A 112,861-nucleotide genomic window follows, 5' to 3' on the forward strand; every position below is an offset into this window, starting at 1 on the left:
GCCACCGGAATCGCCAGCAGCACCGCGATCACCGCGCTGAACAGCGCCAGGCGCAGGGTCAGCAGCAACGACTTGAGGTAGTAGGGCTCAAGCAGTTGTGCATAGCTGGCAAGGCTGAAGCCGGTCCATTCGGCGCCCTTGGTACCGACGCTCATGCGCAGCACCAGCAGGCTGGCAAGAATCAGCACGGCGAGAAACAGCATCGACGGCGAGAGGAAGAGCCAGGCGCGGGCGGTGGGCGAAATACCCGCTGCGGGACGCGGCAAGGCCACGCCGACCGGTCGGGTCAGAGGTTGGTGTTCCATAGAAAAAGTCTCGACACAAAGAAATCATCAACAAGCCAGACGCTTGGCGGACAAGCCCGAGCGCCAGGATTGACAAGGTCCCTGCAAGAGTCAGCTTGCTGGCGATGGCGATCTGACAGTCAACATCCTTGTCGCCTGATAAACCGCTATCGCCAGCAAGCTGGCGCCTACAGGTTTCGCGACAGGTTCAAAAGCAGCACGAAAGGCCAAAGGGCCTTGCGCCGCAATCTCAGGACGAAAAGATTTCCGTATAGCGACGAATCCACTGGTCATGCACCGTCGCCAGGAAAGCGTTGTCGTGCATGATGGCTTTCTCGGAAATCTGTTCCGGCGTCAGGATGTACGGGCTCTTGCGCGCCTCGGCGGAGATGATCGCCTTGGCGTTGACCGGGCCGTTGAAGATGTCTTCGGCCATCTTGCCCTGCACCAGCGGATCGAGCGAATGGTCGATAAAGGCGTAGGCCAGGTCGGTATCGCCCGGGCGATTCTTCGGCATCACCGAGAGCATCAGGTCGGTGTAGAACCCTTCCTTCATACCGAACGTCGCACCCAGGCCGTAGGCCGGATCACGGATCTGTTTCGGAAAAAATGCCGGCGCATACAGGCCGCCCAGGTCCAGCGAGCCGGTGCGGAACAGTTCGGCGATCTGGTTGGGGTTTTCCCCGAGGGTAACCACGCGGTCCTTGAGCTCGGCGAGTTTCTTGAAGCCCGGCTCGACGTTGTGCTCGTCACCACCGGCCAGTTTGGCGGCAATGATGATCAGGTCCATGGCCTCGGTCCAGTTCGGCGGCGGCAGGAACAGGTTGCTGGCGAAATCCTTGTCCCACAGCGCCGCATAGCTGTCCGGCGCCTCTTTCACCGTGCGGGTGCTGTAGACCAGGCTGTTGCACCAGAGCAGGTAGCCGATGCCATGGCCATTGGCGCCGGTGCGGTATTTTTCCGGTACGTCGACCAGGTTGGGAATACGGTTCAGATCGGGTTTTTCCAGCAGCCCGGCGGCGGCCAGGCCTTCGGCGCCGACACCGGCCAGGGTGATGATGTCGTACTGCGGACGATCACCGCCGGCCTTGAGCTTGGCGACCATTTCCGAGGTACTGCCGGTGCGGTCGGCGATGACCTTGGCGCCGGTCTTGGCCTCGAAGGTCGCGGCGATATTGCGCAATGCGGCGAGGCCGGTGTCATCGGACCAGGTCAGCAGTTTCAGGGTCTTGCCCTGAAAGCGGGTGTCGCTGGCGTTGGCCCGGATAAACGGCATGCTCATGGCGGCCGCGGCCACCGAAGCCACGCCCACGGTCTTGATGAACTGCCTTCTGTTCAGGTCGTACTGGCCCATTTCGGACTCCCTTTTTTTTTAGGTATGAGGTCGGTCGCAACCTCTGCAACCGGTCTTCGATCTCGCTGGAGCCCCCGAGGACCGTGGGTCGTGGCTGAATCGGCAGGTTCATCCTGAGGTCGCCTGGAAGCGGCAACAATCGAAAGTTTGTCATCGAAGCCATGCGTCAGGCGCATGCCTCATTTCGAGGCATGCACTGCCCTGTCAGGGGCCGGGCCAGATCACAAAACAGACAGGCACCACAAACCCCCGTAGGAGCCAGCTTGCTGGCGATGGCGATTTCCAGGCGATGGCGATGTTGGCCATCGGATCGCATCGCCAGCAAGCTGGCGCCTACAGGGAGGTTGTGGTGTCGTTGAAATTCCGCCGTCGGAAAGGCTGTCTACAGGGCGCGAATCACGTGCTTGATCTCCTGGAACGCCTGCAAGCCCCAGGGCCCCAGCTCCCGGCCCAGGCTGCTCTGCTTGTAGCCGCCCCAGGCGGTTTGCGGGAAGATCACCTGCGGTGCATTGATCCACACCAGCCCGGCCTGCAAGGCATTGGCGATGCGCTGTGCCGTCTGCTCACTGCGGCTGACCACGCTGGCCACCAGGCCGAACTCGCTGTCGTTGGCCAACGCCAGCGCCTCGGCCTCGCTGGCAAAACCGCGCACACAAAGCACCGGACCGAAAATCTCTTCACGCCACAATGCACTGTCCAGGGGCACATCGGTGAAGATCGTCGGCCGCAAAAAATAGCCGCGCGGCAACTCCGGCGGACGCCCACCGCCACACACCAACCGGGCCCCAGCGCTGAGGCCACGATCAATATGAGCCAATACGCGCTGGTATTGCGTCTGGTTGACCAGCGCGCCCATTTCCACCTCGGGGTCGAACGGGTCCGCCACCCGAATGGCTTCGGCCCGGGCGCTGAGGCGCAGCAGAAACTCATCGGCGATCTCGTCCGCCACCAATACCCGACTGGTGGCCGAACACATCTGCCCGGCATTGAAGAAACCGCCGCCGCAGGCCAGTTCCACCGCAAGATCCAGGTCGGCATCGGCCATCACCAACAGCGCCGATTTGCCGCCCAGTTCCAGGCTCACGCCCTTCACGGTTTCCGCCGCCCGCTGCATGACCTGGACCCCCACCGCATTGCTGCCGGTGAAGGAGATTTTTGCCACCCGCGGATCGGCCGCCAGCGGTGCCCCGACCGCCAGGCCAGTACCGCAGACCAGGTTGAAGACCCCGGCCGGCAAGCCGCTGTCGGCGATGATCGTCGCCAGCTCCAACTCCGCCAGCGGCGTGACTTCCGACGGTTTGAGCACCACGCAGCAACCGGCGGCCAGGGCCGGGGCGAGCTTCCAGGCAGTGGTGACCATCGGGAAATTCCACGGCACGATCAGCCCCACCACCCCACATGGCTCTCGGCGCACACGGGCGGCGAAGGCGTCGCTGGGCAGCTCGACCGCTTTGTCCTGTTGCTCGTCGAGGGTCTCGGCCAGGCCCGCGTAATACTCGAAGGTGGCTATCACGTCATCGACATCGATACCTGCCTCGAACAGCGGCTTGCCGTTGTTGCTCGATTGCAGCTGGACCAAGGTTTCACGGCGCTCGCGCACGCCATCGGCAATCCTGCGCAACACGGCGCCACGCTGAGCCCCGGTCGTTGCCGACCAACCGGCGAACGCCCGGCTCGCCGCACTCACCGCCTGCTCAACCGCCTGCTCATCGCCCCCGGAAACGCTGCCGAGCAAAGCCTCGGTGGCGGGATTGATCACCCGTAGCTGTTCGCTGCCGGAACGCCATTGGCCCTCGATGTAGAGACCGTCCTGATTCATTTGCGCTTTCATCACCAAACCCTCCCTTCCATCCACAAACGCTGGTCGATTTCGATCAGGGTCGGCCCCTGACGATCCGCGGCGGCCACCAGGGCCTCACGCAAGGTGTCGACGCTGGCGACGGCCTCCGCCACGCAGCCCAGGGCCCGGGCCACGCCGATAAAGTCCGGTGTGTAGATGTCCACGCCGACCGGCGTGATAGCGCGATTGACCATGTATTTCTTGATCTCTTCGTAGCCCTGGTTATTCCACAGCAGCACGATGACCGGAATCCGCGCCTCCACCGCGCTGGCCAGTTCCGCCAGGGTGAACTGCAAGCCGCCGTCGCCGATCAGGCATACCACCGGCGGCCGTCGACCACGTTCGCTGGCGCCGCCCAGCCAGGCGCCAATGGCAGCCGGCAAGGCATAACCGAGGGTGCCGTAGCCGGTGGACGAGTTGAACCAGCGGCGGGGATGCTCCGGATTCAAGGTCAGGTTGCCGGTGTAGACCGGCTGGGTCGAGTCGCCCACCAGCACCGCCTCCGGCAGCACCTCGAGAACGGTGTTGAGGAATTGCGTCTGGGCGCGGGTCGGTGCATCCCACAGAGTGTCCAGCTCGGCGCGCAGGCCGGCGGCGCGTTGCGGCCCCCAATCGCCCTGACGCTCTGCCAGAGCCCGGCTATCCACCGCCGCGAGCAGTGCCTCGGCCGCCGTCCGCGAATCGGACACCAGCGCAACCTTGGGTGGATAGTTGCGCACGGTCTGGTCCGGGTCGATATCGACGCGCAACAAGGTGCCGGGAATCTCGAAGCCGCCAGCAAAGGTGATGTCGTAGTCGGTTTCCGCCAGCTCGGTGCCGATGGCCAGGACCACATCGGCATCCGCCACCAGGGCGCGCGTGGCGGGCATGGACTGGGTAGAACCGATCAGTAACGGATGGCGCGACGGCAACATGCCCTTGGCATTGATGGTCAGGGCCACCGGTGCCTCCAGCCGCTCCGCCAGCCGGGTCAACGCGGCGGCCGCATCGATGGCGCCGCCACCGGCGAGGATCAGCGGACGCCGGGCCCCGGCCAACCACCCGGCCATTTGCGCGACCGCCGCCGGGTCGGCGCCGGCCCGGCTGACCCGCACCGGCTGGCTATCGAGCAAGGCGTCGGCGTTTTCCACCAGCACATCGAGCGGAATCTCGATATGCACCGGGCGCGGACGCCCGGCCTGGAACAGGGCGAAGGCCCGGGCCAGCACCGCCGGCAGTTCGGCGGCCGACATCAGTGTGTGGGAGAACGCCGCGACGCCCGCCACCAGCGAACCCTGGTTCGGCAACTCATGCAGCTTGCCGCGCCCGCCGCCCAGTTGGCTGCGCGACTGGACGCTGGAGATCACCAGCATCGGGATCGAATCGGCATAGGCCTGGCCCATCGCCGTGATGATATTGGTCATGCCGGGGCCGGTGATGATCAAGCACACCCCGGGCTTGCCACTGGTCCGCGCGTAGCCATCGGCCATGAACCCGGCGCCCTGTTCGTGGCGCGGCGTGACATGCTCGATGCGCGACGACGCCAGCCCGCGATAGAGCTCCACGGTATGCACGCCGGGAATCCCGAACACCCGCTCGACCCCGTAGCCCTCCAGTAACCTGACCAGTACTTCGCCGCACGTCGCCATCTGTTCCGCCCTTCTTGTTCGTATAAGCCATGCCGCCGATGCGCACAGCGATCAAGGTTATTGGAGCGTTTGGCCGATGGCGGGCACAAGGCAAAAATAGTCATACTAGGCATGTCCTGTCGTCATGCCTGAGCTGCCCCCACCATGAAACGTCTTCCTCCGCTGCCCGCTCTGCATACCTTCCTGGTCACGGCACAGTGCTGCAACTTCACCCGTGCGGCCGAGTTGCTGCACATTACCCAGGGCGCGGTGAGCCGGCAGATCGCCGGGCTGGAGAGCCATCTGGGCTATGCCCTGTTCCAACGCCAGGCCCGCGGCCTGAGCCTGACCGCCCAGGGTCGCGAGCTGTTTCCACGGATCCAGCAGGTGTTCAACCTGATCGACGAGGCGGTGGATCAGGTCGGTGCCCGGCGCGAGGCTCTGCAACTCAAGGCCCCGACCTGCATGATGCGCTGGCTGCTGCCGCGTCTGTTGCAATGGCAGAAGGAGCGCCCGGACGTGCCGGTGGAACTGACCACCACGGTGCAGCACGCGGTGGACTTCCGCCGGGAAGAATTCGATGCCGCGGTGGTCTATGGCGCGGCGCCGGGGCCGGCGGTGGCGTCGCACCATCTGTTCGATGAACAGCTGACGCCAGTGTGTTCACCGCAACTGATGGCGGGCCCGGTAGCCTTGAACAGCTTCGCCGACCTGGAGCAGCACATGCTCCTGCACCCTACCCGCGACCAACGGGACTGGGAAGCCTGGTTGCAGGCGGCGGGCGCCCGGGTCAGCAATATCGGCAAGGGGCAGCATTTCGACACACTGGACCTGGCCATGACCGTGGCGTCCCAGGGCACCGGGGTGGCAATTGGCGATTGGGCGTTGATCGGCGAGGACCTGAGCGCCGGGCGGCTGGTCATGCCCTTCGATTTGCGGGTGCGCACCGGGCAGGCGTATTACCTGGTCTACCCGGAGCGGGCCGGGACGGCGCCAGAGTTGCGGGAACTGATGGAGTGGCTGGTGGCGCAGGCAGCGGCACGGGTTTAAGAGACCCTTGAGGCCACCAAAAGCTTCGCGGCGGTGCGACGATCCGACAAACGCCGCTCCCACAAGGTGTAGCCAACACACTCAGTAGCCGACGGCAAACCGCTGACGCGAATACGCGGGCTTCTCGACTTCATCCAACAGGGCGATGGCGTAGTCGGCGAATGTAATCCAGCTGCGACCTTCGGCACTCACCAGCAGGTCATCCTTGCCCAGGCGGAAGTGCCCGGTACGCTCGCCTTCGACAAACTCCGCCGAAGGCGAGAGGAAACTCCAGTCGAGATCCTTTTCCTGACGCAAGACCGCAAGGAACTCCGCACCGGCGCTCGCCTCGGCCTTGTACGCTTCAGGAAAGCCCGGGCTATCGATCACCCGGCTGCCATCGGGCAGCAACAGCGAGCCGGCACCGCCGACCACCAGCAGGCGTTTGACCCCGGCCTTCTTCACCGGCCCGATCACCGCCGCGGCCGGCAGGGTGGCGAAATGTGCGGCGCTGATCACCACATCGTGACCGGCCACCGCCGCTTCCAGCGCGGCCGCATCCAGGGCATCGAGCGCCTTGCTCGCGACGCCGACGCGCGCGCCGATCTTCGCCGGATTACGGGCAATGGCGGTCACGCTATGGCCGCGCCGCAGGGCTTCTTCCAGCAACTGGCTACCGGCACGGCCGGTGGCACCAATGATTGCAATCTTGCTCATGACACTCTCCAGTTCCAATCGAATGACGCCAGGCGTCGAGGCAGCCCTCCCGCTCGGGAAGCAGGAAGGCGGATCTGAAAACCCGCCCAAATCAGCGGCGGGTCGAACTCACCACTTCATCTCGCCCTTGGCGACCTTGGCGCTCAGCTCCAGGGAGGACGCTTCGCCGAGGTTCGGATAACGCAGGTTCATTGCCGCGATCAGCTCGGCGGAATCCTTGGCCTTGGCGGTCTCGGCGTCGAACGCCTTGATGTAACCAGCGGTAAATTGCACCGCCGTCAACGAACGCGAGCTATCACCAAGGAAGTGACCTGGCACCAGGGTCTCGGGTTTCAGCGCTTGAATGCGTTGCAGCGTTGCCAGCCAGGCTTGATGGGACCGCGCGGTCTGGGTATCGGCCATCCACACATGGATGTTTTCCGCCACCACTACGCCCCCCACCACCGCCTTGATCGACGGAATCCAGACAAAGGTGCGGTCCGGCTGCTCGCCGTTCAAACCGATAATCTTCAGCTCACGCCCTTCCAACATCAGGCGATCACCCTTGAGCACCTGCGGCACCACCGTGCGCGCCGGCACATCCGCGCCCATTTTCGGCCCCCAGAAAGCCAGTTTGCCGTCAACGCTGGCCTTGATATGCTCCACGGTCGGTGCCGACGCCAGCACCTTGGCCTTGGGGAATGCCTGGGTAATGGTGTCCAGGCCAAAGTAGTAGTCCGGGTCGCCATGGCTGATGTAGATGGTGGTCAGGCGTTTGCCGCTGGCACGGATTTTTTCCACCAGTTGTTCGGCCTGGGATTTGCCAAACTGGGCATCCACCAGGATCGCTTCCTTTTCACCGCTGACCAGCACCGAACTCACCGGAAAAATCGCCGCGCTGCCAGGATTGTAGACATCCAGGCTCAGAGCGGGCTGAGCCGCCGCCGCATGGGCGACAAAGCCCAGGGTCGCGGTGGCGAGCAAAAGGCGACGAAATAAGGAAAATCCGATCATGTGCAACTCCGAGATCTGTTGGCCGTGATGGCAATGAACAGAGCTTAGTTGCCCGATCCGATACAAAAAATGCGATGCTTTGACATAGTTTGTTTCTGAAAGTGGGCAAATTATGGATCGTCTTACGGCAATGCGGGTCTTCGTCACGGTGGTCGACCTGGGCAGCCAGTCGGCCGCGGCCGACCATCTGGACCTGTCGCGGCCGGTCGTATCGCGCTACCTCGCGGAACTCGAGGACTGGGTCGGCGCCCGGCTGATGCACCGCACCACCCGCAAGCTGAGCCTGACCGCCGCCGGCAACGAAACCCTGCCGCGCTGCCGACAGATGCTCGAATTGTCGGCGGACCTGCAGGCCGCCGTCAGCACACCAGACGAGGCACCGCGCGGGCTGCTGCGGATCAGCGTCAGTACGTCCTTCGGGCTGGCACAACTGGCCGATGCCATGACCGAGTACGTCAAGCGCCATCCAGGCGTCAGCGTCGACCTGCAGATGCTCGACCGCACGGTGAACCTGGTGGACGAGCGCATCGACCTGGCCATTCGCACCAGCAGCGAACTGGACCCGAACCTGATCGCCCGCCGGCTGACCGTCTGCCGCTCGGTGATCTGTGCCTCGCCGGCCTACCTGCGCGAGCAGCCGATGCCGCAACGGGTGGAAGACCTGAGCCGGCACAACTGCCTGACCCACTCCTACTTCGGCAAGAGCCTCTGGCATTTCGAGCAGGACGGCGAACCGGTTTCCGTGCCGGTGCAGGGCAATATCAGCGCCAACGAGGCCAGCACCCTGATGCAGGCGGTAATCGCCGGAGCCGGTATCTCGATGTTGCCCACCTACCAGGCCGGTGCCTATATCAAGCGCGGCGAACTGGTGCGGCTGCTCCCCCAGGCGGAACCGATACGGATGAACATCTATGCGGTGTACGCCTCACGCAAACACATGCCGAGCACTCTGCGCAGCATGCTGGATTTCCTGGTGGAGCGCTTTCCCGAAGTACCGCTATGGGATGAGGGGTTATGAACCCGACGAAGCCGGCGATTCGCAGCATTCTGATCGCCTTGATGCTGGCGATTTTCCTTGGGGCGCTGGACCAGACCATTGTCGCCGTCTCGATTCCCGCCATCTCCGCCCAGTTCAAGGACGTCGGCCTGCTGGCCTGGGTGATTTCCGGCTACATGGTGGCCATGACCGTGGCCGTGCCGATCTACGGCAAGCTTGGCGATCTCTACGGACGGCGCCGGCTGATGCTGTTCGGCATGGGGTTGTTCACCCTGGCCTCGGTGTTCTGCGGCATGGCCCAGAGCATGGAACAACTGGTGCTGGCGCGGATCATCCAGGGTATCGGCGCTGGCGGCATGATTTCAGTCAGCCAGGCGATCATCGGCGACATCATCCCACCCCGCGAGCGCGGTCGTTACCAGGGCTATTTCAGCAGCATGTACGCGGTGGCGAGCGTGGCCGGACCGGTCCTGGGCGGCTACATGACCGAGTACCTGTCCTGGCGCTGGGTCTTCCTGATCAACCTGCCACTGGGCCTCGGCGCCTGGTGGGTGGCCCAACGCACGCTGGTGGGCCTGCCGCTACCGCAGCGCAAGCCGATCATCGACTACCTCGGCAGCATGCTGATGATCATCGGCCTGAGCGCCCTGCTGCTGAGCATCAGCGAAATCGGCCAGGGCCTGCGCTGGGATGACAGCCGGGTGCTGGGCCTGTTGGTCACGGCAGTGATCGCCCTGCTGCTGTTTGTCCTGCATGAACGGCGCACGGTGGAGCCGTTGTTGCCGATGCACCTGTTCCTCAACCGCAACGCCCTGCTGTGCTGGTGCACGATATTTTTCACCAGCTTCCAGGCCATCTCCCTCACGGTGCTGATGCCCCTGCGCTTCCAGAGCGTGACCGGCGCCGGTGCCGACAGCGCGGCCCTGCACTTGCTGCCGCTGGCGATGGGACTGCCCATGGGCGCCTACTTCGCCGGGCGAAAGACCTCGGTGACCGGTTACTACAAGCCGATGATCCTGACCGGCGCGGTGCTGATGCCCTTGGCCATCCTCGGCCTGGCGTTCACCCCGCCCCAGGCGGTGCTGCTCAGCAGCCTGTTCATGCTGTTGAGCGGGATCGCCGGCGGCATGCAGTTCCCGACCTCGCTGGTGGGCACGCAGAACTCCGTGGCACAGAGCGATATCGGCGTTGCCACCAGCACCACCAACCTGTTCCGTTCCCTCGGCGGCGCAATGGGCGTGGCGCTGATGTCGGCGTTGCTGTTGGCGCTGCTGCAGGACTCCAGCCTGACGCACCTGGCCGGCGCGTCGATGGTTGCCGAAGGCACTTCGGGCAACGCCCTGCTCGAAGGCCTGAACAGCGCCGACGGTCCGACACGCGACGCCCTGCGTGAAGAACTGCTGCTGACCTTCCGGCATCTGCTGCTGATCAGCGCCGCCGTCGCCCTGCTGGGACTGGCGGCGGCGGTCGCGATGCCGAACAAGGTGCTTCGCGGGCGAGAAGACAATGCCCGCTGATCGAAATGCTCCCCTGTGACATCGTCAGGGGCTGTGATACCCGAGCACCACCTTTCGATAAGCCGGCGGTCGGCTATGACACCCGGGCAAAAATGTGCAAGCATTTCTTATCCGCATCACTAGAATGCATCCATCGGGAACCCGCCTACGGAATCGTCATGCCGCTTCGCTCAGTGCTCTACTCGCAACGCTCGCTGGTCCTGACGCTGATCGCCCTGCTGGGCTGCGGTTTCCTTGCTACCTCCCTGCTCAGCTACTACGCTTCGCGCGCCTCGATCCGCGACGGTATCGTCAATACCGAACTGCCGCTGACCTCCGACACGGTCTACTCGGAAATCCAGAAAGACCTGGTCCGACCGATCCTGATCTCCTCGATGATGGCCCGCGACACCTTCATGCGCGACTGGGTCGTGGCCGGTGAACGCGACCCGCAGCAGATGACCCGCTACCTCAACGAGGTCATGACCCACTACGGCGCCTACACCGCCTTCTTCGTCTCCAACAGCAACCTGACCTACTACCAGGCCAAGGGTGTGCTGAAGAAAGTCCGCATCGATGTCCCCAACGACCTCTGGTACTTCCGCGTGCGAGACATGCAGGCGCCCTATGAGATCAATGTCGACCCGGACACCGCCAACGATAACCGCCTGACGTTCTTCATCAATTACAAGGTCTTCGACTACGACGAGCACTTCATCGGCGCGGCCGGTGTCGGCCTGACCGTCGATGCGGTGGTCAAGCTGATGGACAAGTACCAGCAGCGCTACCAGCGCAGCGTGTACTTCGTCGACACCTTCGGCCGCCTGGTACTGACCGGTGCCGATGGCGGCCCCGAAGGCGCCCGGGCCGGGCAGTCGCTGAGCGAGCTGGCGAGCATGAAGAACCTGGTGGTCAAATTGCCCAAGCCCCACGATGGCAGCTACGAATACACCGAGCCGGACGGCAAGGGACACTTCCTCAACGTCCGCTTCATTCCGGAGCTGAACTGGTATCTGTTCGTCGACAAGCGTGAAGACGGCGCCTTCAGCGGGATTCGCCAGTCGCTGTACCTGAACCTGCTGATCTGCCTGGTGGTGACCCTGATCGTGCTGGCCCTGCTCAATCGGGTGATCCATCGCTACCAGCGCAGGATCCAGGCCCTGGCGACGCTCGACAGCCTCACCGGCCTGCCCAACCGCCGCGGCTTCGACCTGCTGGCGGCCCAGGCCCTGCACGAAGCCCAGCGCGAACCCAAGCCGCTGACCGCGCTACTGTTGGATCTGGATCACTTCAAGCAACTCAACGACAGCCACGGCCACCTTGCCGGCGATGCCGTGCTGAGCGGGTTTGCCCGGGACCTGGAAAGTTGCCTGCGCCAGTCGGAAATCATCTGCCGCTGGGGTGGCGAGGAGTTCATTGTGCTGCTCAAGGACACCGACGGCAGCAATGCCCTGCTGATCGCCGAGAAACTTCGCCGGCATATCGAGCAACAGCACTACAGCTACAACGACCAGAACCTGCAACTGACCGTCAGTATCGGCCTGACCTCGCTGCAACCCGACGATACCCTGCACAGCCTGCTGGCCCGGGCCGATCACGCGTTGTACCGGGCCAAACAGAGCGGACGCAACCGCGTCTGCAGCGACCTGCCGAAATCCGCCCATGAATGACTCCAGCCACTGCCCGGCCTGCGGTGCGCGCAACGACTGTGCCCTGGCCGACCCGCGTACCGCCGACCGGCCCTGCTGGTGCTACAGCGTCAGCATCGATCCGGCGCTACTCGAAGCCCTGCCCGCCGAACTGCGCAACAGCGCCTGCCTGTGTCCGCGTTGCGCGCATGTGGATGAGCAACTGAAGGCCACCCCACGAGCGGCGTCATGACCTGAAATGCCCGCCCACGCCGAAGTCCCCAGCCATGCGCCTTGACCGTTTCCTCAGCAACCTGCCCCGCTTCAACCGCCAGCAGGTGCGCCTGTTGCTGGTGCAAAAACGGATCAGGGTCGATGGCCTGACCGTCGCCGATCCGCATCACGAAGTCCGCGAGTTCAGCCAGGTCGAAGTCGACGGCCAAGTGCTGCAGGCAGGCTGCCCGCCGCGTTACTTCATGCTGCACAAACCCCAGGGTTGCGTCAGTGCCACCCGCGACCCGGAGCACCGCACCGTTCTCGATCTGATCGACCCACCCGACGCCCTCGGATTGCACATCGCCGGCCGCCTGGACTTCAACACCACCGGGCTGATGATCCTGACCAACGACGGCCAGTGGTCGCGCCGGCTGACCCAACCCCAGACCAAACTGCCCAAGGTCTACTACGTGGAGACCGAACAGGTGATCGGCGCCGAATACGCCGAAACCTTCGCTCGTGGCCTGTATTTTGCTTTCGAGGACCTTACCACCCAGCCCGCCACGCTGGAGTTGCTCGGTCCGCGCAGCGCCCGCTTGAGCATCGTCGAAGGCCGTTATCACCAGGTCAAGCGCATGTTCGGCCACTTCGACAACAAGGTCCTGCGCCTGCACCGCGAAGCCATGGGGCCGCTGCTGCTCGATGAGCAATTGGCCCCGGGGCAATACCGCCCGCTGCTGGCCGAGGAAATCCGGCGGATCTGAGCGCACGACGACGACCGCTGGGCAGAAGTCACCGATTTATGACAAATCGTTCCTTGCGCAATCGCCATGCGCCTGCTTGAATCAGACCGTCAGCCGAAATATGACTGACAAGTCACACTTTCAATCCAAGAAACACTTTGTCGACTGAGAGGCCCACCGGCTCTCGCTTTACGACAATCTGCCCGCCTATAACAACACCCGTCGGCCAGGCTTCAACGGACCGACATGGGCCTGCAACATTCCAGGCGAATGCCTACCTGTCATATAGATCGTGCACAGTTCGTTGCGCGCATACCCGCTTGCCAGGAGTCCTTTGACATGAGGCCAGAAATCGCTGTGTTGGATATACAGGGTCAGTATCGGGTTTACACGGAGTTCTATCGCGCAGATGCCGCGGAAAAGACCATCATCCTGGTCAACGGCTCGCTGGCCACCACCGCGTCGTTTGCACAGACAGTGAAGAATCTGCATCCGCAATACAATGTCGTGTGCTACGACCAGCCCTATGCGGGCAAGTCCAAGGCGCACAATCGTCACGAAAGCATGCTGACCAAGGAAGTCGAAGGGCAGATCCTCCTGGAGCTGATCGACCACTTCGCCGCCGAGCACGTGATGTCCTTTTCCTGGGGCAGCGCGGCGACCCTGGTTGCCCTGGCGCACCAGCCACGGCGGATCGAAAAGGCGGTGATCAGTTCCTTCTCGCCGGTCCTCAGTGAACCGATGCGCGAGTATCTGGAACAGGGTGTCGACTACCTGGGCGCCTATGACCGCGACCGTATGGGTCATCTGGTCAACAACACCATCGGCAAGCATTTGCCGTCGTTGTTCAAGCGTTACAACTACCGGCACGTCAGCAGCCTGGCCGAGCATGAATATGGGCAGATGCACTTCCATATCAGCCAGGTGCTCAACAGTGACCAGCTGTGCTACCTGGCGGCGGCGCAACGGATCGACGTACCGGTGCTGTTCATGAATGGCGAATGGGACGAATACACCTCGCCCCGGGATGCGCTGCAATTCGGCCAGCATGTGCGCCACAGCCAGTTCAGCACCATCCGCAGTACCGGGCACTTTCTCGACATGGAGCACAAGTCCGCCTGCCGGGACTGCCGTCATGCGCTGCTCGAGTTCCTCGAGCCGACGCACCAGGAAAGCCGATCGCGGTACTACCGACACGTCCAGGAGCATCATGCACAGGCCATGTGAACAAACCCTGTCACGGGTTTGCAGCGTTCTTGCGAACGAACGCAAATCCCTTGATGCCCCCACCACCCTTGGAGCCTGGCTTGTCGGGACGCCGCATCGCAGCGAAGAGGCCCGATAAGCCGACCACCACCTCGCTGACAAGCCCGGCTCCGAGCGGAAACACGCCCCATCTGGATAACGGGTATTGGCTTTACCTGCGCGAGCGCCTACCCGATGTCCCTGTTAAAACACAGATTTCCAAAGAAAAACTTCAAATCCCCGGCCACATCTGGTACAAAGTCAGCCGTCCGAGCGGGTGTCGTATAATGGCATTACTCCAGCTTCCCAAGCTGATAACGAGGGTTCGATTCCCTTCACCCGCTCCAATCGAATCCAGTCCGACGTTGCTGAACAAGGCGACGAGGACAAAAAAACCGGCTCTTGGTGGCCGGTTTTTTTATGGGCGGGATTGTGGTTGAGCGCCTGGCCTACGAAAACGCCGACAACCTCGCCGGCCCCCATCGCAGGTCCACGAAGCTATAGCTCTACTCGCAGAAAATAACCTCATAATTTAACTTCATGTACAAATCTAATCAGATCGGTGCGCTGGACGTCGTGGCCTTGCTACCTAGAAGGCATCATGCCCAGGCGAGAACACGTCGCAGATCGGTAAAACGTCCACCGGTCGCCTTTACAAGGCCCACCCCGCGTGGCTCCATGATGTATTTTCCGGCGCATAAGAATGGATATTGAACTGGCTAAAACCTTCCTGGAGATCGTCAGGTGCGGCAGCCTGATCGCCGCCGCCGAGCGTTTGCATGTCACCCAGACGGCAATCACCGCCCGCGTGCAAAAACTGGAAAGCAGCCTCAATAGCAAGTTATTCGTGCGTAACAAAGCGGGGGCCAAGCTGACAGCGGACGGGGAAGCCTTCGTGGTCTATGCCAATCAACTGGTGCAAACCTGGGAAGCCGCGGTCAGAGACTTACCCCTGCCCGAAGGTTTCCATAAAATATTGCATATTGGTGGCGAAGTCAGTTTATGTAATCCGCTCATACTGGACTGGGTTCGCGAGATCCAACAGTCGATACCGACACATGCCATCAAAACAGAGATCAGAGACGGCTCGACGCTATTGCGGCAATTGGAGCGGGGTCTGCTGGATGCGGCGTTGGTTTATCAACCGGCCTACTGGCCCGACTTGCAAGTCGAACAGATTCTCGAAGAAAAACTGATACTGGTCCGCCTGATCGCCAAACCCGAGCCCTATGTGTACATCGACTGGGGGGTTGGTTTCCGGCAATCCCATGATGCCGCCTTGCCGGAAAAGGCCAAGGCCGCGCTTTCCTTCAACCTGGGTCCCGTGGCCCTGCAATATATTCTCGACAATGGCGGATCCGGCTACTTCAGGACCCGCGTCGTGCAATCCTATATTGAAAGCGGCATTCTTGAACGCGTCAGCTCCGCCCCGGAGTTCAGCTACCCGACTTTTCTAGTCTACTCGCGCAGCAGCTCATCAGCGGAACTGCAGCTTGCCATAAAGCTATTGAAGGATAGTGTCACCCGGGATAGCGATTGGTCTCAACGCTGGGACCCGCTGATCTGATTAATGCAGGTGCACGATCAAATCGCGGTGCAAGGCCGCGATCAAGTCGGTTTGTGTGATCACCCCGACAAACACGTTATCGTCAAGCACGGGAATACAGTGCAGGCCCTGCCGCGACAATAACGGTATCAACTCGACAAGGTGAGCCGTCGTCGTCACGCAGGTCACTGGCACATGCATGATATCTTTCAACAAGGTTTTCTTCTTGAACCCGAATACCCCCGACAAACCAGCACCGCGAGTGGCCTCCGGGTGCTTGATAATGTCCGTAAGGCTGACAATCCCGACGATGTGTTTTTCTTCATTCAATATGGGCAAGGTCTTGATATGGTGGTGCATCAGGATCCGTATCGCCTCTTTGATGGTTGTTTCCGGCCTTCCTGACAGGACATCCCTTGACATGATGTGGGAGGCCTGGATATCGCCCATGCTCCGTCTCAAGGCATGCTTTTCGGTAGAGCGAATAATGCTTTCCAGATCTTCTCTCGTGACATCGACAAATTCGTCGATATCCGCCAGCGCGGCATCAAGGTCATCACTGTTGAAACCGACCCTCTCGAAAGGCGGAATGTCTTTCGTATGATGGATCTCCGCCGACGGATTTATATGGACTTTGGGATAACGCACGCCGGTCAGATTATTAAAAACCAGTGCACAGCCCAACAGGATCCAGGCATTGAGCATCACCGGATAAAAAACGGATAGCCCCAAGGGGGCAAAATCGGCTTGAGACAAGACAACGCAGAGTGCAACAGCCCCGCCGGGAGGGTGCAGACAGCGAAGCAGACACATCGCACCGATTGCCAATCCCACAGCGACGCTGGCACTTAGAAAAGAATGACCGAGTAACGACACCGCTATCAGTGCAGACAACGTGGCGACAAAATAACTGCCGACGATAGACCACGGTTGGGCCAGCGCCCCCGTCGAAACGGCGAACAGTAGAACAGATGACGCACCTAGCGGACCGATAAGATGCAGCGTCAGTTCCAACCCATAAAAGTATTGGCAGACCCAGGCAGTCATAAGAACCCCGGTACATGCCCCCACTGATGCGCGCAGCCACTCTCTAGGTTTTGTATTTAATGAGGCGGGGTAAAAGCTTGACAGTATTGACTTGATCATTTCACGCACTTAATAAAAAAGCCCATTAACATTTAATGGGCCGGTGTACCAGGAGAGGCACGAAAACGATATTTATTTTGACTGCATGAGAATCCGCTGACAAACTCAAAATATTGCTACTTGAATTCATTTTTTCTGATATCAAAATCTCCAATGATTTTTCAGAGCACAAACAGTACAGACCAAAAGATGATAAAAGTCGCCGGGGGACAGAGATGAGAAAGGGGAGCTGAGCTCCCCCTTTCTCATGCCACGGGCCTGACATTGGCCGCCATCGCGACAGCCAGAAAAGTGCCGGGGCACCAGTCTCTCGCCGGCCGCCTGGGTCAGCGTTTAGCAGGCTGACTCTGTTTCTTCAACGCCGCGATCAGCGCGCCATTCATAGTGGCCAACGAGCCGTTCAAAGTCGACAGCTCACCACTCAGGGCCGTGACCTGCTGTGCCTTCTGCTCCGGGCTCATGTTCTTGTTCGCCTGAAGCGCCTGCAACTCGGCCTGTTTCGCGGCGATCATCTTCTGCAACTGCTCGATCTGCTTGCGCAACTGCTTGATGTGGGCCGGCTCGGAACTGGCCGCCTGGGCCTGCTCGGCTTTGGACGCCTGGATTCCGGCACCGGACAGGTTGACCTTGACCCCTGTCGATTTTTCCCCCGTGGCCTTGCTGCCTTTACCCGTATCGGTCGCCGTCGCTGCATTGAGCGGGGCCGCCGCGGGAGCAACACTGGAAGAGTGGATGGTAACGCTGCTGATGGAAACCATGATCAAAGCCCGTTCAGGTTTAAGTGTCTTTGACATCGACCTGAAACCGCCAAACTTTAGCGATATTGTACAAACGCAGATACAAATCTCTACATTGTCTCCCCTTCAGTGAGTCACCACGCCCCGCTTGACCCCGTACATCGCCTCATCCGCATGCTTGAACAGTTGCTGCGCTTCTTCGCCATTGTCCGGATACAGGGCAATCCCGATACTCGGCACGATGCTCAGGTCGCAATCCCCCCATGGCACGGGCTCGCCAAGCAGGCTGCGGATCTTGTCGGCCACGCGGATCGCGTGCTCCGGTTGTTGCAAATGCTCCAGCAGGATGACGAATTCGTCACCGCCGATACGGGCCACGGTGTCGGTTTCCCGGACACATTGTTGCAGGCGCCGAGCCACTTCCTGCAGGAGCAGGTCGCCCACCGCATGCCCGAAGCTGTCGTTGACCTGCTTGAACTTGTCCAGATCGACATAGAGCAACGCCAATTGTCCGGCCTCGCGCCGGGCACGGAGCAATGCGGCCTTCAGACGTTCCTGCAGGAAGCCGCGATTAGGCAGGTGAGTCAGTTGGTCGTAGCGGGCCATGTACTCCAGACGCGCATGCAATTGCTTGCGTTCGATGGCGGCCGCCACTTGCACCGAGACGAATTGCAGAAATTCCTGATCGTATTCGGTATAGCGCTCGCCACCGCTACTTTTCACCAGCAGCGCACCAATAGTGCCGTTCTGTGAGTTCAGTGGTACGCCCAGGCAGGAGGGCGCCCCGTCAATGTTCAACAACAGCGGCTCGCCGCTGCGCACGACTTCGGCGCAACTACGGTCGACGCTGTGCGGCTGGCGCCGGTCGTCGATGTGGTAGGGGAAACTCAGTTGGTCGCGCTGCTCATCGTAAAGCGCCACGCAGAAGTTCTCCGCCGGCAGCCATTCGCCGATGATCCGGTGCACCCGCTGGAACAGCGCCAGCAGGTCCTCGGCGGCGTGGGCGGCTTCGGAAATCGCGTAGAGCGCCGCCTGCCGGGACTCCGCCAACTTGCGTTCGGTGATATCCCGGGCCACGGCGATACGCAACTGGTCGACCTCGGACCAGCGCGCCGACCACATGATGTGCACCACCTGGCCGTCCTTGCGCACGTAGCGGTTTTCAAAGTGTGGTTTGGGCTGACCGTCCATGATTTCGCGGGCGGCCTTGAGCGTGCGCTCCCGATCTGCCGGGAGCACCAGGTTGATCATCGGCATGCCGATCAATTCGTCCTGGGTGTAGCCGAAAATCCGCTCACAGGCGGCGCTGACAAAGACAAATCGCCCTTCGGCGTCCACCGCACATACGGCGTCCATCAGCAGGTCGATAAAACTGGCCAGCGGTGTGACAGTCTTGGTTTCCATCAGGAAGAGGTCGCCCCGGAAAAATAGCGTCAGCGTCTATCCATGGAAATACCGACCTTCTGCCCTCCCCTTGCGGCAGATTCAGGCCTTGTTCGGCTTCAACCCCGGCAAGGCACGGACCAGCGCGTTGATGACAAAGCCGATAAACATCATGCTACATAGCCGGATGATTATCGACTCGTGCCGCTGGTAAAACGCCCTGACCCACCGAGTACCGACAATACCGATGAGAATAGCGTATGCGGCGACCGCGCCAAGGCAACTGATAAAAATCAATCCCGCCGATCCAGCACATTGACCACCAGTCGGTCCACCCAGCCCCACAGCCGCTGCTTGACCCGCCGCCACAGCGGCCGGGCTTTCCAGTCCTGCAGGCTGACCGGCTGGCTGAGGGCGAAATCGCCGAGGAAACTGGCCTCCACCGCCCGGGTCAACGACGGATCGAGGGCCTCGAGATTGGCCTCCAGGTTGAAGCGCAGGTTCCAGTGATCGAAATTGCATGAGCCAATACTGACCCAGTCATCGATCAGCACCATTTTCAGATGCAGGAAGCACGGCTGGTATTCGAAAATCCGCACCCCGGCCCTGAGCAGACGCGGATAATAACGATGGCCGGCATAGCGCACCGACGGGTGGTCGGTACGCGGCCCGGTCAATAGCAGTCGCACATCAATGCCCCGGTTGGCGGCCCGACGCAGGGAACGGCGGACTTTCCAGGTCGGCAGGAAATACGGTGTCGCCAGCCAGATACGCTGCTGGCCGCTATTCAGCGCCCGAACCAGGGAACGAAGGATATCCCGATGCTGCCGGGCATCGGCGTAGGCGACCCGCCCCAGGCCCTGTCCAGCCGGCGGCACCCGTGGTAGACGTGGCAAGCCAAAGGGTACCTGGGGTTTCCAGGCGGCACGCTGCTCGTTGGCCAGCCACTGGCGGTCGAACAGCAGTTGCCAGTCGAGCACCAGCGGGCCGCTGATTTGCACCATGACTTCGTGCCATTCAAAGCGATCTTCACCCGGGGTCCAGAACTCATCGGTCACACCGGTACCACCGACCACGGCCACGGACTGATCCACCAGCAGCAGCTTGCGGTGATCGCGGTAGAAATTGCGCACCCAATGCTGCCAGCTCAGGCGATTGTAGAAGCGCAACTCGACCCCGGCCGCTCTCAAGCGTCGGCGCAGGCTCAGGGTAAACGCGAGGCTGCCGTAATCATCGAACAGGCAGCGTACCCGCACACCACGTTCGGCCGCCTGGGCCAGGGCCAGGACCATGGCCTCGGCACAGGCTCCGGCCTCCACCAGGTAAAGCTCCAGCTCCACCTGGGACTCAGCCCGGTCAATCGCCTCCAGCATCCGGGGGAAAAAGCTCGGGCCGTCGACCAACAGCTCGAAATTGTTGTCGGCCCGCCAGGAGAAGATCGCGCTGGCCATGTCAGCGCGTCGCGAAAATCAGCACCGCACCCACCGGTACCGACAAACTGATGGACGACAGACCCGCGGCCTCGCGCAATACCGACAGCCCCGGCACCAAGTCGAAGTCCCCGGCATGCAGCACCAGTGGCTCCAGGGTCACCACCTGAAACCGCCGGTCATCCAGGCGGGTCGCCAACAGTTCGGCGTTGTAGCTGTGCTCCTTGCCGCGCAGTTTCACCACCAACGGCAGGCGCAGCTCCAGTTGCGCGCCGGGCGCAAGGTCGTTGATGGGCTGAACATTGATCTGCGCGACGATCCGCGCCTCGGGCCAGGTCTTGATCTCGAACAGGTCGCGACGCAGGCGCTCATCGCGCCGGGGAATGCCGGTACTGAGCGACTCCAGCTCCACTTCCAGGGTCGCCAGGCCCTGGCGGTCGATCTTGCCGTGCAGGGTCAGGAAACGATGGACTTCGGAAACATCGGCGTTGTGAGTGGAGATGAACGACAGGCGCGACGACTCGTTGTCCAGGTACCAGTTGGCCTGGACCGGCAGGGCAAGCACCCCGAGCAGGGCCAGAAATAGGCGGGATCGGTGCATGCAAGCTCCTGATTGAACGTGGCTACCACCTTACCCGCCCGCGATAGAGGTGGCAAACCATGGCTCAGGGCTCCAGTCGGCAGCCCTCCCGTGGACCGATCCAGACAGCACTGCTGCTGCGCCCCAGCCCCCGGGCAGTGACCCGACGCTGCTGGGAGTCATCGTGAAAAGTGCTGATCGGCAGCGCCTGTTTGACGTATCCCAGGCAATAGTCCGCCGGGTTGTTCATCACATAACGGCAGGAACAGTATTCCTTGGCGGTATAAGCGCTGATGATTCCCGGAAACGCCTGCAAGGCCATCCGCTCATGCCAGGTCCAACCCCCCAGGGCCACCAGCAACACCAACAGCAGGCTGCTCAGCGGGCGCCGACGCACAAATCCCCGGACGCTCATGGCGCCACCGTCGGCGCGAAAGCCGCCAGCGCCCGCTTGAGCAGTTCGTTATGCCGATAGCTGCCGTCGCGATCGTCGCCATAACGCACAATGACCAGATCCGCGCTGGGGATCACATACAACACCTGGCCCCAATGCCCGAGGGCGGCAAAGGTATCCGCTGGCGCATCCGGCCAGGGCTTGGCGGCGCCCTTGATCGAGCGGTTGAGCCACCACTGGCCGCCGCCCACCGCTTCATCCTGCCCCGGCTTGTAACCGGCGAAAGGGCGCAAGTTGAAGTTGACCCAGGCCCTGGGCAGCAATTGTCGCTCTCCCCAACGCCCCTCCCGCTCCATCAGCAGGCCGATCCGCGCCAGATCCCGGGCCGTCATATAGACATAGGATGAGGCGACGAAGGTGCCGCTGGCGTCGCGTTCCCAAACCGCGCTGCGAATCCCCAGCGGGTCGAACAGGGCCGTCCAGGGATAGTCCGGATAGCGCTTCGCGCCGACAATCTTGCGCAAGGCGGCGGCCAGCACGTTGCTGTCACCGCTGGAGTAACGGAAGACCTGCCCTGGTCGGCGGTGCTGGCCATGGCTGGCGGTATAACCGGCCATATCGGCGCGCCCCAGGGTATAGAGCATCGCCACCACCGACGAATTCAGCGGCGCGTATTCGTAGTCCTCCTGCCAGTCGATCCCCGAGGACCAGTTCATCAGGTGTTCCAGGGTGACATTGGGATGCGCCCGCAACGGTCGGTAGAACCGCGCCGCCGAGTCATGCAACTGGAACAGGCCCTGGCCGTAGGCCACGCCGAGCACAGTAGCCATCACGCTTTTGCTGACCGACCAGGTGAGGTGCGCAGTAGTGACGGTGGTCGGGCCTGCGTAGCGTTCATAGACGATCTCGCCATGACGAATCACCAGCAGCGCATCGGTGCGGATGCCTTTTCGCGTGTCATCGTCACGGGCTGGGAATGCGTAGGACTCCAGGGCTGCAACCTCCGGCCCGGACACCTGTGGCCCCTGGGACCAATCTTCGCCCGGCCAGACCTCGGCACGCGCGGTGACGGTAAATGCCAACAGCAAGGCAGGGAGAAAGGTCGAAGCCATGGACATGGAGCCAGCTCGCAGAAATAGCCTCGCGCCAGCTTAAGCCCGTTTGATGACAATCCTGGTGCAGGGATTCCGGGGCTGAACACAGATCCTGTAGGAGCAGGGCTTGTCGGATCGCCGCAGCGCCGCGAAGGCGTCCTTAAGAACGCTGGAAGCTTCGCGGGCAATCGAGCGTCGAGCTGCCGCACCTACAGGTTTTTGGCGTATTCAAGATCTCGGCACCTCCAACAGCCGCTCCCGTGCCCCTGTCATACAAGCATCACCAAAGCTTCATGGCGATGACACCGGGGCTAAATAGCCTGACTTTGCACAACAAAGTCGACTGGCCGCACCCCTGGCCGGCAACCGGAGACTCGTATGACCCAGATCGCCCGCATCAGCGACACCGGCAGTGAACGCCGCCTGCAAGCCGAACGCCTGCTGGGCGCCACGGCCTTGCAAGAAGCCCAGGCCTTGCGCTTCAACGTCTTCAGCGGCGAATTCAATGCCAAGCTCAAAGGCGCTGAACTGGGCCTGGACATGGATGATTATGATGTGCACTGCGCCCATATCGGCGTGCGCGACCTGAACAGCGGTCGCCTGGTGGCCACCACCCGTCTGCTCGACCACAAGGCCGCCAACACCCTGGGCCGCTACTACAGCGAAGAAGAATTCAGCCTGCATGGCCTGGGCCATCTGCAGGGCCCCATCCTGGAAATCGGCCGCACCTGCGTCGACCCGGCCTACCGCAACGGCGGCACCATCGCCGTGCTCTGGGGCGAGCTTGCCGAAGTCCTCAACGAAGGTGGCTATAGCTACCTGATGGGCTGCGCGAGCATCTCGATGCAGGACGGCGGAATCCAGGCCCAGGCGATCATGCAACGCTTGCGTGATCGCTACCTGAGTACCGAACACCTGCGCGCCGAACCGAAGAAGCCGCTGCCGTCCCTGGACATTCCCGGTAACGTCATCGCCGAAATGCCCCCCTTGCTCAAGGCCTATATGCGCCTGGGGGCGAAGATCTGCGGCGAGCCGTGCTGGGATGAAGACTTCCAGGTGGCCGACGTGTTTATCCTGCTCAAGCGCGACGAGTTGTGCCCACGCTATGCGCGGCACTTCAAGGCGGCAGTCTGATGAGCCGCCTTCGTGTGTACGGCCGGATAGCCCGGGTGCTGCTGGTGGTGGCCCTCGGCCTGAGCATGGCCACTGTGTTCGGGGTTTTCGAACGCCTGGGGGTCGCCAACTCCATGGTCCGGCGGCAACGCTGGTCACGGTTTTTCATGGCACGCCTGAGCAACGCCCTGCCCTTTCGCGTGAGCGTGCGCGGTGAACTGCCCAGCCAGCCGATGCTATGGGTCAGCAATCATGTGTCCTGGACCGACATCGCCTTGTTGGGCGGCTTGACCCCGCTGTCGTTCCTGTCCAAAGCCGAAGTGCGGACCTGGCCGGTGGCTGGCTGGCTGGCCGCGAAAGCCGGCAGCCTGTTCATTCGCCGTGGCTCGGGTGACAGTCAACTGATCCGCAAGCAAATGAGCCGTCATCTGGAGCAACAACACCCGCTGCTGATGTTTCCGGAAGGCACCACCACCGATGGCCGTTCGTTGCGTACCTTCCACGGTCGCCTGCTGTCGGCGGCAATCGATGCCGATGTAGCGTTGCAACCGGTGGCCATTCGTTATCTGCGCGACGGCAAGCCCGACCTGCTGGCCCCGTTCATTGGCGACGACGATCTGCTGTCGCACTTGATGCGTCTGTTTTCCAACGACCAGGGCGATGTGGAAATCCAGATACTCGAACCGATCGCCTGCAACGGCCAGGAACGTGCGGCGCTGGCATTCCAGGCGCAGCAAGCGGTGCAACTGGCGCTGTTCGGCGAGGTGACGGAAGTGAAGCGTGCGCTGCCGAGTCAGGCCGAAGCCGAAACGGCTCGATCGGAAGCGGCGTAAATCTCGGCGGGGGAACCTGAGCAGAGCTTGCTCGCGAAGCCTTTAGCGATCTTGAGGGCCTATTCGCTGGCAAGCCAAGCGCCTACAAGGGATCGCGTGCACCCAGGATATGGGCGTGGGAAAACGCCTGCAGCTCGGGATAGAACAGCCGAAAGTCCTCGCTCAACGGCTCATACAACCCTTCCAGCTCGCGCATCGCGTGCACCAGTTCCTCCGGCCGCGACAAGCGCCGCGAAATCCCCCGCAACACCGGCCCCAGCACCTCGAAATCCCGGTAGGAACCCAGCCAGTCATCCGCCGCCATATAAGGCGCGATCTCGGCCAGACGCCCCGGCAGGTCGCGCTGGTTTTCCAGCACGCGATAAACCTGGGCGGTAAAGCTGGCAAGCGTGCCTTCGGCATAAAGCGTCCAATCCCGTGCCAGGCAGTGATCGAAGAACACATCCAGGACAATCCCGGCATACCGCCGCCGCGTCTGGGAAAAACGCGACAACGCCTGCCCCACCAGCGGATGCCGATCGGTAAAGACATCGATATGGCGATGCAGTTGAATTGCCGCTTCGATCGACGGAGTGAACTGCCCTTGCACGCGACCCTTGACGAAATCGCCATAGAGGCTGCCGAGCAGTTGTTCCGGGCGCTGGCCGCCCAGATGCAGGTGTGCGAGATAATTCATGAGCGACAGCTTAGCACCCCGCCGACCTATATCGTTATAACCCGATATAACGAAAAACCCCGAGATCAGATCAAAATCATATTGGTACATCGCGAAATACCGATATATATTTCGCTCCATCGCGATATAACGTTTTATCCACCTCGAGCAACGACCATGCCCCTTGACCTCGACGAAATAATAAAAGCGCTGGCACACCCAGTACGCCGAGACATTCTCAGCTGGCTGAAAGACCCCAAGACCCAGTTCCCCGAGCAGTACCACAACCACGAGTACGGTATCTGCGCCGGACAGATCGACCAGCGCTGCGGCCTGTCGCAGTCCACCGTGTCCGCACACCTGGCAACCCTGCAGCGCGCCGGACTGATTACCAGCCAGAAAGCCGGCCAATGGCACTTCTTCAAACGCAACGAGGAAACCATCCAGGAATTCCTCCGCATCATGAGCCAAGAGCTCTAAAAGGACGTACACGATGCCTCTCTCGCTACTCATCCTGGCCCTGAGCGCTTTCGCCATCGGCACTACCGAGTTCGTCATCATGGGCCTGTTGCCCGACGTGGCGGCGGACCTTGGCGTGTCGATTCCCGGGGCTGGCTGGCTAGTGACCGGCTATGCCCTGGGCGTGGCGATCGGTGCCCCCTTCATGGCCATGGCCACCTCGCGGCTACCACGCAAGACAGCCCTGGTCGCGCTGATGGGGATCTTTATTGTCGGCAACCTGCTATGCGCCATCGCCAGTGACTACAACGTGCTGATGTTCGCCCGGATCATCACCGCCCTGTGCCATGGCGCCTTCTTTGGCATCGGCTCGGTGGTGGCGGCCAACCTGGTGGCCCCGGATAAACGGGCTTCGGCGGTGGCCCTGATGTTCACCGGCCTGACCCTGGCCAACGTGCTCGGCGTGCCCCTGGGTACCGCGCTGGGCCAACAGGCCGGCTGGCGCTCGACCTTCTGGGCGGTGACCGTGATCGGCGTGATCGCGCTGATCGGCCTGATCCGCTTCCTGCCGGCCAAGCACGACGAGGAAAAACTCGATATGCGCGCCGAACTGGCGGCACTCAAGGGCGCCGGGCTCTGGCTGTCCCTGAGCATGACCGCGCTGTTCGCCGCCGCCGTATTCGCCCTGTTCACCTACATCGCGCCGTTGCTGGGCGAAGTGACCGGCGTCTCGCCACGGGGCGTGACCTGGACCCTGGTGCTGATGGGGTTGGGCCTGACCGTTGGCAACATCATCGGCGGCAAGCTGGCGGACAAGAACCTGGCCGCGACCCTGATCGGCGTGTTCATCACCATGGCCGTGCTGGCCACCGTGCTGACCTGGAGCAGCCTGGTGCTGATTCCCGCCGAGATCACCCTGTTCCTCTGGGCGACGGCCTGCTTCGCCGCCGTGCCGGCCCTGCAGATCAACGTGGTGACCTACGGCCAGGCCGCGCCCAACCTGGTCTCGACCCTGAACATCGGCGCCTTCAACGTCGGCAACGCCCTGGGCGCCTGGGTCGGCGGCAGCGTCATCGCCCACGGTTTCGGCCTCACCAGCGTGCCCCTGGCCGCCGCGGCACTGGCAGTGCTCGCGCTGCTGGTAACCCTGATCACCTTTCGCCAGAACGACAACGACGATCTGGCCCCGGCTATCAACTGACTCCACTGCTCATCAATACTCATGAGGGTTGTACACATGGCAACTATTTTCGATCCGATCAAACTGGGCGACCTGGAACTGCCCAACCGCATCATCATGGCCCCGCTGACCCGCTGCCGTGCCGATGAAGGTCGGGTACCCAACGCACTGATGGCCGAGTACTACGTACAGCGCGCCTCCGCCGGCCTGATCCTCAGCGAAGCCACCTCCGTGACGCCAATGGGGGTCGGCTACCCGGACACCCCGGGTATCTGGTCCAACGACCAGGTACGAGGCTGGTCCAACGTGACCAAGGCCATCCATGCCGCGGGCGGACGGATCTTCCTGCAACTGTGGCACGTGGGCCGTATCTCCCACCCCTCGTACCTGAACGGCGAACTGCCGGTCGCGCCGAGTGCCATCCAGCCCAAGGGCCATGTCAGCCTGGTGCGCCCACTGTCGGACTACCCGACCCCGCGCGCCCTGGAAACCGCTGAAATCGCCGATATCATCGATGCCTACCGCGTGGGTGCGGAAAACGCCAAGGCCGCCGGCTTCGACGGTGTGGAAATCCACGGTGCCAACGGCTACCTGCTCGACCAGTTCCTGCAAAGCAGCACCAACCAGCGCACCGACAACTACGGTGGCTCCCTGGAGAACCGTGCGCGCCTGCTGCTTGAAGTGACCGACGCGGTGATCGAAGTCTGGGGCGCCGGTCGTGTCGGCATGCACCTGGCGCCACGCGCCGACTCTCACGACATGGGTGATGCGAACCTCGCGGAAACCTTCACTTATGTCGCTCGCGAACTGGGCAAGCGCGGTATCGCGTTCATCTGCTCGCGTGAGAAAGAAGCCGACGACAGCCTCGGCCCACAGTTGAAGGCGGCGTTCGGCGGCCCCTACATTGCCAACGAACGCTTCACCAAGGACAGCGCCAATGCCTGGCTGGCCAGCGGCAAGGCCGATGCGGTGGCCTTTGGCGTACCCTTCATCGCCAACCCGGACCTGCCGGCCCGCCTGAAGGCCGATGCGCCCCTGAACCCGGCACACCCGGAAACCTTCTACGGCAAAGGCCCGGTCGGCTACATCGACTACCCGACGCTGTAAGCGCCTCCCGCAAGACCCGAAACGAGAAAGCCCCGGTTCGCAAGAGCCGGGGCTTTCTCGTTCCTGGGCAATACAAAAGCAAGCGCGTTCAACTCGCTCCCCCCATTCAACCCACTTCAATCAGGGAATAAGCCTACATAAGGCATTGCTCTTTACCTCGGGTATTTTCGCTGACAAACCCCATACTGAGCCAACGCCCGGTCGCCATCGGCCAAGCGCGCAACGTCATGGGATGGCGTTGCTTCAAAACCCTCATTAAAAGGAATTAAGATGACGCCCCTTCTGCAGTCCATCAGCCTCGCCCTGTTCTGTGCCGCGATCTCGGCTCTGATTTCGCTGGCCGCCTTCGCCTCTGGCGCCTCGGGCAGAGACACCGTCAGCCCCGGGGTTGCAGACCCCAGTCGTTCAAGTCCCGGGGTTGCCAAAAAAATAGTCACGTCCATCGAGATCAGCAACAACTCCCCCGAACCCCTCGAGCTCCTGGGGACCGGCCTCGACCTGGGCGGCGCGGCGCCGTCCAGTTTCAACATCGCCAGTGGCGAACGCCGTGAGCTGATACTCGACGGCCCCCGGGCCTGGTTCATCTATGGCGCCGGGCCGCGCAAGTGCCGATTCGTCGCCCAACATACGCTACAGGAACGCTTTGCCCACGCCCCCCGCCCCAATTACCTGCCCATCTGGATCAGGAAAGCCGAGTCCATCGGTGAACGCCATGCCTCCTGCAAGGCCCGCTTGAGCAAAACCCTCAAGGCGCCGCCCTACAGCTATAACGTCAAGTTCAGCATGAGCTGAGTGGCACTACTGTTCAGCGCGAGCGCTGGCCCCAGGCCACCGCCAGTCCGCTGAGACAGATCACCGCGATGCCCGCTACGCCGAATGCATCCGGCATATGATCGAAGATCAGATAACCGTACATCCCGGCGAAGAGAATCTGCCCGTAGCTGAACGGTGCCAACATCGCTGGCGCCGCGTGCCGGAACGCCTGGGTCAACAGCATGTGACCGAGCATGCCGCAGGTACCCAGGCCGAGCATGAACAGCCCATGTCCCCAGCTAGGGGTACTCCAGAAAAACGGCAGCAAAGCCGTCATGATCAGGCTGTTGAAAATACCCGTGAGAAAGTTGCTGGTCGTTGGGCTGTCGATGCCACTGAGCATCCGCGTCAGCAATTGATAGAAGCCAAAGCACAAGGCCGAACACAGTGGCAGGGCAATTGCCGGGGTGAACAAGGCGCCACCGGGGCGCACCACGATCAGCACGCCGACAAAACCGGCAATCACCGCCGCCCACTGGCCACGGCTGACCCGTTCCCCCAGCAGCGGCACGGACAAGGCCGTTACCAGCAAGGGCGCGAGAAAGTTGACCGAGGTGGCTTCGGCCAAGGGGATATAGCGCAGCCCAGTGGTAAAAAACAGGCTGGTACCGATCAGGCACAACGCCCGTAACAACTGCAGGCCTGGTCGCTTGGTGCGGACCACGGCGGAGAAACCGCTACGGGGCACAAAAATCACCAGCATCAGCAAGGTGTGCACCACGTAGCGGGCCCAGACCACCATGACGATGGGATAGAACCCCGACAGGTACTTGGACAAGGCATCGTGACTGGCGAACATCAGCACCGCCAAGCCGATCAGGGCAATGCCCTTGAGCGGTTGCTCGGATTTCTTGTGTAACAAATCAGGCACACTCATTCACAGACTCGCAACACATTCGTTACAAAATACGTAGCTTGCTAACTACCAAGATAGAACGGTCGGGTGGATAATGGCCCGCTACTGTTCGTCGATACGCCGCGTCAACTTTACTCGCGTTCGACTTTGATACAACTAGAATCAATTACGTATTTTGACTCAATTGCGCAGGCTTGGACTCAAGCGCAGCATGTCCAGCCCGGTATCGACCAGGCGTTCCGCTTCCGTCTGCAGTTCAAAGCTGTCGGAGACCAGCAGCCATTGAGCAATGATCCCATGGATATAAGCGTGTATGGCAATGGCGGCGCGGGCAGGGTCCAGATGCTCGGGCAATTGTCCACGGGCAATGGCATTGCGCAGGGTCAAGCCGATTTTCAGATTGCAGTCCACAATCGCGGCCTGGCGTTGACGTCGCAGGTCGCACATTTCATCGGTGAACTCGCACTTATGAAACAGAATCTCGTTGATGCGCCGAGTCTGGGGGTCCAGCGCAACCTGACGAAGCACATGAATCAACAACGCGCGCATGCAGCCCAGCGGATCGAGTTCGTCCTCGCTCTCGCTGGCCCGAGCCAACTCGTCGAGCGGTTCATGGAGGCTGTCGAGCATCGCTTGCACCAGCTCGGCCTTGTTGCTGAAATGCCAATAGATCGCGCCACGGGTCACCCCCGCCAGGGTCGCGATATCAGCCAGGGTCGTGCGCGCCACACCACGCTCATAAAAGGCTTTTTCGGCTGCTTCGAGTATCTGTCTCCGGGTCTCCCGAGCTTCCTCTTTGGTGCGACGAGCCATGGCAGTAAAACCTCAATCAGGGGGCCTCGAACTAACGCCGGGCTTAATCAGAACTTAATGACGGGAGGCGACTGTTGGGCCTTTTCCCGGGCGAGATCACATGCTTTGTAACTATTTTCACGTAAAGTGCAAGTGTTTACAAACAACCATGAATGTAAGTATATTCATTAGCAACCTATTTATCCACCCGGATCACCCTTCGTAACCTTCCACTTTTCTTGTGCGCATCGTGCGCGCCTGACCCGAGGATCTTCATGCAACTCAAGCCAGCTGTTACCGCTCTGGTCACCGCCGTCGCCCTGGCATCGCTGCTCAGCGGATGTAAAGAGGAAAAGGCGGCTCCGCCAGCCCCTCCCGCGCCTCAGGTCGGCGTCGTTACCCTGCAAACCCAGGCCTTTACCCTGACCTCCGACCTGCCCGGTCGAACCACGGCGTACCGCATCGCGGAGGTCCGTCCGCAGGTCAATGGCATCATTCTCAAGCGTCTGTTCAAGGAAGGCGGCGATGTCAAAGCCGGCCAGCAGCTGTATCAGATCGACCCGTCGGTCTATGAAGCGACCTTGAAAAGCGCCGAGGCGAACCTGCAATCGACCAAGTCGATTGCCGATCGCTATAAACAATTGGTGAGTGAGCAGGCGGTCAGCCGCCAGGATTACGACACCGCCGTGGCCAATCGCCTGCAATCGGAAGCGTCCTTGCAGAGCGCCCAGATCAACGTGCGCTACACCAAGGTGTACGCCCCGTTGTCCGGGCGCATCGGACGCTCTTCGGTGACCGAGGGCGCGCTGGTCAGCAGCGGCCAGACCACCGCCATGGCGACGATTTCGCAACTCGACCCGATTTATGTCGATGTGACGCAGTCCACCGCCGAGTTGCTGCAACTGCGCCATGAGCTGGAAAGCGGACGCTTGCAGAAAGCCGGCGACAATGCCGCGGCGGTCAAGCTGACCCTGGAAGACGGCAGCCAGTACAAACTGGACGGCAAGCTGGAGTTCTCCGAAGTCACCGTGGATGAAACCACCGGCTCCGTGACCCTGCGCGCGGTGTTCCCGAACCCGGATCACACCTTGCTGCCCGGCATGTTCGTGCATGCCCGGTTGCAGGCCGGGGTCAACAGCGCCGCGATTCTCGCCCCGCAACAAGGCGTGACCCGTGACCTGAAAGGCACCCCGACCGCACTGGTGGTCGGCCCGGATAACAAGGTCGAACTGCGTCAACTCAAGGCCAGCCGCACCGTCGGCAGCCAATGGTTGATCGAAGACGGCTTGAAAGCCGGCGATCGTGTCATCACCGAAGGTCTCCAGTTCGTTCGTCCTGGCGTTGAAGTCAAGGCCACCGAAGCCACCAATGTGAAGGCAGCCAACCCGGCCCCTGCCCCGGCAACCGATAAAGCCGCAGGCAGCAAAGGGGAGTAAACCATGTCGAAATTTTTTATCGACCGCCCAATCTTCGCCTGGGTGATCGCCCTGGTGATCATGTTGGTCGGGGCTCTATCGATCCTCAAGTTACCGATCAACCAGTACCCGGCCATTGCACCGCCGGCCATCGCGATTGCCGTGACCTACCCGGGCGCTTCGGCGCAGACCGTGCAGGACACCGTGGTCCAGGTGATCGAGCAGCAACTCAACGGTATCGATAACCTGCGTTATATCGAATCGTCGAGTAACTCCGACGGCAGCATGACCATCACCGCGACCTTCAATCAGGGCACCAGCCCCGATACCGCCCAGGTTCAGGTGCAGAACAAACTGAACCTGGCCACCCCGTTGCTGCCGCAAGAAGTGCAGCAACAGGGTATCCGCGTGACCAAGTCGGTGAAGAACTTCCTGATGGTGATTGGTGTTGTCTCGACAGACGGCAGCATGAACCGCGACGACCTGGCGAACTATATCGTTTCCAACATGCAGGACCCGATCTCGCGGACCGCTGGTGTCGGCGACTTCCAGGTGTTCGGTGCCCAGTACGCGATGCGGATCTGGCTCGACCCGGCCAAGCTGAACAACTTCAAGCTGACCCCGGTGGACGTGAAAACCGCCATCGCCGCGCAGAACGTCCAGGTCGCCTCCGGGCAACTGGGCGGGCTGCCGGCCATGCCCGGTCAACAGTTGAACGCCACCATCATCGGCAAGACCCGCCTGCAGACCGCCGAACAGTTCAAGGCGATCCTGCTCAAGGTCAACCAGGACGGCTCGCAAGTGCGTCTGGGTGATGTCGCCGATGTTGCCCTGGGCGGCGAAAACTACAGCGTCAACGCCCAGTACAACGGCAAGCCGGCGTCGGGCCTGGCGGTGAAACTCGCCGCCGGCGCCAACGCCCTGGACACCGCCAAGGCCTTGCGCCAGACCATCGCCACGCTGGAGCCATTCTTTCCACAAGGCATGCAAGTGGTTTACCCGTATGACACCACCCCGGTGGTGACCGAATCGATCAAGGGCGTGGTTGAAACCCTGGTCGAGGCGATCGTGCTGGTGTTCCTGGTGATGTTCCTGTTCCTGCAGAACTTCCGCGCCACCATCATTACCACCATGGCGGTACCGGTGGTATTGCTGGGGACTTTCGGGATCCTCGCGGCCGCCGGCTTCAGCATCAATACCCTGACCATGTTCGGCATGGTGCTCGCCATCGGCCTGTTGGTGGACGATGCCATCGTCGTGGTGGAGAACGTCGAACGGGTGATGAGCGAGGAAGGCCTGTCGCCCAAGGAAGCGACGAAGAAATCCATGGGGCAGATCCAGGGCGCACTGGTGGGTATCGCCCTCGTGCTCTCGGCGGTATTGCTGCCCATGGCGTTCTTTGCCGGCTCCACCGGGGTGATCTACAAACAGTTCTCGATCACCATCGTCTCGGCCATGGCCCTGTCGGTACTGGTCGCCCTGATCTTCACCCCGGCCCTGTGCGCGACCATGCTCAAGCCGATTGCCAAGGGCGACCACGGCACCGCGAAGCGTGGTTTCTTCGGCTGGTTCAACCGCAACTTCGACCGCAGCGTGCGCGGCTACGAACGTACCGTGGGCAGCATCCTGCGCCACAAGGCGCCGTACTTGCTGGTCTACGTGATCATCTTTGCCGGCATGATCTGGTTGTTCATGCGCATTCCGACCTCCTTCCTGCCGGAAGAAGACCAGGGTGTACTGTTCGCCCAGGTGCAAACCCCGGCCGGCTCCAGTGCCGAGCGGACCCAGGCGGTGCTCAACGAAATGCGTGAGTATCTGTTGACCAAGGAATCCGACACCGTGGCGTCGGTGTTCACCGTGAACGGCTTCAACTTCGCCGGTAATGGTCAGAGCTCGGGCCTGGGCTTCATCATGCTCAAGCCATGGCATGAGCGCAGCAGCCAGAACAGCGTGTTCGGCCTCGCCGCCCGTGCCCAGCAGCACTTCTTCTCCTTCCGCGATGCGATGGTGTTTGCCTTCGCCCCGCCGGCAGTGCTGGAGTTGGGTAACGCCATCGGTTTCGATGTCTATCTGCAGGACAAGGCCGGTATCGGTCACGACAGGCTGATGGCCGCGCGCAACCAGTTCCTCGGCATGGCCGCGCAGAGCAAGGTGCTCACCCAGGTTCGGCCTAACGGCCTGAACGACGAGCCGCAGTACCAACTGAGCATCGACGACGAGCGCGCCAGCGCCCTGGGCCTGTCCCTTTCGGATATCAACAACAGCTTGTCGATCGCCCTGGGCGCCAGCTATGTCAACGACTTCATCGACCGCGGTCGGGTGAAAAAAGTCTTCGTGCAGGGCAAGCCCAGTTCGCGGATGAGTCCGGAAGACCTGCAGAAATGGTACGTGCGCAACAGCTCAGGGGTCATGGTGCCGTTCTCCGCGTTCGCCAAGGGCGAGTGGGTCTTCGGTTCGCCGAAACTGTCGCGGTTCAACGGCGTCGCCGCCATGGAAATTCTCGGTGCGCCGGCCCCCGGCTACAGTACTGGCCAGGCCCTGGCGGAAGTCGAAGCCATCGCCGCGAAACTGCCGACCGGCGTCGGGATTTCCTGGACCGGCCTGTCCTACGAGGAGAAGCTGTCCGGCTCCCAGGCGCCGGCGTTGTTCGCCCTGTCGCTGCTGATGGTGTTCCTGTGCCTGGCGGCGCTGTACGAGAGCTGGTCGATTCCAATCGCCGTGGTTCTGGTGGTACCGCTGGGGATCATCGGGGCACTGTTGGCGACGACCTTCCGCGGGCTGTCCAACGACGTCTACTTCCAGGTGGGCCTGTTGACGACTATCGGTCTGGCGGCGAAAAACGCCATCCTGATCGTGGAGTTCGCCAAGGAACTGCATGAACAGGGACGTAGCCTGATCGACGCGGCGGTAGAGGCTTGCCGTATGCGTCTGCGTCCGATCATCATGACCTCCCTGGCGTTCATCCTCGGCGTGGTGCCGCTGGCGATCTCCACCGGTGCCGGTTCGGGCAGCCAGCACGCCATCGGTACCGGCGTGATTGGCGGTATGATCACCGCGACAATTCTGGCGATCTTCTGGGTTCCACTGTTCTTCGTCTCGGTGTCGTCCATCGGCGGCGAGAAAAAGCACAAGAAGTCAGACACTACTGAAACTCCAAGCAACGAGGCTGGCCAATGAGCAAGTCCCTTCTCAGTGTAGCGGTCGCGGCCTTCGTGCTCAGCGGTTGCTCGTTGATCCCCGACTACCAGCGTCCCGAAGCGCCGGTCGCGGCACAATACCCGCAAGGACCGGCCTACTCGCCGGCCCAGGCGGCGGACGTCGCGGCCGCCGAACAGGGCTGGCGACAGTTCTTCAACGATCCGGCGCTACGGCAACTGATCCAGGTGGCGCTTGAAAACAACCGCGACCTGCGTGTCGCGGCGCTGAATATCGATGCCTACCGTGCCCAGTACCAGATCCAGCGCGCCGACCTGTTCCCGGCGGTCAGCGCCACAGGCAGCGGTAGTCGTCAACGCGTGCCGGCCGCCGCCTCGAGTTCCGGCAAGGAAACGATCAACAGCCAGTACTCGGCAACCCTCGGGATCAGCTCCTATGAGCTGGACCTGTTCGGTCGCGTTCGTAGCCTGAGCGAGAAGGCGCTGCAGACCTACTTCGCCAGCGAAGAAGCCCGTCGCACCACCCAGATCAGCCTGGTGGCCAGCGTGGCCAACGCCTACCTGACCTGGCAGGCCGACAAGGAACTGCTCAAGCTGACCCAGGACACCCTGGCGACCTACGAGGAAAGCTACAAACTGACCTCGCGCAGCAACGAAGTCGGCGTGGCCTCCGCCCTGGACCTGAGCCAGTCGCGGACTTCGGTGGAAGGCGCGCGGGCCAAGCTGGCGCAATACACCCGCCAGGTCGCCCAGGACCAGAACAGTCTGACACTGCTGCTCGGCAGCGGTTTGCCGGCCAACCTGCCGGCGGCCCAACCACTGTCGGCCAAGCTGCTCAGCGAGATGCCGGCCGGCCTGCCGTCCGAACTGCTGCAACGGCGTCCGGATATTCTCAACGCCGAGCACCAGTTGCTGGCAGCCAACGCCAATATCGGGGCCGCCCGTGCGGCGTTCTTCCCGAGCATCACCCTGACCGCCAATGCCGGGACCTTGAGCCCGGACATGGGCGGTTTGTTCAAGGGCGGCTCGGGGACCTGGTCGTTCGCGCCCAGTATCAACATTCCGATCTTCAACGCCGGTAGCCTGAAAGCCAGCCTGGACTACTCGAAGATCCAGAAGGACATCAGCGTCGCCAACTACGAGAAAGCCATTCAGACCGGCTTCCAGGAAGTCTCCGACGGCCTCGCGGCACGCCAGACCTACAACCAGCAGTTGCAGGCCCAGCGTGACGTGGTCGCCGCCAACCAGGACTACTACCGCCTGGCCGAGCGTCGCTACCGCATTGGTGTCGACAGCAACCTGACCTTCCTCGATGCCCAGCGCTCGTTGTTCAGCGCCCAGCAATCGTTGATCAGTGATCGCCTGTCGCAACTCACCAGCGAGGTCAACCTGTACAAGGCCCTCGGCGGTGGCTGGTACGAGCAGACCGGTCAGGCACAGCCGATCGATGAAACACCACCGAAGGGCTGAGACCTTTCACGCACCACGGAAAACCCGCCACTGGCGGGTTTTTTTATGCCTGAGTTGTTCCGTTCGATAATCGCCCAAAACTACAAAACACCAATTGAACTAACTGGTTAATTCCCCGCACCATTCCCCGCACTGACCCATAGCCATAACAACAGGTTCATCCGCCATGCCTCGATATCCCGCGCTCACCGGTTGATCACAGCCACCCGTTCTCCGTTCGTCCCCTTGCCTGCAACCTCTGGTTGCGGTTGCGCCCTGCCTCATCCCTAACAATTAGAGAGACCGATCCATGAAGCGACTGAACACGAGCAACCTTTCCTCCCGCACCCTGCTGGCCATCACCATCGCCAGTGCGGCCTTGCCGGCAATGGCCGAGGAACACGGTTTTGTGGAGGATGCCCAGGCCAACCTGAACCTGCGCAACTTCTATATCAACCGCAACTTCACCAACCTGGCCTTCCCGCAGGGAAAGGCCGAGGAATGGACACAGAGCTTCATCCTCGATGCCAGATCCGGTTTTACCCAGGGCACCGTGGGATTCGGGGCCGACGTGCTCGGCACCTTCTCGCAGAAACTCGACGGCGGCAAAGGCACTGGCGGGACACAGTTGCTGCCGCTGGACGGCGACGGGCGCCCGGCCGACAACTTCGGGCGCCTGGGCGTGGCTCTCAAGGCGAGGATTTCCAAGACTGAACTGAAGGTCGGCGAATGGATGCCGGTGCTGCCGATCCTGCGTTCGGACGATGGTCGCTCGCTGCCGCAAACCTTTCGCGGCGGCCAGATCACCTCGAAGGAAATCGACGGCCTGACGCTTTACGGTGGCCAGTTCCAGAAGAACAGCCCGCGCAACGATTCGAGCATGACCGACATGTTCATGAACGGTAAGCCCGGCATCACCTCCGACCGCTTCAACTTCCAGGGCGGCGAATACACCTTCAACGACAAGCGCACCCTGATCGGCGTGTGGAATGCCCAGCTCAAGGACATCTACAGCCAGCAGTACGTCAACCTGGTGCACAGCCAACCGCTGGGTGACTGGACCCTGGGTGCCAACCTCGGCTTCTTCTACGGCAAGGACGACGGCAGCGCCAAGGCTGGCGAACTGGAGAACAAGACCTGGTCCGGGCTGTTCTCGGCCAAGTACGGCGGCAACACCTTCTATGTCGGCTTGCAGAAGCTCACCGGTAACAGCGCCTGGATGCGCGTCAACGGCACCAGCGGCGGCACCCTGGCCAACGACAGCTACAACAACAGCTACGACAACGCCCGCGAGAAGTCCTGGCAGCTACGCCACGACTACAACTTCGCCGCCCTCGGGGTACCGGGGCTGACGCTGATGAACCGCTACATCAGCGGCGACAATGTGCACACCGGAACCATCACCGACGGCAAGGAGTGGGGGCGTGAGTCCGAGTTGGCCTACACCATCCAGAGCGGCACCTTCCGTGATCTGAGTCTGCGCTGGCGCAACTCCAGCCTGCGCAAGAGTTTCAGCAGCAACGAGTTCGATGAGAATCGCCTGATCATCAGCTATCCGATCTCGTTGCTGTAGGCGTTCATCGGCCTAGTGTGAATTACCGCCCCACCACCAGTTCCAGAATCCGGGCAACTGCACGGGCACGGAACTGTCATGCACCGTGCGGGCCATCACGGCCCGCAACAGCGCTGGGCGATCGGTATAGAACGGTTGCCCGGCTGTCGACACGCCGGTGTCCCGCGCGCAGTCCATCAGGATCTGCAGATACTCCTGCATATGCCGGGCGGTATAGCGATTGAGATCGTGAAAGGTCACCACCACCGGAATCACACCATCGACCACCGGCATCTTCCCCTGCGCAATCTGCTCGCGGACTTCGGCCAGGTGCTTGAGCAGATTGGCCCGGCGCTGCGGGCTGGCGGTGATCCCCCAGACCTTGCCGTCATTGGCACTCAAGTCCGTCAGCAACACATGCAGGCCATGCCGCTGGTAGGCGGCGAAGGTGCGCTTGTCATAATTCCAGAACGGCGGGCGCAGGATCGTTGGCGGCGCGCCGGTGATCGCGGCGATATCCGCGCTACCGTCGCTGAGCGACTGTTCCAGCTCCTGCGGATTCAGTGAGCGATGATTGGTGTGCCAGGGTGTTGCAGTGTGAAAGCCGAGGATATGTCCCTCGCCATGCTCGCGCCGCATCAGCGCACGACCGATGTCACTGTTGCCGGCCCGGGGTGCACGGGTCTGGACGAAGAACACGGCCTTGATACCTGGCTGGATCGGATTATCAGCCAGGTCATCGAGCACCGACGCCGTCGGGTTCCAGAAGCTGGAAGCGCTGGGCCCGTCATCGAAAGTCAGCAGGAAACGGATCGGTGGTTGCGAATGCAGGGCTTGCTCGGTCTGTGCGGTCAAGGGCATCGGCGGACCGATGCAACCGGCAAGACTCACAGCGATCACAAGCCCTGATAACAGCGCGGCAAACGACTTCATGGGATTAGGTGGGTCCGAATCAAAGCAATGGCAGAAAGACCATCGTCGTCATCAGAGCACAGCACCTGGCCGGCGTTCAGCCGTATCGCGAAATTTTCCTACAAAAGAGAAAGATTTCATCCCGAACACCTCAACCCCTATCTGACAGAAAGTCCAGCACCCGCTGGCTGAACGCGGCGCCAGCCTGCACATTGGAAAGGTGCGCGGCATGGAACTCGGCGTATTCGGCGCCCTCGACGTGCTGCTGGATAAAGATCCCGCCCGCAGGCGGCGTTACCGCATCCTCGGTGCCGGAAATCACCAGCAGCGGCACTTGAATTCGCTCCAGTTGCTCGCGAAAATCCGCATCGCGCACCGCACAGCAGTTGGCGGCATAACCCTGGGGCGAGGTGGCGGCAAGCATATCGGTGATCGGTTTGACCCGATCCGGATGTGCCTCGACGAACTCCGGGGTGAACCAGCGTGACACCGCGCCATCGCGCAGGGCCAGCATCGCCGCCTGGCCCCCCGTCGACACCGCCTCGATCCGTGAATTCCAACCGGCGGCATCACCGATCTTCGCCGCCGTGTTGCAGACAATCAGCCGCTGCAGGCGATGGCCGGCGTTGATGCCCAGCCACTGGCCAATCAGGCCGCCCATGGACAGGCCGCAGAAATGCGCGCGCTCGATATGCAACGCGTCCAGCAACGCCACTACGTCACGCCCCAGTTGCTCGATGCTATAAGGCCCCGGTGTCACCAGCGAACGACCATGGCCGCGAGTGTCGTAGCGCAATACCCGCAAGTGCTCGGCAAACGCCGGTATCTGGGTGTCCCACATCCCCAGATCGGTCCCCAACGAGTTGGACAACACCAGCACTGGCGCGCCTGGCGGGCCGTCCAACTGGTAATGCAGTTCACCCTCGGCAAGTTGTACAAAAGCCACACTCATCTCCTTCAAGTAAAAATCGGGCAGGCGCGCCTGTAAAGGCGCGCGGCCCCATCAGTGATCGTGGTGCAGGTAGGCCGCTTCTTTCGGCAGGCGCAAGCTGAAGAGGAAGGCGACCGCCATCATCACCGTCACATACCAGTAGAAGGCGTTTTCCATACCCACCGACTTCAGGTTCAGGGCCACGTATTCCGCCGAACCGCCGAAGAGTGCATTCGCCACCGCGTAGGCCAGGCCGACACCCAGCGCCCGTACCTGGACCGGGAACATCTCGGCTTTGACCAGACCGCTGATGGAGGTATAGAAACTGACGATTGCCAGGGCCAGGGTAATCAGCACAAAGGCCAGGAACGGACTGGTCACGGTTTTCAGGGTCAGCAGGATTGGCACGGTGCACAAGGTTCCCAGGGCACCGAACCAGAGCATGCTGTTACGCCGGCCGATCCGGTCCGAGAGCAAGCCGAACAATGGCTGCATGCACATATAGAGAAACAGTACCCCGGTCATGATGAAACTGGCGGTCTTGGCCGTCATCCCGGCGGTGTTCACCAGGTACTTCTGCATGTACGTGGTAAAGGTGTAGAAAATCAGCGAGCCACCGGCGGTATAGCCGAGCACGGTGATAAAGGCCGCCTTGTGATCGCGGAACAACGCCCGCATGCTGCCGGCGTCCTTGTCCTGGCGGGTTTCCTTGCTGGTGGTTTCCTTCAGGGCGCGACGCAGAAACAGCGAGATCAGCGCCGCGATGGCGCCGACCACGAAGGGAATCCGCCAGCCCCAGGCCTTGAGCTCGGGTTCCGTGAGGAATTGCTGCAGAATCACCACCACCAGCACCGCCAGCAACTGGCCACCGATCAGGGTCACGTACTGGAACGAGGCGAAGAAACCGCGCTGGCCGCGCAGGGCCACCTCACTCATATAGGTCGCGGTGGTGCCGTACTCACCGCCCACCGACAGGCCCTGGAACAGCCGCGCCACCAGTAACAGCACCGGTGCCCAGACCCCGATGGTCGCGTAGCCGGGCAGGAAGGCGATGACCAGGGAGCCGGCGCACATCATCAGCACCGAGACCATCATGGAGCTCTTGCGCCCGTGCTTGTCGGCCATGCGCCCGAACAACCAGCCACCGATGGGCCGCATCAGGAAGCCGGCGGCGAACACCCCGGCCGTGTTGACCAACTGCACCGTGGGATTGTCGGAGGGAAAAAACGCCGGGGCGAAGTAGATCGCGCAGAAGGCATAGACGTAGAAATCGAACCACTCGACCAGGTTGCCGGAAGACGCGCCGACAATGGCAAAGATCCTCTTGTTACGTTCTTCGGAGGTGTACGGCATCGTTGTTGTTGTCATGTTTCATCACTCGAAGGAGGTAAGTTGCAGTCTAGACATACTTCGCAACAGACCTGTTCCGCAAGAACAATCGCCCGAATGACCGTGCGTGGCAGTCATCCGGGCGTCTGTTTGTTGCCCTTGGATCTCAGACCCGCTCAATCGCCAGCGCCAGCCCCTGCCCGACACCGACACACATGGTCGCCAGACCTTTGCGGCCGCCGCTTTTCTCCAACTGATGGAGCGCCGTCAGCACCAGCCGGGCGCCACTCATGCCCAACGGGTGACCGAGGGCGATGGCGCCACCGTTCGGATTGACCTGCGGCGCATCGTCGGCAATACCCAGCTCACGCAGCACCGCCAGGCCCTGGCTGGCGAAGGCTTCGTTCAACTCGATAACGTCGAAGTCGCCGACGGCCAGGCCCAGGCGCTCGATCAACTTGCGCACCGCCGGTACCGGGCCGATCCCCATGACCCGCGGCTCGACCCCCGCGCTGGCCATGCCGAGCACCCGGGCACGGGCCTTCAAACCGTGCTTCTTCACCGCCTCGGCAGACGCCAGGATCAGCGCCGCCGCGCCATCGTTGACACCGGACGCATTGCCGGCGGTCACGGTCTTGTCCGGGCCGTTGACTGGTTTGAGTCGGGCCAGAGTCTCCAGCGTTGTGTCCGCCCGTGGATGTTCATCGTGCTCGACCACGGTTTCGCCTTTCTTGTGGGCGATACGCACCGGCACGATTTCCTCATTGAAGAAGCCAGCGGCCTGGGCGGCGGCCGTACGTTGCTGGCTACGCAAGGCAAACGCGTCCTGGTCGGCGCGGGACACCTGATAATCGTCCGCCACGTTATCGGCGGTCTGCGGCATCGCATCGACACCGTATTGGGCCTTCATCAGCGGATTGATAAAGCGCCAGCCGATGGTGGTGTCTTCCAGCTTCATGTTGCGGGAAAACGCCGCGTCAGCCTTGCCCATCACGAAGGGCGCGCGGGACATGGACTCCACCCCTCCGGCAATCGCCAATTCCATCTCGCCGCTGGCGATGGCCCGGAACGCAGTACCGATCGCATCCATGCCCGAGGCGCAAAGACGGTTGAGGGTCACGCCCGCAATGCTCGAAGGCAATCCCGCCAGCAACAGCGCCATGCGGGCGACGTTGCGGTTGTCTTCGCCGGCCTGGTTGGCGCAGCCGAAAAACACTTCATCGACCTCGCTCCAATTCACCGACGGATTACGCTCCATCAGCGCCTTGATCGGCACGGCCGCCAAGTCATCGGCGCGCACCGAGGCCAGGCCACCACCGAAACGACCGATGGGGGTACGAATGGCGTCACAGATAAAGACTTCACGCATCAGGCTTCTCCAGGGGCTTGGCCATGGGCGGCGGCGGTGCGAGCTTCAAGATCGCGCAGGGCGGTCAGCTCGACTTCGGTTGGCGCGGCGGTACTGTCGACCTGTTCGGCGAACCGCACCGCCCAGCCGGTGGCGGCGATCACTTGCTCGCGGGTCACCCCCGGATGCAGTGCGGTAACGATGAATTCGTGGGTTTGCGCTTCCGGCTCCATGATGCACAGGTCGGTGATGATCCCCACCGGACCTGCACCCGGCAGGCCCAGACGCTTGCGCGAATCACCGCCTTCGCCGTGACCGACGGAAGTGATGAAGTCCAGCTTGTCGACGAAGGAGCGGGCCGACTGCTTGAGGATGATCAGCACGCTTTTCGCGGAACCGGCGATTTCCGGGGCGCCACCGGCACCGGGCAGGCGGACCTTGGGCGCGAAATAGTCACCGACCACGGTGGTGTTGATATTGCCGAAACGGTCGACTTGCGCCGCACCGAGAAAGCCGACATCAATACGCCCGCCTTGCAGCCAATAACGGAAGATCTCGCCGGTAGGCACCACGGTGTCGGCGGTTTCCGCCAGCTCGCCATCACCGATGGACAGCGGCAGCACACTGGGCTTGGCGCCAATCGGACCCGATTCGTAGATCAGCACCACATCCGGCGAAGAGGTCAGCCGCGCCAGGTTGGCGGCCTTGGACGGCAGGCCGATACCGACAAAGCAGACCGAACCGTTCTTCAGCCGACGCGCAGCGGCCACCGTCATCATTTCATTGGTGGTGTAGGTCATTACTTAGCCTCCGAAGCGTGGGCCAGTTTGCGTTGGAACTCGGCAAAGTTCGCGGTGCCATGGATGTACTCGGCGATCCAGGCGGTAAAGGTGGCGCGATCGCGGGCAATCGGGTCCCAGGCCTGGTAGAAACGGTTGTCGCGCTCGGTATAGCCATGGGCGTAGGACGGGTGGGCGCCGCCAGGGACATGACACACGGCGCTCAGGGCCCAGGTCGGCAGGACACAGGCGTTCATCGGTGCCTGCAGGTCATCAACAATTTCCTCGACGGTGACGATGCAGCGCTTGGCCGCCAGGGCCGCTTCCTTCTGCACACCGAGAATGCCCCAGAGCAGCACATTGCCCTTGCGGTCGGCTTTCTGGGCATGGATCACGGTGATATCCGGGCGTACCGAGGGCACGGCGGCCAGCACTTCACCCGTGAATGGGCAGGTGACGGTCTTGATCAGCGGATTGACCTTCGGCAGGTCGGAGCCGGCGTAGGCCCGCAGGACCGCGAACGGCAAGCCGGAGGCTCCAGCCACATAGGCATTGGCCAGGTCGGCATGGCTGTGTTCTTCGATTTCCAGCGGGTGCGGCCAGTGCTTCTCGACAGCATCGCGCAGGCGGTGCAACGAGCCCACGCCCGGATTGCCGCCCCAGGAGAAAATCAGCTTGCGGGCGCAACCGGCGCCGATGAGCTGGTCATAGATCAGATCGGGCGTCATGCGGACCAGCGTCAGGTCTTTCTTGCCCTGACGAATGATTTCATGACCCGCCGCAGTCGGAATCAAATGGGTGAAGCCTTCGAGCGCGACGGTATCGCCGTCGTTGACGAACTGCTTCACCGCTTCATGCAGCGAAAGGATTTCAGCCATGGGTGCAGACTCCCGGTTTCAACAAGCCTGAGGGGTGGCGCCAGGTTCAGCGCCGCGATGAGCTCAGAGTAAGCCGGGGGTCGGCGGCCAAACAATCCGATAATCGATTAACCGTTCGGTAATCGAACGAATTGTTTGCAAGCTACCGTTCTATCCTTCGAGGAATTCGTCGTCAGGGAAACCGCAGTTCAGGAAAACAACTGCGTACTCAGCTCGCGACTGGCCTGCAGCATGCTCGGCAGGACTCGCTGCTCCAGTTCCGCGCAGCTGACACGCCCGGCATGGGTACTGACGTTCAGTGCCGCCAACACCTGCCCGGAGGCGTCGTAGACCGGCACGGCAATCGAACGCAAACCTTGCTCCAGTTCCTGGTCGACAATGCACCAGCCCTGTCGGCGAACCTGTTGCAGGCATTCGAGCAAGGCTTCAGGGGTGTGCAGGGTGCGACTGGTCTTGGCGTGCAGGTCGGCATGCTCGAGGTATTCGCGCAAGGAGGCATCGTCCAGCGCCGCCAGGAGGATTCGCCCCATGGATGTGCAATAAGCCGGCAACCGGCCACCCACCGAAAGATCAACCGAGATCAGCCGTTGAGTGGTGGCGGAACGGGCGATGTACAGAATGTCGTCGCCTTCCAGGGTCGCCATGTTGCAGGCTTCGTGCAGTTGCTCGCTCATGCGGTCGAGATAAGGTTGGGCCGACACGGCCAGGGGCGTGGACGACAGGTACGCGTGGCCCAGGGTCAACACCTTGGGTAACAGCGAATAGGTACGACCGTCGGTGGTGGCGTAGCCGAGCTTGATCAAGGTATGCAGGCAACGTCGCACCGCCGCACGGGGAATTTCCGTGCGGTGGCTGATCTGCGCAATGGTCAGGTGCCGTTTGCGCTCCTGGAACGCCTGCACCACCGCCAGGCCACGTGCCAGCGAGGTCATGAAATCAGGGTCGCCGGTCAGCGCCTGGATGCGCTTGGCCGGCGAGGCAACGATGGGTGGCGCCGCGGAAACGAAGGCATCACGCAGTTGATCGTTCATGGCAGGTACCTTATCCGCAGTGGAGACCCATTACAGGCCGGGCCCGGGCCAATAGACAAGTCAGGGTAGCTCAGTTTGGTGCGATTATCGAACCAGTGGCCGATAATCGCAATTGACCCTGAGCGCCGCGGCTTATACCGTGGGCACGCCGTTGTGGATTTCCCGGGATACTGGTCAGGTACCCACCGGGAAGTCCGGCGGTCCGGCCTCACCCACGAAGTGAGGCCGTTTTTTTCCTGACCGATCATGAGCAAAGGACCGAGCAAAAAGTTGAAGCGTTGTTCTTCAACAGAAACGGGACTCTATTTCCAAGTATCGGGCTTATTGCAATGCAACTTGAATTGATAACTGTCGTCAAAAAACAGGCAGCGGTTAGCCGCCCCTCAAGTTACAGTTCAAAACTCCTACACCACAAAACTCACCAACAAAGTTGACGAATTCCCTTATCTTCGCGATAGTATCGTCAAACCAACCGCTATAATACCCTGTACGACCTCAAGGCCATCTGGCCCGATGGGAATTCCGACTGTCAGCGCTCAAGCCCAAGATTGAACGTTTCGCCAGGGCGGTTGTGTTTAATGGAACACAATCACTCAACTCAAATTAGGTAGTACTGTGACGAAAGACGAACTGCGCGCGGAACTTGAGCGCCAGGAACAACGTTACAAGGATGTTTACGGCGGGGCAGTCACCACCTACGCCGCACAACCCGATCCAGAACGCAAACCCTGGCGCAAACGAGCCAGTCTTCTGGACCAGGCGTTTACCCAGGAACTGCAAAAGATGGAAAAGGAACTCAAGGCCGAAGAGCCTTAGGCCTGTCGCCATTGAACCTTGCCGGTGCCCCACCCTTCGCTGCCTGGCCTTTCCTGCCCGGACAACACCAGGCTCGCCGGACGCCAAGAGGGGTGCCATCCGCGCATCAACCATCGACCTGACCACCTGCTCAGGTCAAATGGCGTCAGGCAGGCCCTTAGCCGAAAGTTTTCTGGCATAATCGCGCCCCCTTATGACCGGGTCAGAAAACCTTCATGATCGATTTATTCAGCGGACTGGATACCTGGGTGCTTGTGAGCCTGGTGCTCGCCCTGGCCTTTGTCCTCAGCTTCGAGTTCATCAACGGCTTTCATGACACCGCTAACGCGGTGGCCACTGTTATCTACACCAAAGCCATGTCGCCGCACCTGGCGGTGTTCTTTTCCGGTGCGTTCAACTTCCTCGGCGTGCTGCTGGGCGGCGTTGGCGTCGCCTACGCAATCGTCCACCTGTTGCCGGTCGAGCTGCTGATCAACGTCAACACCGGCCATGGCCTGGCCATGGTGTTTTCCCTGCTCGCATCGGCCATCGCCTGGAACCTCGGCACCTGGTACTTCGGTATCCCGGCGTCCAGCTCCCACACCCTGATCGGCTCGATCCTCGGTGTCGGCCTGGCCAATGCCCTGCTCAACGGCATTCCCGTGAGCGAGGGGGTCAACTGGCAGAAAGCGATCGATATCGGCGCCTCGCTGATCTTCTCGCCGATTGCCGGCCTGGTGGTGGCGGGCTTGATACTGGTCGCCCTGAAACGGTGGCGACCGCTGTCCAAGATGCACAAGACCCCGGAGCAACGGCGCAAGATCGACGACAAGAAACACCCGCCGTTCTGGAACCGCATGGTGCTGGTGATTTCCGCCATGGCGGTGAGTTTCGTGCACGGCTCCAACGATGGCCAGAAAGGTATCGGCCTGATCATGCTGGTGTTGATCGGTATCGTCCCGGCGCAGTTCGTCCTGGACCTGAGTACCACCACTTATCAGATTGAACGCACCCGCGACGCGACCCTGCACCTGAGCCAGTTCTACCAGCGCAACCACGAAACCCTGAGCGAATTCCTCGCCCTGGGCAAAAACGTGGCCGACGATATGCCCGGCAAATTCCGTTGCAACCCGCAACGCACCGAAGCCAACATCAACGCCCTGATGAGCAATCTCACGGGTGTGACCGACTATCATTCGCTGTCGGCGGAGAAACGCATTGAAGTGCGTCGCGACCTGTTGTGCCTGGATGACACCGCGAAGAACGTCGGCAAGTTGCCGGGTCTGGACTCCCGTGAAAAGGCTGACCTGGAGAAGCTGCGCAAGGACCTGACCGCCACCACCGAATACGCGCCGTTCTGGGTGATCATGGCCGTTGCCCTGGCCCTGGGCCTGGGCACCATGATCGGTTGGAAGCGCGTGGTGCTGACCATCGGCGAGAAGATCGGCAAACAGGGCATGACCTATGCCCAGGGCATGTCGGCGCAGATCACCACCGCCGGCCTGATCGCCCTGGCGAACATCGTCGCCCTGCCCGTCTCGACCACCCACGTACTGTCATCGGGCGTGGCCGGGACCATGATTGCCAGCAAGAGCGGCCTGCAAGGCAGCACCATCAAGACCATCCTGCTGGCCTGGGTCCTGACCCTGCCAATGACCATCGGTTTGTCCGCGGGCCTGTTCTGGCTGTCGACGAAAGTGCTGGGTAGCTGATCCAGGACGGATAACGAAAAAGGTGCGCTCCCGTCGGGACCGCACCTTTTTTATTTCCTGCTGTGACTGGGCTCGCCTCGACAGCACCCACATCTACAATAATAAAGGCAAAAAAAAGGGCGACCGAAGTCGCCCAAAATGCCTTGCGTGCTCGTTCCCTGGAAACTCTACGGTTTTTTCCGTTTATGTGAGTCTTTCCAGATAAAAAATCCAAAACCGGCAAAGAACATCACCATGAGACCAACTGTCAGTACTCCGGCGATCACCACGTTATCGAAAAACATGACTGGCCTCCTGCACTTGCCTTGTTGCGATGGGGCTAAGTTAGCCCAGCAGGCACGGTGAAAAATTGACCAGGGTCAATGCTGCCCAAGGCAGGGCGCGGGAGAAGGGGAATAACTGATCCATATCAAGAATCAGGGGGGGGGTCAGCGCTTTTTCGGCTTGTTCTTCGGTTTTTTCTTGCCCTTGCCCAGCGGCATGGCCTGCTCGAATGCCTGGCGGACTTCGTTCAAGCGCTTTTCGTTGAGATCATGGACGCGTTTGGCCCGTTCGGCATCAAGGTCGATCAACTTGTCATCTGGGTTCATAGTCACATTGCATCGCTATCAGTCGAGTTCCATCGAAGAGGCCACTTTTGGCAACCTTCAACACACGCTACCGACTAATAATGCGGGCAAGTGCGGGCGCTGGCAAACGAGCATCGTCAGACCTCGACGTCCACCAACAACCCCTGACGCGGCTGATCTTCCATCAGCGCCACCACGGGTACGGTGTTGTCGGCATTCAATTCGTCACCCGGAACGGCCAGGTGCAGCTCCGGATCGTCATCGGCTTCGCGTCGGCGTTGCTGTTGTTCCTGCTTGCGCCGCTGTTCCTCGCGCAGCAGCCAAGCGGCCTCTTCCGGGTCACGCTTTTGCAGGTCAATGGTGCTCTCATTGGAGCTTTGCTGTATCGGCACCACGGGCGGGATGTCCGGTCGCGGTCGAATCGGATCGGTCTGGGACGTAACCGGTACGACACTCAGGGGTAGTATCGGTGGCAGCATAGTGGTTTTCTCCTGTCGTCAGGCTGTCGGCGGCAACCTCGGTGACTTGAGCCCGGGATGGTCAAAGTGTGACCGGATTAACACACGAAGGTGCCCGACATCCCGATGAACTAACCTTTTCTTCAGGTCTCGCGCAACTTCCTGCAGGAGCAGTCGGTCGACGCTCGATTACTCGCGCTGGCGCTCATTCAGGCAACCCATTGGTCGACCGGCCGCGCCTACAGGACGCAATACTCACTAAAAGCGCGGTATTTGTGAGCTTCTTTTGGCCTGAAGCGCCGATTCCGTTAACATAGTCGGCTTTTTCAAGGCGGGAGTCAGGCAGCATGGCGCAGCAGTATCAACCGGGGCAACGCTGGATCAGTGACAGCGAAGCGGAGTTGGGTTTAGGCACCGTTCTGGCACAGGACGGCCGCTTGTTGACCGTGCTCTACCCGGCCACTGGCGACACCCGCCAGTATGCGCTACGGAATGCGCCCCTGACCCGTGTGCGGTTCTCGCCGGGCGACTCCATCACCCACTTCGAAGGCTGGAAAATGACCGTGCGTGAAGTCGACGATGTCGACGGGCTGCTGGTCTACCACGGCCTCAACGCGCAGAACGAAACCGTCACGCTGCCGGAAACCCAACTGTCGAACTTCATCCAGTTCCGCCTGGCCAGCGACCGTCTGTTCGCCGGGCAGATCGACCCGTTGGCCTGGTTTTCGCTGCGCTATCACACCCTGGAACACACCAGCCGGCAGTTGCAGTCCTCGCTCTGGGGCCTGGGTGGCGTGCGTGCGCAACCGATCGCCCACCAGTTGCACATCGCCCGGGAAGTCGCCGACCGGATCGCGCCACGGGTCTTGCTGGCCGACGAAGTGGGCCTGGGCAAGACCATCGAAGCAGGCCTGGTGATCCATCGCCAACTGCTCTCGGGCCGCGCCAACCGCGTACTGATCCTGGTACCGGAGAATCTGCAGCACCAGTGGCTGGTGGAAATGCGCCGGCGCTTCAACCTGCAGGTCGCGCTGTTCGATGCCGAACGCTTTATCGAAAGCGATGCCAGCAATCCGTTCGAAGACACCCAGTTGGCCCTGGTGGCCCTGGAATGGCTGGTGGAAGACGAGAAGGCCCAGGATGCGCTGTTCGCCGCCGGCTGGGACCTGCTGGTGGTCGACGAAGCCCACCACCTGGTCTGGCACGAAGATCACGTCAGCCCGCAATACTCCCTGGTCGAACAGTTGGCCGAGACCATTCCCGGCGTCCTGCTGCTGACCGCGACCCCGGAACAACTGGGCCAGGACAGCCACTTTGCGCGCCTGCGCCTGCTCGACCCGAACCGTTTCCACGACCTGAAAGCCTTCCGCGCCGAGAGCGAGAACTATCGCCCGGTGGCCGAAGCCGTCCAGGAGCTGCTGGACAAAGGCCGCCTGTCGCCAACCGCGCATAAAACCATCCAGGGCTTCCTCGGCGACGAAGGACAGGCCCTGCTCGATGCCGTCAACGACGGCGACAGCGATGCCAGCGCCCGCCTGGTACGCGAGCTGCTCGACCGCCACGGCACCGGCCGCGTGCTGTTTCGCAACACCCGCGCCGCCGTGCAGGGGTTCCCGGAGCGCAAGCTGCATGCCTACCCGCTGCCGTGCCCGGACGAATACCTCGAACTGCCCCTGGGCGATCACGCCGAACTGTACCCGGAGGTCAGCTTCCAGGCTCAGCCGGACACCGACGACGAAGCCCGTTGGTGGCGCTTCGACCCGCGCGTCGAGTGGCTGATCGATCAGTTGAAGATGCTCAAGCGCACCAAGGTCCTGGTGATCTGCGCTCATGCCGAGACCGCCATGGACCTGGAAGACGCCCTGCGCGTGCGCTCCGGCATTCCGGCCACGGTCTTCCACGAAGGCATGAACATCCTCGAGCGTGACCGCGCCGCCGCCTACTTCGCCGACGAAGAGTTCGGCGCCCAGGTGCTGATCTGCTCGGAAATCGGCAGCGAAGGTCGCAACTTCCAGTTCGCCCACCACCTGGTACTGTTCGACCTGCCGTCCCACCCGGACCTGCTGGAGCAGCGGATCGGCCGGCTGGACCGGATCGGCCAGAAACATGTGATCGAACTGCACGTGCCGTACCTGCAAACCTCGCCCCAGGAGCGCCTGTTCCAGTGGTACCACGAGGCGCTGAACGCTTTCCTCAACACCTGCCCGACCGGCAATGCCTTGCAGCACCAGTTCGGCCCGCGCCTGCTGCCGCTGCTGGAAAACACCGATGACGACCAGTGGCAAGCGCTGATCGACGAAGCCCGCGGCGAGCGCGAGCGCCTGGAGGCCGAGCTGCACACCGGTCGCGACCGCCTGCTGGAACTCAATTCCGGTGGTGCTGGCGAAGGTGACGCGCTGGTCGAGGCGATCCATGAACAGGACGACCAGTTCGCCCTGCCTATCTATATGGAAACCCTGTTCGACGCGTTCGGTATCGACAGCGAAGACCATTCGGAAAACGCCCTGATCCTCAAACCGAGCGAGAAGATGCTCGACGCCAGCTTCCCGCTGGGCGACGACGAAGGCGTGACCATCACCTACGACCGCAACCAGGCGCTGTCGCGCGAAGACATGCAGTTCATCACCTGGGAACACCCGATGGTGCAGGGCGGCATGGACCTGGTGCTGTCCGGCTCGATGGGCAACACCGCCGTGGCGCTGATCAAGAACAAGGCGCTCAAGCCCGGTACCGTGTTGCTGGAACTGCTCTACGTCAGCGAAGTGGTCGCGCCGCGCTCACTGCAACTGGGTCGTTACCTGCCACCGGCGGCGCTGCGCTGCCTGCTGGATGCCAATGGCAACGACCTGTCGGCACGGGTGGCGTTCGAAACCCTGAACGACCAGCTGGAAAGCGTGCCACGGGCCAGCGCCAACAAGTTCATCCAGGCCCAACGCGATACCCTGACGCCGAAGATCAACGCCGGCGAGGCCAAGATCGCACCGCGTCACGCCGAGCGCGTGGCCGAGGCACAGCGTCGCCTGGCGGCCGATACCGACGAAGAGCTGGCACGCCTGACCGCCTTGCAGGCGGTCAATCCGAGCGTGCGTGACAGCGAATTGATGGCGTTGCGTCAACAGCGTGAACAAGGCCTGGCGATGCTGGAAAAAGCCGCGCTGCGCCTGGAAGCAATTCGGGTGTTGGTGGCTGGTTGATGTAATACATCTCTGTGGGAGTCGGCGCACCTAAGGGCCTCTTCGCGGGCAAGCTCCGCTCCCACAGTTTTATGCCCTACACAAAATAGAAGAACGTCTCCAATACTGTGGGAGCGGAGCTTGCCCGCGAAGGGAGCGACTCGGTCTACCTGATTATCAGGCCGTCACAGGCGCCACGGCCGGCGCATCCGCCACCATCCCCTCGCGCATACGCCGCGCATCCTTGCTGAAACAACGCGCCGCCTGAAACAGGAACGCCAGAGTCAGCAACAAGGCCCCCGGAATCAGGTACATCGCATCATGCAGACCGACCGCCTTGAACGCTTCGCTCATCTGCTCGGCCCCCGCCGCCAGCATCGCCGCCTGGGCGAAATGATCGGACAGCAGGCCGACCACCACTGGCCCCAAGCCGCCGCCCAATAGATACAAGCCGGCAAAGTACACGGCCATGGCCGTCGCCCGCAGTCGCGGCTCGACCACATCCTGAATCGCCGTATAGACACAGGTGTAGAAGTTGTAGGCAAACAGCCAGCCGACACTGAACACCACCACGAACACGCCGATCTCGATCCGCCCGGCATGCAGCGCCCAGGCGGTGGTCAATGTCGAGATCACCAGGCTCACCGCCGCGAACAGCAAGCGCCCGTTGGCGATGCGCTGATGCAGCTTGTCCGCGACCCAGCCGCCCAGCGTCAACCCGAGCAGCCCGGTGACCCCGACAATCAGACCGGTGGCCACCGCCGCTTCCTGCAAGGGCATGAGGAAATAGCGCTGCAGCATCGGCACCAGGAACGAGTTGCAGGCATAGGTGGCGAAGTTGAAGGTCAGCCCCGCCAGCACCAGCCAGAGAAACGTCGGGATCGCCAGCAGGCGGCGTACAGGCCGGTCGAGCTTCTCCTGGGAGACCTTCACCGTTTCCGCGGCACCGCGCTTCGGCTCCTTGATAAAGAACATGAACAGGGCCAGCAGCAGCCCGGGCACGGCGGCAATAAAGAACGGCGCGCGCCAACTGTCGAAGGCTTTGACCATGGCCCCGGTGGTGAAGAACGCCAGCACCAGCCCCAGCGGCAAGCCCAGCATGAAGATACCCATGGCGCGCGCCCGACGGTGCGCCGGGAACAGGTCGCCGATCAGCGAGTTGGCCGCCGGTGCATAGGCAGCCTCGCCGATGCCCACGCCCATGCGCACCAGCAGGAAGGTGGCGAAGCTACCCACCAGGCCGTTCGCCGCCGTCAGCCCACTCCAGACCGCCAGGCCCCAGCCCATCAACTTGCTACGCGAACCGTTGTCGGCCATCCGCCCCAGGGGCAGGCCGGCAATCGCATAGACAATGGTGAACGCGGTGCCGATGATGCCGATCTGGAAGTCGCTCAGATGCCACTCCATGCGGATCGGCTCGATGATAATCGCCGGCAAGGTACGGTCGTAGAAGTTGAAGAGGTTGGCGAGGAACAACAGGAACAGAATGCGCCAGGCATTCGCCGCTTGGGTCGAGTTCTGCATGGGGTCCGTCTCTTTTATTGTTATAGGGGCTTGCCCGCCAGACGCGTTGAGCCCGGAACCCTCAATCTAGTGAGCACTGCCGGAACTGTCTGCCACCATTCGTGACGTTGATATCCGGCAATGCCTTCCCCCACCTGCCACTGCCGCAACATTGCAGGAGCCTCGACCGGCGACTACAAGGGGCCGGGTACAGTCGTGAAGGCACGAATCGGCACGCGCAAAAAAATACCGCACAGGCCCCTTCCAAAGCCTAGAATAGCCGCCGATCACCTCTCCCCCACTTTTTCCGTGAGCTTCCATGCCCGACGCTAATCCGTGTCTGAACTGTGGCGCCTGCTGCGCTCATTTCCGCGTGTCTTTCTATTGGGGAGAATGCGCCTCGGCCGGCGGTCTGGTGCCCGACGAACTGGTCACCCAGGTCAGCCCCAACCATGTCGCCATGCTCGGCACCGAACGCCGCCCAAGCCGTTGCACCGCCCTCGCGGGCGAGGTCGGCCAGCACGTCAGTTGCTCGATCTACCAGCAACGCTCGAGCACCTGTCGAGAATTCGAGGCCTCATGGGTCGACGACGTGCACAACGAACACTGTGACAAGGCCCGCGCCGCTTTCGGGCTGCCAGCGCTGGAGCGGGAACAGTTCGATGCCTTGGTAATCAGCGCAATCTAGGTCATTGCCAGATCGTTGGCATCCCGTGCAACAAGCCTTTATCGCCGTTAATGCGTTCAATTCTCTTGTAGTACAAAATTCATAAAAAGTTCCCCGCCAATTAAAGAACGCCATTTTTTGGCCGATCCATCGGTATTCGAACAAGGTTCATCCCTAGGGGATCCTAGGGATAAGCCCTATCGCTCAAGCCAATATCGCGCGGTACAGTCGCGATTTCTCACTCCGTGATGGCGCGTTGATATCTTCTCGACCGCCGAACCAGACCAGGCAAATGGCGCACAATGACCTCTAAAAATATTCCGGCTACCGCTGTATCCGATCAGAAGCTGCCCACCGTCGCGGAAAAACCCTACAAGGCCTATTCCACTCCTCGTCCGCTGGCGACCCAGCAGTACCTGTACTTCACCGAGACCAACACCGACCGCATCCTCGACAACCTCGACGGCCTGCGGGACATGGTTTTCCCCCGCTCGCCCCATACGGAAGGCGAAAGCGAGCTGCGCCGCGAGCAGGAATTTCCATCGGTCTGCCTGATCGGCCTGGGTCGTTGCGGTTCGAACATTGCCCTCGACGTCGCGGAACTGGTCTACAACGCCCGCAAGTTCTACCTCAACGAATTCAACAACGACGACAAGGTCAGCGACAAAGGCTATCGCCCCGCGCAATGGATTCGTAACAACCTGCGCCTGGTGCAGAACAAATCCACCAAGCCGGTGTTCCTGGTGGAACCGCTGGTGATGCTCGGCGACCTCGACAAGGACATCGCCGGGCGTATCCGCTTCTCGCGCAAGGGCGAAAAAAGCGGTTTTATCCGCGACTACAGCAAAATGAAGATCATGGACCTGTCGGAAGTCCATGCCGGCGGTGCGGGCAACGCGCCGATCCTCGGCCAGTACCTGGCCAAGATCATCCTGAACAAGGATACCCAGCGCTTTTCCAGCCCCGACTGGAAGATGATCCACTCGTACCTGATCGACTCCTGCGGCATCAAGGCCAACCAGTCGCGCCTGTACTTCTCGATCTTCAGCGCCGGCGGCGGTACCGGTTCGGGCATGGCCTCGGAGTTTGGCCTGGCCCAGCAATACTCCTACATGAACAAGACCTTCGACACCAAGCCGGCCGACGAGCACGACAGCAAGAGCGGCCATTCCTTCGTGTTCGAACCGATCTTCACCAGTGGCATCTGCGTGCTGCCGAATATTTCCGACCATCGCAGTGAAATGTCCGAAGCGCTGCACATCAACGCCGGTCGCCTGCTTTGCAAGTACCTGTCCGAAGAATGGGACTTCTCGTACAACTTCGACAATGAAGACAGCAGCGAAGCCAGCGTCATGGGCCGTATCCGCCCCTGGAACGCGATGATGCTGATCTCCAACGACATCATGCGTTATGCCGAAGAAAACGATGACGGCAACATCCAGAACATCGATGTCAATGCCATGGAGAAGCACGCCAACCAGTACATCTCCCAGCAGATTTTCAACATCCTGACCGCCCAGGCGGTAACCACCGACTACGACCAGAACTATTTCCGACGCGCCGGCATCGACATCGGCGAGACCATTCGCCTGGATGCCAACGATCTGTTCATGAGCCTGGCCGGCCCCGTGGCCATTGCCTATGCCGAATCCGTAGTACCGGAACAGCCGGCGCCCACCGGCGACAAGTTCAAAGTGTTCGAGAAAGAGCCCCAGCGGCTGAACATCGACGACCTGTTCTTCCGTTCCATCGACCTGCCGCACTTCAACAAGGTGACCCAGGCGATCGAAGGCATCAGCCTGCTGCCCATCGAGTCCAAGCGCTATCGCGCGGCCCTGGAGCAGTACAAGTCCTCGGGCTACGACGCGGCGGCGCTGCACGACCTGCACTTCTTCAAGAACTGTTCGTCGGTGGTCTCGATCGTGTCCCTGCCCAAGGACTACAAACTGTCCTATATGGACCTGAACCGGCTCAAGACCCACCTCAACAGCCTGTTCCCCAACACCACGCTCAAGCGCTACGCGCTGGTGATCGGCGCCTCGGCGAACCTCTCGCTGACCACCCTGATCGCCAAGAGCCCATGCCTGTCGGACGACTTCCTGACGCTGATCGTGGCCTTTATCAAACGCTGCTTCGCGCGTAACCCGTACCGTTTCGACGAAACCCTGGACAATGCGATGCTGGACTTCATCACTCGCGATGAGTTCGACGAACAGACCATCGACGAGTTGCTCAACGAATTCGAAAATCCGGCGAAGATCCTCGACACCAACTGGTATGCGATCAAGCCGATGTACGAGAAGAAGTACCGTGAGCTGATCAACGACAAGGACAAGTTCGTCTCGATCAACGATATCCGTCTGTCCCGCGATTGCGTGAAGAAGGCGATCAAGTACCTGCGCGAGATCTACCGTCACCGCATTGGCAAGACCAAGGTCATTTCGCTGAACAACCACACCGGCAAGACCGAGTACTGAGGTCGGCGCCAGCGCTACGCACGCAAAACGTTCATACAGCGCGGGCCTGTGGAGCCTGGCTTGTCGGGACGCCTACAGGACCGCGGTGTGCTCGAGATAGTCAGCCACCGCAGGACTGTGGATTTTCTCCACGAGCAAACTGCCATTACTGTGCAACGCAGTTACGGACCTACACACCCCTAGACTATAAATGCATAAGCGTTATGCGCTATTACGGTGCATTGAATTATTCTGTTGCTCTTTCCTGGATCATCACCCAGGGCGAAACCACCACCGCCCACAGTGTCGGATCACGCTCGAAAAGGTCCAGCGCCCGCGACTCAGACACCTTGGCAAGCTCCCCGCTCGCCAGCCATGTGGCGACTTTTCCGGCCTGGTTCTCGGCCACCGCCTCCGCTGCCGCGATCAGATCCAGTGCCGGCTCGACCCACAATAGGGCACCCCGGGCAAAGAACGGTTGCAGCTCTTCCCAACGAATAGATGCGGTTTCACCAAGCAGCTTGGCATAGAGGGTGCTAGGTTCTTCAATCATGGGGGTCCACCTGAGAAAAAATCGGCGCAATGATAACGTCGAGGCTCGGTTGGAAACACCCAGATGAAACTAAAGGGGTGATCGAGGGGATGGAAGGCGCCAGGGATTGCAGCTGAAAGCTAGCAACATCCAGACAAAAGTCTGCATGACAATCTGCCGCTATTCTGTCTTTTTCTTTCACTTAAGCGACATGTCTCGATTTTGCCTCCGGCTGCCCGCTATCCAATCGATAAGGGCGCACACTAAACTGTATCGGTACAGTTACCGGGGCAAGAACCGGGACATCGGCGTTAAATCTGACCCGGTCCCACAGCTCCGGCCGTAGGACTCTAAAAACTACAACAGCAAGAGTGGAGCACTAATGACTAAGCAGATTTCCAAACTGTTCGCCGCTATGGTTCTGGCCGGTATTGCCAGCCATTCTTTCGCTGCAGACACCATCAAGATCGGCATCGCCGGCCCGAAAACCGGCCCAGTGACCCAGTACGGTGACATGCAGTTCATGGGCGCGAAAATGGCCATCGAGCAGATCAACGCCAAGGGCGGCGTCGACGGCAAGATGCTCGAAGCCAAGGAATACGACGATGCCTGCGACCCTAAACAGGCCGTCGCCGTGGCCAACAAAGTGGTCAACGACGGCGTCAAGTTCGTGGTCGGTCACCTCTGCTCCAGCTCCACCCAACCGGCTTCGGATATCTACGAAGACGAAGGCGTGATCATGATCACTCCGGCCGCCACCAGCCCGGAAATCACCGCTCGCGGCTACAAGATGGTCTTCCGCACCATCGGCCTGGACAGCGCCCAGGGCCCTGCCGCCGGTAACTACATCGCCGATCACGTCAAACCGAAGATCGTCGCCGTGCTGCACGACAAGCAACAATACGGTGAAGGCATCGCCACCGCGGTCAAGCAGACCCTCGAGAAGAAAGGCGTGAAGGTTGCCGTCTTCGAAGGTCTGAACGCCGGCGACAAGGACTTCTCCTCGATCGTCCAGAAACTCAAGCAAGCCAACGTCGACTTCGTCTACTACGGCGGCTACCACCCGGAACTGGGCCTGATCCTGCGTCAGTCCAAGGAAAAAGGCTTGAACGCCAAGTTCATGGGTCCGGAAGGCGTCGGCAACGACTCCATCTCGCAGATCGCCCAGGACGCGTCCGAAGGCCTGCTGGTGACCCTGCCTAAATCCTTCGACCAGGATCCAGCCAACAAGGCCCTGGTGGACGCGTTCGCGGCCAAGAAAGAAGACCCGACCGGTCCATTCGTGTTCCCGGCCTACTCGGCCGTGGAAGTCATCGCCGAGGGCATCAAGGCCGCGAAGAGCGAAGACACCGCCAAGGTGGCCGCCGCCATCCACGCCGGTACCTTCAAGACGCCAACCGGCGACCTCAGCTTCGACGCGAAGGGCGACCTGAAGGACTTCAAGTTCGTGGTCTACCAGTGGCACTTCGGCAAACCGAAAACCGAAGTTTCCCCTCAGTAAGTCAGGCCTGACCGGTCAAGAAGCCCACTGTGCAAGCAGTGGGCTTTGTTTTACGAGGTTTATGGGCCCGACACCCGCGATCCGGGAGCTGGCTCACCTGAAAATCTTAAAACCGTCACCAGCGGTTCGCTGGCAAACGCCCATGCCGACGTGGCAACAGACCACGGCATCGGGCCGGAACATGACTCCACCAGTGAAATGCGTATCGGGTTTTTAGGAGCGCTGTAATGCCTGAGATCTATCACTTTTTCCAACAGCTGGTTAATGGCCTGACCATTGGCAGCACCTATGCCTTGATAGCCATTGGCTACACAATGGTTTACGGCATTATTGGAATGATCAACTTCGCCCATGGCGAGGTGTACATGATTGGTTCCTACGTGGCCTTCATCGTCCTTGCCGGACTGGCCATGCTGGGTATCCATTCACTGCCGCTGTTGATGAGCGCCGCGTTTATCGCGACGATCGTCGTGACCAGTGCCTATGGCTACAGTATCGAGCGCGTTGCCTACCGCCCCCTGCGGGGCAGCAACCGTCTGATCCCACTGATTTCCGCCATCGGCATGTCGATTTTCCTGCAGAACACCGTACTGCTGTCCCAGGACTCCAAGGACAAGTCCATCCCCAACCTGATCCCGGGGAGTTTCTCCTTTGGTCCAGGCGGCGCAGAAGAAGTGCTGATTTCCTACATGCAGATTCTGGTATTCGTTGTCACCCTGGTGGCCATGACCGGACTGACGCTGTTCATCTCCCGTTCGCGCCTGGGCCGCGCCTGTCGTGCCTGTGCCGAAGACATCAAGATGGCCAACCTGCTGGGGATCAATACCAACAACATCATCGCTCTGACCTTCGTGATCGGTGCCGCGCTGGCGGCGGTCGCCGCCGTGCTGCTGAGCATGCAATACGGTGTGATCAACCCCAACGCCGGCTTCCTGGTAGGCCTGAAAGCCTTTACCGCCGCGGTCCTGGGTGGCATCGGCAGTATTCCAGGCGCCATGCTCGGTGGGCTGGTGCTGGGGGTGGCCGAAGCCTTTGGCGCCGATATCTTCGGTGACCAGTACAAGGACGTGGTGGCGTTCGGTCTTTTGGTTCTGGTGCTGTTGTTCCGGCCGACCGGCATCCTGGGCCGTCCGGAGGTTGAGAAAGTATGAACAGATATCTCAAATCGGCGCTGTTCAGCGCCTTGTTGGTCTGGGCCGTGGCCTTCCCGGTGCTCGGGCTCAAGCTGAGCATCGTCGGGATCAATCTCGAAGTGGAGGGCAGCGGTCCCCTCACCCTGGGCATCATTGCCCTGTGCTCGGTCCTGATGTTCCTGCGAGTGCTGTTCAGCCAGCAATTCAATGCGCTGTTCAAGTCGTCCCGGGGTCCGTTGGTCTCGCCCAAGGTCGGCCAGTTCCTGACCCTGCCGCGCACCCAGCGCTGGATCATCATCGGCCTGATCGTGATCGCGCTGATCTGGCCGTTCTTCGGTTCGCGCGGCGCGGTCGACATCGCCACCCTGATCCTGATCTACGTGTTGCTGGGCCTGGGCCTGAACATCGTGGTCGGCCTGGCCGGCCTGCTCGACCTGGGTTATGTCGGCTTCTACGCGGTAGGTGCCTACACCTACGCGTTGCTGTCGCACTACCTCGGTTGGAGCTTCTGGATCTGCCTGCCGCTCGCCGGCCTGATGTCCGCCACCTTCGGTTTCCTGCTGGGCTTCCCGGTCTTGCGCTTGCGCGGTGACTACCTGGCCATCGTGACCCTGGGCTTCGGTGAAATCATCCGGCTGTTCCTGCGTAACCTCACCGGCCTCACCGGCGGCCCCAACGGCATCAGCAACATTCCCAAGCCAACCTTCTTCGGGCTGTCGTTCGAACGTAGCGCCGCCGAAGGCATGCAGACCTTCCACGAGTTCTTCGGGCTGACGTACAACCCGGTGAGCAAGGTGGTGTTCCTGTACCTGGTGGCGCTGTTGCTGGCGTTGTTTGCGCTGTTCGTGATCAACCGCCTGCTGCGCATGCCCATCGGCCGGGCCTGGGAAGCCTTGCGCGAAGACGAGATCGCCTGCCGTGCGCTGGGTCTGAATCCGACCGTGATCAAGCTCTCGGCCTTCACCCTGGGCGCCTGCTTCGCCGGTTTCGCCGGCAGCTTCTTCGCCGCCCGCCAAGGCCTGGTGACCCCGGAGTCGTTCACCTTCATCGAGTCGGCGATCATTCTCGCCATCGTCGTGCTGGGTGGCATGGGCTCGCAACTGGGGGTGATCCTCGCCGCCGTGGTGATGATCCTGCTGCCGGAACTGATGCGTGACTTCAGCGAATACCGCATGTTGATGTTCGGCGCCCTGATGGTGCTGATGATGATTTGGCGTCCACAAGGTCTGCTGCCCATGCAACGTCCTCACATGGAGCTGCGCAAATGAGCCGCGAGATCCTCAAAGTAACCGACCTGAGCATGCGCTTCGGTGGCCTGTTGGCGGTCAATGGCGTGGCCCTGAGCGTCCAGGAAAAACAAGTGGTGGCCTTGATCGGGCCGAACGGCGCCGGCAAGACCACTGTGTTCAACTGCCTGACCGGTTTCTACAAGCCGAGCGCCGGCAGTATCCTGCTCGACGGCCAACCGATCCAGGGCCTGGCCGGCCACGAGATTGCCCGCAAGGGCGTGGTACGGACCTTCCAGAACGTGCGTCTGTTCAAGGACATGACCGCGGTGGAAAACCTGCTGATCGCCCAGCACCGGCACCTGAACACCAATTTCCTCGCGGGGCTGTTCAAGACCCCATCGTTCCGCAAGAGCGAGCGCGAGGCCATGGCGTACGCCGAGTACTGGCTGGACAAGGTCAACCTGACCGAGTTCGCCAACCGCCCGGCTGGCACCCTGGCCTACGGTCAGCAACGCCGCCTGGAAATCGCCCGCTGCATGATGACCCGCCCGCGGATCCTCATGCTCGACGAACCGGCGGCCGGCCTGAACCCTCGGGAAACCGACGACCTCAAGGCGCTGATCAGTGTGCTGCGTGAAGAACACAACGTCACCGTGCTGCTGATCGAGCACGACATGAAACTGGTCATGAGCATTTCCGACCATATCGTCGTGATCAACCAGGGCACGCCGTTGGCCGACGGCACGCCACAACAGATCCGCGACAATCCCGAAGTGATCAAAGCCTACCTGGGGGAAGCGTAAATGCTGCAATTCGAAAACGTTTCCACTTTCTACGGCAAGATCCAGGCCCTGCACAGCGTCAATGTGGAGGTTCGCCAGGGTGAAATCGTCACGCTGATCGGCGCCAACGGCGCGGGCAAATCGACCCTGCTGATGACCCTCTGCGGTTCACCGCAGGCCCACAGCGGCAGCATCCGCTTCATGGGCGAAGAACTGGTGGGGCAGGAATCTTCGCGGATCATGCGCAAAAGCATCGCGGTGGTCCCGGAAGGCCGTCGCGTGTTTTCCCGCCTGACCGTGGAAGAGAACCTCGCCATGGGCGGATTCTTCACCGACAAGGGCGATTACCAGGCGCAGATGGACAAGGTCCTGGGTCTGTTTCCACGCCTCAAGGAGCGTTTCAACCAGCGCGGCGGCACCATGTCCGGCGGTGAACAGCAAATGCTCGCCATCGGCCGGGCGCTGATGAGCAAGCCGAAACTGCTGTTGCTGGACGAACCGTCCCTGGGCCTGGCACCGATCATCATCCAGCAGATCTTCGATATCATCGAACAACTGCGCAAGGACGGTGTAACGGTGTTCCTGGTCGAGCAGAACGCCAACCAGGCGCTGAAAATCGCCGACCGCGCCTACGTGCTGGAAAACGGTCGGGTGGTGATGGAAGGCAGCGGCAACGACTTGCTGACCGACCCGAAAGTGCGCGAGGCGTATCTGGGCGGTTGATCTGTCCAGTAGAAAAGAGAAGCCCCGACCTGTCGGGGCTTTTTCTTTTTTAAAAACCTCAATTATTTTCTCCTCGGCTGTAACAAATTCTGTCGAGGCTGCTCAAGTAAGGCAGGAACGCAATGAAACCTACCCCTGACCGCTTCACTATCTGAATAACACTGGAGATCGACCATGAGCACGACCACTACCCGCACCCTGTCCGCCGCCACCCTGGCCCTGGCCCTCGGTTCCGCCCTGAGCATGGCCGCGTTGCCGATGACCGCTCACGCCGCCGACGACATGGAGAAATGTTTCGGTGTGGCCATGAAAGGCAAGAATGACTGCGCCGCGGGTGCCGGCACCACCTGTGCCGGGACTTCGACCAAAGACTTCCAGGCCAACTCCTGGAAGTCCGTGCCAAAAGGCACCTGTGTGAGCCTTGAAAGCAAAACATCGCCTACCGGCAAAGGCCAGTTGGAAGCCTTCACTCCCAAGGCCTGATCAACCCGAGTCCTGTCACTTGCCAGCCTGAGCGCCGAAGATGCCCATGTCACTGCGATCCGCTGCCCTTCACCGCGCTCAGGCTCTCGGCCCAGGGCTCCCGCCCCGTGCCGGGCTGGGGCTGAAGACCGAACACTTGCAGAGCGTACTCGAAACATGTCCGGACCTCGGCTTTTTCGAGGTTCATGCCGAAAACTACATGGTCGCCGGCGGGCCGTTCCATCATTACCTGGGTTTGATCCGCGACCAGTACCCGCTGTCGTTGCATGGCGTCGGTTTGTCCATAGGCGGCGAAGGTCCGCTGGACGAGCAGCACCTCAAGCGCCTGGCGACACTGATCGAGCGTTATCAACCCCAGTCCTTTTCCGAACACCTGGCCTGGTCGAGCCACGGCCCGGTGTTTCTCAACGACCTGCTGCCGCTGGCCTACGACCACGCCACTTTGCAGCGGGTCTGCGAGCATGTCGACCAGGTGCAAAGCACCTTGAAACGTCCGATGTTGTTGGAGAATCCGGCGACTTATCTGCAATTCCAGCGCTCCACCCTGGATGAAGCGGATTTCATCAGTGAAATCATCCGCCGCACCGGTTGCGGGCTGCTACTGGATGTGAACAACGTCTATGTCTCCAGCGTCAACCACCAGCGCGATGCGCTGGCCTACCTTGAGGCCTTGCCGTTGCACGCCGTGGGAGAAATCCATCTGGCCGGTTTCGCCGAGGATGCCGACAATCTCGGCGAGCGCCTGCTGATCGATGATCATGGCGCGCCGATCGATCAGGCGGTCTGGGCGTTGTATCGCCAGGTCCTGGGGCAAATCGGCGCGGTCGCCACGCTGATCGAACGCGACAATCAGGTGCCCGCCTTCGCGGTCCTGCTGGCCGAAGCCGAGCAGGCCGAATACCTGCTGCGCCAGGCCGGGGAGCCCGCATGAGCGATCAAGCCCACTTCAGCGCCGCCTTGCTCGACACCTCGCTGCCCTGCCCGTCCGGCTTGTGCAGTGCCAACGGGGCCGACCCGAGCAGCCGTTTCGCGGTGTACCGCAACAATGTCCAGAGTTCGCTGATCAATGCCCTGGCGGACAGCTATCCGGTGGTCATGGCATTGGTCGGCGAAGAGTTCTTCCGCGCCATGGCCGGCTTCTATGTCCAACACTCCCCACCGGTCAGCCCGATCCTCAACGAATACGGTCGAGACTTCAGCCATTTCATCCAGGACTTCACCCCGGCGGCGAGCGTGCCCTACCTGGCGGACGTTGCCCGACTGGAACGGTTGCGGATCGACGCCTATCACGCCGCCGACGCGACGCCATTGAGCCCGGAGCAGATTGGCGCCTACCTCGCCGCCCCCGAGACCCTCAGCCGCCTACAGGTCCGCCTGCACCCCAGCGTTGCCGTGCTGAATTCGCCCCATGCGGTCGTATCGTTATGGGAGGCCCATCAGGGCGAGGGTCAGTTGGAACAGCTCGATCCGACTCAAGGGGAAGCCGCGTTGGTCCTGCGCCGACACTGGCAAGTCGAGGTTTTCAGGATCGATGTCGGCACCCTGGTGTTTATCCAGTGCCTGCAAAACCACCGCCCATTGGGACTGGCCATGGCCAGTGCCTATGGCGTCAGCACGGCGTTCGATCCGAGCCAGGCCCTGGCACTGTTGATCCGCTACAGCGCCATTACTCACCTGCACCCAGAAGAAAAGGCCCGTCCATGAACACTCGCACTGAACCGCAGAATCCCATCGCGCGCCTGATCGGGCGGACCATCCCGCTCTTCGAGCGGATTCCCTACAGCCTGGTTGCCTTTGTCGCACGCTTCTCCATCGCGGCCGTGTTCTGGAAATCCGGGCAGACCAAGGTCGAGGGTTTTGCCGTCGACCTGATCGCCGGCACCTTCGATATCGGCCTGCCACGCCTGGCGGATTCGACCATCCCGTTGTTCGCCAGCGAGTACAAGGTGCCGCTGTTGTCGCCGGAGATCGCTGCCCACCTGTCGGCGTTTGCCGAGCACTTTTTCCCGGTGCTGATCCTGCTGGGGTTGGCCACGCGCTTCTCGGCGCTGGCGCTGTTCGGCATGACCCTGACCATCCAGCTGTTCGTCTACCCGGACGCCTACCCGACTCATGGCACCTGGATGGCGATCCTGTTGCTGCTGATGGCCAGGGGGCCGGGCGTATTCTCCATCGATCAGCTGATCGCCAGGCGTTACCGTTGATCGGTTGCACCAGCGCCTCAATCAAGGCCAGCGCGGTCAACCGTAGGAGCCAGCTTGCTGGCGATGGGGCCCTTGAGTCTTGCTGCGACTATTCGACCGCCATCGCCAGCAAGCTGGCTCTACAAGTGTTGCGGCGCTCTCAAGGTGGCTGCCTACAGCCGCTCCAGCGCCTCGCCGCTGCGCTTGAACCAGCCAATCAGATAGTCCGCCAGTACCTGTGTACGCCGAGGCAGGCCGCCCTGGTAAGGATGTACCAGGTACAACGGCATATCGCGGGTGCGGTAGTCCCGCAGCAGCCAGCGTAAACGCCCATCGGCCAGTTCCGCGGGCAATACATAGGAGGGCAGGCGGGCGATTCCGGCCCCCACCAACGCCGCTTTCTTCAACAGGTTGTAGTGATTGCTGGCAAAGGGACCATTCACCCGCACCCGCAGCAACTCATGCTGGCGGTGGTATTGCCACTCTTCGCGACCGCTGTAGTGACTGTTGAGCAGACAACGGTGGTTGGCCAGCTCCTGGGGCGTGCGCGGTTCACCGTAACGTTCCAGATAGGTCGGACTGGCGCAGGTCAGTTCGTTCATCACCAACAATGGCCGCGCCACCAGGCGTTCGTCGCTGCCGACATCGGTGCGAATAGCCAGGTCGAAGCCCTCGCGGGCCAGATCGCGAAAACCGTTGTTCAGGTCCAGCTCGATCTGCACATCGGGATAATTCCGGGAAAACTCCAGCAACAGGCCATCGAAAAAGGTTTCCCCCAGGGACACCGGAACCGTCATGCGCACGGGACCGGCAATATCGTCCTTGAGCCGGGCCAGGGCCTGATGCGCCCGTTCCACTTGCACCACCAGCGCCTGAGCCTGGGGCAACAAGGCCGCACCGGCGGCGGTGAGACTCAGGCGCCGCGTGGTACGGTGCAACAACACCAGTGAAAAGCGCGCCTCAAGCTGGCTGATGCGCTTGGACAGTTGCCCCTTGCTGCAGCCCAATTGCTGGGCCGCCAAGGTAAAGCTACCCGCCTCGACCAACACGGCAAAGGCCGCCAGATCATCCATCTCGCTCACGGATTGTTTCCAAAAGAAAACCAAAGGTTGCCTATTAGTGCGCTTATCAATGGAAAAATCCACTCTAGACTGAAAGCTCAATCACCCACTGGAGGAACCCCGCGATGAAAATCCTATTGATCGGTGCCCACGGCACCATCGGCTCGGCCGTGGCAGAGGAATTGGGCCAACGTCACGAGATCGTCAAGATCGGCCGCAACAGCGGTGACCTGCATGTGGACATCAGCGACAGCGCCTCGATTCGCCAACTGTTCGAACAGACCGGCAAGTTCGATGCGCTGGTCTGCGCGGCGGGCAACGTGACTTTCGCGCCCCTGGCGGACATGAGCGAGAAGGATTTCGCCCTGGGTCTGCAGGACAAGCTGATGGGCCAGGTCAACCTAGTGCTGATCGGTCGTGAGTACGCCAATGACGGTGCCTCGTTCACCCTGACCAGCGGCATTCTGAACCGCGATCCGATCCGCGCCGGCGCCTCGGCCAGCCTGGTCAACGGTGCCATCGACGGTTTCGTCAAGGCGGCGGCGATCGAACTGCCGCGCGGCCTGCGGATAAACTCGGTCAGCCCGAACGTGCTGGTGGAAGCCATGGGCAGCTATGCGCCCTACTTCCGTGGCTTCAAGCCGGTGCCGGCGGCGGATGTGGCCTTGGCCTACGCCAAGAGCGTGGAAGGTTTGCAAACTGGCCAGACCTATCAGGTTGGCTGAGAGCCAGGGGGGTTTATCGATCTCCAGGGCCTCTTCGCGGGCAAGCTCCGCTCCCACAGGTTCTCGGTCGCACACAAACTTGAGGTTCGAAACGAATTATTGTGGGAGCGGAGCTTGTCGGATCGCCGCACCGCCGCGAAGAGGCCCTCAAGAACGCCGCAAACCCATGGGCGCCAACCTCAAGACTTGTGCAGCTCTCCCGGTCTGAGTAACGTGGCCGCACTTGCCAGGAGACCCCATGATGCGCGCCGCCCGTTCCTTGATGATTTTCGCCCTGCCGCTGTTCGCCGCCGGCTGCCAGCTGCTCGCCCCCGCCACCTCGCTCCCCACGGCGGGCCTGAGCCGGATGCAGGGCGAACTCAGCAGCGTCGATGGCAAGCTGATGTTCCAGCCTTGCCAGGAACAACGCCGCTTTATCGTCAGCGACGCCGGCAACACCAGCGTCCTGCAACAGGCCGCCAGCCTGTCCGGCCCCTCGGGCAAGCTGTTCGCCGACCTGCGCGGACGGTTTTCCTCCGGCACCGCCAATGGCGGCGATGGCCAGTTGAGCCTGCAACAGTACTACCGCCTGGAACGTGGTACCGCCAGCTGCAACGACCCCGACTTCAAATTCCAGACCGTGGTCGCCAGCGGCCACGGCCCGGACTGGAGCCTGCGGGCCGGCGGCAACGGCATGGTCCTCGAACGCGAAAACCAGCCGGCCCTGGCCGTACCTTACCTGGAAGAACAACTGGGTGACGGGCGCTTCAGCCTGAGCACCGAAGCCAACTCCCAGCGGATCGAGCTGTGGGTCGCGCCGCAGTCCTGCGTCGACAGCAACAGCGGCGGCGTGCGCCACCTGAGCGCCGAGCTACGGGTCAACGGCCAGGTCCAGCGCGGCTGCGGTTATTTCGGTGGCGCCCGTAACGACTGATTCGACGAGCAGCCGTTTTAGCCTCACGGAATCTGGTCGTTGGGGCTTATAATCACCGGTTTGATGTAAAGCCGGCGCGCCCGCGTGGCCCGCACACTGGACCCTGTCATGTTACGAATCACCGAACTCAAGCTGCCGATCGACCATCCCGATGAAGACCTGCGCCCGGCCATCGTCCAGCGCCTGGGCATCGCCAACGATGACCTGCTCGATTTCACCTTGTTCAAGCGCAGCTACGACGCCCGCAAGAAATCCTCCGAACTCTGCTTCATCTACACCATCGACCTGTCGGCCCGTGGCGAAGACGCGCTGCTGAAAAAGTTCGCCGAAGACCGCAACGTCAACCCGGCCCCGGACGTCAGCTACAAGGTGGTCGGCCAGGCCCCGGCCGATCTGTCGGAACGTCCCGTGGTCGTCGGCTTCGGCCCTTGCGGGATCTTCGCCGGGCTGCTGCTGGCACAGATGGGCTTCAAGCCGATCATCCTCGAACGCGGCAAGGAAGTGCGCCAGCGCACCAAGGACACCTGGGGCCTGTGGCGCAAAGGCGTGCTCGACCCCGAGTCCAATGTGCAGTTCGGCGAAGGCGGCGCCGGGACCTTCTCCGACGGCAAGCTCTACAGCCAGATCAAGGACCCGAACCACCACGGCCGCAAAGTGCTGAACGAATTCGTCAAGGCCGGCGCGCCGGAAGAAATCCTCTACGTCAGCAAACCGCATATCGGCACCTTCCGCCTCACCGGCGTGGTGGAAAACATGCGCCAGCAGATCGAAGCCCTGGGCGGCGAAGTACGCTTCCAGCAGCGGGTCACCGATGTGCTGATCGACGACGGCCAACTGACTGGCGTGCAACTCGACAGCGGTGAACAGATCAACTCCCGACACGTGATCCTGGCCCTCGGTCATAGCGCCCGCGACACCTTCCGCATGCTCCACGGCCGTGGCGTGTACATGGAAGCCAAGCCGTTCTCGGTGGGGTTCCGTATCGAGCACCCGCAATCGCTGATCGACCGCGCGCGCCTGGGCAAGTATGCCGGGCACCCGAAACTCGGCGCGGCCGACTACAAACTGGTGCACCACGCCAAGAACGGGCGTTCGGTCTACAGCTTCTGCATGTGCCCGGGCGGCACCGTGGTGGCGGCGACCTCCGAGCCGAACCGGGTGGTCACCAACGGCATGAGCCAGTATTCGCGCAACGAGCGTAACGCCAACTCCGGCATCGTCGTCGGCATCACCCCGGAAGTGGATTATCCAGGTGGCCCATTGGCCGGCATCGAGTTGCAGGAGCGCCTGGAATCCCACGCCTTCGTCCTCGGCGGCAGCAACTACGAGGCCCCGGCGCAATTGGTCGGTGACTTTATCGCCGGCAAAGCCTCCACCGCCCTGGGCAGCGTCGAGCCGTCCTACAAACCGGGCGTGGCCCTGGGCGATCTGGCGTTGGCCCTGCCGGACTTCGCCATTGAAGCCATCCGCGAAGCCCTGCCGGCGTTCGAACGGCAGATCAAGGGTTATTCCCTGCATGACGCGGTGCTGACCGGGATTGAAACCCGCACCTCCTCGCCGTTGCGCATCACCCGCAACGAGTCGATGCAGAGCCTGAACGTCAAGGGCCTGTTCCCGGCGGGTGAAGGCGCCGGCTATGCCGGTGGGATCTTGTCGGCGGGTGTCGATGGTATCCGCATCGCCGAAGCCGTTGCGCGGGACATGCTGGGGATCGACGGCTGAGGGCCGGACCATGACTTACAGCGTGTCCCCCATCGGCTTCGTGCGCTCCTGCTTCAAGGAGAAGTTCGCCATCCCGCGCCAGCCACAACTGGCGCCGGCCGCGCGCGGCGTACTGGAGCTGGTCGCGCCTTTCGACCAGGGCGAGGCGGTGCAAGGACTGGAGCAGGTCAGCCATGTCTGGCTGCTGTTCCTGTTCCACCAGGCCCTGGAAGACAAGCCAAGGCTGAAGGTCCGTCCGCCACGCCTGGGGGGTAACCAGTCCATGGGGGTCTTCGCCACCCGGGCGACCCACCGACCGAACGGCATCGGCCAGTCGGTGGTCAAGCTGGACCGGGTCGAGGCCCAGCGCCTGTGGATTTCCGCTATCGACTTGCTGGACGGCACGCCGATCCTTGATATCAAGCCATACGTACCCTATGCCGACACCATCCCCGGTGCCGTCAATGGCATCGCCAGTGCCGCGCCGCTGCTGATCCCCGTGCTCTGGACGGACCACGCGCTGCAACAGGCCCACGACCATGCACAACGCCTTGATGAGCCGCTGGTCGAGCTGATCGAGCAGTGTCTGGCCCAGGACCCGCGTCCGGCTTACCAGAAGCCCACGCCCGAGCGGGAATACGGTGCGCGGTTCTGGGACCTGGATGTGCGCTGGCACTACCCCGAAGCCGGGACGATACGCGTACTGGAAGTGATCCCCGCCCGCTAGAAACGCCGGAAACGCAAAAGCCCGCGCTGCCTTCTCAGGCAACGCGGGCTTTTTTCTAACACTGTGGCGAGGGGGCTTGCCCCCGCTGGGGTGCTAAGCGCCCCCCCAAACAGCAGAATTCAGTGTATCAGTCGGATCGAGATATCCGATTTCACGACTGCTTCGCAGCCGAGCGCGGGCAAGCCCGCTCGCCACAAGGTCGAGTCAAACCGGTTATTTTTCGACGAACGCCCGCTTTCTAACACTGTGGCGAGGGGGCTTGCCCCCGCTGGGGTGCGAAGCTCCCCCCCAAACAGCAGAACTCAGTGTATCAGTCGGATCGAGATATCTGATTTCACGACTACTTCGCAGCCGAGCGCGGGCAAGCCCGCTCGCCACAAGGTCGAGTCAAACCGGTTATTTTTCGACGAACGCCCGCTTTCTAACACTGTGGCGAGGGGGCTTGCCCCCGCTGGGGTGCGAAGCGCCCCCCAAACAGCAGAATTCAGTGTATCAGTCGGATCGAGATATCCGATTTCACGACTGCTTCGCAGCCGAGCGCGGGCAAGCCCGCTCGCCACAAGGTCGAATCAAACCGGTTATTTTTCGACGAACGCCCGCTTTCTAACACTGTGGCGAGGGGGCTTGCCCCCGCTGGGGTGCGAAGCGCCCCCCAAACAGCAGAACTCAGTGTATCAGTCAGATCGAGATATCCGATTTCACGACTGCTTCGCAGCCGAACGCGGGCAAGCCCGCTCGCCACAAGGTCGAGTCAAACCGGTTATTTCTCGACGAACGCCCGCTCGATCAGGTAATCACCCGGCTCGCGCATGCGCGGCGAAACCTTCAGCCCGAAGCTGTTGAGCACTTCGCTGGTTTCATCGAGCATGCTCGGGCTACCGCAGAGCATGGCACGGTCATCCTGCGGGTTGATCGGCGGCAGGCCGATGTCGCGGAACAGCTTGCCGCTGCGCATCAGGTCGGTCAGCCGGCCTTCGTTCTCGAACGGCTCGCGGGTCACGGTGGGGTAGTAGATCAGCTTCTCACGCAGCGCTTCGCCGAAGAACTCATTCTGCGGCAGATGCTCGGTGATGAACTCGCGGTAGGCGACTTCGTTGACGTAGCGCACGCCGTGGCACAGGATCACCTTCTCGAAACGCTCGTAGGTTTCCGGATCCTGGATCACGCTCATGAAGGGCGCGAGGCCGGTACCAGTGCTGAGCAGGTACAGATGCTTGCCCGGCTTGAGGTCGTCGAGCACCAGCGTACCCGTAGGCTTCTTGCTGATAATGATCTCGTCGCCTTCCTTCAGGTGCTGCAACTGGGAGGTCAACGGACCATCTGGCACCTTGATGCTGAAGAATTCGAGATGCTCTTCCCAATTCGGGCTGGCAATCGAATAAGCGCGCATCAGCGGTCGACCATTGGGCTGCTGCAGGCCGATCATCACGAACTGACCGTTTTCAAAGCGCAGACCCGGGTCGCGGGTGCACTTGAAGCTGAACAGAGTGTCGTTCCAGTGGTGCACACTGAGGACACGCTCGTGATTCATGTTGCTCATTTGGATGGGGCTCCTGGAAATTTGGCCTGCGCCGTCGATGAGCGCAATTGCATAGCATTCTAATGGCGGCGACAATATCTGTTAAATGAATTATTAAGATAAGGGTTATCGGTTATATAGATATGCGATTTACTCTCCGTCAACTTCAGGTCTTCGTCGCCGTCGCCCAGCAGGAAAGCGTGTCCCGGGCTGCCGGGCTGCTGGCCTTGTCCCAATCCGCCGCGAGCACCTCGATCACCGAGCTGGAACGCCAATCGAGCTGTCAATTGTTCGACCGCGCCGGCAAGCGCCTGAGCCTCAACGCCCTGGGCAAACAACTATTGCCCCAGGCCGTGGCGCTGCTGGACCAGGCCAAGGAAATCGAAGACCTGCTCAACGGCAAGTCCGGTTTCGGCTCGCTGGCCGTGGGCGCCACCCTGACCATCGGCAATTACCTGGCCACCCTGCTGATCGGCAGCTTCATGCAGGTGCACCCGGAAAGCCAGGTCAAGCTCCATGTGCAGAACACTGCCAATATTGTGCAGCAGGTTGCGCACTACGAAATTGATCTGGGTCTGATTGAAGGCGATTGCAGCCACCCGGATATCGAAGTACAAACCTGGGTGGAAGATGAACTGGTGGTGTTTTGCGCGCCTCAGCACCCTTTGGCCCGGCGTGGCCAGGCCAGCATGGAAGAATTGACCCATGAGGCCTGGATCCTGCGCGAACAGGGGTCCGGCACGCGTCTGACCTTCGACCAGGCCATGCGGCATCACCGCAGCGCGCTGAACATCCGCCTGGAGCTGGAGCACACCGAAGCGATCAAGCGCGCGGTGGAGTCGGGCCTGGGGATCGGCTGCATTTCGCGCCTGGCCCTGCGCGATGCGTTCCGTCGGGGCAGCCTGGTGCCGGTGGAGACCCCGGACCTGGACCTGTCGCGACAGTTCTATTTCATCTGGCACAAACAGAAATACCAGACCTCGGCCATGCGTGAATTCCTCGAGCTGTGCCGCTCCTTCACCGCCGGGGTGCAGCGCAGCGACGAGATCGTCCTGCCGAATATTGCCTAGCCTGGCCTGCGCTTAAAGCAGAATTACCGCCCAGACCAGGGCAATCATGCTCAGGGCCACGAATTGCGCGGCACTGCCCATGTCCTTGGCATTCTTGGACAAGGGATGACGATCGAGGGAGATGCGGTCAATGGCCGCCTCGACCGCCGAATTGAGCAATTCGACGATCAGCGCCAGCAGGCACACGGCAATCAACAGCGCGCGCTCGACCCGACTGACCTGGAAAAGGAACGTCAGCGGAATCAACACCAGATTGAGCCAGACCAACTGACGAAACGCCGCCTCGCCAGCAAAAGCCGCACGCAGGCCATCGAAAGAGTAACCCGCGGCATTGAGCATGCGTTTAAAACCGGTTTGACCTTTGAAAGGCGACGGCATAGGTAGGCAACTGCGCAAAATGGACTAGGAAAGCTAACTCAACCAGTGTCAAACAAAGATGAACGAGCCAGGATTACTGGCTCGAAATTGACTCAAGTTGTTGCAGCAGCAACGCGGCCTGGGTTCGGGTACGCACTCCCAGCTTGCGGAAAATCGCCGTGACGTGGGCCTTGATGGTCGCCTCGGAAACGCTCAGCTCGTAGGCGATCTGTTTATTCAGCAAACCTTCGCAGACCATGGTCAATACCCGGAACTGCTGGGGCGTCAAACTGGCGAGGCCGGCACTGGCGGCCTTGGCCTCGGCGGACACACTGACGGCTTCGAACGCCTGCGGCGGCCACCAGACGTCGCCATCGAGGACACTGCGCACCGCTTGCTGGATCACTTCCAGGGAACTGGACTTGGGGATGAAGCCACTGGCGCCAAACTCACGGGAGCGCACCATCACCGAGGCTTCTTCCTGAGCCGAAACCATCACCACCGGAATCTGCGGGTATTGCCCGCGCAGCAGCACCAGGCCGGAAAAGCCATAGGCGCCCGGCATGTTCAGGTCCAGCAGGACCAGGTCCCAGTCGGCTTTCTCGGTGAGGCGGGTTTCCAGCTCGGCAATGCTGGCCACCTCCACCAATCGTACATTGGGCCCCAGGCCCAGGGTCAGCGCCTGATGTAAGGCACTACGAAACAGAGGATGGTCGTCGGCAATCAGGATTTCGTACATGGTCATTTTTCCAATGATCCTGTTTTATGCGTCAGGCTAGACGCTATGCGGCCACTAGATTACAGGAAAGTCTTCAGATGCTCGTGGGCTTCATCTTCAGTGTTGATCGGTAACTGAAACTTGGCACCCAGGTAATGTGCGGTAAACACGTCCAGTAACGCATCCAGTCCCTGGGCCGCACGGGTATCCCCGGCCAGTTCCAGGCACAACGCCGCGACTTCCGCGGTGCAAAAATGATCATCGCGCTTGGAGCGACGCAGCTTGTAGCGGGACAACTGTTCGGACTCCAGGCTCAACACCGGGAAACGTTCCAGGTAGGGGCTCTTGCGAAACATCTTGCGGGCCTCGGTCCAGGTGGCGTCCAGCAGGATAAACAGCGGGCGCTTGCCTGGCACGGGCGCTACCTGCGTCACCACCCGTTGTGGCGCCACGAACTCCCCCGGGAACACGACAAACGGCTGCCACTGCGGATCATCCAGCAGCGCCAGCAATTGCGGATCGACTTCGGTCCGCGACCAACCGAAGGCGCTGGTATCGGCGATCACATCGGCGATCAGCCAACCGGTATTGCTCGGTTTCATGGGCTCGACGTCGTGCATCAGCAAGCACATGGCTGAATGCGACGTCACCTTGGGGCGCCAGGCGCACAGGCAATATTGTGGAATCACACGGCAACCCGGGCAACGCTCGGCTCGCGAGCCGCGAGCGACGAAGGGCGTTTTTGCACGGGCCAGACGCTGGGCACGCAAGCGGGATACGGCGTGGCTCATCGCGAAAAACGCCGGCGGGAGGAAGGGCTGAACACGAACAGTACGACTCGCAAAGGCAGAAGTGCAGCGAGTCTACCAGAGAGCCCCGCGGCGTTTGAGCGTTCATCCGTCGACATTTCCGTCAGTCTCACCCTAGTAGGGCCTACAACCGCCCTCTATACTTCGCCACCACTGAACGCACGCCCCGGTAACGGGTCGAAGCACCAGTTACCGAATCAGGAGAGTTGCATGCTGCGCCTTATCGTACCGTCCCTGGCCCTTTTGCTGGCCCTGCCCTTCAGTGCTCAGGCGGCATCGCTGAAGGATTTCGAACTGAACAAGATGCTCAAGGACGTGGCAGAACAGAGCAACGTGGGCCTGCCGCGTGAACTCGACGAAAACATCCTCGATGTCGGCTACACCGTTGAAGGCAACGAACTGATCGACCATCTGAGCGTTCAGGCCGATTATGCGCAAAACATGCGCGATAATGCCAAGGCGGCTTATCTGCAACTGGGCGCCAGTGTCTGCCGTAATGCCAACTACCGTAAGTTGATGGCCAAGGGTGCCGTCATGCGCTACGAGTTCACCGAGAACAAGACCAACCGCCCCGTGACCTCGGCCCGTTTCGTGGAAAGCGATTGCCCGCAAGAAACCTCGGCGAAGAAGAAAAAGTAACCCCGGTCGCCTGGCGCGCCGCCGCTCGTCATCGGCGCGCCGCTCTGCCATCCGCTCCCGCGCGAGGCCTCCGACGAGCTGCTAAAGTCCTTTGCAAAGGGCCAATAAGCGGTTGCCAGCCATGACTTTATAGGCCCATCATCAAATCGACATGGCACACATGCGACACATGCAGTGACGCGGCCTTGGCGAACTTTTCTTTCGGCCAAGCCAAGGGTTCCGTGCTGAAGGAGACGTTGAATGCCTTACGAACCGAATGACACGCTGTCCCGTCATTTCCAGAGCAACGGTATCGACCTTACCCGGGTCGAAGAACAACTCAACCAGGTTGCTCCCAATAGTCCGAATCTCGAGCTGTACCGCGACATGATGCTGACCGTCCTGCGCATGGCCCAGGATGATCGCAACCGCTGGAATGCCAAGATCGTCCTGCAAACCCTGCGTGAACTGGAGAACGCCTTTCGCGTACTGGACCAGTTCAAGGGGCGTCGCAAGGTCACCGTGTTCGGTTCGGCGCGAACGCCCATCGAACACCCGCTCTATGCCCAAGCCCGCGCACTGGGAACGGCACTGGCGCACTCCAACCTGATGGTCATTACCGGCGGCGGCGGTGGCATCATGGCAGCCGCCCATGAAGGTGCGGGCCTGGAGCACAGTCTCGGATTCAATATCACCCTGCCGTTCGAACAACGTGCGAACTCAACCGTAAGCGGCACGCACAACCTGCTGTCCTTCCATTTCTTTTTCACCCGCAAGCTGTTCTTCGTCAAGGAAGCCGATGCGCTGGTGCTCTGCCCTGGCGGCTTTGGCACCCTCGATGAAGCACTGGAAGTGCTGACCCTGATCCAGACCGGCAAAAGTCCGCTGGTTCCGGTGATTCTGCTGGATGCTCCGGGGGGGAGTTTCTGGCAGAGCGCGCTGGACTTTATTCGCAACCAACTGGAGGCCCATCACTATATTCTGCCCCACGACCTGAAGTTGATACGCCTGGTCTACAACGCCGATGAGGCTGTGGAGGAGATCAAGCGGTTCTACAGCAACTTCCACTCCAGCCGCTGGCTGAAAAAGCAGTTCGTGATCCGCATGAAGCACCCGCTCAACGAAGGCGCAATGGAGCAACTGCAAAAGGACTTTGCCGATCTGTGCCTCAGCGGGTACTTCTACCAAGGCGCCTGCGGCGAGCAGGAACACGATGAACCGCAGCTCAGTCATCTGACGCGCTTGTCGTTCGCCTTCACGGCCCGGGACCAGGGGCGTCTGCGGGAGTTGGTGGACTTTATCAACAGGACGGAGAACTGGAGCAAGGCCAAGGAGCCGACACCGGAGCGCGTGCGCGAGCAGATCAAGGCAACGTAATCAGTCATCCAGCCCACGGCCGCTGAACAGGCGGCCGATCATTTCCATGGAATAACCCCGATAACTCAGGAAGCGCCCCTGCTGGGCGCGCTCGCGGGCATCGCTGGGCAAATGCCCGGCGAATTTACGCCGCCAGGTGTCTTCCAGCTGGGCTTGCCAGTCGAAACCGCTTTCACGCAAGGCCAACTCGATATCGGATCGTTGCAGACCGCGCTGACTCAGCTCCTCGCGAATACGCAAAGGGCCGTAGCCGGAACGGGCACGATAGGAAACAAAGCTCTCGAGGTAACGGGATTCGGACAACAGCCCCTCTTCCGTCAAACGGTCGAGTTCGGTGTCGATCATTTCAGGCGGGGCGCCGCGCTGACGCAGTTTACGCGTCAGCTCGACTCGACCGTGCTCGCGTCGCGCGAGCAGGTCCATGGCAGTGCGCCGTACGGCGACAGGTGTATCCAGTACGACGCTCATCGCTTTACTCAGAGGTCAGCGTCGGCCAGATCATCTTCGGTTTCGACGACAGCAGCGCCGGAGTTGGCCTTGGCGTCTACCCCTGGCGTCAGCAGCTTGTCACGCAGTTGCTTCTCGAGGGTCGCGGCGATTTCCGGGTTATCCGCCAGGAACTTGGCCGAGTTGGCCTTGCCCTGCCCGATCTTGCTGCCGTTGTAGCTGTACCAGGCACCGGACTTCTCGACGAAGCCATGCAACACGCCCAGGTCGATCATCTCACCATTGAGGTAGATGCCCTTGCCGTAAAGGATCTGGAACTCGGCCTGACGGAACGGCGAAGCCACCTTGTTCTTCACGACCTTGACGCGGGTTTCGCTGCCGACCACTTCGTCGCCTTCCTTCACCGCGCCGGTACGGCGGATGTCCAGGCGCACCGAGGCGTAGAACTTCAGCGCGTTACCACCGGTGGTGGTTTCCGGGCTGCCGAACATCACGCCGATCTTCATGCGGATCTGGTTGATGAAGATCACCAGGCAGTTGGCGTTCTTGATGTTACCGGTGATCTTGCGCAGGGCCTGGGACATCAGACGGGCTTGCAGGCCGACGTGCATGTCGCCCATTTCGCCTTCGATTTCCGCTTTCGGCACCAGGGCGGCCACGGAGTCGACGATGATCACGTCCACCGCGTTGGAGCGCACCAGCATGTCGGTGATTTCCAAGGCCTGCTCGCCGGTGTCCGGCTGGGATACCAGCAGGTCATCGACATTGACCCCCAGCTTGCCGGCGTATTCCGGGTCCAGGGCGTGTTCGGCGTCGACGAAGGCGCAGGTCGCACCGGCTTTTTGCGCCTGGGCGATGACGGAAAGCGTCAGGGTGGTCTTACCCGAGGATTCCGGACCATAGATCTCGACGATACGGCCTTTCGGCAGACCGCCGATGCCCAGCGCGATGTCCAGGCCCAGGGAACCGGTGGAGATCGAAGGGATCGCCTGACGGTCATGATCGCCCATTCGCATCACGGCACCCTTGCCGAATTGACGTTCGATCTGACCCAAGGCCGCAGCCAAGGCTTTCTTCTTGTTGTCGTCCATTAAAGTCCTCACGTAATCAATAAGGCCTGACGGCCAACACCTGTATAAGTAGCCAGTATTATTCCACAGCGTTGGCGGATCGCCTACCCCTGATTTGCGATTTCTGCATCCGCCCGTCGCAACAGGCCTTCCAGCGCGGCCTGCACCGTTTGTCGGCGCACCGCCTCGCGGTCGCCGGGGAAGTGCCGGCGTTCGGCGCTCACTTCGTCGCCGCAGGCCCAGGCCAGCCAGACGGTGCCCACCGGTTTCTCGGCGGAGCCGCCGTCCGGCCCGGCCACGCCGCTGACCGCCACGGCGAAATGCGCGCCGCTGTGGGCCTGGGCGCCACGGACCATGGCTTCGACCACTTCCCGGCTGACGGCGCCGACCTGCTCGAACAGGCTCTCTGGCACTTTCAGCTGGAGGCTCTTCTGCCGGTTGGAGTAGGTGACATAGCCGGCTTCGAACCAGGCCGAGCTGCCGGAAATCCGTGTGATCGCCTCGGCGATACCGCCGCCGGTACAGGACTCGGCGGTGGTGACATCGGCCTTGAGCGTCTGCAAGCGCTTGCCGAGTTCGGCGGCAAGCCGGGTGATTTCGTCCATGTTCCTCTCCGGGTGGGGCGGTTCTCCCCCTGTAGGAGCGAGCGTGCTCGCGATGGTAGCCGGGACACCGCTGGGCATCAGATCCCCCGCGTTATCGTTGACGACCATCGCGAGCAAGCTCGCTCCTACAGGGGAGCGACGCGGGCCAATCTGTATGGGGTCAAAATGAACACCCTACACGAGCGCACTACGCTTTCAAGACACGACATTGCATCCGGATGTCAGCGCGACACCGCCCCGGCATACGCCTGACAGGCCTTCAAGGCAATCAGGGCACGGTCGCCGTCGTCGGTGATGGCGATAATTCGTTGAGCATGCGCCGGGTCAAGTCGGGCTCTTGCGGTTGCATGAACCACGCCGCCGGCGGTGGTGGCGGCTGGCACGTTACAGCCACTGGCGGGATCGTTGCCGTCGAGGAGGACTGACAGCCGCAGATCAGCAGTGGCAAGGCGGTCGCGCAGGCGAGCCTGATCCTGTTGCACATCGCTCAGCTCCTTGGAATGGGTTTGGTCGCTACCCTGGAGCCGTTGCTCCAGGGCCAGGCGTTTGTCCTGCTCGGCGCGCTGTTGCGCGGCCGCGGCGAGAGAGATCTGGTTGAGCGTGTCAGCCTGCAACCGGGCCTGATGCTCCAGTTGCAGGCCGTAACGCCAGTCTTGAATATGCCAGGCGCTGGCCGCCGCGCTACCGGCCAACAAGGCCAGCAGCGCGACGCCAACGCCCAGGCGCCAGGGCGCCGGAATCAGCTCGAGGAGGCGCATAGCACCGCCCTCGCCCGGGCCCAGAGTTGCAGTCGATCCTCGAGGCCGTTCAGGCCACCGTTGATCTTGCGGGTGATGCTGTTGAACTGATCGGCGTCGGCCAGGGCGTTCAACCCTTGTTGCTCCCAAAACCAGGCCGCCGATTCAGCGGCCCATTGCGGCTGTTCCAGCAGTTCCGGTTGCTGCAACAGACGTTCGTCGCCGAACAGCCCGAGGCTGCATTGGCGATAGTTGCTGCGACCGGTGATCTGGATCAGCCCGCGACCGCGATAGCTCCAGCCGTCGCCAGAGGATGCATCGCCGTTATCCATGCGCGATGCATAGACGATGTTCGCAATCTGCTCCGGCTGCCGGGCGACCTGCGCGGCCAAGGCCGGAGTAAACCGGTTTGGCCAGGTGGCGACCAAGGCCTGCGCGTCATAGTTCAGGTTCTCGACCACCGACCGCAGTTGGCCTGACTCGTGACCAGCTTGCGCCAGGAACGCAGCAACGCGCTGCGTGGTTACGATCTGATAGGCGTTCATCGCTGTGTTGAGCACAGGAACAAAAACGCCGGCTTGGTCGCCGGCGTTCGGGAGGATCTGCAACAATTGCTGCGCAGTGATGGGCATGGCGCTCTCCGTACAGGCTTATTGTGCTGGAGGGACTGGCCAGACAGGTGAGTCGACTGTGATATCAACCAAGGTCAGGGCACGGTAGTAGGTCTGCCAGGCCTTAGCCGTCATTGTTTCGGCGTCCGTGGCGTCACCTAACTGCAGAGACACCGAAATTCGCGCCATGGACTGAGAGGCGGCGGCAAGCAGCGCGTCCTTTTGATCTTGCTTGGCCTTCAGGATGGCGGCTGGCTGGAGTTCGGGATGCAAGTACGCCTGATACCGAGGATCATCGTCTTGCATTTCAATCAGACCCGGCCAGTAATCAGGGTCTTGCGGCACAAAAAACACAGCAATTATCCTTGGTGGTGTTTCATCTGCAAACTGAACAAAAATCGTGGTGGTTTCAGTAGTCATATCGAATATCTCCCAATTGATACGGTATAAGTAGGGATTCCTGCTGTGTTGGTGGTGGAGACATACAATGTTTGCGGAACGAAAACATCAATAGCGAAGTTGCCGTTTATTGCACCACCAGCGACAACTGTTCCTGATACGTTTTGCGTATCAATAGACGTAGTTGTCGAATTTATGGTAAGACCGCAGTTAGAGGACAAATTAGACGAGTTGGTCAGTCCACCCGACACGTTTACAGCATTAAATGGAACCGCGCCCGACAAGGAAAAGGGTGTTAGCAACAAGCCGCCAGATCCGCCGAAAAATACTTGAACTGGACTTATGCCGATGCTTCGGTCTATTTGCGAGCAAACCTTGATCTGACCAGAACCATTCGTTGGCAGCACGCTGATGAGTGCGGATGCGGTATAGCCGGAAGGCATGTTCGCGCCGCCGTAAATGGTCGGGGCTGCCGCCGATGTGGCATTTACACCTAAGAGAGCACTTGTGGCTGTTACGGGGTTGTAAATCGCGTATATGGCAACATACCCATTCGCAGGTGCGGCGCTGGTGTCCATCCCGTTGGCGCCAGTCGTAGCCAGGTTTACTGTTTGATTGAAGTTAGGGAGGCAATAACGCAGGCCCCCTAGGGCAGTCTCGACAATGATTTCGTCTGCAGTGAAAGTCACAGTAGCTGCCGCCGCAGTGACCGAGGTCCTGAGATTGCGCGCCTGTCCAACCACGCCAGAGACTTGACCGAACTGCATCGCGTGCCGGCTCTGCGTAGCCTTGGCAATCTGCATCCCGCCGCCAGTGCTATCGATCAGCACCCACGAGCCCGTTCCGATTGAACTGTTCCATTGCACCCATACATCACCATTGGCAACAATCTCGCCGCCTTGAAGCGCGGAGTGCGCAGCACCAACAATAGGCGCTGCGGTCAGTCCGTTCGGACTAAAGGTGCTTGCCCCTGTGTTGCCATTCTGGGCCTTGAAACATAGCACCACACCGTCTACGAGTGCCTTGAGGGCTGGAGCATAATTTGCAACATAAGTGCCGGTCGCACCTGTATCCAAAGCATATCTAGTCGAATCTGATTGACTTATTTTTTGAATAGACAGTAACAGTTGCCCAAGATCAGCTTCATCAGGAACCAGACCAGCAGCCTTGACTACATTCACCATTTCATCAGTGATCGAATTCCCCCATACCGCTGGAATCAATGACCCCGGTGTTCCGTTTACCGGGTTCTCATCAACAAACTTGCCATTGACCAGCCCCACGCTGGGCACACTTTTTGGATAATCCACGTTTCTATCCTCTAATCATAATTGATATGCACCAGCGTATGCGCCGGCGCACTGCGATGTATCAGGCACTCAAGAGCGCTGCCTGGGTTCGCGCCAAAGCGCTCACCCCAATAGCTGGCGCCGAAACGCCGGCCCAGAAGCAACCGGCCACCCGTGTTGAGCGTCCACATGAACTGCGCCTGCCACGTGCCGAAACGCGCCTTGCCAAACCGTGCCCGCCCCATGCGCGGGGTTTGCAGTTCGGTGATGCTGGCATTCGGATAACCCTGGCTGCGGGCGATATCGAGGAAATAGCCGACGCTCTGGCCGCCCACCGCCAACAGCCGCCGACGCACCGCCACACGGCGATCGTCAAACAACGGATCGGGCCCCAGGCACGGGTCGGGCAGGTTCATCACCCGCTCCCAATCCGGCACCAGTTCACTGACCGTCACCGGATCCACTTCGTTGAGCAGGTCCACGGCCCGGGTATCAACCCGCGCCAGCTCCTGGGCGATACCCAGCAACACCTGCTGGATCGCCGGCACCTGCTCCGGGTCCCAGGCCGGACCGGCCGGCAGCAGGCTGCGCAGTTGCTCCTGGTACTGCGCGGCGGTTCTTACTCCAGCCATACGCAGCCTCCAAAGGTCAGCAACTGATTGGTCGCGGCTGGCACATCGGCGGACGGCGAAACCAGCAGGTGATCCTGCTCGCCGCCAGCACTGCTGATGGATTCGGCGATATGAGTCAGCAACAGCGTGTCACCCAGGCCGCCCTCACGATCATGCAAGTCCCGCAACTGCGCCTCGACAGCCGCACGGGTCGCCGTGGTATCCGGGGTCAGGCGCAAGGTGTAGGTCACCGGGACCAACACCGGCGCCAGCACATGCAACTCGGCGGTCACCGGGCGCAATGGTTCGATATAGGCCTGGACCAATGCCAGTTGCCCGGCATCCGGTAGCGGCACCGGATCGTTATCACGCATCACGAACAAGCCGACCGTCCCCGGCCCCAGATAGCCGCCACGACACCAGGCCCGGGTAATCCCCGGACATTCCAGCGCCCAGGTTTCGTAATCGGCCGCCGAACCGCCATTGGGAATAATGCGATAGGAACGGATCACCCGTGCCCGCAGCGATTCGACACTTTCGACCGCGACACCACCGCTCAAGCCCGGGTCCAGCACGGTGAAGGTATTGCCGATCCCTTGCACCGGTTGCACCGGAAACAGTGACAACCCGGCATCGGCATTACCCAGGCTGCCAGCATCCAGCGCCTGGATCTGCGCGGTATTGGTCCCGCCACTGGTGGTGCCGCCGACAGTCACGGTGTAACTGCGCCCATCACTGGTCTGCAGCAAGGTGCCGGCATCAAGTACCGCCCCCGCCGCCGCGCTATAACTGACGCTACCGCTGGCCGCCTGCGCCGCCTTGCGTGGTTGACGCAAACGCAATGCGGCAATCCGTTCCAGGGTGGTTTCATCGGCGGTGTCGGGCAGGATCTGCGCGGCGATCCAGTCGAGGTATCCGTAGAGGCCAAAGGCCGCGCCGCTCAGGGTGCGGGCCAGGACCTGCGCATCGGACTGGCGCAGCGAATCGCCGGCCAGGTCGCCTTGGGTGCGCTTGATCAGCACCGGCAGCGAAGGGGTTTCAAACGGCATAGGTCACCTGCCAACTATGGTTCGGGTTGATATCCAGGCGCTCGCCGCTGGCCAGCGTCAGAACCGTGCGCAGGTTCAATCGCTGGGCGTCGAGCCGTTCGGTTTGAATCTCGATAGCGCTGCAATGGCCGTCGTCGAGCAGCCATTGCAAGGCCTCGCGGGCATAGAACTCGGCATCGAGCTGGGTCTGCGCGGTCAGCTTGACCCGTCGCAACAGCCATAGCCGCGAGCCGATGCGGTCGTCGGTCACCGTGGGAAAACTGTCGCCCCACCAGCCGAAGCGCTCATCGTCATCGATCGGGTCATCGCTGTTGGCGCGACGCCAGGTAAACAGGCTGATCAGCACCGAACGGGTCAGCGCCGTCTTCAGGTCGTTGGACACGAACATCAGGCACCTCCCGCCGGCGCGCCGGTCTGGCCGTTGCCCGGCTGGATGCCGCCATGCACATGTTTCATCTGGCTGATACCAGCGGCGATCTGGTCGCCCTGGGAGACGATCTTGCCGCTCTGGGTCAGGGTCGGGCTGTCGATGTTCACCGCCGTGCCAGCGCGGATGTTCAGGGTGCCGGTTTCGATATCGATGATCCGGCCACGCTTGAAGTGGATCTTGTCGCCTTCGTCGGTGTAGAGGGCGATTTCGCCGGGGGCGAGGTTCCGCAGGCGGTAGCGGCGATCGGCGACCACCAGGACGATGCCGTGGGAGCGGTCGCCGCCGAGGAAGGTGGCAATGCCTTCGGCGCCAGCCAGCGGGTTGCTGGTGAAGCCGTAGGGCTCGAAGTGCTCCATGTCGTCGTTCACTTCACCGGCGGTCAGGCGCATTTGCAGCGATTGCAGTTTGTTGGCCGAGTTGGCGAGCACGACGGTGCCGCGCGCCAGTAGGCGTGTTAGTAGGCTCATGGGGGGTCCTTGAACGAGCGGCGTGTCAGGCAGGACGCTTTCGCGGGCAAGCCCTGCTCCTACAGTGTCGGAGCTGAAACTGCATCTTGCGTACAACCGAAACCTTGTAGGAGCAGGGCTTGCCCGCGAAAGCGCCGGAACTGGCACAGCCGTATCAGAAGGTTCAACACAGTCTCCAGGGAGGCCGGTCACTTGGATTTGGGCATGCCCGGTGTAGCATCGAAGACCTGCGGCGGCGCCACGACCAGGGTGGTGATCGAGCCCTGTGCGGACAACGACCAGGTCACCTTGGAGATCAGCATGTCCTGGTCCACGTCCAGCACCGGATCCTTCACTCGCACGGTCAGGTTGTGTCGCCACAGGTCACCGTTGGACTGTCGCCAGCCCTGCACGGTATAGGTGGTCGTCAGGGCCCTGGCGCCGCGCGTCGCCCGCTCCCAGTCGGCCCGTTGCTGGGCCAGCTCCGGGGTGAGCTGCGCGCTTTCGCTGATCAGCGTGACGCGCTTGCGATCTGGATTGGCTTCGCTGGACACCCCGGAAACTTCGCTCACCGCGCTGCCGCTTTTCTGATCGCTGCCTTTGTGCTGGCCAATCACCCGGTACTCGGAAAATACCTTGCTGTAGTCCCTCGCCGTATTGGCCGAAAGAATGTTCTTACCCAGCTCCAGTACATCACTGGCCCGCCCACCGCTGCCGGGCTTGGCGAGTACCAGATTGCCGGCCGCATCGTCGGTGGAGAACACCCGATACAAGGTCAGCAACCTGTCGATGGACTTGAACACCGTTTCACCCGGCACGATGCTGTGGGTTTGCAGTTTGGTGGTTTCCGGGATCTCACTGCGCACACTGACCTTGTAGGGCTTGGCCAGTGCTTCGACGATCTTCAGCAGGCTCTGTTCGCGCCATTGGCCCGGCTGATTGACGGCCGCGCAATCCACCAGGTCCTGGGTCAGCGACCCGCCCTCGATGGTCAGGCTGATCTGATTGCCGTCATAGCTGATCGGTGCCTTGAACACATAACCGGTCAGGACCTGGTCGCAGCCGATCAAGACCGAACAACGGGCACCGGCCTTGATCGGTATGGCCAGGGTCTGTCCCGGCCATTTCCAGGTGATACCGAGCTTGAAGGTACGAAACTGACGCTCGAGATCAGCACTGATCTCGATGGTCTTCCAGCCTTCATAGCTCAGGCCGTCGACTAACAGGACGACGGCGTTGTCGATAGCGTTCATGGCTTACTCCCGGGAGATCTGCAACGGCACCGGCGGGATGAAACCGGGGTGCGAAATCCGGTTGCGCTGCACCACCTCACCCACTCGCGTGGCATCACCGAGTTTCTGGTAGGCCACGACCACGGCTGGCTGGGTGCTCTTGGGGGTCAGGTCGAGCAACCGCACGCCGTTGGACGCCACTGCATTGAGATGCTGCGTCAACGCCTGACGGACGCTGCTGAGTACCTGGTAATGCACCGAATCGGCCTTCAGCGCCGCCTGCCAGATCAGGTCGTTGATGTTGTCACGCAGCGCCAGCACATCGTCGACCACTGGCACATCGGCGCGTTGCACCGGCTGCTGGGCTTGCTGGGCCAGCGACGGTGTGACCGCCAGTTTCACCGCCTGCGTCGCTACCGGCAGCATCGACACAAGCTGGGAGATCTGCACCAGCAAGGCGTCCTGAATCAGGTTCACCGTAGCTTGCGAGGCAGCAGCGGAGTCCTTGCCAATGGTCAGTTGCGACGCATCCAGGGACTTGGCTTCCTCGACCTTTTGCGAGAGCTCGGCGAGCATTCCGTGATAGCCCTTGACGGCAAAATCCTTCAGGCCCCGGACTTCGCCCACCAGGCTGTTGACTTCGCCCACCAAGCCTTTGAATTCGCCCAGCACGCCCTTGATCGCGGCACTCACTTGTTGGGGGAACGCCTTGATCGTGCGGACCAGGGCATAGATATTCGCGTACGTCTCGATCAGCGGCTGCAACTCGTGCTGGATCACCTGATACGCCAAGGTAATACCCTTGCGCAGGTTCTCCAGGCCGACCCGAGCCTCATTGACCAGCGACATCGCCCCGTCGAAACGCGCCACCGAAGCGTCGAGCAATTTGTCCGACGCCACCTGCAATTGCTCCTGGGTATTGACGACGGCCTTGGGGAACTGCAGCGGCTCATCCGGATAGAACTTCAGGTTGAAGGTCACCAACCCGCCATCCTTGCGGGTCTGGGTCATGTCGCAGGCACCCACCTTGACCTGCATCCGCCCCAGCCACGGGTGGACCAGTTCGCCGCTGCCCTCTTCCAACGCCTTGAGCAGGCTGTCGCGCTGCTCAAGGCAATCGGCGCCGACGATAAACGCGGTCAGATCATGGATCTTCGCTTGCTGACCAAGACCTTCGAAAAACGGCTGGTCACGCTGCGGGTATTCATGCAACTGGCCTTTCTGGCCGACCGGGGTTTTCGCCACGTCGACCCAGAACGGTACACCGCGAAACGAAGCCGGCAACAAACGATCACGCCAGTCAGTCGCCATAGGTACCTCCGAGGGAAAGCGAGCGATAGCCGACGCGAGGCGTCAGGTCCAGGCCCGGTTGATTGGTTTGCGCTTGGTCGACGCGCAAGCCCGCTGGCGCGTCCTTGAAGCTCACGGTCAAGCCGCCTTCGAGTTGCGTGCGGTTGTTGGCGGCGGTTTGTTGAACCAGAGCATTGGCATTGCTCGTCAGACCGGAGTCGGTGCTGCTTGAAGGGTCTCCCCAGTTCCAGAAAGACGAGCCGCCACCATTGGTCGCCTTGGCATTGCTGGCCTCTTGTTGCTGCGCCAGGCCATCGACCTTGCCGGTGACCTTGGCGACAAACTCACCGAAACCGCCACTGAACAACTCCTTGATCGGCGCGACAAGGGTTTGCAACTTGTTCCACCAGCCAGCGAACCACGCGACAATCGGCTCCCAGTTCTTGATGATCAGCCCCAATGGCGACCAGTCGAACATCGTCTGGAAAAAGTCCATGACGGGTGTCGCCAGGCTTTGCAGTACCTCCCACAAGGCAGAAAAGACCTTGCCGATGGGCTCCCAGTTGGCGACGATCAACCCGACAGGAGACCAGTCGAACAGCGTCTGGAGGAAGTCCTTGAGCAACTGCGCCGGGTCTTGCAACGCAGCCCAGATCGTCTCGAAGTAAGCGCTGATCGCTCCCCAGTTGTTGATGACCAAGCCCAGCGGTGACCAGTCGAACAACCTCTCGAGGAAGTCCACCGCCGGTGCGCTCAGCGCTTTGATCGTGTCCCAGAGCCCCCCGAAGTAAGCGCTGATCGCGCCCCAGTTATTGACAATCAGCCCCAGCGGCGACCAATCGAACAGCGCCTTGAGAAAGTCCACCAGCGGTGCACTTTCTGCTTTGATCATGCTCCAGACCCCCTCGAAGAAATCGCCGATCGCCCCCCAGTTATTGATGACCATCCCCAGCGGCGTCCAGTCGAACAGGCTCTTGAGAAAGTCCATTACCGGTACGGCCAGGGCCTTGAGCAAGCGCCAGATCGAATCGAAGAGCCCCGTCAGTGGCACCCAGTTGTCGATGACCAGGCCCAGCGGCGTCCAGGAAAACAGCGCCTGGAAAAAATCGAACAGCGAGACAGCCGCCACGCTGATCGACTGCCAAAGGCCGGCGAAAAACACGCTGATTGTCTCCCAGCCCGCGCTGATCATCGGCATCGGCGACCAGTCGAGCAGCGCCTGCAATCCCGACATGAAGCTGGCCGCCGTATTTTTGATGCTGTCCCAAAGCCCGTTGAAAAAGCCTGAGATCGGCTCCCAGTAGGCGATGATCAGCCCTGCCGCAACGGCAATGCCCAACGCGACCAAACCGACCGGCGAAGACAGGAAACCGACTTTGAGCAACTCCATCGCGCCCATTACGCCGCTCACCGCACCCCGCATGACGGTAAATGCCAGCGCTCCCGCCGCCAGTCCTTGAACCAGGTTGGGATTGGCCGCCACGAACCCGGCAACGGTACTCACCAGCGGCACCAGCGCGGTCACCACGGCGTTCACTACGGGCAGCAATGCCTGGCCGAATTTCGCCGAAACGTTATCGACTGCCTCACTCAACTTCGCCAGATTCTGCGCCGTGGGCCCCAGCTTCGGCCCCGGCAACTCAGGTCCCTCTGCCCCCTTGCGAGCCTCGGCCAGCTGGTTTTCCGCCTTGATTGCGCTCTGGACACCCGCAACGAAAGGCGCCGCCAAACCTTCGCCCTTGAACAGCGCCGAGAGATCCAGCTCACCCAGGCCGCTGTCCTCCAGGCTCTTTTTGAAACGCTCGACTTTCGTGGTGACCTTTGCCATGTCGGCGTCCATTTTCTGGACGCCGTTCACGACAAGGGCCATGTTCACAATCGTCTGGGTATTCGTCGTGAGCATGTTATTTGTCGTAGCCATCACTGCACCTGCTGCATCGCATTGATCCGTTGCGCGTGCTCCAGGGATTCCCGGAGCACATCCAAGGACCTTGCCATCATCTGTTCGGGGTCAACCTTCCAGAACCAGGCCAGGTCGTAGGCGAGCGCAATCAGCTCGCCGACGGCTGCGATGCCGCACTCATGAAAAAACCCGCCACCGCCCAGCTCAAGGTGTTGAGGTCGGACAGGTCCAGTTGGTTGACCGACGACGGCGGGATGCCGGCGCAGACCGCGATGTACTTGGCCGCGACATCCATATCGAGGCTGACGTCCTCGCCCTTGTCGATCTTGTACGGCAACGCCTTGATCGCCCGCACTTCCTGTACCGTCGGACGCCGCAGGGTGAGCTCGCTCAGGGGTTCGCCGTGGGCCTCGATGGGCACCTGCAACTTCACTGGATCAGTCATTGCCAGGTCCCCTTGATGCCTTCGAATTTCAGCGCGATGGTCGCGTCATCGCCCTTGGCGATCGGTGCGTCGGTCAGGTAGGCACCGGCCAGGACATAGACCTTGCCGTTGCTGAACTCGCAGGTGACGGTCATGTCGGTGCCGGCGATCAGTTGCTTGAGCGGGAAGTCCGGGGTGTACAGCGCGGTGACCGCGAAGGTCGGAGCAATATCGGTTTCCTTGTAGAAACCCGGCACGACCGTTTCTCGTTTGACCGACATCAGCGGCGCTTCGCAGCCGCCGTTGATGGTCAGTTGAGCGCCGTCCACTTTGACGTAGCAGGTGCCCGCAATCAGTTGACCCATGGTGTATCTCCTTGCAATAAAAAGCCCGCATCGAGCGGGCTGGGGTTACGCAGTGTGGGCAGGCGATCAGGCCGCCGCGTCGTACTGCAGGCGGAACTGGTTGAGCAGCGCGAACACCCGCAGACCGTTGATGTAGTCCGGCGGGAACAGCACGTTGACCCGGCTCGGGTCCTGGCTGTCGCGCTCGACGATCAGGTGCTCGGCGAACATTTCGGCGTTCTCCACATGGCCTTCCAGTTCGAGCTTGGCGTACTGGGCGATCAGCTCACCGCGGATGGTGCTCGGGGTGATGATCGGCTGGCCGGCGCCGAAACGGGTGCCATCGGCAGCGAGCTTGTGGCGACCGTACTTGCTGGTGATCACGCTTTGCAGACGGCGCACGATAAAGGCCGACTGGTGCATGGTCTCGCTGTCCAGATAGGAGTTGTCCGCCTGGCCGTAAGCGTTTTTCTGGTAGGTGGTGATCGCCCGCTGGATGCGCACGTAACCACCTTCGTAGTAAGCCGTGGCGAGACCGTAGCTGAGCAGCGACTGACGCTCGGTCAGGGTGAAACGTTCGCTGGCCGCGGCCGGGTCGATGCCCGCCAGGCTACCGCTCTGGGTCGGACGGCTGGCGTCGGCGGAGATGAACACCGCGGTGCGCGCGGCCAAGGCGGCGGCCTGGACCCAGACCGGCTGTGGCACACCCGGCTCCATGGCCAGGATGGTCACGTGCTGGTCGTTACGGGTCTGGCCGGCTGCCACCAGGGTGCCAACGGTACCGCGCTTGGCGCTGTAGACATGGCCGAACAACTGCTTGGACCAGGACCAACGACCGACGCTGTCGTTCATCGCCGCTTGCCAGGCGTTCAGGGTCGCCACATCGGACCAGGGCAGGCAGATGAATTCGAACGGCTCGTCGCCGAGTGCCGCGAGCGCGGCAACCTGGTCAGGCACACCGGCGCCACCGGCCATTGGCGCGGTGACGATGGTCAGGCCGGCCGGAGTCTGCTCGCCGTTGCTCTTGCCCAGGCGGTTGAACTGCAGGCTGATGTCGTTGCCACTGTCACCGGTCCATTTGCAGCTCAGGGTCAGGGTGCCATCGACGGCCACGGCGCTGACCGGCAGATCGGCCGCCGCGTTGACTTGCAGCGCCAGGGTGGTGGCGACCTGGGCGGCGGTTGCCCCGTTGACCACCGAGGCCTGGACCCGCACGCCGCCGACATACAGGTTGAGCACGCCGCTTTCGGTGGCGGCGCCGGTCAGTTTCAGATCGGCCTTGGCGATGCTACCCACGCTGTTGCGCAGCGGCAGGCACCAGATCTCGCCGACCGGATCGGTCTTGCGCCAGGTGTCGTACATCGAGGCAAGCATCGAGCCCTGGCCGCCGATGCTTTTCGCCAGGGCGACGCTGGAGACCAGCACCAGGCTGCCGACTTCGCTGCTGGTGGCATTGTCGTTGACCTGGGCGACGATCAGCCGACGCAGGGTCGACGACGCGCTATTGGCCGCCGAGTTGTCCATCTCGGCGTAGAACAGCGGAACACGCAGGTCCGCGGGGATATTGCTGAATCCGATAGCCATTATTGGGCATCCTGTGGTTGTGCCGCTGGCGCGGCGTTGAGGGTGATATCGCCATCGGCCAGACGGCGGCGCCACCAGGCGCCGTCGGCCACTTCACGGCCTTCGAGCGGTAGCAGGTCGCCGGCTTCCGGATCCGGTACGGCGCGGCCTGGGGCCGGCACTACGGTGATGCGTTGGGTCATTGCGTTACGTCTCCTGAAAAAGTCAGCTCCAGGCGTCCGTCGGGGCCTGGGCGGTGCAGATTGGGGTCGGCCGGGTCGATCGCATCGACCTTCACCGTGACCCCGGTAAAAGACGGCAAGCCGTCCAATTCACGCTCGTGCCAGGTTTCCGCCGGATCGGTGGAACGGTTGCGCCCCAGCTGGAACTCGGCGAAGAAATGCAGGCGATAGAGCAGGCGGCTGGCGCTGATCGAGATCAGTTCGCCACCGTCGTATTCGATGGGGTTGTAGAAAGTGTCGGGCTTGAAGCCGACCAGGGCGCGCCAGAGTTCGGCGCGCAGGCTGTGGAGCTGGTCGAAGGCTTGCGCACCGTTACTGCCGTCGAGTACCAGGATCAGTTCCAGGCGGTCGGTCAGGGTTTGGCGGGTAACGTTTTGCGAGGTGTCCTTGCTCGCCAGGTCGGTCATCACCGTGACGAATGTCGCCGGGGTTTGTAGCGTGGTGTTGCTTTGCAGCAGGTCGAGGTCAAGGCCGGTCGAGATATGTTGGGCAAGACTGGGGCATTGGGCACGCAGTTGCGTGAGGATCGGGGTGATTTGCATAGAGATGCACCGGGTAATAAAAAACCCGTCGATTGACGGGTTCGACAGGCGATCACTCGCCTCCAGAAAGCCCGCGTCCTTGCGGGCTGGGCCCTGCTCTCGGGCCCGGTGGCTCCAGTCCGTTGGCAATATCCAGGCTGGTCATGAGCGCTTTGTTCAGACCTCGTCGGGCTATTGTTCCGGCCGGGTCTCCGGGGGAGGCACCTCGTCGACCCCCAACCGCTTGGCCGCCCAACGCTCATAAAGACCGATGGCGGCATCCGCGCCAGCCATGGCGGTCAGGCAGCCAAAGGCGCCGGCGGTCCAGATCGACACGCCAGCGGCGTACAGCAGCATGATGGTCGACACCCCGCAGACCATGCAGGCTCCGGAGCGCAACACCAGTCGGCGCAGCAACACCCAGCCACGGGCACCGTCCTTGTCGGCGCGCCACATTTCGCCGGACACCCCGCCGACCACGGCCAGCACAATGACCAGCCAGATAGGCATGTCCACCAACGCTTGTTGCTCGTTCGTCATGTCACGCCTCCTATAATAGAAAAAGGCCATTTATTGGCCGGTGATGATTTGGGCTTGTCGTTCAAGGTGAAGGGTTCTCTTGAGAGCCCGCGTTCGGTGGGCATTCCAAAAAGCCCGGTCGCCCAGGCTTTTCAGTAATGCGGCCCGCTATTCCTGTAATACCGATCGGAATAGAACAATCAATTAGGAGACGACTGAGGCGTAATCCATCAGCGATTGATCATGGAGCTAGTGGCCAGTTGATGGTGGCCGGAAAGCCGGGCTGTTTGTTGATTTCGCTCAAGGCGACGATGTATTGCTTTTGTGCCAGCAGAAAAGCTTGATCCGCCGGTGTCGCAAGCCCCAGTTCGACCTTGTACTGCAAAGCGGTCCTCGACAATTGGCCGTAAGCCTTATCAAGACGAGTCTGTTTACCGAATCCCGCTTCTGTTTTCGCCGGCATTCCGCTGAAGGTCCAAACACCATCGGTGTTGACGGCATCAAAACCATAATCGACCCAGTCATCCTCACTCACCGCAACCCAGAGTCCACCATCAGGAAACTCTTGGGTGATGTCGTTATGAGTTTCGTAAATGTTGTCGACCTTTCCGTCCGTAATACGTACGTACTTCTTCATGCTTGTTCCTCTATTCAGACCGGGTTTCCGGCGTTTCTTGATCTACCCAAATCAGGTGGGCATTCCAAAAAGCCCGGTCGCCCAGGCTTTTCAGTAATGCGGTCCTGATGTCCCGTCCTGGAACCGCTCGCGTTTTCGGCGATGGCAACTCCTGAGCGGACACCCGATCTTTCGGCGCTACTGGCGCGGTACGGATCGATTCAAATTGTTCCTCCGACCGCGACCCTGTCCGCCGGATAACTGCTTACGGTGCTTTACGCTGCACACCCGGGTCAGTTGCCAACCCTCTGAACCGTTGAGGCCGGTCCATCGCTGCCTGTTCTTTGAAGCGGTGCCACTAAAGAGCGCGGGGCTATCCCCTGGCATTGCTGCCTGTCACCGACCTTTCTGGCCGGCTTGGGACAAAGAATATGCATGTATGCATATACAGTCAATGCATAAATGCATTTATTTATGCGCTGCCAATGCATCCATGCATGGAGGCCACGTCGTTCAAGGGGTTGGGCTTTTTTGCAGGCGTAAAAAAACCCACACCGCTGTGGGTTTTTTTGGATCAGGAAGGATTAGCGGGCGTACATGCCCCACCAGAAGACATGACCGAGGATGGTGATCTGCTCCTCCTGGATCTCCTGGAAGCTGTAGTCCTCATCCGGATGCTCGTCGCGATTGAAGCTGCGCAGGCGGATCCCGCTGGGCAAGCGATACAGCTGCTTCACCCGCAACTGGCCGTTGTGGTTGATGGCGTAAAGGTCGCCGTCGACGATATCGCCGATGGCGCTCTTGCCGGCGTTGACCCCGACCGTGGCGCCGTCGCGCAGTACCGGCAACATGCTGTTACCGCGCACGGTCACGCACTTGGCCTGGTCGAACTGCACGCCGTTGTGGCGCAGGCTACGCTTGCCGAAGCGCAGACTGGCCTTCTCGCTTTCCTCTATGACGAATCTTCCTGATCCAGCAGCCAATTCAACCTCGCGAAGAAAGGGCACGGACACTTCGTCTTCATCGACGGGCGTGTCGTCGTCCCACAGGCTTATATCCTTGAGTTCCGAATGCAGCGTGCCCTGCGCCTGATCCCGAGCGGCGGCAACGGGTACACGCCCGCGCAACTGGTCGGTACTGATACCGAAGTACTCGGCGATCTTCGAGATGTGCTTGTCCGAAGGATCGACAATTTTCCCGCTGAGAATGCGCGAAAGGGTGGATTGGGGCACGCCGGTACGACGGTGAAGCTCCGTGGGGGAGATCCCGTGACGATCGAGCAGCGCTCGTAGGACGGTAGAAACGTTGCGTATTTGCATAACGCGCATATTGCTTGGGCTTTTCGCGAATGGCAAATGCTGATTTGCATATTTTATGCATCGGTATGCGAACAAACCCCAGGGGGCATCACCTCGGTTATCGACATCCAGTAATCCGAGACGCAGGGTGCTGTCCCGCGCACATCGCCGTAGGACGTGATGGCGCACACGTCCGTAGGCAAAAAAACCAAACAGAAGAAAGATAATTCCTACTTTTATTCATCCGCGAAATTTAAATCAACTTAAATATAACAAAGCAATAAAAAACCTATCCGTTTGGCCAGTTTCTCACTCAGAAAAGCACATCTAATATTCGATTACAAATTACCCAATCCGAATAGGATCAGGAGCCGAATCATGAACATAAATAGCAGCACATCTTCCTTCTACAGATACAGTCCAGCCTCCAGCGATAGAACATCAACAGCTCAAACAATAAAAAAGGAAGATTTTTTAATCGAGCCTTCCACCACCGACACGCTAAAGAAAAATTCCACTTCAAGTATCGTATCAGAATCCCGGGCAACGACCTCCCCTAGCACAATGGGCAGGCCATCAGCCATGGAGATGGAACTGGAATTGGCGAGAATACCAGAGTGGCTTAGTCCATTTTACATCGACGTTTCAACGCTTCCGGGGGCTAAAAATTACCATGCAGGATACGAAGATAAATTCTCAAGGCTGTCTGCAGCAGAACGCAGCGAATACTTTACCTCATTACAAATACATGTCAGTAACATGTACCAACAAAACGGCTTCACCGACACACAAGACCCCTATGAAAGATATGAAGCATCTAGATCCGATGCTGTAGATAAAAAATTGCATAAAACCTTTATCGAGAGCGTAAGCGGCGACATTCAATTACTTGCCCTTGTAAACAAACTAGGCATCCACCTTTCTTGAAAAAATAGTGCTTACGCTCCCAACGCCAAGCCTCAGGCACAAAATATCATGAAAAAAATTTGTATAGCGGTAATTATATACTTACTTCCAAATCTAGTTTTTGCTCAAACCTCTATTCTCGCCACACTGCGCGCTCAGGGTATAAAAGTGCTTGCTTTGAGCGAGCAACGTTTGAGTAAAATCAGAGGCACGGCAAGACTCACCGACCAACCTCTGCCGAGCGTATCGAGCGGAATAAAAACCTACAACATGAAGCTCAATCGCTTTGGTAATGAACATGACTACAGGTCTTATCGAATCATGGGTAGCGAATGGAGCCCGCCCAGTGAACACGGTCAATCGTACGTCGAAAATGGTTTCAAATACAAAGTCTCTGGTGACCGCTGGCTCGCCGACAAATCGAGCGGCACAGACTGGAACATCAACAATGCAACAGAGGTTGATTACCACTATCAGGCGTTACACAACGAAACCGGAGCGCCTTTGAGCTTCGGCTGGAGAGAAACCAGTTGGAGCCGGCCAATTTCAACCTTTTCCTGGTGACCCATCAAACAAAGCCACGGACCTAATGTTTGTGGCCTGCCAACTCTCGGATCAAGGTAATAAAAGGATGTGCAATGACTAACCCTCTAAGGTTATTTTTCGCCGCCAGTACCTTTTCTTTTTGCTTCGGGGATGCATCGATCGCCTTGGCGGACAGTATATACTTAAAAAACGGAGACAAGTTTTCCGGAAAAATAATATCGTTCAACAATGGATTATGCATTTTTTATACGAATTTTAGTTCAGCCGTGAGGATCCCAATAGCAGACATTCAATCGATAACCAGCAAAGACCAGTACCACATCCTGTTTGCCAACGGCGAGCAAGCAATAGGACAGCTAAAATCCGCACTAGACAATCGAACACTGCTGGAGTCACCGACTTTTGGAGAGTTGCTCATAAGCGCATCGAAAATAACCCAGTTGACCAAAGCCTTCCAGGCGCGGCAAAACCTCGATACATCGGCGCCAGACCAGGAACCTGATGATGACACGCCAAATAATAGCTACGGCTCAGAAACAGCAGCACAACCGCCCCTCGATTTCTTGACCGGTTCCACCGTTCTTTTATCTCCCGGCGAATACGAGATGGACCTCGGCATCGCCTATAAACAAAATCGACTCCAATATGCCCTCCCCCAGGCGGGCTATTTCCAGAGATCGTCTTACTCGGCAAAGCAACTGGAATTCAGGTCAACCCTCAGGGCGGGGATTTACGAGGGTATTGAAGGCTATTTGAGCGCGCCGATCACCTACAGCCACATCCAGGATGTTTCCAGCAATGAGCATGTCCGCCATGCCGATGCCTGGAACCTGGCCGACATTGCATTCGGCGCTCAATACCAGTTCATCGACGAATCCGCCGACCGACCGGCTATCTCCCTGACATTTGACCTGAGCGCGCCGACGGGAAGAAAGCGATACAGCGACACCTTCAATAGCTGGAAAGACCCGCTGAATAACGGCTCCGGGCACTGGAGCATCGCCCCCGGCCTGGCATTCGTCCGCACCACCGACCCGGCAATACTCTTCGGTGGAGTCAGTTATCAATACTATTTTCCAAACACCATCGACGGCTACCACGTACAGCCCGGCTGGGTATTGAAGAGCTACGCCGGGGTCGGCTTTGCCTTGAATGAAAAGCTGTCGCTGGGCACACGCCTTTCCTATGCCTATAGCGCCAACCTGAAAGCGGATCACGAAATCATCCACGGCTCCGACGCTGACCCCATCGATCTTTCGCTTAGCGCCTCCTATCGCGTATCAAACGACTGGGTGATTTCTCCTGGGGTCATCTTTGGCCTGAACGACGACTCAGGACCGGCAGCCCTGTCGATAAACTTTAAAAGGCATTTCAATTGAACAGGCGATCCGTACCGAGGATTTTAAGCGCGCTGATCCTCACCGCCTTCAGTCCCCCAATAAATGCCGGCACCGCTGCCCTGCTCAAATCAATGAGCCAATTGAAAATGCAAGGCATTGAAAGACAAACCCTCGACTACTCCTGCGGCGCGGCAGCGCTCGCCTTATTGCTGAGTCACTATTTCGAGGATCCGATAACAGAAGGACAAATCCTCGCGGATATAGTGTTGCGACTACCCGACACCGCGATGTTCGAGCGAACCCTTGAAGGGTTTTCAATGCTGGATCTCAAAATGACGGCGGAGAACCTCGGCTACACCGCCGACGGTGTATTGCTCCCAGCGGAGTCGGTATATGCCTTGAAAGGCCCGGTCATCATTCTTCTGCGCAGAAGCAAACTGAATCATTTTGTTGTGCTCAAAGGTGTCGGCCAAGGGCGTGCCTTTCTCGCCGATCCCGCTCGCGGACACCTCAGACTGCCGCTCTTCCAATTGTTTCAGGAATGGCAAGGCGAAGCGCTCATCGTCGGTCGTGAAGGTTTCGGGGTACCTACTCAGCACAACTTGAACATACCCGGCAGCCGGTATATTTCACCCGAAACCGACGCGGTCAGGACACTGCAAAGAATACCTATAAATTGATGTCCAGCAGGGCCCTCCTGAACTCAGCGGACATTCGCCCCCCCGTGTTAACCTTGCCCCCATCGAAAAAGTCCCGCGCCAGGCGCTCGACTCTGCTCTCCACTCAAAACGAATCCGTCTAAGTATCCGATGAGTAAAAATAGCCCCGATCTGTCCTCCCACACCCCGATGATGCAGCAATACTGGCGCCTGAAGAACCAGCACCCCGATCAGCTGATGTTCTACCGCATGGGCGACTTCTACGAGATTTTCTACGAAGACGCGAAGAAGGCCGCCAAGCTGCTGGACATCACCCTGACCGCCCGTGGGCAATCGGCCGGGCAGGCGATTCCGATGTGCGGGATTCCCTACCATTCCCTCGAGGGCTACCTGGCCAAGCTGGTGAAGCTCGGCGAGTCGGTGGTGATCTGCGAGCAGATCGGCGACCCGGCCACCAGCAAGGGGCCGGTCGAGCGCCAGGTGGTGCGGATCATCACCCCCGGCACCGTCAGCGACGAAGCGCTGCTCGACGAGCGCCGCGACAACCTGATCGCCGCCGTGCTCGGCGACGAGCGCCTGTTCGGCCTGGCCGTGCTGGATATCACCAGCGGTAACTTCACGGTCCTCGAAATCAAGGGCTGGGAAAACCTGCTGGCGGAGCTGGAGCGGATCAACCCGGTGGAATTGATGATCCCGGACGATTGGCCACAAGGCCTGCCCGCGGAAAAACGTCGCGGCACACGTCGTCGCGCGCCCTGGGATTTCGAACGCGACTCCGCGCACAAAAGCCTCTGCCAGCAATTTTCCGTGCAGGACCTCAAGGGCTTCGGCTGCGAAAACCTGACCCTGGCCATCGGCGCCGCGGGCTGCCTGCTCAGCTACGCCAAGGAAACCCAGCGCACCGCCCTGCCGCACTTGCGCAGCCTGCGCCATGAACGTCTGGACGACACGGTGGTGCTCGACGGCGCCAGCCGCCGCAACCTGGAACTGGACACCAACCTCGCCGGCGGTCGCGACAACACCCTGCAATCGGTGGTCGACCGTTGCCAGACCGCCATGGGCAGCCGCCTGCTGACCCGCTGGCTGAACCGCCCGCTGCGCGACCTGCGGGTACTGCAGGCACGCCAGAGCTCCATCACCTGCCTGCTGGAAAGCTACCGTTTCGAAAAACTGCAACCGCAGCTCAAGGAAATCGGCGATATCGAGCGGATCCTCGCCCGGATCGGCCTGCGCAACGCCCGCCCTCGCGATCTGGCACGCTTGCGCGATGCCCTCGGCGCCCTGCCGCAGTTGCAGGATGCGATGCTCGAACTGGACGCCCCGCACCTCAAGCAACTGGCCGTCACCACCAAGACCTACCCGGAGCTGGCGATCCTGCTGGAGCGCGCCATCATCGATAACCCGCCAGCGATCATCCGCGACGGCGGCGTCCTGAAAACCGGCTACGACACCGAACTGGATGAGCTGCTGTCGCTGAGCGAAAACGCCGGGCAGTTCCTCATCGACCTGGAAGCCCGGGAAAAAGCCCGCACCGGCCTGGCCAACCTCAAGGTCGGCTACAACCGGGTCCACGGCTACTTCATCGAGTTGCCGAGCAAGCAAGCTGAATCGGCCCCGGCAGACTACATCCGACGCCAGACCCTCAAGGGTGCCGAACGCTTTATCACCCCGGAGCTCAAGGAATTCGAGGACAAGGCCCTGTCGGCCAAAAGCCGCGCCCTGGCCCGGGAGAAAATGCTCTACGAAGCCTTGCTGGAAACCCTGATCGGCGAACTTCCACCGTTGCAGGACACCGCCGCGGCCCTGGCCGAACTGGATGTGCTGAGCAACCTCGCCGAACGGGCACTGAACCTCGACCTGAACTGCCCGCGCTTTGTCGACGAGCCGTGCATGCGCATCAGCCAAGGCCGCCACCCGGTGGTCGAGCAGGTCCTGACCACACCGTTCGTGGCCAACGACCTGGCGCTTGACGACAACACCCGCATGCTGGTGATCACCGGTCCCAACATGGGCGGTAAATCCACCTACATGCGCCAGACCGCGCTGATCGTGCTGCTGGCCCATATCGGCAGCTTCGTGCCGGCAGCGAGCTGCGAGCTGTCCCTGGTGGACCGGATCTTCACCCGGATCGGCTCCAGCGACGACCTGGCCGGCGGACGTTCGACCTTCATGGTGGAAATGAGCGAAACCGCCAATATCCTGCACAACGCCAGCGAGCGCAGCCTGGTGCTGATGGACGAAGTCGGTCGCGGTACCAGCACTTTCGACGGCCTGTCCCTGGCCTGGGCTGCGGCAGAACGTCTCGCCCACCTGCGGGCCTATACCTTGTTCGCCACCCACTATTTCGAACTGACGGTATTGCCGGAAAGCGAACCGCTGGTGGCCAACGTGCACCTCAATGCCACCGAGCACAATGAACGGATCGTCTTCCTCCACCACGTGCTGCCCGGTCCGGCCAGCCAGAGCTACGGCCTGGCGGTGGCGCAGCTGGCGGGGGTGCCGAGCGATGTGATCAGCCGCGCCCGCGAGCACCTGAGCCGTCTGGAAACCACCAGCCTGCCCCATGAGGTCCCCGTCGCCAAACCGGGAAAACCGGCTCCGCCGATGCAAAGTGATCTGTTTGCCAGCCTGCCGCATCCGGTCCTGGAGGAGCTGGCCAAACTCGACCTGGACGACCTGACCCCGCGTCGCGCGCTGGAAATGCTCTATACATTAAAGACACGGATCTAACGCAGCGGACGACAAGCTGCTAGAATCTCGCGCGGTTTGGGATGCTGTGAACTATCAGCCTGGTTCGCAGACTATCGCTCCCAAACCTGGCGAGCCCGCTTGACCGGGCTCCGCTGCCGCCGCCTGAGGAGAGAATTAGAAATGACCTTCGTCGTCACCGACAACTGCATCAAGTGCAAGTACACCGACTGCGTAGAAGTCTGTCCGGTGGACTGCTTTTACGAAGGCCCGAACTTCCTGGTCATTCACCCGGATGAGTGCATCGACTGCGCGCTTTGCGAGCCGGAATGCCCTGCTGTGGCTATTTTCTCCGAGGATGAAGTCCCGGAAGACATGCAGGAGTTCATTCAGTTGAACGTTGAGCTGGCCGAGATCTGGCCCAACATCACTGAAAAGAAAGAATCGCTGCCGGACGCCGAAGAGTGGGATGGTGTCAAAGGCAAGCTCAAGGATCTCGAACGCTGATTGCAGCGCGCTCGACGAAAAGGCCCCTTGCGGGCCTTTTTTGTTGCTGGCACTTTTCTACAGGCAAAAAAAAGGGGCGGTATGACCCGCCCACATTTTTTCCCTAGTCCCTTTTTTCCCTTTCATCATCCTGATGAATCGCATCCCGCGATGTTCCTTCCAGCAATCTGTCCTTGATCGCCGTGTCTATCCGTCGACACAGGGGCGATATTAAAGACTTTCTGAGAGGCTGCAAGTGGATCCAAAATGCCATCTATCGCACATTGGATCCATTACAATTACAAAAAAACTATATATTTCAATTAGTTAAATTAAATACTCGGAAATCTAGACGCCAATTTATCCTCGATCGCTTACGCAAAATGTAAGCGATGGCTTACACGCCCAAGCAGATAAAACAGAACTTCTGGATCCAATCCTGGTTCATGCACCCTGGAACAAAACTCGAAACCGCTCAAACCACGGATACAAAAAAGGCCTCGATCAATGCGAGGCCTTCAAGGCAAAAGAACGATTTCAACTCTGTGGCTTGAGCCCCTGAGACATACCGAACATGAACAACAGCAGATCGTGGTCGGGTTTGGCATCGGTCACCCTGGCGGCACGGGGCAAAGGACAGTTCCCGGAGCCCATCGCCGCAGCCAGCACCTTGGGACCGGGCTGTTCCCAGACCACCAGGGCCAGGGAAGCCACCGCCAGAGCGCTGACCAGGAATAAACCTCGAGCGACTTCTAACTTCATTACCGTAAGCCTTTGATGGCACAGCTGAACGCTCACCTTTTAATCAAAATAGCTCAATTTTCCCCTGATCGTCGCACTCAACGACGAATGGCGTCGCCGCCGTTTGAGTTCATTCTGTGGGTTTGCGCGACGGGTGGTTCCCAGGTTTCCTTTATATCCGATCAGACACCAGCACCGCTCAGATCGACATGAAAGCGGCAACCGTTGGGTTGCATGGTGGTCAGGCTGACATGCCAACCCTGGTTTTCGCAGATGCGCTGGACCAGCGAGAGGCCAAGCCCAAGGCCTTCACCGCGTTTTTCGTTGCCCCGCACGAAAGGCTGGAACATGGCTTCGCGCTTTTCTTCGGGAATCCCCACGCCACTGTCCTCCACCACGAACCCGGCCGGCTCCAGAGTCAGGCGGATAAAGCCCTGATCGGTGTAGTGCAGGGCATTACGCAGCAGGTTGCCCATCACCGCATGCAGGAAGGTAGCGTTGTAGCCGGTGTCCAGGGGATTGCCAGGATCGACGATCAGCCTCAAGCCCTTCTCTTCAATCGGCGCACGCCACAGGTTGATCAGGTCATCCGCCACCCGGCTCAGGGAAACCTGTGGCGACATGCTGGCGTCCTCGCGCTGGGCCCGGGCCAACATCAGGAAGGTCTGCACCAGCTCACGCATCTCCTCGCTGGCCCGGGCAATGCGTTCGACCTGGTTGCGCCCGCGCGCATCGATGGCCGGATTCTCCAGCAGCAGTTCACAGGAGGTCGCCAGCACCATCAACGGCGTGCGCAGTTCGTGGCTGACATCACTGGTGAACAGTCGCTCCCGGGTCAGGGCATCACGCAACCGACCGAGGGTGGCATCGAACGCCACCGCCAGTTCACCCACTTCATCGGCGGCGTAATCAGGCGCCAAGGGCGGCGCCAGCCCCAGCAGTTGATCGCGATGCCGTACCTGGCGAGCCAAGCGCACCACCGGGGCCATCACCCGCCGGGCCAGGACCCAGCCGAGGAACACCGCCAGGGCCAGGGCCAGGACGAAGCCCACCAGCACCACGGCAAACAGCACCCGCTCACGCTCTTCAAAATCACTCTGGTCCTGCAACAGCACATAACGCCGACCGTCGACCACCTCGACCATGGCGTGGTAGGACAGTTGGTCGCGAAACACTTCATGAAACCCGGCGTCCAGGTGACGCAGATCCCTGGGCAGCGCGAAATCGCCTCTGCCGCCACTGAAGTAAAACAGTTGGTCGGGCTCGGGCCGGTGACTCCAGTCGCTGACGCTGTCCATCAGCAACAGACGCTGGAGATCGCCACCCAGGCCCGCGGAAATCAGTTTTTCCTCGACCAGGTGCACCGTCGCCACGATCCCCATGGCAAAGGCCCCCGCCACCAGGGCGCTCATCAGCGCGAAGGCGATGATGATCCGTTGGGCGAGACTCTGTTTAAACTCCATCGCGGCCTTCGGCCAGGCGATAGCCGACGCCATGGACGGTGTGCAGCAAAGGCTTTTCGAAAGGTTTGTCGATCACCTGGCGCAATTGGTGGACATGACTGCGCAAGCTGTCGCTGTCCGGGCAATCGTCGCCCCACAGGGCTTCCTCGAGGATTTCACGGCGCAGCACATGGGGGCTTTTCTGCATCAGCACCGCCAGCAGTTTCAGGCCTACGGGGTTGAGCTTGAGCAGGCGCCCTTCGCGAGTCACTTCCAGGGTGTCGAGGTCGTAGCAGAGGTCACCGACCTGCAACTCCCGCCGTCCGCCGCCCTGGGCCCGACGTAGCACCGCCTCGATCCGCGCCGCCAGCTCCGACAGGGCGAATGGCTTGAGCAGGTAGTCGTCGGCACCGGACTTGAAGCCCTGCAGACGGTCATCCAGTTGGTCACGGGCGGTGAGCATGATCACCGGGGTGTCGCGTCGGGCATCTTCGCGCAAGCGTTTGCACAGGGTGAACCCGTCGATCCCGGGCAACATGATGTCCAGTACGATCAGGTCGTAGTGTTCGGTGGCGGCCAGGTGCAAGCCCGACAAGCCGTCCTGCGCACAGTCCACGGTATAGCCTTTAAGTCCCAGGTAATCGGCCAGATTGGCGAGGATATCGCGGTTGTCTTCAACCAGTAGAATTCGCATGGGTACTCTCTCCGAACGCGGTAACGGCCGTGTCTTGGCCCGCGCAGCTTAAGGGCAAGCCCGTGGCAGCTACAAGCTGCAAGATAAAAGCCGCCGCGACGCGGTTGGCTTGCAAAAAAAAGAAACCCCGCACGAGGCGGGGTTTCTTTGTAGCAGGTGGAGCAGGCTTACATCATGCCGCCCATACCGCCCATGCCGCCCATGTCTGGCATACCGCCGCCAGCACCAGCGTCTTTCTTCGGCGCATCGGCCACTGCCGCTTCGGTGGTCAGGATCAGACCGCCGATGGAGGAAGCTGCCTGCAGTGCCGAACGAGTCACCTTGGTTGGGTCCAGGATGCCCATTTCGATCATGTCGCCGTACTCGCCAGTCGCGGCGTTGTAACCGAAGTTACCCTTGCCGTTCTTGACTTCGTTGACGACAACGCTTGGCTCGTCACCGCTGTTGGCGGAGATCTGGCGCAGCGGCGCTTCAACAGCGCGACGCAGGACAGCGATACCGACGTCCTGATCGGCGTTGTCGCCTTTCAGTTCGCTGATGGCTTGCAGGGCACGAATCAGTGCCACGCCACCGCCAGGGACCACGCCTTCTTCAACGGCTGCACGGGTAGCGTGCAGGGCGTCTTCAACGCGAGCTTTCTTCTCTTTCATTTCAACTTCGGAACCGGCGCCAACCTTGATCACCGCAACGCCGCCGGACAGCTTGGCCAGACGCTCTTGCAGTTTTTCACGGTCGTAGTCGGAGGAAGTCTCGGCAACCTGGGCACGGATCTGGGTGATGCGCGATTCGATATCGCCCTGTACGCCAGCACCGTCGACGATGATGGTGTTTTCCTTGGACAGGGTTACGCGCTTGGCGCTACCCAGGTGGTCCAGGGTGGTGCTTTCCAGGCTCAGACCGATCTCTTCGGAGATCACGGTACCGCCGGTCAGGACAGCGATGTCCTGCAGCATGGCCTTGCGACGATCGCCGAAGCCCGGTGCCTTGACGGCAGCGACCTTGACGATACCGCGCATGTTGTTCACGACCAGAGTCGCCAGGGCTTCGCCTTCAACGTCTTCAGCCACGATCAGCAGCGGACGGCCGGCTTTGGCGACGGCTTCCAGGACTGGCAGCATTTCGCGGATGTTGGAGATCTTCTTGTCCACCAGCAGGATCAGCGGGCCATCCAGTTCGGCGACCATGGTGTCCGGCTTGTTGACGAAGTATGGGGACAGGTAGCCGCGGTCGAACTGCATGCCTTCTACAACCGACAGTTCGTTTTCCAGGCCCGAGCCTTCTTCAACGGTGATCACGCCTTCTTTACCGACTTTTTCCATGGCTTCGGCAATGATGTCGCCGATGGAGCTGTCGGAGTTGGCGGAGATGGTGCCGACCTGAGCGATGGCCTTGGTGTCGGCGCAAGGCTTGGACAGGGCTTTGAGTTCTTTGACAATGGCGATGGTCGCCTTGTCGATGCCGCGCTTGAGGTCCATCGGGTTCATGCCGGCAGCGACAGCCTTCAGGCCTTCGTTGACGATCGACTGGGCCAGCACGGTGGCGGTGGTGGTACCGTCGCCAGCGTCATCGTTGGCACGGGAAGCCACGTCCTTGACCAGCTGCGCGCCCATGTTTTCGAAACGGTCGTCCAGCTCGATTTCCTTGGCAACGGAAACGCCGTCCTTGGTGATGGTCGGAGCGCCGAAGCTCTTCTCGATGATCACGTTACGGCCTTTCGGGCCCAGGGTCGCTTTTACCGCGTCAGCCAGAACGTTGACGCCTTTGAGCATCTTCTTGCGGGCGGAGTCGCCAAACAGAACTTCTTTAGCAGCCATAATCGTAATTCCTTGAATACTTTGTCGTAGCGGGAAAAATGAGCGGGAATCAGCCTTCGATAACAGCGAGAATCTCGTTCTCGGCCATTACCAGCAGGTCTTCGCCGTCTACTTTCACAGTGTTGCTGCCGGAGTAAGGGCCGAACACAACCTTGTCACCCACTTTCACGGCCGGCGCACGGACTTCACCGTTGTCCAGCACGCGGCCGGTGCCCACAGCGAGAATGACACCGTGGTTGGCTTTCTCGGCGGCCGAACCTGGCAGCACGATACCGCCGGCGGTTTTCTTCTCTTCTTCGCTGCGACGGATGACGACGCGGTCATGCAGAGGACGAAGCTTCATTGTCGATCTCTCCTAATTATGGTTTTCAAGGGTCGATATCGATACCGACCGGTTTAGCAAATCCGGCGTTGCCGGTTGCGGCTCGCCAAGCGAACCGCGAAAGACTGTCTGGCGACGTTCGCCAAAACCTTGCGGTGACCGTTACATAAGGTCACCAAAGGCGATTTCAAGGGCGCAGTGACGTTTTTTTTACCTGGACGAGCCGAAAACAAACACGGCACCCGAAGGTGCCGTGTCGCTGTAGTGACGATCAGGAGTCGCGATGTTCGAACTCGCCTTCGATCACCTGGGGTTGCCGACTATTGGCCGGTGGCGATCCCACTGGACCACGAGCCAGCGGGTCATCGGCAAAGGCGCGTTGGCGCAGCGCCTGCTCTTCGGCCCGCCGACGCATCCGGTCGGCCAGCAGGCGACGGGTGATCGGCAACAACAGGACCAGGCCGACAACGTCGCTGATAAACCCCGGCAGCAGCAGCAGGCCACCGCCCAGGGCCAGCATCAGGCCCTCGAGCATGGTCTGGGCCGGCAGTTCGCCGCGATTCAGGCTTTCCCGCGCCCGCAACGCCGTGGCGATCCCCGCGACCCGCAGGACCAGCACACCCAGCATCGAACCGAGAATGATCAGCGCCAGGGCCGGGAAAAACCCGATCGCGGTACTGACCTGGAAAAACACATACAGCTCTAGCACTGGAAACAGCAGAAAGAGCAATAGAAAAGCGCGCATCAAATGGTTCCTCTACGGAAGAATGCCTTCCACTTCACCTTAAATGACGTCGACAGTTCGTGAATTCAAGCTGGGGAGGCGTGCTTTTTTGGCCATTCCTGCGCGTGGGCCAGGTAAACCAAGGCCTCGCGAACTTGTGTCGGCGTATTACAAGGACCTTCGAAGGGCAACCAGTACAGCGCCTGGCCGATGCGCAAGTGCATGCCTTCGCTGTCGAGGCCCGCCATTTGCGCCGGTACCGAATCCGGCAACCCGGTCAGTGCGACATAATGGGCGATGGCCTTGGCGTGGTCGCTGTTCATGTGTTCGACCATGCCGGTCTCGGCCTTGCCGGCGAAGGGATTGGCCAGGGTGATCTGATCCAGCCAGTGGATTGCGCCGAAACCGCCAATGTAGCGGTGGCGCACCGGGTTGAGCACCCAGAAATCGAAATCGTGGACCTGATGGTAGTTCCGCGAGTCGGGGAAGTAGCGATAGTAGCGCTCGGCAGCGGCGTCGATCGCCTCGGGGTCGCCGAGTTTTTCGGCTTCGGCCAGGTAGGTCAGCCGACCGACGGCCTGCACGTCATCGGCTTCGCGCTCACCCACCAGCAAGGAACACTTGGGATCCTTTTGCAAATTATGGGTGTGCTGGGCGATCCGGCTGATCAGGATCAGCGCCCGCCCCCGCTCGTCAAGGCAATAAGGCACCACCGAGCCAAACGGAAAACCGGGCATGGCCCTGGAGTGTGTGGAGAGCACCCCACGGTACTCCTTGAGCAGCAGCTCGCGGGCATTCTTGGCAACTTCAGCGCTCACCTGTTGACTCCTCATGCAGAAACCGTCGGCAAGCCATGAGGCTTGCGAATGAAAATCGATGAAAAAAAATAAACCTTATCCGCGGTGGATGCCAGGGTCAGGGACGCTTCATGATGACCAGGCCACGCCGAAGCTCGCCCCGCAGCCAGGCACATAGAGGTTCTGGATGACAGGATGGTCCCCCGATGACTGAACACCGCGCCGCCACCGAAAGCCCCGCGCAGATGCGCCGCACGGCCCTCTACCTGACCCTGGCGCAAGTTCCCGAGGGCCGGGTCGTGACCTACGGTCAGCTCGCCGAACTGGCCGGCCTGGGACGCGCGGCGCGCTGGGTCGGACGAACCCTGAGCCAATTACCCGCCGACACGAGCCTGCCCTGGCACCGGGTACTGGCTGCCGGTGGTCGGATCAGCCTGCCGGCGGGCAGCCCGTCCGGCGACGAACAACGCGCCCGGCTGCGGACTGAAGGCCTGAGCATCCTTAACAATCGCGTCGATATGACGCGCCATGGCTGGCGCCCGATGGAGCACAGCGGTTAGAGTGCGCGCTTTGTTTCCGTCAACCTGAGGCAGATTCCAGCCCATGCCCCGTAAAACCTGGCGCGCCGCGCTCGCTGCTTATGCCAGCCCTTCGACACTCGTGCTCTTGCTGCTCGGTTTCGCCGCCGGTCTGCCTTATATGTTGGTGTTTTCCACGCTTTCCGTCTGGCTGCGTGAAGCCGGCGTGGCCCGTGAAACCATCGGTTATGCGAGCCTGATCGGGCTGGCCTACGCCTTCAAGTGGGTCTGGTCGCCCCTGCTCGACCAATGGCGCCTGCCGCTGCTCGGCAAGCTCGGACGGCGCCGTTCCTGGCTGGTACTGGCGCAGATCCTGATCGTCCTCGGATTGATCGGCATGGGTTTCTGCGATCCACAGAAACACCTGTCCTGGTTGATCGCCATCGCCGTCATCGTGGCCTTCGCCTCCGCGACCCAGGACATCGCGGTGGATGCCTATCGCCTGGAGATCGCCAACGACAGCCAGCAGGCCGCCCTGGCCGCCAGCTATATGTCGGGCTATCGGGTTGCCGCGCTGCTGGCTACCGCCGGGGCGCTGTTTATCGCCGAAGGCTTCGGCTCCACCGGTTTCAGCTACAAGCATTCAGCCTGGACCGGCACCTACGTGCTGTTCGGCCTGCTGATGGTGCCAGCACTGCTCACCACCTTCTTCATGCGCGAACCGCCAGTGCCGCTGCGCACCCAGCTCTCCGCCGGACGCTACAGCTTCGTGCACCAGTTGTCCTCGGTCTTCGTGCTGATCGTGCTGCTGGTCTCGGTACCGGCGATGTTCACCCAGCTCTACAACACCGATTTCGCCAGCGTGCTGTTCCAGGGCCGGAGCATGCTCGACCTGCTGCTGGAAGATCGCGCCTTCCTGCGTGCCATCCTCTACACCCTGCTCACCACCCTGTGCCTGTCGAGCATGGGCCGCCGTGGCCTGGCACCGGTGCTGACGCCGGTCAACGACTTCATCCTCCGCTACCGCTGGCAGGCCCTGCTGCTGCTGGGGCTGATCGCCACCTACCGGATGTCGGACACGGTCATGGGGGTAATGGCCAATGTCTTCTATATCGACCAGGGCTTTACCAAAGACCAGATCGCCGGGGTCAGCAAGATCTTCGGCCTGATCATGACCTTGCTCGGGGCCGGCATGGGCGGCCTGTTGATCGTGCGCTTCGGCATCCTGCCGATCCTGTTCATCGGCGGCGCGGCCTCGGCGGCCACCAACCTGCTGTTCATGTTGCTGGCCGACATGGGCCCGAACCTGAAGATGCTGATCGTCACCATCTCCCTGGACAACTTCAGCTCGGGCCTGGCGACCTCGGCGTTCGTGGCCTATCTGTCGAGCCTGACCAACCTGAAATTCTCCGCCACCCAGTACGCCCTGCTCAGCTCGATCATGCTCCTGCTACCGCGCTTGACCGGTGGTTATTCCGGGGTGATGGTGGAAAAATTCGGCTACCACAAGTTCTTCATCATAACCGCAGTAATGGGCATACCGACCCTGATCCTGATTGCCCTGCACTGGTATCAATCCAGTCGTGGCGAAGGCGCGGAGTCCGCCGCCGTCGGCGAAGAAACCCCGTAAACACTGGACGTCGCCGCCGCTCCCCCGGGCGGCGCGGCGACACGCCTGTACGTCGCCGAATCACACCCGTACAATGCCCAGTCATTTTCAGTCATCAGCAAGCGACAACGGCCAACCATGCGCACCAGTCAATATTTGCTCGCCACACAGAAAGAAACGCCTTCCGATGCGGTCGTGATCAGCCATCAGCTGATGCTGCGCGCCGGGATGATCCGTAAACTCGCTTCCGGCCTGTACACCTGGCTGCCCATGGGCCTGCGCGTGATGCGCAAGGTCGAAGCCATCGTGCGCGAGGAAATGAACGCGGCCGGCGCCCTGGAAGTGCTGATGCCCGGTATCCAGCCGGCAGAACTGTGGCAGGAATCCGGTCGCTGGGAAGAGTACGGCCCCGAGTTGCTGCGCCTGAAGGATCGCCACGATCGCGAGTTCTGTGCCGGCCCCACCCACGAAGAAGTGATCACCGATCTGTGCCGCAACGAGCTGAGCAGCTACAAGCAGTTGCCCATCAACCTGTACCAGATCCAGACCAAGTTCCGTGACGAAATCCGTCCACGCTTCGGCCTGATGCGCGGTCGCGAGTTCATCATGAAGGACGCCTACTCCTTCCACGTCGACCAGGCCTCGCTGCAGATCACCTACGAGCGCATGCACCAGGCGTACTGCAATATCTTTACCCGCCTGGGCCTGAAGTTCCGCCCGGTGGAAGCGGACAACGGCTCCATCGGTGGCGCCGGCTCCCACGAGTTCCACGTGCTGGCCGAGTCCGGTGAAGACGATATCGTCTTCAGCAACGGCTCCGACTACGCCGCGAACATCGAGAAGGCCGAAGCCGTGCCTCGCGAAACCTCGCGCCCCGCGCCGAGCCAAGCGCTGCGCCTGGTCGATACCCCGGATGCGAAAACCATCGCGCAGTTGGTCGAAGGCTACAACCTGCCGATCGAAAAGACTGTCAAGACCCTGATCGTCCATGCCGAGGAAGCCGGCAAGCTGATTGCCCTGATCATCCGTGGCGATCACGAACTGAACGAAATCAAGGCCGCCAACCAGCCTGGCGTTGCCAGCCCGCTGGTGATGGCTTCCGACGCCGAACTGCGTGACGCCATCGGCGCCGGCGCCGGCTCCCTCGGCCCACTGAACCTGCCGCTGCCGATCATCATCGACCGTTCGGTCGAGTTGATGAGCGACTTCGGTATCGGCGCCAACATCGACGACAAGCACTACTTCGGCGTCAACTGGGAACGTGACCTGCCGGTACCGACCGTGGCCGACCTGCGCAACGTCGTGGCCGGCGATCCGAGCCCGGACGGCAAGGGCACCCTGGAGATCAAGCGCGGCATCGAAGTCGGGCATATCTTCCAGCTGGGCACCAAGTACAGCGAAGCGATGAAGTGCCAGGTACTGGGCGAAAACGGCAAGCCGGTCACCCTGACCATGGGCTGCTACGGTATCGGCGTGTCCCGCGTGGTCGCCGCCGCCATCGAACAGAACTATGACGACAACGGGATCATCTGGAGCGACTCCCTGGCGCCGTTCCAGATCGCCCTGGTACCGCTGCGCTACGAAACCGAACAGGTTCGCGAAGCCACCGACAAGCTCTACGCCGAACTGACGGCGGCCGGCTTCGAAGTGCTGCTGGACGACCGCGACAAGAAAATCAGCCCGGGCATCAAGTTCGCGGACATGGAACTGATTGGTATTCCCCATCGGATCGTGGTCAGCGACCGCGGCCTGGCTGAAGGCAACCTGGAATACAAGAGCCGCACCGAGGCCGAGGCGCAAGCCCTGCCCGTCGCCGACGTGCTGTCGTTCCTTCAGGCCCGTATTCGTCGCTGAGTCCAGATAGAGAACCCATGTTCAATCGAAGCACCTTAGCCCTTGGGGGCGCCGCCTTGTGCGGCGCCCTGCTGGTCAGCGGCTGCGCCAATCAGATGGCACAACGCAGCGAGCATGAAGAGCGCGTGGAGCGCAAACTGCTCGAGCACAGCCTGCAGATTGATGTCGGCGAGCCCAAGGTCCTTGAGCTGCCGCAACGTCGCGTGCGGATCCACGAGCAGAAAACCTTCGAAGTCACCGAGTTCGAAGTCACCCGACGCTATGACCGCTACACGCCTTATCAAGGCTGGCGCAAGGTCTATGAAATCCCCCTGGGCGCCGTGGCACTGATTGCCGGTGTCGGCGCCAACGTGGCGAATGTCTTTGCCCTCGGCCACCTGCCGGACAGCATGACCCATGGCTGGCTCAAGGACGGGCTCGACGGCGTCAACCCGTTCATGAACGTCGAGTCCGGTGGTCGTGCCCAGCAGAACCTGACCGGGGTCGAGGAAGTCCAGCGCGACAAGCGCATGGAATACTCAAGCCTGCCGTGGTCTGAACGACCGGTGCAAGTGCTCGCCGGCAAACAGAGCGCTGAATTGACCACCGACCGCCATGGTGTGCTGCACCTCAACCTGCTGGACAGCCCCTTCGCCGAGCAGGACCTGTATCGCATCGGCAACCTGCAGATCCGCGTGGAGGATGCCCGGGGGGAAATCCACTCCGATTCCAGCCTGTCCATCAGTAGTGCGCTGCGCGGCAAGCTGCTGGAGGCCCATGACCTGATCTACAACGACCTGGAGGGTGACGACGTCAACCAATGGGTACATCGGGTCAAGCGCTTGTCACAACTGGGACTGGAGGACGAAGCCAGTGAACTGGAACAGAGCCTGATCGAACTGACTCGCAACGATCCCGAGTTGCAGCGTGAGTTTCTCAAGACCCTGACCAGGAAGGCCGGACGACTGGTAGCGGACCCAGGGGCCAACTGAGATCCCGACCCCCACTTTTCTGACGAGACGCAAAACCTGCAGGAGCAGAGCTTGCTCGCGAAGGCGTCCTTGAGGACGCTAAAAGCTTCGCGAGCAAGCTCTGCTCCTGCAGGTTAGCGTTGCCCTCAATGTACACGCCCCAGACAACACCTCAGCTATCGAACAACTCCAGTTGCTCATGCCCACCGCGCAGGTCCCGCAAGCGCACCCCGATCCCCAGCAACCGCACCGGCCGCTCTCCACGGGCAAAAGCCTGGCTCAACAACTGCCGATAACTCTCCAGATCGCGCCCAGCCCCGGCCTGCTCCAGGGTCGTCTGGGTGAAGTCGTGGAACTTCACCTTGACGAACGGCTTGCCCGGTCGATAGCTGCTGTCGAGCCGGGCAATGCGTCCGGCGAGGGTTTCCATCAGCTCAGGGAGTTTTTCCAGGCAACTGGCAAGATCCGGCAGGTCGGCATCGTAAGTATTTTCGACGCTGACCGATTGCCGCCGGTTATCGTTCTGCACCAACCGCTCATCGATCCCCCGGGCCAGCCCCCACAGGCGCTCGCCAAAACTGCCGA

113 protein-coding genes, 1 tRNA gene and 1 pseudogene (2 of these 115 cut by a window edge) are annotated in these 112,861 nt (G+C 61.0%); 51 read left to right on the forward strand and 64 right to left on the reverse strand.

What is annotated here, in order from left to right; translation table 11 throughout:
- From PFEN_RS01640 to PFEN_RS01655, 4 genes are all read right to left on the reverse strand, one after another.
- A protein-coding gene (locus tag PFEN_RS01640) for an ABC transporter permease (protein ID WP_191485299.1) crosses the window boundary here: on the reverse strand, window positions 1-305 show its start. The gene continues 604 nt to the left of window position 1, outside the view; the window shows 305 of its 909 coding nt (coding positions 1-305); it begins with the start codon at window positions 303-305; the stop codon falls past the left edge of the window.
- A 229-nt stretch (window positions 306-534) separates the two neighbouring features.
- On the reverse strand, window positions 535-1,638 hold the full coding sequence (locus PFEN_RS01645) for an ABC transporter substrate-binding protein (RefSeq protein ID WP_191485300.1): 1,104 nt from the start codon (window positions 1,636-1,638) through the stop codon (window positions 535-537).
- A gap of 382 nt (window positions 1,639-2,020) precedes the next feature.
- On the reverse strand, window positions 2,021-3,469 hold the full coding sequence (locus PFEN_RS01650) for an aldehyde dehydrogenase family protein (protein ID WP_191485301.1): 1,449 nt from the start codon (window positions 3,467-3,469) through the stop codon (window positions 2,021-2,023).
- Window positions 3,469-5,106, reverse strand: a complete 1,638-nt coding sequence (locus PFEN_RS01655; RefSeq protein WP_191485302.1) for a 5-guanidino-2-oxopentanoate decarboxylase — start codon at window positions 5,104-5,106, stop codon at window positions 3,469-3,471. Before PFEN_RS01655 ends, PFEN_RS01650 begins: the two co-directional genes overlap by 1 nt.
- 144 nt (window positions 5,107-5,250) lie before the next feature.
- Here PFEN_RS01655 and PFEN_RS01660 point away from each other — a divergent pair, with 144 nt between their 5' ends.
- Window positions 5,251-6,135, forward strand: a complete 885-nt coding sequence (locus PFEN_RS01660; RefSeq protein WP_191485303.1) for a LysR substrate-binding domain-containing protein — start codon at window positions 5,251-5,253, stop codon at window positions 6,133-6,135.
- 81 nt (window positions 6,136-6,216) lie between these two features.
- Here the strand turns inward: PFEN_RS01660 and PFEN_RS01665 are convergent, their stop codons facing one another.
- Together PFEN_RS01665 and PFEN_RS01670 are read right to left on the reverse strand one after the other, a co-directional pair.
- Entirely contained in the window at window positions 6,217-6,831 is a 615-nt protein-coding gene (locus tag PFEN_RS01665; RefSeq protein ID WP_191485304.1) for an NAD(P)-dependent oxidoreductase, read from the reverse strand.
- 108 nt (window positions 6,832-6,939) lie between these two features.
- Complete coding sequence (locus PFEN_RS01670) at window positions 6,940-7,824, reverse strand: MBL fold metallo-hydrolase (RefSeq protein ID WP_191485305.1); 885 nt, start codon at window positions 7,822-7,824, stop codon at window positions 6,940-6,942.
- Between the two features lie 112 nt (window positions 7,825-7,936).
- Between PFEN_RS01670 and PFEN_RS01675 the strand changes: the two genes are divergently transcribed.
- From PFEN_RS01675 to PFEN_RS01710, 8 genes are all read left to right on the forward strand, one after another.
- The gene (locus tag PFEN_RS01675; RefSeq protein ID WP_191485306.1) at window positions 7,937-8,842 is read left to right on the forward strand and encodes a LysR family transcriptional regulator; all 906 of its coding nucleotides are present in this window, start codon (window positions 7,937-7,939) and stop codon (window positions 8,840-8,842) included.
- On the forward strand, window positions 8,839-10,338 hold the full coding sequence (locus PFEN_RS01680; RefSeq protein ID WP_191485307.1) for an MDR family MFS transporter: 1,500 nt from the start codon (window positions 8,839-8,841) through the stop codon (window positions 10,336-10,338). Before PFEN_RS01675 ends, PFEN_RS01680 begins: the two co-directional genes overlap by 4 nt.
- 158 nt (window positions 10,339-10,496) lie before the next feature.
- On the forward strand, window positions 10,497-11,987 hold the full coding sequence (locus PFEN_RS01685) for a sensor domain-containing diguanylate cyclase (protein WP_191485308.1): 1,491 nt from the start codon (window positions 10,497-10,499) through the stop codon (window positions 11,985-11,987).
- Entirely contained in the window at window positions 11,980-12,198 is a 219-nt protein-coding gene (locus PFEN_RS01690) for a cysteine-rich CWC family protein (RefSeq protein ID WP_191485309.1), read from the forward strand. Before PFEN_RS01685 ends, PFEN_RS01690 begins: the two co-directional genes overlap by 8 nt.
- Before the next feature lie 34 nt (window positions 12,199-12,232).
- Entirely contained in the window at window positions 12,233-12,925 is a 693-nt protein-coding gene (locus PFEN_RS01695; RefSeq protein WP_191485310.1) for a pseudouridine synthase, read from the forward strand.
- A gap of 318 nt (window positions 12,926-13,243) precedes the next feature.
- Window positions 13,244-14,131 (forward strand): alpha/beta fold hydrolase, encoded by an 888-nt coding sequence (locus tag PFEN_RS01700; RefSeq protein ID WP_191485311.1) that lies wholly within the window; start codon window positions 13,244-13,246, stop codon window positions 14,129-14,131.
- Window positions 14,132-14,422: 291 nt separating this feature from the next.
- Window positions 14,423-14,496 (forward strand) — tRNA-Gly (locus tag PFEN_RS01705).
- 356 nt (window positions 14,497-14,852) lie between these two features.
- The gene (locus PFEN_RS01710; protein WP_191485312.1) at window positions 14,853-15,716 is read left to right on the forward strand and encodes a LysR family transcriptional regulator; all 864 of its coding nucleotides are present in this window, start codon (window positions 14,853-14,855) and stop codon (window positions 15,714-15,716) included.
- Here PFEN_RS01710 and PFEN_RS01715 read toward each other — a convergent pair whose 3' ends face one another.
- The 8 genes and pseudogenes from PFEN_RS01715 to PFEN_RS01745 all read right to left on the reverse strand — a co-directional run bounded on the left by PFEN_RS01715 (window position 15,717) and on the right by PFEN_RS01745 (window position 22,483).
- Complete coding sequence (locus tag PFEN_RS01715) at window positions 15,717-16,742, reverse strand: HPP family protein (RefSeq protein ID WP_412071371.1); 1,026 nt, start codon at window positions 16,740-16,742, stop codon at window positions 15,717-15,719.
- A gap of 425 nt (window positions 16,743-17,167) precedes the next feature.
- Window positions 17,168-17,635, reverse strand: coding sequence for a hypothetical protein (locus PFEN_RS01720; RefSeq protein ID WP_191485314.1), 468 nt, complete (start codon window positions 17,633-17,635; stop codon window positions 17,168-17,170).
- Window positions 17,636-17,704: 69 nt separating this feature from the next.
- Window positions 17,705-18,982, reverse strand: a complete 1,278-nt coding sequence (locus tag PFEN_RS01725; RefSeq protein ID WP_191485315.1) for a GGDEF domain-containing protein — start codon at window positions 18,980-18,982, stop codon at window positions 17,705-17,707.
- A gap of 81 nt (window positions 18,983-19,063) precedes the next feature.
- A pseudogene (locus tag PFEN_RS30390) lies at window positions 19,064-19,231 on the reverse strand (LysE family translocator); the annotation flags it as partial.
- A gap of 23 nt (window positions 19,232-19,254) precedes the next feature.
- Window positions 19,255-20,412: a phospholipase D-like domain-containing protein gene (locus tag PFEN_RS01730; protein WP_191485316.1), complete on the reverse strand. Its 1,158-nt coding sequence runs from the start codon at window positions 20,410-20,412 to the stop codon at window positions 19,255-19,257.
- 1 nt (window position 20,413) lies between these two features.
- Entirely contained in the window at window positions 20,414-20,992 is a 579-nt protein-coding gene (locus PFEN_RS01735) for a YceI family protein (protein WP_191485317.1), read from the reverse strand.
- Between the two features lie 64 nt (window positions 20,993-21,056).
- A complete protein-coding gene (locus PFEN_RS01740) occupies window positions 21,057-21,386 on the reverse strand; it encodes an amidase (RefSeq protein WP_191485318.1) in 330 nt (109 codons plus the stop codon).
- Window positions 21,383-22,483 carry a serine hydrolase domain-containing protein gene (locus PFEN_RS01745; RefSeq protein WP_191485319.1) on the reverse strand — a complete coding sequence of 367 codons (1,101 nt, stop codon included), beginning with the start codon at window positions 22,481-22,483 and terminating at the stop codon, window positions 21,383-21,385. The genes PFEN_RS01740 and PFEN_RS01745 overlap by 4 nt, the downstream gene beginning before the upstream one ends.
- 354 nt (window positions 22,484-22,837) lie before the next feature.
- Between PFEN_RS01745 and olsB the strand changes: the two genes are divergently transcribed.
- Window positions 22,838-23,593, forward strand: coding sequence for an L-ornithine N(alpha)-acyltransferase (olsB, locus tag PFEN_RS01750; protein ID WP_191485320.1), 756 nt, complete (start codon window positions 22,838-22,840; stop codon window positions 23,591-23,593).
- On the forward strand, window positions 23,593-24,405 hold the full coding sequence (locus tag PFEN_RS01755; protein WP_191485321.1) for a lysophospholipid acyltransferase family protein: 813 nt from the start codon (window positions 23,593-23,595) through the stop codon (window positions 24,403-24,405). The genes olsB and PFEN_RS01755 overlap by 1 nt, the downstream gene beginning before the upstream one ends.
- Before the next feature lie 82 nt (window positions 24,406-24,487).
- Here PFEN_RS01755 and PFEN_RS01760 read toward each other — a convergent pair whose 3' ends face one another.
- Window positions 24,488-25,081 carry an ACP phosphodiesterase gene (locus PFEN_RS01760; RefSeq protein ID WP_191485322.1) on the reverse strand — a complete coding sequence of 198 codons (594 nt, stop codon included), beginning with the start codon at window positions 25,079-25,081 and terminating at the stop codon, window positions 24,488-24,490.
- Window positions 25,082-25,237: 156 nt separating this feature from the next.
- Between PFEN_RS01760 and PFEN_RS01765 the strand changes: the two genes are divergently transcribed.
- The 4 genes from PFEN_RS01765 to PFEN_RS01780 all read left to right on the forward strand — a co-directional run bounded on the left by PFEN_RS01765 (window position 25,238) and on the right by PFEN_RS01780 (window position 28,598).
- The gene (locus tag PFEN_RS01765) at window positions 25,238-25,540 is read left to right on the forward strand and encodes an ArsR/SmtB family transcription factor (RefSeq protein WP_191485323.1); all 303 of its coding nucleotides are present in this window, start codon (window positions 25,238-25,240) and stop codon (window positions 25,538-25,540) included.
- 13 nt (window positions 25,541-25,553) lie between these two features.
- A complete protein-coding gene (locus PFEN_RS01770) occupies window positions 25,554-26,720 on the forward strand; it encodes an MFS transporter (RefSeq protein ID WP_191485324.1) in 1,167 nt (388 codons plus the stop codon).
- Window positions 26,721-26,756: 36 nt separating this feature from the next.
- Complete coding sequence (locus PFEN_RS01775; protein ID WP_191485325.1) at window positions 26,757-27,806, forward strand: alkene reductase; 1,050 nt, start codon at window positions 26,757-26,759, stop codon at window positions 27,804-27,806.
- A gap of 270 nt (window positions 27,807-28,076) precedes the next feature.
- Window positions 28,077-28,598 (forward strand): hypothetical protein, encoded by a 522-nt coding sequence (locus PFEN_RS01780; RefSeq protein WP_191485326.1) that lies wholly within the window; start codon window positions 28,077-28,079, stop codon window positions 28,596-28,598.
- Window positions 28,599-28,611: 13 nt separating this feature from the next.
- Here PFEN_RS01780 and PFEN_RS01785 read toward each other — a convergent pair whose 3' ends face one another.
- Both PFEN_RS01785 and PFEN_RS01790 read right to left on the reverse strand, forming a co-directional pair.
- Window positions 28,612-29,496 carry a DMT family transporter gene (locus tag PFEN_RS01785; RefSeq protein WP_191485327.1) on the reverse strand — a complete coding sequence of 295 codons (885 nt, stop codon included), beginning with the start codon at window positions 29,494-29,496 and terminating at the stop codon, window positions 28,612-28,614.
- Between the two features lie 159 nt (window positions 29,497-29,655).
- Entirely contained in the window at window positions 29,656-30,288 is a 633-nt protein-coding gene (locus PFEN_RS01790; RefSeq protein WP_191485328.1) for a TetR family transcriptional regulator, read from the reverse strand.
- Window positions 30,289-30,542: 254 nt separating this feature from the next.
- Here PFEN_RS01790 and PFEN_RS01795 point away from each other — a divergent pair, with 254 nt between their 5' ends.
- The 4 genes from PFEN_RS01795 to PFEN_RS01810 all read left to right on the forward strand — a co-directional run bounded on the left by PFEN_RS01795 (window position 30,543) and on the right by PFEN_RS01810 (window position 37,859).
- Complete coding sequence (locus PFEN_RS01795; protein WP_191485329.1) at window positions 30,543-31,703, forward strand: efflux RND transporter periplasmic adaptor subunit; 1,161 nt, start codon at window positions 30,543-30,545, stop codon at window positions 31,701-31,703.
- 3 nt (window positions 31,704-31,706) lie between these two features.
- Window positions 31,707-34,859 carry an efflux RND transporter permease subunit gene (locus PFEN_RS01800; protein WP_191485330.1) on the forward strand — a complete coding sequence of 1,051 codons (3,153 nt, stop codon included), beginning with the start codon at window positions 31,707-31,709 and terminating at the stop codon, window positions 34,857-34,859.
- Entirely contained in the window at window positions 34,856-36,307 is a 1,452-nt protein-coding gene (locus PFEN_RS01805) for an AdeC/AdeK/OprM family multidrug efflux complex outer membrane factor (protein ID WP_191485331.1), read from the forward strand. The genes PFEN_RS01800 and PFEN_RS01805 overlap by 4 nt, the downstream gene beginning before the upstream one ends.
- 289 nt (window positions 36,308-36,596) lie before the next feature.
- Window positions 36,597-37,859, forward strand: coding sequence for an OprD family porin (locus tag PFEN_RS01810; protein ID WP_191485332.1), 1,263 nt, complete (start codon window positions 36,597-36,599; stop codon window positions 37,857-37,859).
- 12 nt (window positions 37,860-37,871) lie between these two features.
- On the opposite strand, the gene PFEN_RS01815 is transcribed toward PFEN_RS01810, so the two are convergent.
- From PFEN_RS01815 to pcaR, 7 genes are all read right to left on the reverse strand, one after another.
- On the reverse strand, window positions 37,872-38,771 hold the full coding sequence (locus PFEN_RS01815; RefSeq protein ID WP_191485333.1) for a polysaccharide deacetylase family protein: 900 nt from the start codon (window positions 38,769-38,771) through the stop codon (window positions 37,872-37,874).
- 130 nt (window positions 38,772-38,901) lie between these two features.
- Window positions 38,902-39,696 carry a 3-oxoadipate enol-lactonase gene (gene pcaD, locus PFEN_RS01820; RefSeq protein WP_191485334.1) on the reverse strand — a complete coding sequence of 265 codons (795 nt, stop codon included), beginning with the start codon at window positions 39,694-39,696 and terminating at the stop codon, window positions 38,902-38,904.
- A 57-nt stretch (window positions 39,697-39,753) separates the two neighbouring features.
- Window positions 39,754-41,049, reverse strand: a complete 1,296-nt coding sequence (locus tag PFEN_RS01825; RefSeq protein WP_191485335.1) for an MFS family transporter — start codon at window positions 41,047-41,049, stop codon at window positions 39,754-39,756.
- A gap of 127 nt (window positions 41,050-41,176) precedes the next feature.
- Window positions 41,177-42,382 (reverse strand): 3-oxoadipyl-CoA thiolase, encoded by a 1,206-nt coding sequence (gene pcaF, locus PFEN_RS01830; RefSeq protein ID WP_191485903.1) that lies wholly within the window; start codon window positions 42,380-42,382, stop codon window positions 41,177-41,179.
- The gene (locus PFEN_RS01835; RefSeq protein ID WP_191485336.1) at window positions 42,379-43,158 is read right to left on the reverse strand and encodes a CoA-transferase subunit beta; all 780 of its coding nucleotides are present in this window, start codon (window positions 43,156-43,158) and stop codon (window positions 42,379-42,381) included. The genes pcaF and PFEN_RS01835 overlap by 4 nt, the downstream gene beginning before the upstream one ends.
- A complete protein-coding gene (locus PFEN_RS01840) occupies window positions 43,158-44,015 on the reverse strand; it encodes a CoA transferase subunit A (RefSeq protein WP_191485337.1) in 858 nt (285 codons plus the stop codon). Before PFEN_RS01840 ends, PFEN_RS01835 begins: the two co-directional genes overlap by 1 nt.
- 188 nt (window positions 44,016-44,203) lie before the next feature.
- Window positions 44,204-45,046, reverse strand: coding sequence for a pca regulon transcriptional regulator PcaR (gene pcaR / locus PFEN_RS01845; RefSeq protein ID WP_191485338.1), 843 nt, complete (start codon window positions 45,044-45,046; stop codon window positions 44,204-44,206).
- A 615-nt stretch (window positions 45,047-45,661) separates the two neighbouring features.
- Between pcaR and PFEN_RS01850 the strand changes: the two genes are divergently transcribed.
- Entirely contained in the window at window positions 45,662-45,862 is a 201-nt protein-coding gene (locus PFEN_RS01850; protein WP_040064907.1) for a hypothetical protein, read from the forward strand.
- Window positions 45,863-46,077: 215 nt separating this feature from the next.
- Window positions 46,078-47,553, forward strand: a complete 1,476-nt coding sequence (locus PFEN_RS01855; RefSeq protein ID WP_191485339.1) for an inorganic phosphate transporter — start codon at window positions 46,078-46,080, stop codon at window positions 47,551-47,553.
- Between the two features lie 167 nt (window positions 47,554-47,720).
- Here the strand turns inward: PFEN_RS01855 and ccoM are convergent, their stop codons facing one another.
- From ccoM to PFEN_RS01865, 3 genes are all read right to left on the reverse strand, one after another.
- Window positions 47,721-47,837 (reverse strand): cytochrome c oxidase subunit CcoM, encoded by a 117-nt coding sequence (gene ccoM, locus PFEN_RS31175; protein WP_017127681.1) that lies wholly within the window; start codon window positions 47,835-47,837, stop codon window positions 47,721-47,723.
- Window positions 47,838-47,981: 144 nt separating this feature from the next.
- Window positions 47,982-48,143, reverse strand: a complete 162-nt coding sequence (locus PFEN_RS01860; protein ID WP_191485340.1) for a hypothetical protein — start codon at window positions 48,141-48,143, stop codon at window positions 47,982-47,984.
- Between the two features lie 116 nt (window positions 48,144-48,259).
- Entirely contained in the window at window positions 48,260-48,601 is a 342-nt protein-coding gene (locus PFEN_RS01865) for an aspartate-semialdehyde dehydrogenase (protein ID WP_191485341.1), read from the reverse strand.
- A gap of 326 nt (window positions 48,602-48,927) precedes the next feature.
- Between PFEN_RS01865 and rapA the strand changes: the two genes are divergently transcribed.
- Window positions 48,928-51,774, forward strand: a complete 2,847-nt coding sequence (gene rapA, locus PFEN_RS01870; RefSeq protein WP_191485342.1) for an RNA polymerase-associated protein RapA — start codon at window positions 48,928-48,930, stop codon at window positions 51,772-51,774.
- A 156-nt stretch (window positions 51,775-51,930) separates the two neighbouring features.
- Here the strand turns inward: rapA and PFEN_RS01875 are convergent, their stop codons facing one another.
- Window positions 51,931-53,277 carry a spinster family MFS transporter gene (locus PFEN_RS01875; RefSeq protein ID WP_191485343.1) on the reverse strand — a complete coding sequence of 449 codons (1,347 nt, stop codon included), beginning with the start codon at window positions 53,275-53,277 and terminating at the stop codon, window positions 51,931-51,933.
- 298 nt (window positions 53,278-53,575) lie between these two features.
- On the opposite strand from PFEN_RS01875, the gene PFEN_RS01880 reads away from it, so the two are divergent.
- Both PFEN_RS01880 and PFEN_RS01885 read left to right on the forward strand, forming a co-directional pair.
- On the forward strand, window positions 53,576-53,944 hold the full coding sequence (locus PFEN_RS01880; protein WP_191485344.1) for a YkgJ family cysteine cluster protein: 369 nt from the start codon (window positions 53,576-53,578) through the stop codon (window positions 53,942-53,944).
- A 281-nt stretch (window positions 53,945-54,225) separates the two neighbouring features.
- Entirely contained in the window at window positions 54,226-56,400 is a 2,175-nt protein-coding gene (locus PFEN_RS01885) for a hypothetical protein (RefSeq protein ID WP_191485345.1), read from the forward strand.
- A gap of 226 nt (window positions 56,401-56,626) precedes the next feature.
- On the opposite strand, the gene PFEN_RS01890 is transcribed toward PFEN_RS01885, so the two are convergent.
- Window positions 56,627-56,932, reverse strand: a complete 306-nt coding sequence (locus tag PFEN_RS01890) for a DUF2288 domain-containing protein (RefSeq protein ID WP_191485346.1) — start codon at window positions 56,930-56,932, stop codon at window positions 56,627-56,629.
- A 361-nt stretch (window positions 56,933-57,293) separates the two neighbouring features.
- Between PFEN_RS01890 and PFEN_RS01895 the strand changes: the two genes are divergently transcribed.
- The 10 genes from PFEN_RS01895 (at window position 57,294) to PFEN_RS01940 (ending at window position 64,966) form a co-directional block, all read left to right on the forward strand.
- The gene (locus PFEN_RS01895; RefSeq protein WP_191485347.1) at window positions 57,294-58,412 is read left to right on the forward strand and encodes a branched-chain amino acid ABC transporter substrate-binding protein; all 1,119 of its coding nucleotides are present in this window, start codon (window positions 57,294-57,296) and stop codon (window positions 58,410-58,412) included.
- A gap of 45 nt (window positions 58,413-58,457) precedes the next feature.
- Window positions 58,458-58,640 (forward strand): hypothetical protein, encoded by a 183-nt coding sequence (locus PFEN_RS01900; RefSeq protein WP_191485924.1) that lies wholly within the window; start codon window positions 58,458-58,460, stop codon window positions 58,638-58,640.
- Entirely contained in the window at window positions 58,640-59,563 is a 924-nt protein-coding gene (gene livH, locus PFEN_RS01905) for a high-affinity branched-chain amino acid ABC transporter permease LivH (RefSeq protein ID WP_191485348.1), read from the forward strand. The genes PFEN_RS01900 and livH overlap by 1 nt, the downstream gene beginning before the upstream one ends.
- Window positions 59,560-60,813, forward strand: a complete 1,254-nt coding sequence (locus PFEN_RS01910; protein ID WP_191485349.1) for a high-affinity branched-chain amino acid ABC transporter permease LivM — start codon at window positions 59,560-59,562, stop codon at window positions 60,811-60,813. The genes livH and PFEN_RS01910 overlap by 4 nt, the downstream gene beginning before the upstream one ends.
- Complete coding sequence (gene livG / locus PFEN_RS01915) at window positions 60,810-61,577, forward strand: high-affinity branched-chain amino acid ABC transporter ATP-binding protein LivG (protein ID WP_191485350.1); 768 nt, start codon at window positions 60,810-60,812, stop codon at window positions 61,575-61,577. The genes PFEN_RS01910 and livG overlap by 4 nt, the downstream gene beginning before the upstream one ends.
- A complete protein-coding gene (locus tag PFEN_RS01920) occupies window positions 61,578-62,279 on the forward strand; it encodes an ABC transporter ATP-binding protein (protein ID WP_191485351.1) in 702 nt (233 codons plus the stop codon).
- 174 nt (window positions 62,280-62,453) lie between these two features.
- The gene (locus PFEN_RS01925; protein ID WP_191485352.1) at window positions 62,454-62,762 is read left to right on the forward strand and encodes a DUF2282 domain-containing protein; all 309 of its coding nucleotides are present in this window, start codon (window positions 62,454-62,456) and stop codon (window positions 62,760-62,762) included.
- 46 nt (window positions 62,763-62,808) lie between these two features.
- Complete coding sequence (locus tag PFEN_RS01930; protein WP_191485353.1) at window positions 62,809-63,693, forward strand: DUF692 domain-containing protein; 885 nt, start codon at window positions 62,809-62,811, stop codon at window positions 63,691-63,693.
- Entirely contained in the window at window positions 63,690-64,466 is a 777-nt protein-coding gene (locus PFEN_RS01935) for a DNA-binding domain-containing protein (RefSeq protein ID WP_191485354.1), read from the forward strand. Before PFEN_RS01930 ends, PFEN_RS01935 begins: the two co-directional genes overlap by 4 nt.
- Entirely contained in the window at window positions 64,463-64,966 is a 504-nt protein-coding gene (locus PFEN_RS01940; protein WP_191485355.1) for a DoxX family protein, read from the forward strand. Before PFEN_RS01935 ends, PFEN_RS01940 begins: the two co-directional genes overlap by 4 nt.
- A gap of 152 nt (window positions 64,967-65,118) precedes the next feature.
- Here PFEN_RS01940 and PFEN_RS01945 read toward each other — a convergent pair whose 3' ends face one another.
- Window positions 65,119-66,027, reverse strand: coding sequence for a LysR family transcriptional regulator (locus PFEN_RS01945; protein ID WP_191485356.1), 909 nt, complete (start codon window positions 66,025-66,027; stop codon window positions 65,119-65,121).
- Between the two features lie 104 nt (window positions 66,028-66,131).
- Between PFEN_RS01945 and PFEN_RS01950 the strand changes: the two genes are divergently transcribed.
- The 4 genes from PFEN_RS01950 (at window position 66,132) to tsaA (ending at window position 70,072) form a co-directional block, all read left to right on the forward strand.
- Window positions 66,132-66,731 carry a short chain dehydrogenase gene (locus PFEN_RS01950; RefSeq protein WP_191485357.1) on the forward strand — a complete coding sequence of 200 codons (600 nt, stop codon included), beginning with the start codon at window positions 66,132-66,134 and terminating at the stop codon, window positions 66,729-66,731.
- A 241-nt stretch (window positions 66,732-66,972) separates the two neighbouring features.
- Entirely contained in the window at window positions 66,973-67,644 is a 672-nt protein-coding gene (locus PFEN_RS01955; protein ID WP_191485904.1) for a COG3650 family protein, read from the forward strand.
- 108 nt (window positions 67,645-67,752) lie between these two features.
- Window positions 67,753-69,366: an NAD(P)/FAD-dependent oxidoreductase gene (locus PFEN_RS01960; protein ID WP_191485358.1), complete on the forward strand. Its 1,614-nt coding sequence runs from the start codon at window positions 67,753-67,755 to the stop codon at window positions 69,364-69,366.
- A gap of 10 nt (window positions 69,367-69,376) precedes the next feature.
- Window positions 69,377-70,072, forward strand: coding sequence for a tRNA (N6-threonylcarbamoyladenosine(37)-N6)-methyltransferase TrmO (gene tsaA / locus PFEN_RS01965; protein WP_191485359.1), 696 nt, complete (start codon window positions 69,377-69,379; stop codon window positions 70,070-70,072).
- Between the two features lie 760 nt (window positions 70,073-70,832).
- Here tsaA and fpr read toward each other — a convergent pair.
- The gene (gene fpr, locus PFEN_RS01970) at window positions 70,833-71,612 is read right to left on the reverse strand and encodes a ferredoxin-NADP reductase (protein WP_047526369.1); all 780 of its coding nucleotides are present in this window, start codon (window positions 71,610-71,612) and stop codon (window positions 70,833-70,835) included.
- 122 nt (window positions 71,613-71,734) lie between these two features.
- Between fpr and PFEN_RS01975 the strand changes: the two genes are divergently transcribed.
- Window positions 71,735-72,661: a LysR family transcriptional regulator gene (locus PFEN_RS01975; RefSeq protein WP_191485360.1), complete on the forward strand. Its 927-nt coding sequence runs from the start codon at window positions 71,735-71,737 to the stop codon at window positions 72,659-72,661.
- A gap of 12 nt (window positions 72,662-72,673) precedes the next feature.
- Here the strand turns inward: PFEN_RS01975 and PFEN_RS01980 are convergent, their stop codons facing one another.
- The 3 genes from PFEN_RS01980 to PFEN_RS01990 form a co-directional block, all read right to left on the reverse strand.
- On the reverse strand, window positions 72,674-73,039 hold the full coding sequence (locus PFEN_RS01980; protein WP_191485361.1) for a diacylglycerol kinase: 366 nt from the start codon (window positions 73,037-73,039) through the stop codon (window positions 72,674-72,676).
- A gap of 73 nt (window positions 73,040-73,112) precedes the next feature.
- Entirely contained in the window at window positions 73,113-73,763 is a 651-nt protein-coding gene (gene erdR, locus PFEN_RS01985) for a response regulator transcription factor ErdR (RefSeq protein ID WP_191485362.1), read from the reverse strand.
- Between the two features lie 53 nt (window positions 73,764-73,816).
- On the reverse strand, window positions 73,817-74,527 hold the full coding sequence (locus tag PFEN_RS01990) for a tRNA-uridine aminocarboxypropyltransferase (protein ID WP_191485363.1): 711 nt from the start codon (window positions 74,525-74,527) through the stop codon (window positions 73,817-73,819).
- Window positions 74,528-74,755: 228 nt separating this feature from the next.
- Between PFEN_RS01990 and PFEN_RS01995 the strand changes: the two genes are divergently transcribed.
- Window positions 74,756-75,184, forward strand: coding sequence for a PA3611 family quorum-sensing-regulated virulence factor (locus PFEN_RS01995; protein ID WP_191485364.1), 429 nt, complete (start codon window positions 74,756-74,758; stop codon window positions 75,182-75,184).
- Window positions 75,185-75,424: 240 nt separating this feature from the next.
- A complete protein-coding gene (locus tag PFEN_RS02000) occupies window positions 75,425-76,540 on the forward strand; it encodes an LOG family protein (RefSeq protein ID WP_191485365.1) in 1,116 nt (371 codons plus the stop codon).
- Here PFEN_RS02000 and recX read toward each other — a convergent pair whose 3' ends face one another.
- The 22 genes from recX to PFEN_RS02115 form a co-directional block, all read right to left on the reverse strand.
- The gene (gene recX, locus PFEN_RS02005) at window positions 76,541-77,008 is read right to left on the reverse strand and encodes a recombination regulator RecX (RefSeq protein ID WP_191485366.1); all 468 of its coding nucleotides are present in this window, start codon (window positions 77,006-77,008) and stop codon (window positions 76,541-76,543) included.
- Window positions 77,009-77,016: 8 nt separating this feature from the next.
- The gene (recA, locus tag PFEN_RS02010; RefSeq protein ID WP_191485367.1) at window positions 77,017-78,078 is read right to left on the reverse strand and encodes a recombinase RecA; all 1,062 of its coding nucleotides are present in this window, start codon (window positions 78,076-78,078) and stop codon (window positions 77,017-77,019) included.
- An 83-nt stretch (window positions 78,079-78,161) separates the two neighbouring features.
- Window positions 78,162-78,662 carry a CinA family protein gene (locus tag PFEN_RS02015; protein ID WP_191485368.1) on the reverse strand — a complete coding sequence of 167 codons (501 nt, stop codon included), beginning with the start codon at window positions 78,660-78,662 and terminating at the stop codon, window positions 78,162-78,164.
- Between the two features lie 221 nt (window positions 78,663-78,883).
- On the reverse strand, window positions 78,884-79,420 hold the full coding sequence (locus PFEN_RS02020; protein WP_191485369.1) for a lysis system i-spanin subunit Rz: 537 nt from the start codon (window positions 79,418-79,420) through the stop codon (window positions 78,884-78,886).
- Window positions 79,402-80,031, reverse strand: coding sequence for a glycoside hydrolase family 19 protein (locus tag PFEN_RS02025; protein ID WP_191485370.1), 630 nt, complete (start codon window positions 80,029-80,031; stop codon window positions 79,402-79,404). The genes PFEN_RS02020 and PFEN_RS02025 overlap by 19 nt, the downstream gene beginning before the upstream one ends.
- Window positions 80,032-80,049: 18 nt before the next feature.
- Window positions 80,050-80,430, reverse strand: coding sequence for a tail fiber assembly protein (locus PFEN_RS02030; RefSeq protein WP_191485371.1), 381 nt, complete (start codon window positions 80,428-80,430; stop codon window positions 80,050-80,052).
- Entirely contained in the window at window positions 80,427-81,719 is a 1,293-nt protein-coding gene (locus PFEN_RS30395) for a hypothetical protein (protein WP_224770869.1), read from the reverse strand. The genes PFEN_RS02030 and PFEN_RS30395 overlap by 4 nt, the downstream gene beginning before the upstream one ends.
- Before the next feature lie 11 nt (window positions 81,720-81,730).
- A complete protein-coding gene (locus PFEN_RS02045; protein ID WP_191485372.1) occupies window positions 81,731-82,330 on the reverse strand; it encodes a YmfQ family protein in 600 nt (199 codons plus the stop codon).
- Window positions 82,318-83,358 (reverse strand): baseplate J/gp47 family protein, encoded by a 1,041-nt coding sequence (locus PFEN_RS02050; RefSeq protein ID WP_191485373.1) that lies wholly within the window; start codon window positions 83,356-83,358, stop codon window positions 82,318-82,320. The genes PFEN_RS02045 and PFEN_RS02050 overlap by 13 nt, the downstream gene beginning before the upstream one ends.
- Window positions 83,348-83,746, reverse strand: a complete 399-nt coding sequence (locus PFEN_RS02055) for a phage GP46 family protein (RefSeq protein ID WP_191485374.1) — start codon at window positions 83,744-83,746, stop codon at window positions 83,348-83,350. Before PFEN_RS02055 ends, PFEN_RS02050 begins: the two co-directional genes overlap by 11 nt.
- Window positions 83,746-84,255, reverse strand: a complete 510-nt coding sequence (locus PFEN_RS02060; RefSeq protein ID WP_191485375.1) for a phage baseplate assembly protein V — start codon at window positions 84,253-84,255, stop codon at window positions 83,746-83,748. Before PFEN_RS02060 ends, PFEN_RS02055 begins: the two co-directional genes overlap by 1 nt.
- Before the next feature lie 188 nt (window positions 84,256-84,443).
- Window positions 84,444-85,487 carry a phage baseplate assembly protein gene (locus PFEN_RS02065; RefSeq protein ID WP_191485376.1) on the reverse strand — a complete coding sequence of 348 codons (1,044 nt, stop codon included), beginning with the start codon at window positions 85,485-85,487 and terminating at the stop codon, window positions 84,444-84,446.
- Between the two features lie 3 nt (window positions 85,488-85,490).
- Complete coding sequence (locus tag PFEN_RS02070) at window positions 85,491-86,777, reverse strand: DNA circularization protein (RefSeq protein WP_191485377.1); 1,287 nt, start codon at window positions 86,775-86,777, stop codon at window positions 85,491-85,493.
- Window positions 86,767-88,677 (reverse strand): phage tail protein, encoded by a 1,911-nt coding sequence (locus PFEN_RS02075; protein ID WP_224770870.1) that lies wholly within the window; start codon window positions 88,675-88,677, stop codon window positions 86,767-86,769. The genes PFEN_RS02070 and PFEN_RS02075 overlap by 11 nt, the downstream gene beginning before the upstream one ends.
- 130 nt (window positions 88,678-88,807) lie before the next feature.
- Window positions 88,808-89,104, reverse strand: a complete 297-nt coding sequence (locus tag PFEN_RS02080) for a phage tail assembly protein (protein WP_100938666.1) — start codon at window positions 89,102-89,104, stop codon at window positions 88,808-88,810.
- Window positions 89,101-89,448: a phage tail tube protein gene (locus tag PFEN_RS02085; protein ID WP_191485378.1), complete on the reverse strand. Its 348-nt coding sequence runs from the start codon at window positions 89,446-89,448 to the stop codon at window positions 89,101-89,103. Before PFEN_RS02085 ends, PFEN_RS02080 begins: the two co-directional genes overlap by 4 nt.
- A 66-nt stretch (window positions 89,449-89,514) precedes the next feature.
- A complete protein-coding gene (locus PFEN_RS02090) occupies window positions 89,515-91,011 on the reverse strand; it encodes a phage tail sheath subtilisin-like domain-containing protein (RefSeq protein ID WP_191485379.1) in 1,497 nt (498 codons plus the stop codon).
- Window positions 91,011-91,193: a DUF2635 domain-containing protein gene (locus PFEN_RS02095; protein WP_191485380.1), complete on the reverse strand. Its 183-nt coding sequence runs from the start codon at window positions 91,191-91,193 to the stop codon at window positions 91,011-91,013. Before PFEN_RS02095 ends, PFEN_RS02090 begins: the two co-directional genes overlap by 1 nt.
- Window positions 91,190-91,774 carry a hypothetical protein gene (locus PFEN_RS02100; RefSeq protein ID WP_191485381.1) on the reverse strand — a complete coding sequence of 195 codons (585 nt, stop codon included), beginning with the start codon at window positions 91,772-91,774 and terminating at the stop codon, window positions 91,190-91,192. Before PFEN_RS02100 ends, PFEN_RS02095 begins: the two co-directional genes overlap by 4 nt.
- Window positions 91,775-91,945: 171 nt before the next feature.
- Window positions 91,946-92,293 (reverse strand): phage holin family protein, encoded by a 348-nt coding sequence (locus PFEN_RS02105; RefSeq protein ID WP_191485382.1) that lies wholly within the window; start codon window positions 92,291-92,293, stop codon window positions 91,946-91,948.
- Between the two features lie 220 nt (window positions 92,294-92,513).
- Window positions 92,514-92,909: a tail fiber assembly protein gene (locus PFEN_RS02110; protein WP_191485383.1), complete on the reverse strand. Its 396-nt coding sequence runs from the start codon at window positions 92,907-92,909 to the stop codon at window positions 92,514-92,516.
- Window positions 92,910-93,472: 563 nt separating this feature from the next.
- Window positions 93,473-94,216, reverse strand: coding sequence for a helix-turn-helix transcriptional regulator (locus PFEN_RS02115; RefSeq protein WP_191485384.1), 744 nt, complete (start codon window positions 94,214-94,216; stop codon window positions 93,473-93,475).
- A 348-nt stretch (window positions 94,217-94,564) separates the two neighbouring features.
- On the opposite strand from PFEN_RS02115, the gene PFEN_RS02120 reads away from it, so the two are divergent.
- The 6 genes from PFEN_RS02120 (at window position 94,565) to fdxA (ending at window position 100,832) form a co-directional block, all read left to right on the forward strand.
- On the forward strand, window positions 94,565-95,113 hold the full coding sequence (locus tag PFEN_RS02120) for a hypothetical protein (RefSeq protein ID WP_191485385.1): 549 nt from the start codon (window positions 94,565-94,567) through the stop codon (window positions 95,111-95,113).
- 48 nt (window positions 95,114-95,161) lie between these two features.
- Complete coding sequence (locus tag PFEN_RS02125) at window positions 95,162-95,656, forward strand: hypothetical protein (RefSeq protein ID WP_191485386.1); 495 nt, start codon at window positions 95,162-95,164, stop codon at window positions 95,654-95,656.
- Window positions 95,657-95,730: 74 nt separating this feature from the next.
- On the forward strand, window positions 95,731-97,017 hold the full coding sequence (locus PFEN_RS02130) for a transporter (RefSeq protein ID WP_191485387.1): 1,287 nt from the start codon (window positions 95,731-95,733) through the stop codon (window positions 97,015-97,017).
- The gene (locus PFEN_RS02135) at window positions 97,014-97,658 is read left to right on the forward strand and encodes a C39 family peptidase (protein WP_224770871.1); all 645 of its coding nucleotides are present in this window, start codon (window positions 97,014-97,016) and stop codon (window positions 97,656-97,658) included. Before PFEN_RS02130 ends, PFEN_RS02135 begins: the two co-directional genes overlap by 4 nt.
- A 129-nt stretch (window positions 97,659-97,787) precedes the next feature.
- A complete protein-coding gene (mutS, locus tag PFEN_RS02140; protein ID WP_191485388.1) occupies window positions 97,788-100,367 on the forward strand; it encodes a DNA mismatch repair protein MutS in 2,580 nt (859 codons plus the stop codon).
- 141 nt (window positions 100,368-100,508) lie between these two features.
- Window positions 100,509-100,832, forward strand: a complete 324-nt coding sequence (gene fdxA, locus PFEN_RS02145; RefSeq protein WP_191485389.1) for a ferredoxin FdxA — start codon at window positions 100,509-100,511, stop codon at window positions 100,830-100,832.
- A 516-nt stretch (window positions 100,833-101,348) separates the two neighbouring features.
- Here the strand turns inward: fdxA and PFEN_RS02150 are convergent.
- The 7 genes from PFEN_RS02150 to PFEN_RS02180 form a co-directional block, all read right to left on the reverse strand.
- Entirely contained in the window at window positions 101,349-101,573 is a 225-nt protein-coding gene (locus tag PFEN_RS02150; RefSeq protein ID WP_191485390.1) for a hypothetical protein, read from the reverse strand.
- Window positions 101,574-101,734: 161 nt separating this feature from the next.
- Window positions 101,735-103,015: a sensor histidine kinase gene (locus PFEN_RS02155; protein WP_191485391.1), complete on the reverse strand. Its 1,281-nt coding sequence runs from the start codon at window positions 103,013-103,015 to the stop codon at window positions 101,735-101,737.
- The gene (colR, locus tag PFEN_RS02160) at window positions 103,005-103,688 is read right to left on the reverse strand and encodes a two-component system response regulator ColR (RefSeq protein WP_191485392.1); all 684 of its coding nucleotides are present in this window, start codon (window positions 103,686-103,688) and stop codon (window positions 103,005-103,007) included. The genes PFEN_RS02155 and colR overlap by 11 nt, the downstream gene beginning before the upstream one ends.
- A gap of 167 nt (window positions 103,689-103,855) precedes the next feature.
- Window positions 103,856-105,502 carry a chaperonin GroEL gene (gene groL / locus PFEN_RS02165; protein WP_191485393.1) on the reverse strand — a complete coding sequence of 549 codons (1,647 nt, stop codon included), beginning with the start codon at window positions 105,500-105,502 and terminating at the stop codon, window positions 103,856-103,858.
- Between the two features lie 49 nt (window positions 105,503-105,551).
- Window positions 105,552-105,845: a co-chaperone GroES gene (locus PFEN_RS02170; protein ID WP_191485394.1), complete on the reverse strand. Its 294-nt coding sequence runs from the start codon at window positions 105,843-105,845 to the stop codon at window positions 105,552-105,554.
- 250 nt (window positions 105,846-106,095) lie between these two features.
- Window positions 106,096-106,569, reverse strand: a complete 474-nt coding sequence (locus PFEN_RS02175; RefSeq protein ID WP_191485395.1) for an FxsA family protein — start codon at window positions 106,567-106,569, stop codon at window positions 106,096-106,098.
- Window positions 106,570-106,634: 65 nt separating this feature from the next.
- Window positions 106,635-107,366, reverse strand: a complete 732-nt coding sequence (locus PFEN_RS02180; RefSeq protein WP_191485396.1) for a HugZ family protein — start codon at window positions 107,364-107,366, stop codon at window positions 106,635-106,637.
- 185 nt (window positions 107,367-107,551) lie between these two features.
- On the opposite strand from PFEN_RS02180, the gene PFEN_RS02185 reads away from it, so the two are divergent.
- From PFEN_RS02185 to PFEN_RS02200, 4 genes are all read left to right on the forward strand, one after another.
- Window positions 107,552-107,905, forward strand: coding sequence for an MGMT family protein (locus PFEN_RS02185; protein ID WP_191485397.1), 354 nt, complete (start codon window positions 107,552-107,554; stop codon window positions 107,903-107,905).
- A 43-nt stretch (window positions 107,906-107,948) separates the two neighbouring features.
- Window positions 107,949-109,493, forward strand: coding sequence for an AmpG family muropeptide MFS transporter (locus PFEN_RS02190; protein WP_191485398.1), 1,545 nt, complete (start codon window positions 107,949-107,951; stop codon window positions 109,491-109,493).
- Window positions 109,494-109,610: 117 nt separating this feature from the next.
- Window positions 109,611-111,326, forward strand: coding sequence for a proline--tRNA ligase (locus PFEN_RS02195; protein ID WP_191485399.1), 1,716 nt, complete (start codon window positions 109,611-109,613; stop codon window positions 111,324-111,326).
- Between the two features lie 17 nt (window positions 111,327-111,343).
- A complete protein-coding gene (locus PFEN_RS02200; RefSeq protein WP_191485400.1) occupies window positions 111,344-112,297 on the forward strand; it encodes a hypothetical protein in 954 nt (317 codons plus the stop codon).
- Between the two features lie 151 nt (window positions 112,298-112,448).
- Here the strand turns inward: PFEN_RS02200 and dinB are convergent, their stop codons facing one another.
- Window positions 112,449-112,861, reverse strand: the 3' portion of a protein-coding gene (gene dinB / locus PFEN_RS02205; protein WP_191485401.1) for a DNA polymerase IV. 649 nt of this gene lie beyond the right edge of the window; 413 of the gene's 1,062 nt are visible here — the last part of the coding sequence; the start codon falls outside the window, past its right edge — the gene reads right to left on this strand; its stop codon occupies window positions 112,449-112,451.

The organism is Pseudomonas sp. FEN, assembly GCF_904067045.1.
Lineage (GTDB): Bacteria > Pseudomonadota > Gammaproteobacteria > Pseudomonadales > Pseudomonadaceae > Aquipseudomonas.

Bases quoted from the DNA above. Each gene is read 5' to 3' on its own strand.
- PFEN_RS01740 (WP_191485318.1), bottom strand. From the start codon at position 21,386: ATGAGCGTCCGGGGATTTGTGCGTCGGCGCCCGCTGAGCAGCCTGCTG.
- PFEN_RS01715 (WP_412071371.1), bottom strand. From the start codon at position 16,742: ATGACTGCCTGGGTCTGCCAATACTTTTATGGGTTGGAACTGACGCTG.
- PFEN_RS02030 (WP_191485371.1), bottom strand. From the start codon at position 80,430: ATGACTACTGAAACCACCACGATTTTTGTTCAGTTTGCAGATGAAACA.
- PFEN_RS01795 (WP_191485329.1), top strand. From the start codon at position 30,543: ATGCAACTCAAGCCAGCTGTTACCGCTCTGGTCACCGCCGTCGCCCTG.
- colR (WP_191485392.1), bottom strand. From the start codon at position 103,688: ATGCGAATTCTACTGGTTGAAGACAACCGCGATATCCTCGCCAATCTG.
- fpr (WP_047526369.1), bottom strand. From the start codon at position 71,612: ATGAGCAACATGAATCACGAGCGTGTCCTCAGTGTGCACCACTGGAAC.
- PFEN_RS02085 (WP_191485378.1), bottom strand. From the start codon at position 89,448: ATGGGTCAACTGATTGCGGGCACCTGCTACGTCAAAGTGGACGGCGCT.
- PFEN_RS01865 (WP_191485341.1), bottom strand. From the start codon at position 48,601: ATGCTGCCACCGATACTACCCCTGAGTGTCGTACCGGTTACGTCCCAG.
- livG (WP_191485350.1), top strand. From the start codon at position 60,810: ATGAGCCGCGAGATCCTCAAAGTAACCGACCTGAGCATGCGCTTCGGT.
- PFEN_RS02065 (WP_191485376.1), bottom strand. From the start codon at position 85,487: ATGAACGCTATCGACAACGCCGTCGTCCTGTTAGTCGACGGCCTGAGC.
- PFEN_RS02095 (WP_191485380.1), bottom strand. From the start codon at position 91,193: ATGACCCAACGCATCACCGTAGTGCCGGCCCCAGGCCGCGCCGTACCG.
- PFEN_RS02150 (WP_191485390.1), bottom strand. From the start codon at position 101,573: ATGAAGTTAGAAGTCGCTCGAGGTTTATTCCTGGTCAGCGCTCTGGCG.
- PFEN_RS01790 (WP_191485328.1), bottom strand. From the start codon at position 30,288: ATGGCTCGTCGCACCAAAGAGGAAGCTCGGGAGACCCGGAGACAGATA.
- tsaA (WP_191485359.1), top strand. From the start codon at position 69,377: ATGACTTACAGCGTGTCCCCCATCGGCTTCGTGCGCTCCTGCTTCAAG.
- PFEN_RS02195 (WP_191485399.1), top strand. From the start codon at position 109,611: ATGCGCACCAGTCAATATTTGCTCGCCACACAGAAAGAAACGCCTTCC.
- PFEN_RS01655 (WP_191485302.1), bottom strand. From the start codon at position 5,106: ATGGCGACGTGCGGCGAAGTACTGGTCAGGTTACTGGAGGGCTACGGG.
- PFEN_RS02090 (WP_191485379.1), bottom strand. From the start codon at position 91,011: ATGGCTATCGGATTCAGCAATATCCCCGCGGACCTGCGTGTTCCGCTG.
- PFEN_RS01725 (WP_191485315.1), bottom strand. From the start codon at position 18,982: ATGGAAACCAAGACTGTCACACCGCTGGCCAGTTTTATCGACCTGCTG.
- PFEN_RS02190 (WP_191485398.1), top strand. From the start codon at position 107,949: ATGCCCCGTAAAACCTGGCGCGCCGCGCTCGCTGCTTATGCCAGCCCT.
- pcaR (WP_191485338.1), bottom strand. From the start codon at position 45,046: ATGAACGATCAACTGCGTGATGCCTTCGTTTCCGCGGCGCCACCCATC.
- PFEN_RS01775 (WP_191485325.1), top strand. From the start codon at position 26,757: ATGGCAACTATTTTCGATCCGATCAAACTGGGCGACCTGGAACTGCCC.
- PFEN_RS01880 (WP_191485344.1), top strand. From the start codon at position 53,576: ATGCCCGACGCTAATCCGTGTCTGAACTGTGGCGCCTGCTGCGCTCAT.
- PFEN_RS01825 (WP_191485335.1), bottom strand. From the start codon at position 41,049: ATGACAACAACAACGATGCCGTACACCTCCGAAGAACGTAACAAGAGG.
- PFEN_RS02050 (WP_191485373.1), bottom strand. From the start codon at position 83,358: ATGCCGTTTGAAACCCCTTCGCTGCCGGTGCTGATCAAGCGCACCCAA.
- PFEN_RS01735 (WP_191485317.1), bottom strand. From the start codon at position 20,992: ATGCACCGATCCCGCCTATTTCTGGCCCTGCTCGGGGTGCTTGCCCTG.
- PFEN_RS01955 (WP_191485904.1), top strand. From the start codon at position 66,973: ATGCGCGCCGCCCGTTCCTTGATGATTTTCGCCCTGCCGCTGTTCGCC.
- ccoM (WP_017127681.1), bottom strand. From the start codon at position 47,837: ATGTTTTTCGATAACGTGGTGATCGCCGGAGTACTGACAGTTGGTCTC.
- PFEN_RS01665 (WP_191485304.1), bottom strand. From the start codon at position 6,831: ATGAGCAAGATTGCAATCATTGGTGCCACCGGCCGTGCCGGTAGCCAG.
- PFEN_RS01920 (WP_191485351.1), top strand. From the start codon at position 61,578: ATGCTGCAATTCGAAAACGTTTCCACTTTCTACGGCAAGATCCAGGCC.
- PFEN_RS02055 (WP_191485374.1), bottom strand. From the start codon at position 83,746: ATGTTCGTGTCCAACGACCTGAAGACGGCGCTGACCCGTTCGGTGCTG.
- PFEN_RS01645 (WP_191485300.1), bottom strand. From the start codon at position 1,638: ATGGGCCAGTACGACCTGAACAGAAGGCAGTTCATCAAGACCGTGGGC.
- PFEN_RS02000 (WP_191485365.1), top strand. From the start codon at position 75,425: ATGCCTTACGAACCGAATGACACGCTGTCCCGTCATTTCCAGAGCAAC.
- PFEN_RS02060 (WP_191485375.1), bottom strand. From the start codon at position 84,255: ATGAGCCTACTAACACGCCTACTGGCGCGCGGCACCGTCGTGCTCGCC.
- olsB (WP_191485320.1), top strand. From the start codon at position 22,838: ATGACCCAGATCGCCCGCATCAGCGACACCGGCAGTGAACGCCGCCTG.
- PFEN_RS01745 (WP_191485319.1), bottom strand. From the start codon at position 22,483: ATGTCCATGGCTTCGACCTTTCTCCCTGCCTTGCTGTTGGCATTTACC.
- PFEN_RS02045 (WP_191485372.1), bottom strand. From the start codon at position 82,330: ATGGCTGGAGTAAGAACCGCCGCGCAGTACCAGGAGCAACTGCGCAGC.
- PFEN_RS02120 (WP_191485385.1), top strand. From the start codon at position 94,565: ATGAACATAAATAGCAGCACATCTTCCTTCTACAGATACAGTCCAGCC.
- PFEN_RS01890 (WP_191485346.1), bottom strand. From the start codon at position 56,932: ATGATTGAAGAACCTAGCACCCTCTATGCCAAGCTGCTTGGTGAAACC.
- PFEN_RS01700 (WP_191485311.1), top strand. From the start codon at position 13,244: ATGAGGCCAGAAATCGCTGTGTTGGATATACAGGGTCAGTATCGGGTT.
- PFEN_RS01910 (WP_191485349.1), top strand. From the start codon at position 59,560: ATGAACAGATATCTCAAATCGGCGCTGTTCAGCGCCTTGTTGGTCTGG.
- PFEN_RS02155 (WP_191485391.1), bottom strand. From the start codon at position 103,015: ATGGAGTTTAAACAGAGTCTCGCCCAACGGATCATCATCGCCTTCGCG.
- PFEN_RS01925 (WP_191485352.1), top strand. From the start codon at position 62,454: ATGAGCACGACCACTACCCGCACCCTGTCCGCCGCCACCCTGGCCCTG.
- PFEN_RS02125 (WP_191485386.1), top strand. From the start codon at position 95,162: ATGAAAAAAATTTGTATAGCGGTAATTATATACTTACTTCCAAATCTA.
- PFEN_RS02015 (WP_191485368.1), bottom strand. From the start codon at position 78,662: ATGGACGAAATCACCCGGCTTGCCGCCGAACTCGGCAAGCGCTTGCAG.
- PFEN_RS01670 (WP_191485305.1), bottom strand. From the start codon at position 7,824: ATGATCGGATTTTCCTTATTTCGTCGCCTTTTGCTCGCCACCGCGACC.
- PFEN_RS01785 (WP_191485327.1), bottom strand. From the start codon at position 29,496: ATGAGTGTGCCTGATTTGTTACACAAGAAATCCGAGCAACCGCTCAAG.
- PFEN_RS01895 (WP_191485347.1), top strand. From the start codon at position 57,294: ATGACTAAGCAGATTTCCAAACTGTTCGCCGCTATGGTTCTGGCCGGT.
- groL (WP_191485393.1), bottom strand. From the start codon at position 105,502: ATGGCTGCTAAAGAAGTTCTGTTTGGCGACTCCGCCCGCAAGAAGATG.
- PFEN_RS01650 (WP_191485301.1), bottom strand. From the start codon at position 3,469: ATGAAAGCGCAAATGAATCAGGACGGTCTCTACATCGAGGGCCAATGG.
- PFEN_RS01815 (WP_191485333.1), bottom strand. From the start codon at position 38,771: ATGAAGTCGTTTGCCGCGCTGTTATCAGGGCTTGTGATCGCTGTGAGT.
- PFEN_RS01680 (WP_191485307.1), top strand. From the start codon at position 8,839: ATGAACCCGACGAAGCCGGCGATTCGCAGCATTCTGATCGCCTTGATG.
- PFEN_RS01975 (WP_191485360.1), top strand. From the start codon at position 71,735: ATGCGATTTACTCTCCGTCAACTTCAGGTCTTCGTCGCCGTCGCCCAG.
- PFEN_RS01770 (WP_191485324.1), top strand. From the start codon at position 25,554: ATGCCTCTCTCGCTACTCATCCTGGCCCTGAGCGCTTTCGCCATCGGC.
- PFEN_RS01855 (WP_191485339.1), top strand. From the start codon at position 46,078: ATGATCGATTTATTCAGCGGACTGGATACCTGGGTGCTTGTGAGCCTG.
- PFEN_RS02130 (WP_191485387.1), top strand. From the start codon at position 95,731: ATGACTAACCCTCTAAGGTTATTTTTCGCCGCCAGTACCTTTTCTTTT.
- PFEN_RS01940 (WP_191485355.1), top strand. From the start codon at position 64,463: ATGAACACTCGCACTGAACCGCAGAATCCCATCGCGCGCCTGATCGGG.
- PFEN_RS02200 (WP_191485400.1), top strand. From the start codon at position 111,344: ATGTTCAATCGAAGCACCTTAGCCCTTGGGGGCGCCGCCTTGTGCGGC.
- PFEN_RS02020 (WP_191485369.1), bottom strand. From the start codon at position 79,420: ATGCGCCTCCTCGAGCTGATTCCGGCGCCCTGGCGCCTGGGCGTTGGC.
- PFEN_RS01695 (WP_191485310.1), top strand. From the start codon at position 12,233: ATGCGCCTTGACCGTTTCCTCAGCAACCTGCCCCGCTTCAACCGCCAG.
- PFEN_RS01810 (WP_191485332.1), top strand. From the start codon at position 36,597: ATGAAGCGACTGAACACGAGCAACCTTTCCTCCCGCACCCTGCTGGCC.
- PFEN_RS02110 (WP_191485383.1), bottom strand. From the start codon at position 92,909: ATGAAGAAGTACGTACGTATTACGGACGGAAAGGTCGACAACATTTAC.
- PFEN_RS02100 (WP_191485381.1), bottom strand. From the start codon at position 91,774: ATGCAAATCACCCCGATCCTCACGCAACTGCGTGCCCAATGCCCCAGT.
- PFEN_RS01660 (WP_191485303.1), top strand. From the start codon at position 5,251: ATGAAACGTCTTCCTCCGCTGCCCGCTCTGCATACCTTCCTGGTCACG.
- PFEN_RS01990 (WP_191485363.1), bottom strand. From the start codon at position 74,527: ATGAGCCACGCCGTATCCCGCTTGCGTGCCCAGCGTCTGGCCCGTGCA.
- PFEN_RS01885 (WP_191485345.1), top strand. From the start codon at position 54,226: ATGACCTCTAAAAATATTCCGGCTACCGCTGTATCCGATCAGAAGCTG.
- livH (WP_191485348.1), top strand. From the start codon at position 58,640: ATGCCTGAGATCTATCACTTTTTCCAACAGCTGGTTAATGGCCTGACC.
- PFEN_RS01930 (WP_191485353.1), top strand. From the start codon at position 62,809: ATGTCACTGCGATCCGCTGCCCTTCACCGCGCTCAGGCTCTCGGCCCA.
- recA (WP_191485367.1), bottom strand. From the start codon at position 78,078: ATGGACGACAACAAGAAGAAAGCCTTGGCTGCGGCCTTGGGTCAGATC.
- PFEN_RS01780 (WP_191485326.1), top strand. From the start codon at position 28,077: ATGACGCCCCTTCTGCAGTCCATCAGCCTCGCCCTGTTCTGTGCCGCG.
- PFEN_RS01935 (WP_191485354.1), top strand. From the start codon at position 63,690: ATGAGCGATCAAGCCCACTTCAGCGCCGCCTTGCTCGACACCTCGCTG.
- PFEN_RS02105 (WP_191485382.1), bottom strand. From the start codon at position 92,293: ATGACGAACGAGCAACAAGCGTTGGTGGACATGCCTATCTGGCTGGTC.
- PFEN_RS02185 (WP_191485397.1), top strand. From the start codon at position 107,552: ATGACTGAACACCGCGCCGCCACCGAAAGCCCCGCGCAGATGCGCCGC.
- PFEN_RS02075 (WP_224770870.1), bottom strand. From the start codon at position 88,677: ATGGCTACGACAAATAACATGCTCACGACGAATACCCAGACGATTGTG.
- PFEN_RS01860 (WP_191485340.1), bottom strand. From the start codon at position 48,143: ATGAACCCAGATGACAAGTTGATCGACCTTGATGCCGAACGGGCCAAA.
- fdxA (WP_191485389.1), top strand. From the start codon at position 100,509: ATGACCTTCGTCGTCACCGACAACTGCATCAAGTGCAAGTACACCGAC.
- PFEN_RS01835 (WP_191485336.1), bottom strand. From the start codon at position 43,158: ATGACCTACACCACCAATGAAATGATGACGGTGGCCGCTGCGCGTCGG.
- PFEN_RS01675 (WP_191485306.1), top strand. From the start codon at position 7,937: ATGGATCGTCTTACGGCAATGCGGGTCTTCGTCACGGTGGTCGACCTG.
- PFEN_RS01995 (WP_191485364.1), top strand. From the start codon at position 74,756: ATGCTGCGCCTTATCGTACCGTCCCTGGCCCTTTTGCTGGCCCTGCCC.
- PFEN_RS01755 (WP_191485321.1), top strand. From the start codon at position 23,593: ATGAGCCGCCTTCGTGTGTACGGCCGGATAGCCCGGGTGCTGCTGGTG.
- mutS (WP_191485388.1), top strand. From the start codon at position 97,788: ATGAGTAAAAATAGCCCCGATCTGTCCTCCCACACCCCGATGATGCAG.
- PFEN_RS01980 (WP_191485361.1), bottom strand. From the start codon at position 73,039: ATGCCGTCGCCTTTCAAAGGTCAAACCGGTTTTAAACGCATGCTCAAT.
- PFEN_RS01690 (WP_191485309.1), top strand. From the start codon at position 11,980: ATGAATGACTCCAGCCACTGCCCGGCCTGCGGTGCGCGCAACGACTGT.
- PFEN_RS01805 (WP_191485331.1), top strand. From the start codon at position 34,856: ATGAGCAAGTCCCTTCTCAGTGTAGCGGTCGCGGCCTTCGTGCTCAGC.
- PFEN_RS02170 (WP_191485394.1), bottom strand. From the start codon at position 105,845: ATGAAGCTTCGTCCTCTGCATGACCGCGTCGTCATCCGTCGCAGCGAA.
- PFEN_RS02080 (WP_100938666.1), bottom strand. From the start codon at position 89,104: ATGACTGATCCAGTGAAGTTGCAGGTGCCCATCGAGGCCCACGGCGAA.
- PFEN_RS01720 (WP_191485314.1), bottom strand. From the start codon at position 17,635: ATGTCAAAGACACTTAAACCTGAACGGGCTTTGATCATGGTTTCCATC.
- PFEN_RS01685 (WP_191485308.1), top strand. From the start codon at position 10,497: ATGCCGCTTCGCTCAGTGCTCTACTCGCAACGCTCGCTGGTCCTGACG.
- erdR (WP_191485362.1), bottom strand. From the start codon at position 73,763: ATGACCATGTACGAAATCCTGATTGCCGACGACCATCCTCTGTTTCGT.
- PFEN_RS02025 (WP_191485370.1), bottom strand. From the start codon at position 80,031: ATGCCCATCACTGCGCAGCAATTGTTGCAGATCCTCCCGAACGCCGGC.
- PFEN_RS01800 (WP_191485330.1), top strand. From the start codon at position 31,707: ATGTCGAAATTTTTTATCGACCGCCCAATCTTCGCCTGGGTGATCGCC.
- PFEN_RS02115 (WP_191485384.1), bottom strand. From the start codon at position 94,216: ATGCGCGTTATGCAAATACGCAACGTTTCTACCGTCCTACGAGCGCTG.
- PFEN_RS01730 (WP_191485316.1), bottom strand. From the start codon at position 20,412: ATGGCCAGCGCGATCTTCTCCTGGCGGGCCGACAACAATTTCGAGCTG.
- PFEN_RS01840 (WP_191485337.1), bottom strand. From the start codon at position 44,015: ATGGCTGAAATCCTTTCGCTGCATGAAGCGGTGAAGCAGTTCGTCAAC.
- recX (WP_191485366.1), bottom strand. From the start codon at position 77,008: ATGAGCGTCGTACTGGATACACCTGTCGCCGTACGGCGCACTGCCATG.
- PFEN_RS01950 (WP_191485357.1), top strand. From the start codon at position 66,132: ATGAAAATCCTATTGATCGGTGCCCACGGCACCATCGGCTCGGCCGTG.
- rapA (WP_191485342.1), top strand. From the start codon at position 48,928: ATGGCGCAGCAGTATCAACCGGGGCAACGCTGGATCAGTGACAGCGAA.
- PFEN_RS01760 (WP_191485322.1), bottom strand. From the start codon at position 25,081: ATGAATTATCTCGCACACCTGCATCTGGGCGGCCAGCGCCCGGAACAA.
- PFEN_RS01765 (WP_191485323.1), top strand. From the start codon at position 25,238: ATGCCCCTTGACCTCGACGAAATAATAAAAGCGCTGGCACACCCAGTA.
- PFEN_RS01960 (WP_191485358.1), top strand. From the start codon at position 67,753: ATGTTACGAATCACCGAACTCAAGCTGCCGATCGACCATCCCGATGAA.
- PFEN_RS02070 (WP_191485377.1), bottom strand. From the start codon at position 86,777: ATGGCGACTGACTGGCGTGATCGTTTGTTGCCGGCTTCGTTTCGCGGT.
- PFEN_RS01710 (WP_191485312.1), top strand. From the start codon at position 14,853: ATGGATATTGAACTGGCTAAAACCTTCCTGGAGATCGTCAGGTGCGGC.
- PFEN_RS02175 (WP_191485395.1), bottom strand. From the start codon at position 106,569: ATGCGCGCTTTTCTATTGCTCTTTCTGCTGTTTCCAGTGCTAGAGCTG.
- PFEN_RS01875 (WP_191485343.1), bottom strand. From the start codon at position 53,277: ATGCAGAACTCGACCCAAGCGGCGAATGCCTGGCGCATTCTGTTCCTG.